The organism is Pseudogulbenkiania subflava DSM 22618 (genome assembly GCF_900177275.1).
Lineage (GTDB): Bacteria > Pseudomonadota > Gammaproteobacteria > Burkholderiales > Chromobacteriaceae > Pseudogulbenkiania > Pseudogulbenkiania subflava.
The window spans coordinates 1-110,511 of sequence record NZ_FXAG01000001.1 but is presented as its reverse complement, the minus strand read 5'-3'; the positions used below and the strand labels follow the sequence as shown (position 1 = coordinate 110,511).

The window sequence follows — 110,511 nt, the reverse complement described above, 5'->3', positions numbered from 1 at the left end:
CATGTCGATCACCGGCTGCGAGGCCAGGATGCGGAAGCCCTTGGCGTCGAACTGGCGCGCCTCGCGCACGATCTCGCGCTGGATCTCGTAGCACACCGTCTGCGCGGTCTTGATCTCGCCGCGCCCCTGGCAGGTCGGGCACGGTTCGCACAGCACGTGCGCCAGGCTCTCGCGCGTGCGCTTGCGGGTGATCTCGACCAGACCCAGGCTGGTGAAGCCGTTCAGCGTCACCCGGGTGCGGTCGCGCGCCATCGCCTTGGCCAGCTCGTTGAGCACCTGGCTGCGGTGCTCCTCGTTATCCATGTCGATGAAGTCGACGATGATGATGCCGCCCAGGTTGCGCAGGCGCAATTGGCGCGCGATGGCGTGGGTGGCCTCGAGGTTGGTCTTGAAGATGGTCTCGTCGAAGTTGCGGTTGCCGACGAAGCCGCCGGTGTTGACGTCGATGGTGGTCATCGCCTCGGTCTGGTCGATGATCAGGTAGCCGCCGAACTTCAGGTTGACGCGGCGCGCCAGGGCGCGGTCGATCTCGGCCTCGATGCCGTGCAGCTCGAACAGCGGGCGCTCGCCGCTGTAGCGCGCGATCTTGTCCACCGCGGTGGTGACGTACTGCTCGGCGAACTCCACCATGCGGCTGTAGTTCTCGGTGGAGTCGACGATGACGTGCTCGGTCGATTCGCTCACCATGTCGCGCAACACGCGCACCGCCAGCGGCAGGTCTTCGTAGAGCAGGCTCTGCGGCGGTTCGGTGAGCGAGCGCTGGCGGATGTCGGTCCACAGCTTGCCGAGGTAGCCGATGTCGGCGGCCAGTTCCTCGTCGCTGGCGGTCTCGGCGCTGGTGCGGATGATGTAGCCCTTGGGCGTGCCGTCGGGCAGCAGCCGCTCCAGCCGCGCCTTGAGGCTGAGGCGGTCCTCCTCGTTCTCGATCTTCTGCGAGATGCCGATGTGCTCTTCCTGCGGCAGGTGCACCAGGAAACGCCCGGCCAGCGAAATCTGTGTCGACAGGCGCGCGCCCTTGGTGCCGATCGGGTCCTTGATTACCTGGACCAGCACGGTCTGGCCCTCGAACAGCATCTTCTCGATGCGCTGCGGCTCGGACGGGTGCTGACGCTGCTCCAGCACGTCGGCGATGTGCAGGAAGGCGGCACGCTCCAGGCCGATCTCGATGAAGGCGCTCTGCATGCCGGGCAGCACGCGCTTGACCTGGCCGAGATAGATATTGCCGACGATGCCGCGGCTGGCGGCGCGTTCCACGTGCAATTCCTGCACGATGGCGTCTTCCAGCACCGCGACGCGGGTTTCCTGCGGCGTAATGTTGACCAGGATCTGCTCGTTGGGGCGCGGCAGGTCGCGTGGCAGCGGAATGGATTGATGCAGCATGCGACGCTCCTTAGGGGAAGACCAGGCCGAATTCGGACAACAGCGCGGCGGTCTCGAACACCGGCAGCCCGACCACGCCGGTGTAGCTGCCCTCGATGCGCTCGATGAACACCGCGGCGCGGCCCTGGATGCCGTAGGCGCCGGCCTTGTCGAACGGCTCGCCGGTGTCGATGTAGCGCGCGATGTCGAGTGCGGTGAGCGGGCGGAAGGCGACGTCAGTGACCGAGGTCTTGAGCAGGGTGCGCTCGCCCTCGCGTACCGCCACCGAGGTCACCACCTGGTGGCTGCGGCCAGAAAAGGCCTCGAGCATGCGGCGCGCGTCGGCGGCGTCGGCCGGCTTGCCGAAGATCTCGCCGTCCAGCACCACCGTGGTGTCGGCGGCCAGCAGCGGGCGCGACGGCAGGCCGCAGCTTTCCACCAGGTGCCAGCCGGCGGCGGCCTTGTCGCGTGCCAGGCGCTCGGTATAGGCTACGGCGTTTTCGCCGGGCAGGGCCGCCTCGTCGATATCGGCGTGGATGCGTTCGGTGCGCACGCCCAGCTGCTGTAGCAGCTCGCGCCGGCGCGGACTGGCCGAGGCCAGGTAGATCAGGGTGTCGTTGGTGCTCATGGGGTTGCCGTCAGGGTTTTATTCTTGGACTGCCTGCAAGGGTACCAGAGGCCCTCTCTCCATACTATCGGCAGCATGGGGGACTTCGGCCAACCCCGACGGAGCGGGACCCGGCGCGGCACCCGGTCCTCGCGGCGACTCGCGCCGCAATGAAAAAACCCGGTCCATGAGGGCCGGGTTCGGGGGAGACAACATGGAGATCAGCGGTCGCTGCGCAGCGGGCCGTACTCGACCGGCACCCAGGCGTAGCGGCTGCGCTCGGCGCGCACGTGCCCCAGCCCCGGGAACGGCAGGTGGGCGCCGCCCACCCACAACTTGTCGCGCGCGGCGTCGGCGAGCAGCTTCTTGCGCGTTGCCACCGCCTGCTGGCTATCGACGTCGAACTCGATCGCGATGTCGGGCCGGGCGAACTGCGTCGCGTAGCTGTGCACGATGTCGCCCCACAGCAGCAGGCTCTGTCCCTTGGAGCTGAACAGGTAGCCGCTGTGTCCCGGCGTGTGGCCCGGTGTCGGCACGGTGGTGACGCCCGGCAGCAGCGTCTCGCCTTTGCCGTAAGTCTTGAGCCGGTTGGCGGCCAGGTAGGGTGCGACCGACTCGCGCGCCATCTTGAAGAAGGGCTGGCTGTCCTGCGGCGCCTTGGCCGCGCTGGCCTCGTCGAGCCAGTAGCGCGCCTCGGCCCGTGCCACGTAGACGTCGGCGTTGGGGAACGCCGCCTTGCCCTCGGCCGTGACCAGGCCGCAGGCATGGTCCGGGTGCAGGTGGGTCAGCAGCACGGCGTCGACGTCGGCCGGTTCGTAGCCGGCGGCGCGCAGGTTGTTGATCAGGTTGCCCAGGGTCGGGCCGAAGCAGCGGGCCGAACCGGTATCGACCAGCACCAGGCGCGTGCCGGTGTGCACCAGGTAGCCGTTGACCGCAGTCTGCACGCCGCGCGTGGTGTCGATGAACATGCGCGCCAGCAGGCTCTGCACGTCCCTGGCGCGGGCATTCTTCAGCAGCTTCTGGTCGAGGTCGACGTAGCCGTCGTAGAGCGCGGTCACCTGGAACTCGCCCAGCGCCATGCGGTAGTAGCCCGGCACCTGGGTCTTCAGTTGTTGTGGCGGCGCGGCGTGGGCAAGGCCCGGCGCCAGCGGCAGCAGGGCGGCGGCGAGCGCCAGGCAGGACAGCAGGTGGCGGGCGAGGCGAGGCGACGTCAGGGACATGACAGGCTCCGTAATGACAATGAAGTAGCACTTTAGCATCAAGCGGCAGTCATGCGGTGCCAGCGCGGCGAGCCACCGGTACGGACGGATCGTCATTCCCGGGTGACGGCCCAGTGCAGGAAGGCGTCGACCACCGGAGAGGGGTGCGCTGTCGCCGAGCGCGCCAGCACCACGCGCTGCGGTGGCGGATCGTCGCGCAGCGGGCGGCAGGCGATGGGCGTGCCGTCGTAGCTCAGGTCGCCGGCCGGGCGCGTGCACGACAGCGCCACGCCGGCGCCGTGCGCGACCAGGCCGCGCTGCATTTCGAAGCTCTGCACCGTCTGCGCGATGTGCGGCGTCAGCCCCAGATTCCAGAACAGTGACAGCAGGTAGTCGCGGGTGTGCGGAATGTCCTCCAGCACCAGCGGCTGCGCGGCCAGCTCGTCCAGCGACACGGCGGGCTGCGCCGCCAGCGGATGGTCGCCCGGCAGCAGCGCGTAGGGCGCCAGTTCCGCCAGCGTGCGGCATGCCATCTGCGCGTCGGTGGCGAGTTCGTAGGTCAGCGCCAGCTCGGCCTTGCCGGCGCGCAGCGCGCGCTGCACCGTCGCCAGGTCGCCTTCCAGCAGCGTCACCGCGACCTGCGGGTGGCGTGCACGAAACCCCGCCAGCAGGCGCGGGGCGAAATAGGGCCCCAGATCCTGGAAACAGATCAGCGACAGTTGACCGCGTAGTTCGCCCGGCTCCTCGCCGCTGCCGAGGCCCGCCGCCAGCGCCAGGATGTCGCGCGCCTGGCCCAGCACGCGCAGCCCGGCCGGCGTCAGCTCAACGCCGCGGCTGGCCTGACGGCGGAACAGGGCGGTGCCGAGCGCGGCCTCGAGCTGGGCGATGGCGAGCGACACCGAGGGCTGCGACACGTGGCGCGCTCGCGCTGCGGCACTGACGCCGCCGTGCTCGGCGGTGGCGACGAAGTATTCGAGCTGGCGCAACGAGAAATCGATCATGTTTTTCAATAATGAAAAATAGGAAATATATATTTTTATTATCATAAGCGCCCCGCGATACTGTCGCCACAAGCCGTCTTACCCACCACCACCCAAGGAGAAGCCGATGCAGGCGACGACAGTAGGACAGGATCAGATCGAGGCCTTCCAGCGCGACGGCGCGATCGTGCTGCGCGGGGTGTTCCGCGACTGGGTCGAACCGTTGCGCGACGGTTTCGAGCAGGTGCTGGCCGCACCTGGCCCGTACGCCATCGAGAACGTGCGGCCGGGCGAAACCGGGCGTTTCTTCGAGGATTACTGCAACTGGCAGCGCATTGAACCGTTTGCGCGCTTCATCCGCCATTCGCCGGCGGCCGCGCTGGCGGGGCGGCTGATGGGCGCGCAGCGGGTGCAGATCTTCCACGAGCACATCCTGGTCAAGGAGCCCGGCACCGCCAAGCCCACGCCCTGGCACCAGGACATCCCCTATTACTGCGTCAGCGGCCTGCAGACCGCCAGCTACTGGATTCCGCTCGACCCGGTGACGCGCGACAACACGCTGCGCGTGGTGCTGGGCTCGCACCGCTGGCCCAAGCTGGTGCGCCCCAAGCGCTGGGCCACCAACGAGAACTTCTTCGCCGGCGCCGACGACTTCATGGAAATGCCCGACGTCGAGGACGGCAGCTACACCCTGCTGGCGCCGGAGCTGGAGCCGGGCGACGCGGTGCTGTTCGACTTCCACACCGTGCACGGTGCCGCCGGCAACCCGGGCGGCAACCGCCGCCGCGCCTTCTCGGCGCGCTTCCTCGGCGACGACGTGCGCTACGTCGCGCGCCCCGGCCGCACCTCGCCGCCGTTCCCCGGCATCAACCAGCAAGACGGGGAGCGCCTGCGCGAGGACTGGTTCCCGGTGGTGTGGTCGGCCGACGGCGCGGCCTGAACAGGCGCGCTGCCGGCCTCCAAGATGGACCGCCTGCTGCGGCGGTAAACCCTTGTCAGCAGGGACGGTTGATTACCCGGAAACGCGGCCTGTGGCGAATTGAAAAGCGGTTCCGGCTGCCCTATAAAGGCTTATAACAATTTAAACGATATCCCTCTTGCGATTCGGCGAGTCGAGCGGCATGGCGACCCTGTTCGGAGCGGGCCTCGTTTAGATGCGGGTCATAACCAACAGGAACAGGACGCCGCGATGCCGAGGAGCCTTCCGCATAGGGGCAGCGGCCCGGCGGGGAGGGATTGCCATGCGCCGGGCCATCGTCATCGGGTCGCTGACCCTGGTTCTGCTGTCTTCCTTCTGTGCCGCCGTTACCCCCGGTGCCGCAGCCTCCCAGCCGGTGGCACCCGCCGCCGCGGCGCAGGGCCAACTGACCGACCGCAACGGTGTCGGCATCTCCGATGGCCTGCAAATAAGGCTTGCCCAAGCGCAGCCGGAAGACCGTTTCGACGTGGTGGTGACGTTCCGCGAGCATAGTCATGCCGCCGCCGCGCGCCAGACGCTCGGCAACTTTGTGCCGCGCCGCGAATTCAAGATCATCCCCGGTTTTGCCGGCCGCCTGAGTGCAGCCCAGATTCGCGCGCTGTCCCACGCCCCCGGTCTGGTGCGCATCGAGGAAGACGCCAAGGTACATACCCAGCTCAACGCCGCACGTCCCGACTTCGGCGTGGACGCGGCGCGCGGGCTGGCGGTCGGCGGGGTAACTGGGCGCGGCGTTGGCATCTGTGTGGTCGACACCGGCGTCGATCCCAATCACGAGCAGTTGGACAATGGGAAGGTGGCGGGCTTCATCGATTACGTCAACAGCAAAACCACGCCCTACGATGATCAGGGCCACGGCACCCACGTTTCCTCGATCGCGGCCGGCGACGGGGTCGGCCCGAGCGGTGCCGTTGCAGACCGCTACCAGGGCGTTGCGCCGGGAGCGGCGCTCTACGTTGCCAAGGTGCTCAACAGCAGCGGTTCGGGGGCCGAGAGCAATGTCGTGGCCGGTATCGAATGGTGCGCCAGCCAAGCAGGAGTGCATGTCATCTCGATGAGCCTGGCGGCGACGCCGCCGGCCGACGGCAACGATGCCATGAGTCAGGCGGTGAATGCCGCGGTCAAGCCGCCAGTCGGATCGAGCAATACGCCCAAGGTGGTGACGGTAGCGGCCGGCAATGACGGCGACGAGCCGGGCACGGTCGGCTCGCCCGGCGCGGCGGCGGAGGCGATGACGGTGGCGGCCTGCGCCGAGTGGTCGGCTGCACTTGGTGCCGCCAACCATTCCGACGGCGTCTACCTGACTGCCTTCTCCAGCCGCGGACCGATCACCGACAGCAATAATAAAGTGCTGCGCATCAAGCCCGACATCTGCGCGCCGGGCCACACCATCACCGCAGCCCAGGCCGGTACGGCCAGCGGCTACGTCACCTACAGCGGCACCTCGATGGCCACGCCGTTCGTCGCTGGCAGCGTGGCGCTGGCACTGGAGGCCAACGCGGCACTCAAGGGTAACCCGACGCAGGTGCGCAGCCTGCTGGAAGGGACGGCTCAGGATCGTGGCACGCCCGGCAAGGACAATGAATGGGGCGCCGGCGTGCTCGACGCTTACGCCTTCGTCGCGCGCGCACAGAACCCGTCGTCAACAGTGGCGACGCTGTTTCCTGGCACCACGCATGTCGACAGCAGCGTTGGCGATAACGTCGTCAAGAGCTACAGCTTCTACGTCAGCGATACCAACAAGCCGATCGGCGCCATCGTGACCATCACCAGCGGCGGGCCGGTCTGCATCCAGAAACTGTTCAATTTCTGCTTCGCCTACGCCTGGCTTCCCGACCTCGACGCCCGGCTGATCGCACCCGACGGCACGGTGCTGTCCGAGAGCCTGTGCATGGGGGGCGGTCTCAATACCGGCTACGGCATGAGCGACGAATGCGCCTCACCGAATCCGCCATTGGTGGCGCTCGGCCGTCAAGAAACGCTGCATGCCATGCCGGCCACCCCCGGGCAATACCGCGTCGAGGTCTGGGGTGCGCAGGACAGCGTCAACCAGGGCAAGGGCGGCAGCTTTTCAGTAGACCTGTCGCAAGGCCCCCTCACTGGTGTGGTCGTCCCGCCAGATTTTGCCTTGACGACCTTGCCGGCTAGCCTGAGCGTGGTGAGTGGCACCGGCACCAGTTACACGACGACGGTTACGCCAGCGGGCGGCTTTAGCGGTCCAGTCAACCTGAGCGCGAGTGGCCTGCCGGCCGGTGCCGGCGCGAGCCTCAGTCCCAACCCGATCACGGGCGGTGCCGGCAGCTCGACGCTGAGCGTGACCACGTCCAGCACGACCCCGGCCGGCAGCTACCCGCTTACCGTGACCGGCACCAGCGGCAGCCTGTCGCATGGCAGCTCGGTCACGCTGGTGGTGAGTGTGCCCAACGCCGATTTTTCGCTCTCTGCCTCGCCGCCGAGCCGCACCGTCAAACGCGGCGGGCGTACCACCTATACAACCACGGTTGGCGCATTGAACGGCTTCAACGGTGCTGTCACGCTCAGCGCGACCGGACTGCCGAGCGGGGCAACGTTCAGTTTCAGCCCCAACCCGGTGGCCGGTGCCGGTTCGTCCACCATGACGGTATGGACTAAGAAGACGACGCCACTCAGTGGAACGGCGCCCTACAAGCTGATGATTGAGGGTAAGAGCGGTAGTCTGACCCACAGCACAATGGTGGATTTGATAGTGAAGTAGAGTAAGGAAGCGGTGTCGTGCATGAGGTCGACCGACAATCCGGGTTCCAGGCTTTTGGCCAAAGTGTTGATGGAAATAGATCAGGTACGTGGTTGATCGGGCAGGAGGGCGCTTGGCTCGCCTACACCGCCTCACGCCGGAGCAGCCGGCGCATCTCGGCATGAAACGCATCAGCTGCCACCGGCTGCTCGGAGAAGAAGCCGCTCAGCCGGTGTGGCGCGGCAGGGACGACATGCACGGTGCGGCTGGCGGCGTTGACCGCCGCGTCCAGCAGGCGCTGCGGAATCTCGGCGGGAATTACCTCGTCCTGTTCCGCCATCACGATCAGCAGATGGCCGCGAAAAGCGACCAGCCGCTCCCAGGCATCGCTGTCGTGCCAACTGCTGGGCTGCCGCAGCAAGGCGCTGAAGGCCGGGCCGAACGGCACCTCGAATGCCTGCGGGGTGTAGACGCCGGGCACCACCAGCGCCAGGTGTGAACAATCCACCCGCTCCAGCAAGCGTAGCGCGACGTACGCTCCCATGCTGCTGCCGAGCAGGGCCAGCGGGCCGTCCGGCAGCATTGCCGCCACCTGGCTGGCCTGCTCCACCCGGGAGGCCAGGCTGGAACCGGCCAACGCGCCACCGGTCTCGCCGTGGCCGACGAAGTCGAATGCGGTCGAGGCCACGCCGTCCGCCGCCAGGCAGGCGCGTAAGCCGGCATGGTGCGAGCGCCGCGCCTGTCCCGCGCCGTGCAGGATCAATAGCTCGCGGCGGGGTGTGGCCGGCGCCAGGCGCTCGCCAATCAGTTGGCGGCCAGCATAGGGCAGGGCGAACGGCACTGTCTCCAGCGCGGGTACGGCAGAAGCAGTAGGCGGCATCGACAGACTCCTCATGGGGCGGTTACCCTGTTTCCGGTAGCGTTTTGCCGAGGGGCTGTTCTTGCAACTCACCAACCCCAAGGCCATCTTTTTCTTTCTTTCGGTGTTCCCGCAATTCATCGACCTGTCCAATCACTACGCCGCGCAGTTCTTTGCGTTGGTGCTCACGTATAGCTCGCTGGTCGTGATCATTCATTGTCTCTACGCCTTCTTTGCTCGACGCGCAAAGAGCTGGCTCACTTCCGAAAGAGGCGGTCGCGCGATCAACACAGTCGGTGGCGCAACATTCGTGTTTTTCGGCGCGGCACTGGCCACGGCAAAGCGGTTAGGCAGGAGTATCTCTTACTTAGCGTGAGTGGATGAGCGAAAGCCAAGAGATGGGCTGACGGCCGGCTTTCCGAGGCTTCGGCCAACTTGATCTGGGTAGAGGATTGCTGTATTTGATATATGATGATCGGGTTATCCCATTTGGGAATTGCTCATGAAAAAACTCATTGTCCTGCTGTTGATCGGCTTTCTCGGCTGGAAAGGGTATGGCAAGTATCAGGCATATACCCTAGCCGCCAACGGAGCCGTCGTTGCCGAAGCGAGCGAGTCCAGGCAGGACGGTACCTTGTGGAAAGGCCCATCGACGACAGCGTCAAGGTTTACCTGCGATGGCCGGACCCATTGTTCACAAATGACCTCCTGCGAGGAAGCCACGTTCTTCCTGAAAAATTGTCCTGGCGTGAAGATGGACGGCAACAACGACGGCGTGCCCTGCGAACAGCAATGGTGCCATTGAAAGGATGAATGTCATTGGTTAGCCGCTGTTAGCGGTCACAACAAAAAAGCGGGCCGCAGCCCGCTTTCTCGTTTCCCACTTAAACCAACCCTCAGCTGCGCACCTGGCCGTCGCCCAGCACTACCCACTTCTGGCTGGTCAGGCCGTGCAGGCCGACCGGGCCGCGCGCGTGGATCTTGTCGGTGGAGATGCCGATCTCGGCGCCCAGCCCGTACTCGAAGCCGTCGGCGAAGCGTGTGCTGGCGTTGACCATGACGCTGGCCGAATCCACCTCGCGCAGGAAGCGGCGGGTGCGGCTGTAGTCCTCGCTGACGATGGCGTCGGTGTGGTGGCTGCCGTAGTCGTTGATGTGCTGGATCGCCTCGTCGAGGTCCTTCACCACCTTGACCGCCAGGATCGGCGCCGAGTATTCGGCGTACCAGTCGTCCTCGGTCGCCGGCACCACCTGGTCGCCGAGGATGATGCGGGTGCGTTCGCAGCCGCGCAGCTCCACGCCTTTTTCCCACAGCGGGGCGGCCAGCTTCGGCAGCATGAATGCGGCGGACGCCTCGTGCACCAGCAGCGTCTCCATGGTGTTGCACGGCGCGTAACGCTGGGTCTTGGCGTTGACCACGATGGCCACGGCCTTGTCCGGGTTGGCGGTGTCGTCGACGTAGACGTGGCAGTTGCCGTCCAGGTGCTTGATCACCGGCACGCGCGCGTCCTGGCTGATGCGCGCGATCAGCCCCTTGCCGCCGCGCGGCACGATCACGTCGACGTACTCGGGCATGGTGATGAGTTCGCCCACCGCGGCGCGGTCGGTGGTTTCGATCACCTGCACCGCCTCGGCCGGCAGGCCGGCCAGGCGCAGCCCTTCGTGCACGCAGCGGGCGATGGCCTGGTTGCTGTGGAAGGCTTCCGAGCCGCCGCGCAGGATGGTGGCGTTGCCCGATTTCAGGCACAGCCCGGCTGCGTCGGCGGTGACGTTGGGGCGGGCCTCATAGATGATGCCGATAACGCCCAGCGGCACGCGCATCTTGCCCAGCTGGATGCCGGACGGGCGATAGGTGAAGTCGTCCATCTCGCCCACCGGGTCGGGCAGCGCGGCGATCTGGCGCAGGCCCTCGGCCATGCCGTGGATGGTCTTGTCCGACAGCGTCAGGCGGTCGATGAAGGCCTCTTCCAGGCCGTTCTGGCGCGCGGCTTCGAGGTCGAGCATGTTGGCGGCGATGAGCTGCTCGCTGTCGCGTTCGACGGCGTCGGCCATGGCCAGCAAGGCCTTGTTTTTCTGGAGGGTGTCGGCGCGGGCGATGGCGCGGCTGGCGGCGCGGGCGGCACGGCCGACGCGTTGCATGTAGTCCTTGACGTCCATGGTTCGGGGTCCTGCGAAATCTTGATGGGAATGCGTCGAGATTACCGCAAAGCGGCAAGGCCGTGCCAGTGCGGCAAGGGCGAGGGTGGCTGTTGCGGCGGAAAAACAGCGTCTTGCGGAATCGTTTGACCCTGCTGTGAGTGTGGGGTAAGGTGATATTCGAGCAACCGCTTGGTTGAATTTGTCGTCATTACGCACAACGGCGCGCCAGACGCCGGCACGGAGGAGAGACCGCATGACCGCATACCGCGATTTTCATCGCCAGTCCATCGATCAGCCCGAGGTTTTCTGGGGGCGCGAGGCGGCTCGCATCGACTGGCACCGTCCCTACGACAAGGTGCTGGCTTACGACAAGCCGCCGTTTCGGCGCTGGTTCGTCGGTGGCGAGACCAACCTCTGTCACAACGCGGTGGACCGGCACGTGGCCGGGCGGGGCGATCAGGCGGCCTTGATCTACGTCTCGAGCGAGACCGGAGAGGAACGGGTTTACAGCTTCGCCGAACTGCAAGAGGAAGTGGCGCGCTTTGCCGCCATCCTGCAGGCGCAAGGGGTGGGCAAGGGCGACCGCGTGCTGATCTACATGCCGATGATCGCCGAGGCGGTATTCGCGATGCTGGCCACGGTGCGGCTGGGGGCGGTGCATTCGGTGGTGTTTGGCGGTTTCGCCTCGGCCAGCCTGGCGGCGCGCATCGAGGATGCCCAGCCCAAGGTGATGGTGACCGCCGACGCCGGCATGCGCGGCGGCAAGGTGATCGCCTACAAGCCGCTGGTGGACGAGGCGCTGGAGCTGGCCGGGGCGGCGGCGCCGGGCAAGGTGATCCTGGTCAACCGCGGCCTGGCCGAAGCGCCGATGATGAAGCCGGGGCGCGACCTCGACTACGCCACGCTGCGCGCCCGGCACCTGGACGACCGCGCCGAGGTGACGTGGGTGGAATCGAGCCATCCTAGCTACATCCTCTATACCTCCGGCACCACCGGCAAGCCGAAGGGGGTCGAGCGCGACACCGGCGGCTACGCCGTGGCGCTGGCGGCGAGCATGGACTACATCTACGGCGGCGCGGCCGGCGAGACCTTCTTCTCTACCTCGGACATCGGCTGGGTGGTGGGGCATTCCTACATCGTCTACGGCCCGCTCATCGCCGGCATGGCGACGCTGGTGTACGAGGGTCTGCCGACCAACCCCGATCCGGCGATCTGGTGGCAGCTCGTGGAAAAGTACCGCGTCTCGGTGATGTTCTCGGCGCCGACGGCGATCCGCGTGCTGAAGAAGCAGGACCCGGCCTACCTGCACCGCCACGACCTCTCCAGCCTCAAGGCGCTGTTCCTCGCCGGCGAGCCGCTGGACGAGCCGACCGCCAACTGGATCGCCGGCGAGCTCAAGGTGCCGGTGATCGACAACTACTGGCAGACCGAGACCGGCTGGCCGATGCTCTCCGTGTGCAACGGCGTGGCGCCGCAGGCGGTCAAGGTCGGCAGCCCCGGCCTGCCGGTGTACGGCTACAACCTCAAGCTGGTCGACGAGGCCAGCGGCGAGGAGGTCGGGGTCGGCGAGAAGGGCGTGATCGCCATCATGCCGCCGCTGCCGCCGGGTTGCCTGAGCACGGTGTGGGGGCAGGACGAGCGCTTCCTCAACACCTACTTCGGCGGCTTCGCCGATCGGCTGCTGTATTCCTCGTTCGACTGGGGGGTGCGCGACGCCGACGGCTACATCACCATCCTCGGCCGCACCGACGACGTGATCAACGTCGCCGGCCATCGTCTCGGCACGCGCGAGATCGAGGAGGCGGTATCCGGTCACGGCGCCATCGCCGAGGTGGCGGTGGTGGGGGTGGCCGACGCGCTCAAGGGGCAGGTGCCGCAGGCCTTTGCCGTGGTGCGCGACCCGAGCATGCTGGCCGACCCGGTGCGCCGCAGCGCGCTGGAGAAGGAAGTGATCGCCCGTGTCGCGCACGAGTTGGGCGCGATCGCCAACCCGGCGCGGGTGTTCTTCGTCAACCAGTTGCCCAAGACCCGCTCCGGCAAGGTGCTGCGCCGCTCGATCCAGGCCATTGCCGAGGGGCGCGATCCGGGCGATCTGACCACGCTGGACGATCCGGCGAGTCTGGAACAAGTGCGTCAGGCCATCACCAGAGCCTGAGCCCTTTCGAGGGTGGCGTGTGCGTCACCACTGGGCCGTCCGCCTTCGGGCCGACGGCCGTTTTTTATGCCTACGCCACCTGCGCCAGCGGCGCGGCCAGCAGGCCGGGAAACTCGTGCGCCAGCACGCGGTGGAACGCCTGCAGCCGGGCGTCGTCCTCGTCGTGAAACACGTGGCAGTGTACGCGGCTGCCCTTGGCCTGGGCATTGTTGAGCAGGTCGGCCAGAGTCAGGAGCTGGTTGGCGCTGTCGGCGTCGAGCCGGGTCAGCGCCAGCGTCAAGGCCACCTCACCGTGGTCGAGGTTGGCCAGGTACGGGGTCAGCGGCCGGAACAGCCGGTCGTAGAAGACGGCGGCGTCTTCCGGGCAGCTCACCCCGCGCAGCAGCAGGCGGCCGCTGTGGAAGCGGAAATCGACTTCCGGCGTAGCGGCGCCGGGGGCCAGGTAGAAGTCGGGACGGGCGACGGGCAGGGCGGGTGACAGCATCGGACGGTCTCGCGGCAGGGGGTGAAGTCGGCGAGTGTAGAGTGCCGCTGTTGCAGCACGATGACGGCGGCCGGGGCCGGGCGGGGTTGGCCGAAGGCTTCGGCCAACCTCGGTGGGGAGCCGGTGGCGGGTGGCGCAGCGAGGGCCGCTCCGCCGCTGGCATCAGGGCAGGTTTTGTGGCGCCAGCGGCGCCTCAGTGCCCCAGCCCGTCGCGCACCTTGCGCACGCCGTACCACACCGCCGCCGCCACGATGGGGATGGCGATGCCGGTGGCCAATTCGGTGTTGAGGTGCACGCCGGCGGCCTTGATGGCCTTGAGCAGGTAAGACAGCAGGCTCACGATGTAGTAGGTCAGCACCCCCACCGACAGCCCTTCCACCGTTTCCTGCAGGCGCAGCTGCATCGCGGCGCGGCGGTCCATGCTGGCGAGCAAGGCGCGGTTCTGTTCCTCGTGCAGCACCTCGACGCGGGTGCGCAGCAGCGCGGTGCTGCGCTGCAGGCGGTCGGTGAGGCGGTCCTGGCGCTTCACCACGGTGTCGCAGGTGCCCATCGCCGGCGCCATGCGCCGTTCCATGAATTCGTGGAACGGCTGCATGCCGGGCAGGCGGCTCTCGCGCAGCTCGCCGATGCGGCGCTCCACCAGCGAGTAGTAGGCGCGCGTGGCGGAAATGCGGTACTGACTCTCCGAGATCAGCTGCTCGGCGCGGGTGGAGAGGTCTTCCAGCTCGGTCAGCAGCTGGGCGTCGCGGCTGTCCGGCTTGCCCATGCGCTCGGTCAGCGAGCGCAACACCACGTCGAGCCGGTCGAGTTCGCGCATCTGCTCCTTGGCGATGGGCAGCGCCAAAAGCGCCAGCATGCGGTAGGTCTCGATCTCGAACAGGCGCTGCAGCATGCGTCCGGACTGGTTCGGCCCCATCTCCTCGTCCAGCACCACGTAGCGCGAGAAACCCTCCGGCAGGCGCGGGTCGGGGTGCAGCTGCAGGTCGGTGTAGGCGATGCCGTTGCCGTCGCCGATGCGCGAACCGATCAGCTCGCCGCCGCCAAACCAGCGCGCCGCGATCTCGTCCGGGGTGCTGGCCGACGCGCCCTTGAGCAGCACCGCGTGCAGCGCCACCAGCACCGTGCCGGGCAGGCGGTCGAGCCAGCTCGAGGGCAGGCGGTCGAGCGCGGTGCGGTCGAAGGGCTCGGAAAAATCGCCGGAGAGGATGAAGGTGTAGCGCGCGAACTCGGCGTGCAGCGACCAGCGCACCGTCAGGTCGCCGGCATTCGCGGTGTAGTGCGCGGCGTGGCCGAGCGGGGCCGGCAGGGCCAGCATCTGGGCCAGCTCGGCCAGTGCCTCGCGCTGGCTGGCGTCGTCGTAGTCGTAGTACAGGGTCAGCGAGGTGAGCCGTGCCGGCGACGGAATCGAGGCGTACGGGCGGGCGTGCGCCTCGTCGTTGAGCACGCGGCGCAGCGGGTGCGGGGTGAGGGTGAGCATGGTGGGTCCAATAGGCAAACGGTTTTAAAGATGCGTGCCGCATGTTTAAAACCGCTTGCCGTACAGCATACCTCAAGCGCGCGCCCGGCTGTCCACCACTTCCGTATTACTCCGCCGTCGGGCCGGCTTGCCGGTGGCCGGCGGCGCGGCGCCAAGAAAAAACCCCCGGCGTGACCGGGGGCGGGAGGCGGGGGAAGGGAAAGGCTCAGACGCGGAAGCGCCGTACGCTGTGGCCGAGCTGGTGCGCCAGTTCGACCAGCTGCGTGACGCCGCCGGCGAGGTTTTCCGCCACCGCCGCGCTCTGCTCGGCGGCACCGGCCACGCACTCCATGCTGCCGGCGATGTCGCGGCTGGCGACGTGCTGTTGCTGCATCGCGCTAGCGATGCCCTGCGCCTGGTCGAGCGAGGCTTGCGCCGCGGTCTCGCTGCTCTTGAGGCCGTCGCCCACGCTCTCGACGTAACGGCGGCTGTTCGCCAGCGCCGCCAGGCCTTCGGCGATGGATGCTTCCAGGGTGTGCGACTGGCTGTCGAGCAGCAGCGTGACGCGGTCGATTTCGTTGGCCGACGCCGCCGACTTTTCCGCCAGCTTGCGCACCTCGTCGGCCACCACGGCGAAGCCGCGCCCCTGCTCGCCGGCGCGCGCCGCCTCGATCGCGGCGTTGAGCGCCAGCAGGTTGGTCTGGTCGGCGATGTCGCGCACCTCGCTGGTCATGCCGGCGATGTCGCGGCTCTTGGCGAGGAAGGCGCCGACCAGCTCGGCGGTGCGGCCCACCACCGCTTCCACCCGCCCCACCTCGTCCACCAGCGTGGCGAGCTGCGCCGTGCCCTGACGGCTGCTCGCCAGCGCGTGGTCCGCCGCCTGGTGCATGGCGTCGCTGACGTCGGCCACCGAGGCCACACTGACCGACAGTTCCTCGATGGAACCGGCCGACTCGGCTGAGGCGCGCGACTGCTCGCGTGCCGCGCCCAGGAGCTGCGCCGACATCTGCGCCAGCGTCTCGGCCAGCCGTTCCAGCTCGCCGGCGCTGTGTTGCACCGTCGCCACGCTGCTGGCGAGGTTGCCGCTCATCTGCTGCATGGCGCCCAGCACCTGGCCGGTCTCGTCGCGTCCTCCGGGCGGCAGCGTGACACTGAGGTCGCCGCCGGCGATGGCGCGTACCGCGCCGACCATGCGCCGCATCGGCACCGTGATGCCGCGGGTGATCAGCCAGCCGGCCAGCAGGCTCAGCAGGATGATGCCGCCGCCGGCGCCAAGGCCGATCCATTTGGCCTGGGCGTAGGCCCGGGCGGCATCGTCCAGCGCGGCGCGTGTCCTGGCCTGTTCCGCGGCGATCAGCGCTTCCAGCGCCTCGCGCCACGGGCGCACGGCGGGGATCAGCTGCGCGTTCATCACCGCGATGGCGCCGGGCACGTCGTTGGCGAGCCCGAGCTGCATCATGCGGTCGATCACCGGTTCGGCCTGGCGGCGCTGGCGGGCCGCCTGCTCCAGCAGTGCCCGCTCCGCGGCGCCGGGGACGTAGCGCTGCCAGTGCTGTTCCAGCTGCTGCAGCGTGGCATCGTAATCGCGGCGCGCCGTGGCCATCTTGCCGACGGCCTGGCGCTTACTGGCGGCATCCGGGAACATCACGGCGTCGCGGTAGACGGTGCGCTGGCTTTGCAGGTTGTAGGTAAGGCGGGTGGTCAGCTCGACGGTACGGTTGTGGTCGAGCGCCACCTCGTCGAGATGGTCGCGCAGCCGGCTCAGGCCGGTGAGCTGGACTGCCAGCAGCAGGGCCACCAGCAGCGTCATGCCGCCGAAGCCGAGCGCCAGCCGTTGGCCGATACGGAGATGGTTCATTTTCTTGAAGCAGCCTAAAGCAAATAAAGAAAATGATTTTGGCATGCGCGGGCGACGTGCCGGTTGACGCAGGTCAAGGGGGCGGTCTGGTCGGCGGGAAGGCGGCGAGGGGCGGAAGGACTCAGCCGCGGCGGTGGTGCGCCAGCAGTCGCGACAGCGCCGCGCTCACCAGCGGGTTGCTGACGCTGGCGGCAGCTTCCTCGATGCGCTCGAGCGCCGCCGGGCTGATCGCCAGCGTCTTGACCGGCTTGACCGGCGGCTTGAAGCGGATGTCGACCTTGACGCGAATCCGGCTCGCCGGGTAGCCGCGGTCGGTCAGCGCCGGCAGCAGGCCCGGGCCGATCATCTTCAGCCGCGCCGCCACCACGCCGTTGTCGGCGTACACCACCAGCTCGCCGTCGCGGATGCGCACCGCGCGGCAGTAGTCGGAGAGGGGCGCCGGCAGCAGGCGGCGAAACGCCGTGTCCAGCGCCATCAGCGCCTTGGCCTCGCTGGCCAGGCGCGACAGGCGGCTGTCCTGGCGGGCGATATCGCGGAAAGAAAGACTGCTCATGGCGCGAATTCTAGCCGATTGCCGCCATGATGGGCGATTCGCGGCGCGCCCGGCCGGTTTTTCCGGGGTTCCCTTGACGCGCCACAACTTTGCCCCCATTACGTGGTCAGTGCTTGTGCTACACTTTTCCCCATTTTTCCGGCCCGCTTGGCCTCTGGATTCGAAAACCGATGATTTCCACGCTTCTCAAGAAAGTGTTCGGTAGCCGTAACGACCGGCTGCTGAAGCAATACCGCCAGGTAGTGGCCCGTATCAACGCGCTGGAAGACGGCCTGCGCGCGCTGTCGGACGAAGACCTCGCCGGCAAGACCCCGCACTTCCGCCAGCGCCTCGCCGGCGGGGAAGGCCTCGACGCGCTGCTGCCGGAAGCCTTCGCGGTGTGCCGCGAGGCCTCGCGCCGCGTGCTGGGCATGCGCCACTTCGACGTGCAGCTGATCGGCGGCATGGTGCTCAACGACGGCAAGATCGCCGAGATGCGCACCGGCGAGGGCAAGACCCTGGTCGCCACGCTGCCGTCCTACCTCAACGCGCTCACCGGCAACGGCGTGCACGTGGTGACGGTCAACGACTACCTGGCCAGCCGCGATGCCGGCATCATGGCCAAGCTGTACAACTTCCTCGGCCTGACCGTGGGCGTGAACCTGTCGCAGATGCCGCACCATCTGAAGCAGGAAGCCTACGCCGCCGACATCACCTACGGTACCAACAACGAATTCGGCTTCGACTACCTGCGCGACAACATGGTGTTCAGCACCGAGGAGAAGGTGCAGAAGAAGCTGGCCTTCGCCGTGGTCGACGAGGTCGACTCGATCCTGATCGACGAGGCGCGCACGCCGCTGATCATCTCCGGCCCGGCCGAAGACAACGTCGAGATGTACCAGCGCATGAACGCGGTGCCGCCGCTCCTCGAGCGCCAGCAGGAAGAAGAGGGCGAGGGCGACTACTGGGTGGACGAGAAGGCGCATTCGGTGTTGCTGTCCGAGCGCGGTCACGAGCGTTCCGAAGAGATCCTGACCCAGATGGGCCTGTTGAAGGAAGGCGATAGCCTGTACTCGGCCACCAACATCACGCTGATGCACCACCTGATGGCCGCGCTGCGCGGCCACGCGCTGTATCACCGCGACCAGCACTACGTGGTGCAGGACGGCGAGATCATCATCGTCGACGAATTCACCGGCCGCCTGATGCCGGGCCGCCGCTGGTCCGAGGGCCTGCACCAGGCCGTCGAAGCCAAGGAAGGCGTGACGGTGAACCGCGAGAACCAGACGCTGGCCTCGATCACCTTCCAGAATTACTTCCGCCTGTACGGCAAGCTGTCCGGCATGACCGGCACCGCCGACACCGAGGCGTTCGAGTTCCAGAGCATCTACAACCTGGAAACCGTGGTGATTCCGACCAACAAGCCGATGGTCCGCCTGGACGCGCACGACAAGGTCTACCGCACCGCGCAGGAGAAGTACGACGCCATCCTGGCCGACATCAAGGACTGCCACGAGCGCGGCCAGCCGGCGCTGGTCGGCACGACATCCATTGAAAACTCGGAACTGATCGCCGCCCTGCTGACCCAGGCCAAGCTGCCGCACAACGTGCTGAACGCCAAGGAACACGCGCGCGAAGCCGACATCGTGGTGCAGGCCGGCCGTCCCGGCGTGATCACCGTCGCCACCAACATGGCCGGTCGCGGTACCGACATCGTGCTGGGCGGCAATCCGGAACCGGAAATCCGCGCGGTCGAGAACGACGAGAGCCTGTCCGAGCAGGACCGGACCGCGCGCATCGCCGCCATCCGCAGCGAATGGTCGCTGCGCCACGAACAGGTGCTGGGCGCCGGCGGCCTGCACATCGTCGGCACTGAACGCCACGAATCGCGCCGCATCGACAACCAGCTGCGCGGCCGTTCCGGCCGCCAGGGCGACCCGGGTTCCTCGCGCTTCTACCTCAGCCTGGAAGACCCGTTGCTGCGCATCTTCGCCTCCGACCGCGTGTCGGCGATCATGGAGCGCCTGAAGATGCCGGTGGGCGAAGCCATCGAACACCCCTGGGTGAGCCGTTCCATCGAGAACGCCCAGCGCAAGGTGGAAGGCCGCAACTTCGACATCCGCAAGCAGTTGCTGGAGTACGACGACGTCGCCAACGACCAGCGCAAGGTGATCTACCAGCAGCGCAACGAAATCCTCGACGAGGAAGACGTCAGCGCCATCGTCACCAATATGCGCGAGGGCGTGCTGTCCGACCTGGTCGACCTGCACCTGCCGCCGGAATCGATGGAAGAGCAGTGGGACCTGCCGGGGCTGGAAAAGACCCTGGAGAGCGAGTACCAGCTCGAGGCCTCGGTGGCGGACTGGCTCAAGGCCGAGCCGAACCTCGACATCCCGGAGATCCGCGAACGCATCATCAAGCAGGCCGAGGCGATCTACCAGGCCAAGGTCGAGCTGGCCGGCGAGTCGGCGATGCGTCAGTTCGAGCGCTCGCTGGTGCTGCAGATGCTGGACAACCACTGGCGCGAGCACCTGTCGTCGATGGACCACCTGCGCCAGGGCATCCACCTGCGCGGCTACGCCCAGAAGAACCCCAAGCAGGAGTACAAGCGCGAGGCCTTCGAGCTGTTTGCCGACATGCTGGAGCGCATCAAGAAGAGCGTGGTCAGCGTGCTGATGACGGTGCAGATCCGCACCCAGGAAGACATGGACGCGGTCGAGCCGCACGAGCCGTCGGACCTCGAACTGCAGCACGCCGAACCGGGTTCGGCACTGGCCGCGACGGACGACGAGAACAACCCGTACGCGCCGGCGGCACTGGCGGCGCAGGGCCTGCGCATCGGCCGCAACGATCCGTGCCCGTGCGGCAGCGGCCAGAAGTACAAGCAGTGCCACGGCCGGCTGGCCTGAGAGGCCGGTCACCGCCGAGTCAGCGGGCTTGACCTGAGCGCCACAACAACGCGCCCGATGCTGCATCGGGCGCGTTTTTTCTTGCCTTGGCCGGCGCCGTCCGGCCGCGCCATGCAGCCATGGCGCGGCCCCCGCTTAGCCACTGGCGCGATAGCGGCTAAGCTTGAGCCATAGCCACGAGAGGAGATCGTCCATGACCCGCACCGCCTTCATCACCGGTTCCACTTCCGGCATCGGCCTGGCCGTCGCCAGCCGGCTCGCCGCCAACGGCTGGGCCATCGGCCTGCATGGCCTGGCCACTCCCGAGCTGCGTGACGAGGCGCTGGCGGTGGTGCGCCAGGCCGGGGCGGCCGAGGCCGCGTTCTTCGGCGGCGACCTGCGCGACCCCGCCGCGGTGCAGGGGTTGGCCGAAGCCGTGCAGCGCTGGCGTCCCGTCGACGTGCTGGTCAACAACGCCGGCATGCAGCACACCGCGAGCGTGGCGGCGATGCCGGCTGAGGTGTGGCAGGCCATCCTCGCCGTCAACCTGTCCGCCGCGTTCTTCCTGATGCAGGCGCTGCTGCCCGGTATGGCGGGGCGCGGCTGGGGGCGCGTGGTCAACATCGCCTCGGTGCACGGGCTGGTGGCCTCGGTCAACAAGGCGCCGTACGTGGCGAGCAAGTTCGGTCTGGTCGGGCTGACCAAGGTGGCGGCGCTGGAGTACGCGCAGAGCGGGGTGACGGTGAACGCGATCTGCCCGGGCTGGGTGGAGACCGCGCTGATCGAGCCGCAGATCCAGGCGCGCGCGGCCGCCTTCGGCGGCGACCGCGACGCCGGCCTCAAGGCGCTGGTACTGGACAAGCAGCCGTCCGGGCGCATGAGCCAGCCGTCCGACATCGGTGAGGCGGTGGCGATGCTCTGCGCCGACTGGGCGCACAACCTGACCGGGGTGGCGCTGCCGATCGACGGCGGCTGGAGCGCGCAGTAACGGCTGTCTCGCCAGGTTGGCCGAAGCGCGTTGCCCTGCGTCTTCGGCCAACCTGAATGCCCCAGCCCTAGGCTGTGGACAACTCTGTGGATGGCCTGAGGGTAAGCTGTGGAGCGGCGGTGGATGGTCAATGCGACCAATGTTGCACTGCACGAAAAGGCGATCAGGGGCTAGAATGGCGCTTTGCCCACCGAACCCGCCATGATCGTCCGCCCTGCTTCGCCCTCCACGTTCTCCCTGTTATTTTCGATGCGCGGTTCGGTGGTGCCGGTGGTGTGGCGCCGCGTGCTGTTCACCGTCTGTGTCGCGCTGCTGGTGACGGTGGTGCACGGCACGCTGGGGCCGCTCAAGGTCACGCTGACGCCAACGCCGTTTTCGCTGATTGGCCTGACCTTGGCGATCTTCCTCGGCTTTCGCAACCACGTCAGCTACGACCGCTTCTGGGAAGCGCGCAAGCTGTGGGGCGAAGTGCTGGTGGTGACGCGCAACCTCGGCCGCCAGACGCTGACGCTGGTCGACCATATCGAGGCGGAAGAGAAGAAAGTCCTGCTGTACCGGCTGGCGGCGTTCGCCCATGTCCTGCGCCACCAGCTGCGCGGCAGCGATCCGTCGGCCGACCTGGCCCGGCTGCTGCCGGCCGCGGAGTGCGCCGCGGTGCTGGCGCAGCCCAACCGCCCCAACATGCTGCTGGAGCGCATCGGTGCCGCCTACGCCGCGCTGGGCCGTGCAGGACGGTTGTCGCCGCAGCTGCTGGCCAACATCGACGAGCAGATCTCGCTGCTGTCGCACGCCTTCGGCGGCTGCGAGCGCATCCGCCACACCCCGATTCCCTACGCCTACATCCTGCTGCTGCACCGCACCGTGCACCTGTACTGCTACCTGTTGCCGTTCGGCCTGGTGGACAGCGTCGGGGTGATGACGCCGCTGGTGGTGGGCATCGTGTCATACACCTTCTTCGGCCTCGACACGCTGGGCGACCAGATCGAGGACCCGTTCGATACCCTGCCCAACGACCTGCCGCTCAACGCGCTGTGCCACACCATCGAAAGCAACCTGCTGATGCTGCTGGACGAGCCCTTGACCACCGCGCCGCAGCCGGACGCCAGCGGCGTGCTGCTGTAACCATCGGCCTGGGTTCTTTCTGTCCGCTGGCTGGGGCTGCCGCGTCTGTGCCATCCGCCGGATAAAAAAAAAAGGGTTGCCCCCGAGGGCAACCCTGCAAGTTTCTGCCATGGAGGCAGGTCGCTTCACACTCCATCCAAGGAGATGTTGGTTACAGCGTGACCCAGCGCGGTTGGGTCAGCGCGGCCGGGTTGAGCACGGCGTCGAGCTGGTCGCGGCTCATCAGGCCGCGTTTCAGCACGATGTCGTAGACGCCGCCGCCGCTGGCATGCGCTTCGGCCGCCACTTCGGTGGCCGCGGCGTAGCCGATGTAGGGGTTGAGCGCGGTGACCAGGCCGATCGAGTTTTCCACCTGGCTGCGCAGGTAGTCGCGGTTGGCGGTGATGCCCTTGACGCAGTTGTCGGACAGCGTGCGGCAGGCCTGGGTCAGGTGGTTCACGCTACGGAACAGGCTGTAGGCGATGACCGGCTCGAACGCATTCAATTGCAGCTGGCCGGCTTCGGCCGCCATGGTCACGGTGAGGTCGTTGCCGATCACTTCGTAGGCGACCTGGGTCACCACTTCCGGAATCACCGGGTTGACCTTGCCCGGCATGATCGACGAGCCGGCCTGGCGTGCCGGCAGGTTGATTTCGCCCAAGCCGGCGCGCGGGCCGGACGACAGCAGGCGCAAGTCGTTGCAGGTCTTGGAGAGCTTGACCGCCACGCGCTTGAGCACGCCCGAGAGCTGCACGAAGGCGCCGCAATCCTGGGTGGCTTCGATCAGGTTGGGCGAGGTGATCAGCTCCAGGCCGGTCAGCGCCGACAGCTGGCGGCACACCAGGGGGACGTATTCCGGGTGGGCGCAGATGCCGGTGCCGATGGCGGTGGCGCCGAGGTTGATCTCGAGCATCAGGCGCGACGCTTCCTGCAGGCGCAGTTCGTCCTCGCCCAGCATCACCGCGTAGGTTTGGAATTCCTGGCCCAGCGTCATCGGCACCGCGTCCTGCAGCTGGGTACGCCCCATCTTCAGCACGTCGCCGAATTCCTCGGCCTTGGCGGCAAACGCCTGGCGCAGCTCGGCCATTGCGGCCAGCAACTGCTGCACGCCCCAGTAGGTGGCCAGGCGCAGCGAGGTCGGGTAGACGTCGTTGGTGCTCTGGCACAGGTTGACGTGCTCGTTGGGGTGCAGGTGACGGTACTCGCCCTTGGCGTGGCCCATCAGCTCCAGCGCGCGGTTGGCGATCACCTCGTTGGCGTTCATGTTGGTCGAGGTGCCGGCACCGCCCTGGATCACGTCCACCACGAACTGCTCGTGCAGCTTGCCGGCGCGGATTTCCTCGCAGGCGGCGACGATGGCGTCGGCGCGGTTTGCTTCCAGCAGGCCCAGCTCGCGGTTGCTCAGCGCGGCGGCCTGCTTGATGGCGGCCAGCGCCGTGATCAGGTTGGCGTAGCCGGCGATGGTCTGGCCGGTGATCGGGAAGTTCTCGATGGCGCGCAGGGTATGCACGCCCCAGTAAGCATCGGCCGGTACGTCGCGGTCGCCGAGCAAGTCGTGTTCGCTACGAGTAATCATGGGTTTTGTCGTTGTCGTGTTGTGGTAAGGGACAGGGCGCACTGTAGGCGAGGGCGGTGCCGGCTGGCCAATTCCGAATGCCGATGGTGCCATGCTTTTTTTGCATAACCTGGCCGATGTCGGATCGAGCCAGAAGGGAATAGGGTCGGTGCACGTTTTTTATGGCGTGCATGGTCCGGAGCATTCCAGCAACTTCAAAACCAGGGTTCAACGCCACGATGGCGACGATTCGCCCGGCTCGTGCCGTTTGGGCAGGGTTGGGCGAGGTTTTAAGCCGCCGCTTGTTTGAGCGATTTGACGTTAGCCGATACGTCCGCTGAGCCAATCTCCGCGTGCCAATCGATCGCTGAGCAAATCAATGATTTGCACGCAGAGATTGGCCCAGCGATGGATTGGCACGCAGGGAACTCGGCGGCGCCTTGCCCAACGTTGGCCAAGCGGGAATTCACGGGGGGCAGGCTCTGCAAGAGGGCTGGTGAGACCGTTCCCTTGCCTGCTGGCGGTCAGCACCGTCTCCAAGACATCGTCCGCGTAGCGGGCACCTCAGATGGTGAACCCGCTCTCAGATCGCAGGGTACTCGGCGGCGAGGTACTGCCAGAATGCTTCCAGCACCGGCCGGCTGCGCTTCTTGCTGCGATAGAGGCGCAGCTCCATGTCCACTCCCCAGCGCTCGTCGGCGGCCGGGGCGAGCTGGCCGTAGCGCACTTCGCGCGCCACCGCGCTTTGTGGCAGGAACGCCACGCCATGCCCCTCCAGCACCATGTTCTTCAGCCCCTCGGCCATGTCGGTCTCGTAGCGCAGGTGCAGGTGGCAGGGCTCCGGCGCATCGGCCAGAATCTGCTCGGTCATCAGCCGGAAGTAGGCGCTGGCGGCGTAGCCGAGGAAGGGGACGGGGGCGGCCGCGCTGCCGGGCAGGACGAAGCGCGGCTGGCGCTGGCGGTCGGCGCGGGCGTAGGGGCGCAGCCGTTCCACGCCGAGCCGGAGCCCGAGGTAGCGGCCGTCCTCCAGTTCCACCGGCTGCTTGGGGTGGTGGTAGCACATCAGCAGGTCGCTGCCGCCTTCGACGAAGGCCAGCAGCGCATCATGCACGTTACTCGCCTGCAGCCGGCACGACAGTTGGCCGAAGCCCTGTTCCACCCGGCTCAGCCACTTGGGGAAGAACGAGAACGACAGCGTGTGGGGCACGGCGAACTCCAGCGTGTCTTCCGGCAGCGGGCGCATGCCCTGCAGCAGCGCCCGGGTGGCGTGGATCTGGTTGAGCATGGCGGCGGCGTGTTCGCGGAATACCTCGCCGGCCGGCGTCAGCCGCGTCGGGTACGATGTGCGGTCGATCAGCTCGGTGCCGATCCAGCCTTCCAGGGCGCGGATGCGGCGCGAGAACGCCGGCTGGGTCAGGTGGCGCGCCTGTGCCGAACGGGTGAAGCTGGCGGTTTCCGCCAGCACCAGAAAATCCTCCAGCCATCGTGTTTCCATGCTCGTGCTCCAGCGTCCGGGGCGGTGGGAAAGAACGGGGTGCATGGTAGCACCGTGATGAACGATTGGTGCGCGTGGCGGTCTGTTGCCTGTTGTCCGCTTGCGCGGAGCAAGATCGTGAACCGGTTCCACAGGAGTGAGTCCATGAATCCACCCCGCTTGACCCCTCTCTGCGCCGTCGTGCTGGCGCTGACGCTCGCCGCCTGCGCCACGCCCCAGACAGCGGGCGGCAAGCGTGTCGCCAGCCAGGCCCAGGCCCCGGCGCCCGCCGCCAAGACCGCCGCCGTCCCGCCGGTGCCGAGCTCCCCGCCCGCGTCGCGCCTGGCCGCGGCGGCCGACTGCATCCAGGGTGGGGCGCAGAAATGGGGCATTCCCGCCGATTACCTGACGCGGCAGACCCGCGCCGATGGCGGCATTGTGCTGACGCTGGTCAATCCGTATTCCGGCAAGCGCGGCCTGAGCATCGAGTTGACGCCGGATGGCCGCCACACCGAGGCCAATCTGGATGAAAACGGCACCGTGGTCTCGGCAAAGTGGCGCGGGCTGGTGAGCCGCTGCACCGACGGCGCCTGACCCGGCCTGGCACGCTTTCATGACGTGCAGGCAAAGTTCCGGCTTGATCATGTCGTTGTCTTTAACTGCGCCGTTTGCGTGCCGGAAGCCGTGACGGCGCCCGGGGAGTCCGGTAGCATGTTGGCGCTCGCGGGACGGTCCGCGGCGTTCTGAACAGGGCTTCCCACGGGGAGCCCTATGGTTTTCCCGCCTGCCGTTCCTCCTGTTTTCCGACTCTGCCCCGTTCTCTTGTTGCCGACACGATGAAGATGAAATGGTTGTATCCGGCTGCCTTGCTACTCTGGTTGGTGCTGTGCGCACTGATCGGGGTGGCGTTCGCCAGCCGTGCCGTTCATCAGGTCGAAAGCGAACTGGAGCGCGTCACCGGACGGCTCGCCGAGGACATCGCGCAGCGCCTGAACGCCACCGAAGCTCAGCTCGACAGTTACGCCGGCTTCTCGACCTTCGGCCAACATCACGGGGAGCTGACCGAGCACAGCCTGCTGCTGCGCCAGTTCAAGCGCCATCCCTCGATTGTGCTGGGGCTGCGCGTGCGGCGCGTGAACGAGGGCGAACGCGCCGCCTTCGAGCGCGAGTCGAGCGCCCGCCGGGGGCGCCCCGTCGTCATCCACGGCTACGACCCGGCACGCCAGCCGCCACGCTACCCACTGGAGGGGGGCGGCAGCCATTACCCGGTGGTGTCGATGGTGCCGGCCGGCGCGTTGCCGCCACCGTTCTCGCCGGCCTTGGGCATGGACGTCAGCCGCGTTGATTTCCTCTACGACGCCCTGCACCAGTCGCAGCGGCGCGAGCTGCCGGCGTTGTCGCGTCCGTTCGCGCTGGGCGACGGTCGTCTGGGCTACCTGATCATCCGCCCCGCCGACGAGTTCGTGCTGCAGCCGGCGCCGGCGCTGTTGCCCGACCGTCAGTTCGTGGCGCTGGTGCTGCGCGTCGACGATCTGCTGCCGCGGGCCCTGGATCTCCCCCCGGGGATGCGGGTGCAACTGTGGCATCAGCGCTACGGCCAGCAGGACCCGCAAGGGCGCTTCCTCGATACCGGCCGCGTGGCGCGGGGGCCATTCGAGACGCTGCTGTTTCCGAGCCTGGCGTTGAGCCGCAGTACCGGAGGTTCGGCCCCGAGCCTGATGCTCAAGGTCAGCTGGCAGCTGGGCTGGGCGCAGATCGGGCTGTTCGAGTGGCTGGTCATGGCTCTGTTGGCGCTGGTGTTGCTGGCGGTGTTGTTGTTCGGCGTCAACACCCTGCTGCGCTGCCACGTCGACCGGGTCGCGCGTGAGCAGGAGCTGTTCCACCTCGCCAACCACGACGCCCTGACCGGGCTGGCCAACCGCAACCTGTTCGAGGACCGGTTGCAGCACGCCATCCGCCGGGTGCGGCGCAACGGCAAGCGCCTGGCGCTGCTGCTGCTCGACATGGACCGCTTCAAGCCGGTCAACGATACCTATGGCCACGCCGCCGGCGACCGTGTGCTGCAGCTGATCGCCGCGCGTCTCAACGTGGTGCTGCGCGGCGAGGACACCGTGGCGCGGCTGGGCGGGGACGAGTTCGTGGTGCTGCTCGAGGACGTCGATGCCGACGCCGACGTGGCGCAGGTGTGCGAACGGCTGCAGCTGGCCCTGCAGGAACCGTACCAAATCGACGGCGACACGGTGACGCTGGGCGTCAGCATCGGCACCGCGTTTTATCCGGACGACGGCGACGCGATCGAGGCGCTGCTGGCGGTGGCCGACCGCACCATGTACAGCGCCAAGCAACGGGCGGCAGCGCGTTAGAAATTCCTAACTGTCAGTACCCGTGCCTATTTCAGTAGGCAGGCGAGCCAAAGCAGGTTGAGTGCCGCCGGAGCACAGGAACCGGAATGTACACGGAGTCCATGAGGATTCCGAGCACCGCCGGCGCTCAAGATGTGAAGGCGTCGCCGCCTATATAAACAGACACTTATCCACAGGCCGGGTTTTGCAGTACAATGCCCGCCAACGACCCGAGGAAAGCCCGCATGTACCAGTCCGAATTCACCGATTTCATGACCGAATTTCTCGACAAGAACCCGCAAGTGGACAGCGAGCGCCGCGAGCTGCGCCTGACCTGGTGGGACCGCAAGGTCGATCTCGACGATCAGCGCCGCTGGAAAGCGGCGCGCGTGCCGCAAAAGCCCTACGTCTACCAGCCGGAGTAAGTTCGCTCCGTTTGGCCCCACACGCCCGTTTTCGCGGGCGTTTTGTCGTTTTGAAGTTTGGTCATTCCAGAAAGCATCAGGAACGAGCACGCGAAGGCAAGCGAGCGGGGCCGCAGACAGTACAACTAGTACGGCAAGTGCTCGCTGAACGAATCTCTGCGTGCAAATCCATCGCAGAGCCAATCGAAGATTGGCACGCAGGGATTTGCCCAGCGATAGATTCGCACGCAGGCTGCGAAGTGCCGCCGACAAAGTGATCGTTATCTAAGGCGAATTGGAATCATGACCAGCCGTACCGTGCCGCTCGATACACCCTTGCACGACTACCTGATGGCCATCGGCGTCACCGAACACCCGGTGATGGCCGAGCTGCGCGCCTTCACCGCCGGCCATCGCCTGGCCAAGATGCAGATCGCCCCGGAGCAGGGCCAGTTCATGGCCTGGCTGGCGCAGCTGATCGGCGCGCGGCGCTACCTGGAAATCGGGGTGTTCACCGGCTACAGCGCGCTGGCGGTGGCGCTGGCGATGCCGGATGACAGCGAGGTGGTGGCCTGCGACGTCAGCGACACCTTCACCGCCATCGCCCGCGAGTACTGGCAGAAGGCCGGCGTGGCCGGGCGCATCCGGCTGGTGCTGCAGCCGGCGCTCGTTACGCTTGAGGCGTTGTTGGCCGAAGGGCGCGCCGGCAGCTTCGACCTGGCCTTCATCGACGCCGACAAGCCGTCCTACCCAGACTACTTCGAGGCTTGCCTCCAGCTGGTGCGGCCGGGCGGGGTGATCGCCATCGACAACATCTTCCTCAGCGGCCGCGTGATCGCGCCACGCCCGGAAGACCCGCCCGGGGTGCACATCATGCACGCCTTCAACGCCGGCCTGAAGCACGATCCCCGCATCAAGCTCACGGTGCTGCCGGTGGGCGACGGCCTGACGCTGGCCACCCGCTTGTAATGCCGACCGGCGTCCCGGCTGAACTTTCCGCCGCGCCGGCCGGTCTTTACTGTTTCTGTCATCAAACCCCTGTGGCCGCGATGGTATCATCCGGCCAGACGCCGTTATTCGCTACGCTGCCATGCTCAATCGACGCCCCCGCCGCCAGATGAACCAGATGAACGTTGTGCCTTACATCGACGTCATGCTGGTACTGCTGGTGATTTTCATGGTCACCACGCCGCTGTTCACCCCCGGCGTGATCGACGTGCCGAGCGTGTCGCACGCCGCCGCGCTCAACGAGCAGCCGCTGGAGGTGATCGTCGAGGCGGACAAGGCGATGCAGCTCAAGGCCGACGGCAAGGAAACGCCGTTGGCCGGCAAGGACGAGCTGATCGCGCGTTTGCGCGAGCTCAACGCCACCGAGCGCCCGGTCGCCATCACCGCCGACCGCGACCTGAAGTACGCCGAGGTGGTGGAGATCGCCGACGACCTGCACAAGGCCGGCATCAAGCGTGTGGCGCTGACGGTGAAACAGGGCAAATGATCGCCGTGGCCGAACAACGCAATTCACCGTGGCCGGTCATCCTGTCGCTGCTGCTGCACGCCACGGTGGTGCTGCTCCTGGTGCTGGGCGGACTGAGCTCGAACGACAAGCCGCAAGACGCCCCGGTCGCCGTCGAGCTGTGGAGCAGCGCACCGCCGCCGCCGCAGGCGCCGAGCGTTGCCGTGCCGCAACCTGCTCCCCGTCCGCAGCCGGAACCGCCCAAGGTCGCGCCGGCGCCGGTCGAGCCGCCGCGCGCCGAGGTCAATCTCGGCGAGAAACGCAAGCCGCTGCCGCCCGCGCAGAAGCCGGAACCCAAGCCGGAGCCGAAACCGGAACCCAAGCCGAAACCTGAACCGAAGCCGGAGCCGAAGCGCGAAGCCAAGCCGGAGGTGGTGAAGCAGGCCAAGCCGCAGCCGGCAGCCAAGCCGGTCGAGAAGGCCCCGCCGGTGAAAACCGCCAAGGCCGACAGCGTGCCCGACAAGCATGCCGAGAAGAAGGCGGCTGAGCTGCCGCCGGGCAAGGGCAGCAAGCCGGCGCCGCGCTACAACCCGGAAGCCGACGACCTGCTGGCCGATCTTGGCAGCAGCAACACCACCAGGAAGGGCAACGCCCGCAGCGACCAGGCCGGTCAGAAAACCGGCGTGGTGGGCGGTTCGGCCAACGGCACGTCGCTGAACCTGGACGGCTACGCCAGCAAGGTCCAGGCCAAGGTGAAGCCGCTGGTGCAGATCCCGCCCGAGCTGTCGGGCAACCCCAAGGCGGTGGTGCAGGTGACGCTGCTGCCGTCGCTGGAAGTGCGCGCGGTGCGCCTGTTGGCGTCGAGCGGCAACTCCGCCTACGACGAGGCGGTGCAGCGCGCGATCTGGGAGGCGAAAGTCTTCCCGTCGCTGCCGGCCGGCGCCAGCTTTACCGATTTCCGCCAGCTCAAGCTGGAATTCCGTCCCCATTGAGACCCCCATCGCACCACCGAGGAAGCCGATGCCCATCGTCAAAACGCTGATCCGAGCAATGTTGCTGCTGTGTCTGGCTGCCGCCGGCGTGGCCCGCGCCGACATGACCATCGAGATCGTCGGCGGCGGCGCCAACCGCCACGCCATCGCGGTCCTGCCGTTCCAGAACGAAACCACGCAGGTGCGCGAGGCGCTGACCCCGATCATCCGCAACGATCTGCTGCTCACCGGGGCGTTCCGCATGGTCGACCCGGCCAGCGCCGCCAACCCGGCCTTCGAGCCGGCGCAGATCAACTATCCGGCGTGGCGGGGCGCCGGCGCCCAGTCGCTCGCCATCGGCAAGGTCGAGGCGGCGGGCGGCCAGGTGAAGATCAGCTTCCGCCTGTTCGACGCCGCCCAGCAGAAGCAGCTGACCTCGGGTGAATTCACCGTGACGCCGGAGCGCTCGCGCGAAGTGGCGCACACCATCGCCGACATGATCTACGAGGCGATCACCGGGCAGAAGGGCATCTTCAACACCCGCATCAGCTACGTGCTCAAGTCCGGCCGCGACTACCTGCTGCAGGTGGCCGACATGGACGGCCGCGGCGCCCAGACCATCCTGCGCTCCAAGGAACCGATCATCTCGCCGGCGTGGAGCCCGGACGGCGGCAAGATCGCCTACGTCTCGTTCGAGGCCAAGAAACCGGTGGTGTGGGTACAGAACCTCGTTACCGGCCAGCGCCACATCGTCGCCAACTTCAAGGGCAGCAACTCCGCCCCGGCGTGGAGTCCGGACGGGCGCCAGCTAGCCGTGGTGCTCACCACCAGCGGCACCTCGCAGATCTATGTGATCGACGCCAACGGCGGCGGCGCGCGGCGCGTCACGCACAGCAACGCCATCGATACCGAGCCGGCGTGGAGCCCGGACGGCAGCCAGCTCTACTTCGTCTCCGACCGTGCCGGCGGTCCGCAGATCTACGTGCAGCCGGTGGCTGGCGGCAGCGCGCGCCGCCTGAGCTGGGACGGCAGCTACAACGTCTCGCCCAAGGTGTCGCCGGACGGCCGCACCCTGAGCTACATTCGCCGTGCCGCCGGGCAGTTCCGCGTGGTGGTGCAGGACCTGGCCAGCGGCGACAACCGCGTGCTGTCCAGCGGCGCCTACAACGAGCGGCCGAGCTTCGCCCCGAACAGCCGCATGGTGCTGTTCGCCAGCGACGAGGGGGGCAAGAGCGTGCTGTACGCCGCCACCCCGGACGGCAGCAGCAAGGTGCGCCTCGCCGTGATCAACGGCGACGTGCAGGACCCGGCGTGGGGGCCGTTCAACCGTCCCTGAGGATTTTTCCGGATATCGCGATGACGGGGGGAACCCTGAACGGTTCTCCCTGTCCGCTATCAGTTAGCGGATTGCCTTTTGCGCAGTCGCTTGCCCACTTTGACCAATACCTTAGGAGTCAATGCATGAACCTGAAACACCTGCTGATCGGTACCGCCACCGTCGCCCTGCTGGCCGCCTGCTCCAGTACCAAGCCTCTGGAAACTGCCGCCCCGACCGAGAACGGCAGCGCCGGCGCCGGTCAGAGCGCCACCCTGCCGGCCGACACCGGCGCCGCCGGTCAAGGCACCGTGGCCGTCGACCCGCTGAAGGATCCGAACAGCCCGCTGTCCAAGCGCAGTGTGTACTTCGACTTCGACTCCTCCGCCGTCAAGCAGAGTGAACAGCAGACCGTGGCCAACCACGCCGAATACCTGAAGGGGCACCCGAACCGCAAGGTGGTGATCCAGGGTAACACCGACGCGCGCGGCAGCCGCGAGTACAACCTGGGCCTGGGCCAACGTCGCGCCGAGAGCGTGAAGAACGCCATGCAGGTTATCGGCGTCAAGGAAAACCAGCTGGAAGCCGTCAGCTTCGGCAAGGAAAAGCCGAAGGCGACCGGCAACACCGAGGCCGATTACGCGCAGAACCGCCGTGCCGACATCGCCTACGACGGCGAGTAACCGCCTGTATTCAGTTGGCGGGCGAGCCGATGGCCTGGCCGTCATACTGGAAGGGGGCCACGTTGTGCCCCCGGGCCGTTCCGGATGACGTATCCTGAGCGGCCCGATTGTCTTCAAGGAACACGATCATGAAACGGCTTGCCCTCGGTGCGCTGTTGCTGACCCTGCTGGCTGGCTGCGCCACCACCACCGAGCTGGACGAAACCCGCGGCCGCCTGGAAGATACCCGGCGCCAGCTGGATCAGGTCAATCGCCAGGCCAACACCCGCCTGACCGACGTCGAAACCAAGCTGTCCAACGACAAGTTGCTGGCGATGATCAGCGAGCTGGAAAGCCTCAAGGCCGAGCAGGCGCGCCTGCGCGGCGAGCTGGAAGTGCAGGGCTACAACCTGCAGAACACGCAGAAGCGCCAGAACGATCTCTACGCCGACCTGGACGCCCGCCTCGCCAAGCTGGAAGGCGGCGCACCGGCCTCGTCGGCTCCGTCGGGCGCTACCGACGGCAGCGCGCCGAGCTCATCGGCGCCAGCGGCGGCGCCGGCCAGCGCCGACTACGACAAGGCCATCGCCCTGCTGCGCAACCGCGACTTCCCGCACGCCACCGAGGCCCTGAAGCGCTTCATCGACCAGAACCCCGGCGCGGTGGAGGCGGTCGACGCCATGTACTGGCTCGGCGTGGCGCATGCCGCGCAGCGCCAGTACGATGCCGCCATCGACATCCATCGCCGTTTCGTCGAGCGCAATCCGAATCATCCCAAGGCACCGGACGCCTTGCGCAACATCGCCAACTGCCAGCGCGACCTGGGCCAGGTCGACGTGGCCAAGGCGACCTTGCGCCGCCTGATCAAGCTCTATCCGAAGAGCGCGGCGGCGGCCAAGGCCAAGGAGCAGTTGGCGCAGATGTAAGCGAGCTTGTGAATACGAGCCGCTAGCAAAACCCTCTTGGCGTTGTTGTGCGGCCTTGCCGTACTAGTTGTACTGTCTGCGGCCGCGCGCCTAGCCAAGACCGTTGCACTGGGTTTTGCTAGCGGCTCTAAATCTGCTGGGCGCCCCGATCCCGGTCCTGTGATGCTCGCCGTACTATTTGTACGGCTGTGTCATTCCAACTTCCTGGGGTCGAACCTGTCTCATGCGCGGCGATGACCGCTGGAAATCCCTGTGGGACGATTTCTTTCACAAGCTCCGAGAATTTGCCCACAGATCTTCTGTATGAGGTCGGGGTTTGTGTCCGCTGTGCGGACGATGTTTTAGCCGCGGTGCTGACCGCCGGCAGGCAAGGGGGCTGCGTCCCAGCCCCCTTGCAACCCCAGGCGACCCCGACGGCCCGTGAGTTCCCGCGTGGTCCGGATGGGGCAAGGCGCCGCCGAACTCCATGCGTGCAAATCCATCGCTGGGCCAATCTCTGCGTGCAAATCTTTGATTTGCTCAGCGATGGATTGGCACGCGGAGATTTGCTCAGCGGACGTATTTGCTAACGTCAAATCGCTCAAACAAGCGGCGGCTTAAAACCTTGCCCCACCCAGCCCAAGCGGCACGGGCCAACGGGGGGTGGGACGGGTCGTGTCTGTCTTGGCTCCGGTTGTTCCGGCCGAAAGCGAGAAAAGGTTCCGGCCTGACGCGGCATTCGGGTAAAATCCCGTTTTTTCCATACCTTACAGGCTCTTCCGCCATGATCGAAGTCGGTATCGTGATGGGTAGCAACAGCGACTGGGACGTCATGCAGAACGCCGCCCGCGTTCTCAAGGACTTTGGCGTCGCGTTCGAAACCCGCGTCGTCTCCGCCCACCGCACTCCTGACCTGCTGTTCGACTACGCCGCCAGCGCCGAAGCGCGCGGGCTCAAGGCGATCATCGCCGGTGCCGGCGGCGCCGCCCACCTGCCGGGCATGCTGGCCGCCAAAACCCACGTGCCGGTGCTGGGCGTGCCGGTGCCGTCCAAGTACCTGCGCGGCGAGGATTCGCTGCTGTCCATCGTGCAGATGCCCAAGGGCATCCCGGTGGCCACCTTCGCCATCGGCGAGGCGGGGGCCGCCAATGCCGCGTTGTTCGCCGTGGCGATGCTGGCCAACGGCAACCCCGCCCTGGCCGACCAGCTCAAGGCGTTCCGCAAGAAGCAGGAAGACACCGTGCTGGCGATGACGCTGCCGGAGGTCGAATAATGGCGGCGATTCTCCCCCCGGCGATGCTGGGCATTCTTGGCGGTGGCCAGCTGGGCAGCATGTTCACCGTGGCCGCCAAGACCATGGGCTACCGCGTCACCGTGCTCGATCCGGACGCCAACGCCCCGGCGGCGCGCTTCGCCGACGTGCACCTGTGCGCGCCGTACAACGATGCGGAGGCGCTGAAGACGCTGGCCGAGACCTGCGCGGCGGTCACCACCGAATTCGAGAACGTCAACGCCGACGCCATGCGCACGCTGGCGCAGAAGACCCGCGTGTCGCCGTCCGGCGACTGCGTGGCGATCGCGCAGGACCGCATCGTCGAGAAGGGCTGGATCAACAAGGCCGGCCTGCCGACCGCACCGTATCTTGCGATCGAGTCGGTCGAGGAGATCCAGGTCGACCTGACCCCGTACCTGCCGGGCATCCTCAAGACCGCTCGCCTGGGCTACGACGGCAAGGGCCAGGTGCGCGTGAAGACCGCCGACGAGGCGCGCGCTGCCTACGCCGACCTGGGTGGCCAGGCCTGCGTGCTGGAAAAGATGCTCGACCTCCAGCTCGAGGTGTCGGCCATCGTGACCCGCACCTCGCCGGCGCAGGTGGCGGTGTTTCCGGTGGCGGAGAACCGTCACGCCGGGGGCATTCTCGACGTCTCCATCGTGCCGGCGCGCATCGCCCCGGCACTGGCGGCGCAGGCGCAGCAGATGGCCAAGACGTTGGCCGAAGCGCTCGACTACGTCGGCGTGCTGGCGGTGGAGTTCTTCGTGCTCGCCGACGACACGCTGGTGGTCAACGAGATCGCGCCGCGCCCGCACAACTCCGGCCACTACACGCTGGATGCTTGCCTCACCGACCAGTTCCAGCAGCAGGTGCGCGCCATGTGCGATCTGCTGCCGGGCCGCACCGACCTGTTGAGTCCGGCGGTGATGGTCAACCTGCTGGGCGACAGCTGGCGCGAGGACGGCGGCGAGCCCAACTGGGCGGTGCTGGCCGAGGCGCCCAACGTCCACCTGCACCTGTACGGCAAGCAGCAGGCGCGTGCCGGCCGCAAGATGGGCCACTACACCGTGCTGTCGGCCGACGCCGACGCCGCGCTGGAGCAGGCCGAGGCGCTCAAGGACACGCTGTAATCATCGGATTTCGGGCGCACCGCTGCGGGCGCCCGGTTTGTTTTCAAGGAAGCAACATGACCGGCATCACCACCACCAACCTCACCAGCCTGAAGAAGATCTACTCGGGCAAGGTGCGCGACCTGTACCAGATCGACGACAAGCGCATGCTGATGATCGCCACCGATCGCCTGTCGGCGTTCGACGTGATTCTCGACGACCCGATCCCGGGCAAGGGCCAGATCCTCACCGCCATCTCCAACTTCTGGTTCGAGCGCCTGAAGGATCTGGTGCCCAACCACCTCACCGGCGACAAGCCGGAAGACGTGGTGAGCGCGGAAGACCTGCCGCAGGTGGAAGGCCGCGCCGTGGTGGCCAAGCGCCTGAAGGCGGTGCCGATCGAGGCGGTGGTGCGCGGCTACCTGGCCGGTTCCGGCTGGAAGGAATACCAGCAGTCCGGCACCGTGTGTGGCATCACGCTGCCGGAGGGCCTGCAGGAGGCCAGCCAGTTGCCGGAGCCGATCTTCACCCCGTCGACCAAGGCCGCTGTCGGCGACCACGACGAGAACATCAGCTACGAGCGCTGCGTCGAGATCATCGGTGCCGAGCTGGCCGAGAAGGTGCGCGACACCGCCATCACGCTGTACAAGGCGGCGGCATTCTATGCGGCCACCCGCGGCATCATCATCTGCGACACCAAGTTCGAGTTCGGTCTGGACGAGGACGGCACGCTGACGCTGATGGACGAGGCGCTGACGCCGGATTCCAGCCGCTTCTGGCCGGCCGACAGCTACGTTGCCGGCAGCAACCCGCCGTCGTTCGACAAGCAGTTCGTGCGCGACTGGCTGGAAGCCTCGGGCTGGAACAAGCAGGCGCCGGCCCCGGCGGTGCCGCTGGACGTGCGCGAGAAGACCGCGGACAAGTACCGCGAGGCGCTGGAACGTCTGACGCGCTGAATCGACTGCATTAGGCTGCGCCTGCGCATCTTGAGCGTCGGCGGACTGCGTGCGCATCTACCGCTGAGCCAATCCCGCGTGCCAATCTTCGATTGGCTCAGTGAGAGATTTGCACACAGTGATGCGCTCGGCGATGCGGAATCCTCATGGACTCCGTGTCCATTCCGGTTCCTGTGCTTCGGCGGCACTCGACCTGCTTTGGCGCGCCGGCCTGCAGCAGCAGATTTCTCCTCGGTGCCGAGTACTTTATGCCCGCCAACCCGCCAACCCGCCAACCCGCCAACCCGCCACCCGGCGGGTTTTTTCATGGTCGGTACGACAGGCTGCCGCCGATGTCGGGCGTCTGTCATACTGGTGTGTGCCGCTTTCCGACGGAAACCCGATGACCGTGCCGCAACCCGCCCTGTCCACTGCGCGCCTCTTGCTGATCCCGGCCGACCCCTCGTGGGCGTTGGCGCTGCTCGACTACCAGCACCGCAACCGCGAGCATCTGGCGCGCTGGGAGCCGCGTGGCGGAGACATGTTCTACAGCGAGCTGTACTGGACCATGCGCCTGCGCCAGCGCTGCCGTGACTGGCAGGACGGGCGCGGCGCGACCTTTCTGCTGGTGCGCGAAGGCACGCCGGGGCGCGTGGCCGGCACCGTGACCCTGTCCAATATCGTGCGCGGCAGCTTCCAGGCCTGCCACCTGGGCTACAACCTGGACCAGGCCGAGCAGGGGCGCGGACTGATGCACGAGGCGCTGCAGGCGGTCATCGCCTGTGCTTTCGAGACACTGCAGCTGCACCGCATCCAGGCCAATTACCAGCCGGACAACGTGCGCAGCGCGGCGGTGCTGCGCCGCCTCGGCTTCGTCGTCGAGGGCCGGGCCAAGGATTACCTGTTTCTCGACGGCGCCTGGCGCGATCACGTGCTGACGGCGCTGACCAACCCCGATTTCGACCCGGCGCGCATGCTGGCCTGAGCCGGCAGCGCGCCTTTGCCGTTCTGGAGCCCGGACGATGCAAGCCTTTACCCTCGACGCCGCCGACGGCGAAATCCTCCGCGGCTGGTGCTGGCTGCCCGTCACGGCGCCGCGTGCGGTGGTGCTGATCGTGCACGGCATGGGAGAGCACGCGGCCCGTTACCGGCGTTTTGCCGACAGGTTGGCCGAAGCCGGTTACGCGGTGTATGCGCACGATCAGCGCGGCCATGGCGAGCGGCCGCGGCGGCGCGGCTGGTTCGCCGCCGAAGAGGGCTGGAACAAGGTGGTGGACGACGTCGATACGGTGCGCGCCCACGCCGCGGCGCGGCACCCCGGGGTGCCGCTGCTGCTGTTCGGCCACAGCATGGGCAGCTTCGTGTCGCGCGCCTACCTGCTGCGGCACGGCCAGGGCTTGGCCGGGCTGGTGTTGTCGGCCACCGGCTACCGTCAGGCCTGGCTGGCGCGGCTGATGCGCCGCGTCGCCGGCTTGGCGGGCAGGCGGGGTGGGATGACCACGCCCAGCCGTGGCATGAGCCGGCTGGTGTTCGGCAGTTTCAATCTGTCCTTCCTGCCGGCACGTACCACGGTGGACTGGCTCACTCGCGATCCGGCCGAGGTCGACCGCTACCTGGCCGATCCCTTGTGCGGTTTCGATTTCACTCCGGCGCTGTGGCAGGACTTGTTTGGCGGCATCATCGCGCTGGAGGCCGGCGAGAAGCGTGGCCGTGATCTGCCGCATTGCCCGGTGCTGTTGATGACCGGCAGCCGCGATCCGGTCAGCCTAGGGCGCTATGCGCTGCGGCAACTGGCGCGCCGCTACCGTCGCGCCGGGCTCGACGACATCACGCTGCGGGTCTACCCCGGCGGGCGTCACGAGATGCTCAACGAGATCAATCGCGAGGCGGTGACCGCCGACATCCTGGCCTGGATGGCGCGCGTCGGCGTGGCCGGACGGACCGGCTAGCGCGCCCGCGGGGCCGCTTGGTGTTCTCGTTCCGCCTCATCTATTCTTCATAATAGCTACCGGGTATGCCGGTATTCATCATTACGCCCACCATGGCACAGCCTGCTTCCGGCCGTGCGGGTTCGCGTGCGCCGGGAGAGTCGACTTGTCTACGCTGTCGCCACCCTCCGTTTCCACCTTTGTGCCGCTCCCGCGCCGGGGCATGGGGCTGTGTGCGCTGGCGATGGGGCTGGCCAGCCTGGGCCTGGCCTGGCTCGGCATCTGGCTGCTGCGCGGGCCGGGCGACGTGGCCGCGATCTGGCTGGTCAACGGCTTTGCCATGGCGGTGCTGGCGCGGGCTCCGGCGACGGCGCGTCTGCCCTTGGCGCTGGCCTTTCTCGTCGGGGTGGGGCTGGCCAATGTGCTGGCCGACAACACGCCGCTGCTGGCGCTCGGGCTGGGCCTCGCCAACCTGGCCGAGGTGGCGCTGGGGGCGCTGTTGCTGCGCCTCATCCATCGTGGCGAACCCTTCCTGTCGTCATTGCGCCTGACGGCGCTGAGCCTGCTGGCGGTCGGTCCGTGCGCCGCCGTGGTGGGGGCCAGTGCCGGCGCGCTGGTGGTGGCGCTGGAGCTGGGCGTGCCGTTCGGCACCATCTGGCCGAGCTGGTGGTTCGCCGACGGCATGGGCGCGCTGGTGCTGGTGCCCCTGCTGCTGCTGAGCGACCGCTCGCGCTGGCGCCAGCTGCTGGCACCGGCGAAGCAGCTGCGCGTGCTGCCGCTGGCGCTGCTGGTGGCGCTGACCTGCTACGTGGGCGTGCGCTACCTGCCGTACCCGTTCATTTTTGCCGAGATTCCGCTGATCGCCAGCGCCATGCTGCTGGGCCTGTTCCCCGCGACCCTGCTGACCCTGCTCGCGGCGGCGCTGATCGTGGCCGCGACGCTGGATGCCCCGGAGATGGTGCTGGCCGGTCTGCAACGCTGGGGCCCGGCCGGGTTCAACCTGCCGTTGGCGGTGACGGTATCGCTGCCGGTGATGGTGGGGGCGCTGATGGATGCGCTTGAACGTCAGCAGAGCGCGTTGGAGCTCAGCCGCAAGGAACTCAGCGATACCATGCAGGCAGCGGCGATCGGCATGGCGCTGGTGTCGACCAGCGGCCACTGGATCAAGGTCAACCCGGCGTTGTGCCAGCTGTTGGGCTACCGCGAAGAGGAGCTGCTGCCGCTGACGTTCCAGGACGTCACCCATCCCGATGACCTGGAGCTGGACCTGGCCAACGTCCAGGCGCTGCTGGAGGGGCGCGCCGACACCTATCGCATGGAAAAGCGCTACCTGCGCCAGGATGGCCGGGAATTGTGGGCGCAGCTGGCGGTGTCGATCGTGCGCGACCGCGATGGGCGGCCGCTTTACTTCGTGGCGCAGGTGGAGGACATCGACCAGTTGAAGCGGGCCCAGGAAGCGCTGCGCGAGAGCGAGGCGCGCTGGAACTTCGCGCTGTCCGGCAGCGGCCAGGGGGTGTGGGACTGGGATCTGGCGAGCGGCACGGTGTTCTTCTCCGATACCTGGAAGGGCATGCTGGGCTTTGCCCCGGGCGAGATCGGCCAGGACATCGAGGAGTGGTGGTCGCGCATTCACCCGCAGGACGAGGAGTGGGTGCGGGTGGTGCTGCAGCGCATCGCACAGGGGCGCGATAGCCGTTACGCCATCGAGTACCGCCTGCTCGACAAGCGCCACAACGCGCTGTGGATTCACGATCGCGGCATGGTGATCGAGCGCGATGCCGCCGGCCAGCCGCGGCGGCTGATCGGCACCCACACCGACATCAGTGCCAGGAAGCGCGACGAGGCCGAGCGCCGGCGCCAGAGCGAGCGTATGGCGCTGGCGGTGGCGGCGGCGCGGGTGGGCATCTGGGAGTGGCACATCGGCAGCAACACCCTGATCTGGGACGAGCGCATGTACGAGCTGTACGGGCGCCAGCCCGGCGACGGCGATCCGCCGCTGGAGTACTGGTACAACAGCCTGCACCCGGACGACAGCGAGCGGGCGCTGCAGGATGTGGTGCTGGCGCAACAAGGCAAGAAGCCGCTCGATACCGAGTTTCGCGTGCTGTGGCCGGACGGCCAGGTGCGTCACATCCGCGCTCTGGCGACGGTGCGCTGCGACGAATACGGCGTGCCGGTGGCGATGACCGGCACCAACTGGGACATCACCGAGCAGCGCCGGCTGGCCGATGCCCTGGCCGAGGAGAAGGAGCTGTGGCGCGTCACGCTGCACTCCATCGGCGACGCCGTGATCGCCACCGATACCGCGCTCGTCATCAATTACATGAACCCGGTGGCGGAGCGCCTGACCGGCTGGCGCCAGGCCGAGGCGCAGGGGTGGCCGCTGAGCACGGTGCTGGTGTTGCGCGATCAGGCCAGCGGCCAGCCGCTGGCCGATCCGGTGGAGGCCTGCCTGCGCCAGGGCCAGCCGGTGTTTCTCCAGTCCGGCGCGGTCCTGATCGGGCGCAATGGCCGGGCGGTGCCGGTGCTCGATTCGGCCGCCCCGGTGCGGGCCGGCAACGGCAGCGTCATCGGCGCCGTGCTGGTGTTGCAAGACCTGCGCGACCTGCCGCCCGCGCGGTCCGGCGCCATTTCCCCGCCGCCGACAGCCCGCTGAGGCGCCCCCGCCGTCGCGCTATCCCGTGTCCAGTCATTTCCCCTGGCACAGCAAACCCGAACGGGAGGTGGTTTGACAACTTACTTACTAGTAAGTATTGTCGTGGCGCAGGCTAACACGATAAAAAACCGCCACACCAACACGAGGAATTTCCCATGACGGCTTACCCGCAGCTCTTGGCCCCGCTCGATCTCGGCTTCACCACGTTGAAGAACCGCGTGCTGATGGGCTCGATGCACACCGGGCTGGAAGAGGCGCCGCACGGCTTCGAGAAGATGGCGGCGTTCTACGCCGAGCGGGCGAGAGGGGGCGTGGGGCTGATCGTCACCGGCGGCGTCGGCCCGAATGCCGAAGGCTGCGTGGCCGAGGGCGCGGCGATGCTGGCGGACGAGGCCGAGGTGCCGCGGCACCGCCTGGTCACCGAGGCGGTGCACGCCGAGGGCGGCAAGATCTGCCTGCAGATCCTGCATTCCGGCCGCTACAGCTTTCAGGAAAAATGCGTGTCGGCCTCGCCGCTAATCGCGCCGATCAACTTCTACCCGCCGCGTGAACTGAGTGACGATGACATCTGGCGCACCATCGCCGACTTCGCCCGCTGTGCCCGTCTGGCGCAGCAGGCCGGCTACGATGGCGTCGAGGTGATGGGTTCGGAGGGCTACCTGATCAACCAGTTCATCGCCCGCGCCACCAACCAGCGCAGCGACGGCTGGGGCGGCAGTTTCGAGAACCGCATCCGCTTTGCCATCGAGACCGTCAAGGCGGTACGCGCCGCGACCGGCCCCAACTTCATCATCATCTACCGGCTGTCGATGCTGGACCTGGTCAAGGACGGCAGCAGCTGGGACGAGGTGGTGCAGTTGGCCAAGGCGATCGAAAAAGCCGGCGCAACCATCATCAACACCGGCATCGGCTGGCACGAGGCGCGCGTGCCGACCATCGCCACCATGGTGCCGCGCGGCGGCTTTGCCTGGGTGACCAAAAAGCTGATGGGCGAGGTGGGCATCCCGCTGATCACCACCAACCGCATCAATACCCCTGCGGTGGCGGAAGCGATTCTCGCCAGCGGCTGCGCCGACATGGTGTCGATGGCGCGGCCGTTCCTGGCCGACCCGGAGTTCGTCAACAAGGCGGCGGCAGGGCGCGCCGACGAGATCAACACTTGTATCGGCTGCAACCAGGCCTGTCTCGACCACATTTTCCAGGGCAAGCTGACGTCCTGCCTGGTCAACCCGCGCGCCTGTCGCGAGACCGAGTTGAACCTCGCTCCGGCCACGGCGCCGAAGCGGCTGGCGGTGGTCGGCGCCGGCCCGGCCGGGCTGGCCTGCGCCACCGCCGCCGCCGAGCGCGGCCACGCCGTGACGCTGTTCGACGCCGCCGGCGAGATCGGTGGCCAGTTCAACGTCGCCAAGAAGATCCCAGGCAAGGAGGAGTTCCACGAGACGCTGCGCTACTTCGCGCGCCGCCTCGAGACGACCGGCGTGACCTTGCGCCTCAACATCCGCGTGCAGGCGGACGACCTCAAGGACTTCGACGAGGTGGTCCTCGCTACCGGCATTGCACCGCGCCTGCCGGCCATCCCCGGTATCGAGCACCCGAAGGTGTTGAGCTACCTCGACGTGCTGAAACACGGCAAACCGGTTGGCCGTAGCGTGGCGATCATCGGCGCCGGCGGCATCGGGTTCGATACCGCCGAGTTCCTCACCCACGAGGGCACGTCGACCTCGCTCGATGCCGCGGCGTTCATGCGCGAGTGGGGCGTGGACATGTCGGGCGAGACGGCCGGCGGACTCGCGCCGCAGGGGCCGCAACCGCACCCGAGCCCGCGCGAGGTGTACCTGCTGCAGCGCAAGACCAGCAAGGTGGGTGAGGGCTTGGGCAAGACCACCGGCTGGATCCACCGCGAGAGCCTGAAGATGAAGCGGGTGAACATGGTGTCCGGTGTGAGCTACGACAGGATCGACGACGCCGGGCTGCACGTGACGATCAAGGGTGAATCGCAAGTTCTTGCGGTCGACCACGTGGTGATCTGCGCCGGGCAGGACCCGTTGCGCGAGTTGCAGGCGCCGCTCGCGGCGTTGGGCAAGCCGGTGCACCTGATCGGCGGCGCCGACGTGGCGGCCGAGCTCGATGCCAAGCGCGCGATCGACCAGGGGGTGCGGCTGGCGGCAGTGATTTGAGAGAGTCTGCGCGCTCCGATCCCGGCCCTGTGATGCTCGCCGTACCACTTGTACGGCTGTGCTTCTCGGGTCGGCTTCGGGGCTGAGGCTATGACCGCAGGGAATCCCTGTGGGACGATTTTTTGCGCAAGCTCCGGCTGGCTGCCGTCAGCGAGTACTTGGGTAGGTCGGGTTGAGCGGAGCGAAGCCCAACAAGCCGGCTCACCGTTGGGCTTCATGGTGTTCAGTCCAAGCTACGCATTTATGGCCCCTTTGGATTTTTCATGTACCGTCGTCGCACGCGGAGAAAGAGGCGCCACCATTCGTGCAAGATAAAAATGAACCCGCCAGCAACACCAAAGGCAGTGATGGCAAATGCAATTAGGCTGATCCAGCGAAGTGACAGCGCTGAGGAGACGAAGCCAAGCACCACCCCTATGGCGGTTACACAGAAAGCAACAAGCCCCGGAAACATTCTGCGGTTTGCATCGTTCGGGAGAAATTTCTCAAGGCCACGCACTGGGTTGTTCTCCAAGCGTTAGGGCTACGGCGTTGCCACCTTCACCCTGCCTACTGAGTCCGCGGCTTGCGCACCATCACGCCAACTCAGCAACTGCGCCGCCACCGCGATGGCGATCGAGGTGGGGTCCTTGGCGCTGATGCCGGGCAGACCGATCGGGCAGATCATGGCGGCGAGCCGTTCCGGGGCGATGCCGCGTGCGGCGAGGCGGTGTTCGAAGCGGGCGCGTTTGCTTTTCGAGCCGATCAGGCCGAAGAAGCCGGCGTCGCCGCGGCGCAGGATGTGCCAGGCCAGTTCCAGATCGAGGTCGTGGCGGTGCGTCATCACCAGGTAGGCGCTGCCGGGGGCGGCATGCGCCACTTCCTGTTCCGGCTCGTCGCTGAGCACGGCGACTACGTTGTCCGGTAGCGGGCCGGTGAAGGCGTCCTCGCGCGGGTCTATCCAGCGGATGCGCAGGTCGCTGCCGGCCAGCACCCGCACCAGCGCCTGGCCGACATGGCCGGCGCCGAACAGCAGCAGCTCCCGGCGCCAAGCACGATAGCGCTGCTGCCAGCGCCAGTCGTCAGCACCGCCAGACAGCTCCGTGGCGCTGTCGCCTTCCGTTTCCACTGTCCAGTTCGACCCCGCCGCGCCGGCGGCCAGCGTGCGCGCCAGCGTGGCGCCCTGGCGCAGTGCCTCGGCACGCCGGCACCAGGCGTCGCGTTCATGTGCCGCCACGCGTTCGAACAGCAGCCACACCACGCCGCCGCAGCACTGTCCCAGGCTCGGTCCGAGGGCAAAGCGCAGGACTTGCGGCGGCGCTTGGCCGCTCAGCAGGCGGGCGCGGGCGTGGGCGATGGCTTCCCACTCCAGATGGCCGCCGCCCAGGGTGTCGGTGTTGTGCGTCAGGCTCACCGCCAGCGTGGCGCCGGCTTCGCGCGGGGCCGAGCCGGCCACCTTGAGCACGCTGACCAGCTCGGCGTCGCCGTGGGCGAGCAGGGCGGGCAGGGCGGCGAGCCAGGGGGACATGTCAGGCTCCCGGGCGATAGCCGATGGCGTCGAGCGCATCGAGCACCGCCTGTGGCGTGGCCGGGGCGGCGAGCGGCACGCGCTGGCCTGGTGCGGCGCAGTAAGCCAAGGCGTCGCGGATGGCGAAGAACACCGACAACGCCAGCATCAGCGGCGGTTCGCCCACCGCCTTGGAGTGGTGCAGTCCTTCCTCGACGTTGGCGTTGTCGAACAGCGTGACCGTGAAGTGCTCCGGCACGTCGTAGGCGGTGGGAATCTTGTAGGTGGACGGCGCGTGCGTGGCCAGCCGTCCGTCCGGCTGCCAGTAGAGCTCCTCGCTGGTGAGCCAGCCCATGCCCTGCACGAAGCCGCCCTCGATCTGGCCGCGGTCGATGGCCGGGTTCAGCGAGCGGCCGACATCGTGCAGGATGTCCACCGCCATGAGCCGCGTCGCGCCCGACAGCGTGTCGACCGCCACCTCGCTCACCGCCGCGCCGTAGGCGAAGTAGTAGAACGGCCTCCCCTGGCGCGTGTCGGCGTCGTAGTGGATCTTGGGCGTGCGGTAGAAGCCGGCCTCCCACAACGGCAGGCGGCGGCGGTAGGCCAGCGTCACCAGTTCGGTGAAGTCGAGCCGGTGCTCGCCGGAGAAGACCTGGCCCCCTTTGAACTCGACCGTGGCGGCGTGGCAGCCGTAGAGCACGGCGAACAGGGCGGCCAGCCGGGTGCTGATCGCCCCGGCCGCCTGGCGCGCGGCCTGGCCGTTGAGGTCGGCGCTGGAGGAGGCGGCGCTGGCCGAGGTGTTGGGCACCTTGGCGGTGTCGGTGGCGCCGATGCGCACCCGCTCCAGCGGCAGCCCCAGTTCCTCGGCCACCACCTGCTGCACCTTGATGTGCAGGCCCTGGCCCATCTCGATGCCGCCGTGGCTGACCAGCACGCTGCCGTCGAGGTAGACGTGCACCAGCGCGCCGGCCTGGTTGTAGTGGGTGGCGGTGAAGGCGATGCCGAACTTGACCGGGGTCAGCGCCAGGCCGCGCTTGAGCACCGGGCTCGCGGCATTGAAGGCGGCGATGGCGTGGCGGCGCTCCGGGTAGTGGCTGTCGCGCTCCAGCTGGTCCACCAGTTCCGGCAGCACGTTGTCCGCCACGGTCATGCCGTAGTGGGTGGTGTCGCGCGGCGCCGCGCCGTAGAAGTTGGCGCGCCGCACCGCGAGCGGATCGAGCCGGAGTTCGCGCGCGATGTCGTCGAGCACGCTCTCGATGGCGAACATGCCCTGCGGCCCGCCGAAGCCGCGGAAGGCGGTATTCGACACGGTGTGGGTCCTGAGGCGCAGATTGTGCAGCGCCACCGCGTCCAGGTAGTAGGCGTTGTCGACGTGGAACAGGGCGCGGTCGTTGACCGGGCCGGACAGGTCGGCGGAATGGCCGCAGCGCGCCGCCAGGGTCAGCTCGAGGCCGTGCAGGCGGCCGCTGTCGTCGAAGCCGACGTCGTAGTCGTAGGCAAAGTCGTGGCGCTTGCCGGTGACGGTGATGTCGACGTCGCGGTCCAGGCGCAGCTTGACCGGGCGGCCGGTGCGCTGCGCCAGCAGCGCCGCCAGGCAAGCCCACTGCGCCGACTGCGTTTCCTTGCCGCCGAAGCCGCCGCCGATGCGGCGGCACTCGACCGTCACCGCGTGCGCCGGCAGCCCGAGCGCCTCCGCCACCAGTTGCTGCATCTCGCTCGGGTGCTGGGTGGAGCAGTAGAGCTGCAGGCCGCCGTCGTCGCGCGGCACGGCGTAGCTGACCTGCCCCTCGAGATAGAAGTGTTCCTGGCCGCCCACGCTCAGCTGTCCCTGCAGGCGGTGCGGTGCCTGTTGCAGGGCGGCCGCGGCGTCGCCACGTTGCATGTCCACCGGCGGCAGCACGTAGTCGGCGGCGGCTTGCGCGCTGGCGATGTCGAGGTGCGCCGGCTGCGTCTCGTATTCGGCCCACGCCAGCCGTACCGCGCGCCGCGCCGTCTCGACGTTGTCGGCGGCGACGGCGAACAAAGGTTGGCCGAAGAACTGTATCTCGCCCGCGCACAGGATCGGGTCGTCCGGCAGGATCGGGCCGCAGCTGGTGCCGTGGCACAAGTCGGCGGCGGTGAGCACGGCGCGCACCCCCGGCAGCTGCCGCACCGTGTCGAGCTCGAGCGCGATGAGCCGGCCATGGGCGACCTCGGCGCAGCCGAGCGCGGCGTGGAGTGTGCCGGGCAGTTCGGGCAGGTCGTCGGTGTAGCGGGCACGGCCGGTGACGTGCAGCGGGGCGCTGTCGTGCGCATAGGGCAGGCCGACGTGGTCGTGCACGGGGGGTGGAGGCGTGCTCATAGGGTTTCCTCGGGCGCGGGCCGCGCGATCGGCTCCAGCTCATCGAGCTGCAGCGGCGTCATCCCCTGGCTGTCGAGCCAGGCTCGCCACAGCAGCCGGCGTGCCAGGCGCTGGCGGTGGTCGGCGCGGCCGCGCAGGTCCGACAGCGGCGAAAAGTCCTGCTGCAGTTCGTTCATCGCCGCCTCCACCGCCACCGCGTTCCACGGCCGCCCGATCAGCGCGGCCTCGGCCTGGGGCGCGCGTGCCGGCACCGCCGCCATGCCGCCCAGGGCCAGCCGGGCGTCCTGCACCACGCCGCTGTCGTCGCGCGTGATGGCGAGCGCCAGGAATACAGTGGCGATATCCTGTTCGTAGCGTTTGGACGCCTTGTAGGCGCGGATGAACGGGGCTGGCCCAGCGGCGTTGGAGGGAAGGCGGCGCGGCACCAGCACCGCGCGCACGAATTCGCCCGGCGCCAGGGCGTTGTGCTGGTAGCCGAGGTAGAACTGCTCCAGCGCCAGCTCGCGTTCGGCGCCGAGCCGGTGCAGCCGCAGCCGCGCCCCCAGCGCGATCAGCGCCGGCATCGAGTCGCCGATCGGCGAGCCGTTGGCGATATTGCCGGCCAGGGTGGCGGCGTTGCGGATCGGCGGCGAGGCGAAGCGCCGTGCCAGCTCGGCCAGCTCCGGGTACTCGGCCAGCAAGGCGGCGAAGGCGTCGGTCAGCGTCACCGCGGCGCCGATGCGCAGCCACTCTGGATCGTGCTCGATGGTTTTCAGCTCGTCCACGTGCGCCAGCGCAATCAGCTCGGGCAGCTCGTGCAGCTGTTTGGTGACCCACAGCCCGAGATCGGTGCCGCCCGCCAGCAGCCGCGCCTCGGGGACGGCGGCGTACAGTTCCGCCAGCTCGGCCAGGGTGCGGGGGCTGCGCAAACGGGCGCCGCCGGCACGGTAATCGAGCGCCGGGGCCGTGGCCATCGCCTGCAAGGCGGCGACGATCGGCTCCGGGTTGGGCAGGCAGGGCGGGGCGGCGCAGGCGGCGACGCCGGCATCGACGATGGGGCGGTAGCCGGTGCAGCGGCACAGGTTGCCGGACAGCGCGTCGATCACCTCTGCGCGTCCGGCACCGGGGTGCTGGCTGGCGAGTGCGAACAGCGACATCACGAAGCCTGGGGTGCAGAAGCCGCATTGCGAGCCGTGCTGCTCGATCAGCGCCTGCTGCACCGGGTGCAGCCCGTCCGGCGCCAGCGCGGCGAGGTCCTCCACCGTCAACAGCGCCTTGCCGTCCAGCGCCGGCAGCAGCATGAGGCAGGCGTTCACCGCGTGCCAGACCAGTTCGCCATGACGCAGCTCGCCGACGGCCACGGTACAGGCGCCGCAGTCGCCTTCGGCACAGCCTTCCTTGGTGCCGCAGGCGTGCAGGTCCTCGCGCAGGTACTGCAGCACGGTGCGGGTGGGGGGCTGCTGCTGCACCCGCACGATGTCGCCTCGGTAGTAGAACTGGATCGGCCGCTGTTGCATGCTGTGCTGTCCGCTGGGCTGCCGGGCGGCTGCCCGGTTTCTATAAAGATAGTCGGGCAGGCGTGGCTTGCCAGCTTGGGGCGCCGTCCGGCCTGGCCGCCGGGGGCGGCGGGTCAGCGCGGTGCGGCGCCTCGGGCGAGTGTCGTGCGCCGGGCCGGGCAGACGGTAAGCCACACCACCAGCACGGGACACAGCACCAGCACCAGGGCCATGGCCAGCGTCGCCGGCGAGACGCCGTAGACGCCGATCGCCCCGCCTGCCACCGCGATCGAGATCACGGCACACCCCTGGTACGCCAGCCGTTTCATCTTCATGCCCTCCTGCGCTCAGAGCCCGATCCGCGCCCGCTTGAGCAGCGCCGAGTTGACGATCACCGACAGCGAACTGAGCGCCATCGCCGCCGCCGCCAGGATGGGGTTGAGCAGGCCCAGCGCCGCGACGGGAATCCCGATGCTGTTGTAGATGAAGGCCCAGAACAGGTTCTGCTTGATCTTGCCCATGGTGGCGCGCGACAGCTGGATGGACGCCACCACGTCGCGCACATCGTTCTTGATCAGGATGATGCCGCCGGTCTCCTTGGCCACGTCGGAACCGGAGCCGATGGCGATGCCGATGTCGGCGGTTGCCAGGGCCGGGGCATCGTTGACGCCGTCGCCCACCATCGCCACCACCTCGCCCGCGTCGCGCAGCTGGCGGATCACCCTGGCCTTGTCCTCCGGCAGCACCTCGGCGATTACCTGCTCGATGCCGATCTGCCGGGCGATCGCCTCGGCGGTGCGCCGGTTATCGCCGGTCAGCAGCACGACCTTGATCTGCCGCGCCGCGAGGGCGGCCACGGCCTGGGCGGCCTCCGGCTTCAGCGTGTCCGCCACGGCGATCACGCCGATCAGGCGGCCGCTCTCCCCCACCAGCATGGCGGTCTTGCCGTCCGCTTCCAGGCGCGCCAGGGTCTCTGCCGCGGCATCGATCGCGATGTTTTCCCGGGTGAACAGGCGGCGGTTGCCCAGCAGCACCGGGCGCCCCTCCACCACGCCCTGGATGCCGTGGCCGGCAATGCCGGTGATGGCGCCGGCCGGCGCCAGCGGCAGGCCGCGCTGCCGTGCCGCCCTCACCATGGCTTGCCCCAGCGGGTGCTCCGAGCCGGCTTCCACCGCGGCGGCCAGCCCCAGCACCTGCGCTGCGTCGTGGGTGCCGAACGGCACGACATCGGTGACGTTCGGCTCGCCGCGCGTCAGGGTGCCGGTCTTATCGAACACGATGGTGGTGAGCTTCTCCGCCCGCTCCAGCACCTCGCCGCCACGGATCAGGATGCCGCCGTCCGCCCCCTTGCCGACGCCGACCATCAGCGCCGCCGGCGTGGCGATGCCCAGCGCGCACGGGCAGGAAATGATCAGTACCGCGATGAAGGCCAGCAGCCCTTGCGGGAAGTGGCCGGCCAGCCACCAGCCCAAGAAGGCGAGCACGGCGACCCCGACCACCGCCGGCACGAAATAGCCCGTGACGGTGTCGGCCAGGCGCTGGATCTGCGCGGTGCTGGCCTGGGCCTCTTCCACCATGCGGATGATCTGCGCCAGCGCGGTGTCGGCGCCGATGCGGGTGGCGCGGAAGGCGAACACGCCGGCGCCGTTCAGGGTGCCGCCGATCACCGGTGCGCCGGGCTGCTTCGCCACCGGCATCGATTCGCCGGTGAGCATCGACTCGTCCACGTTGGACTGCCCTTCGATCACCTCGCCGTCGGTCGGCACCTTCTCGCCCGGCTTCACCAGCACCGTTTCGCCCACCATGATGCTTTCGGCCGGAATGTCCGTTTCCACGCCGTCGCGCCGCACGTGCGCCGTGGCCGGCTTGAGGTCGAGCAGATGGCGCACCGCCGCCGACGATTTCTTCTTGATGATCTCCTCCATGTAGCGCCCGAGCAGCACGAAGGCGATGATCACCGCCGACACTTCGAAATAGACGTCGCGCTCGGCCACCTTGACCGGCAGGATGGCCGGGAAGAACAGCACCGCCACGCTGTAGAAATAAGCCACCGAGGTGCCCAGCGCGATCAGGAAATCCATGTTGATGTTGCGGGTGCGGATGGCGTTCCAGGCGCCCTTGTAGAAGCTCCAGCCGCCGACGAACTGCACCGGCGTCACCAGCAGGAACAGCCACATCCCCCAGGTCAGCCAGGGCAGGGCCGGAATCGGCGCCCACGACAGCAGCGTGGCGCCGGCGGCGAGCGCCAGGAAGGCGCCGGCGCGCAGCATGGCCAGCGCCAGCACGCCGGTCAGCGCGATGGTGACCCGCGTCTTCATCGCCTTCAGTTCGTGCTCGGGCGATTCGAAGGTGCGCAGGCAGCTGTCGCTGCAGAAGTAATAGGTGCGGCCGCCGCGTTGTGCCGTCAGCGCGCTGGCCTTGTCCACCAGCATGCCGCAGATCGGATCCTTGGCGCGGCCGCTGGCACCGCTCGCGCCGGCCGGCCGCATGGTCGCGGCTGCGGGCGGGGGCGAGCTGGTGTTGCGGGCGTCGTGGACGTGGATGTAGCGCTCCGGCGCGGCGGCGAATTGCTGCTGGCAGTGCGCCGAGCAGAACCAGTAGCGCTGTCCGTGGTGCTCCAGGCTGGACTGGGCCGTGGCCGGGTCGATCTGCATGCCGCAGACCGGGTCGCTGACGCGTGCCATCGTCGTTCTCCTTCGTTGCGCCGCTAGCGGCGGCCGTGCAGCAGCGTGTGCAGCCATGCGAACACCGTGCCGACCACGAAGCCCCATAGCGCCAGCACGACCAGCGGGTAGAGAAAGACGGCGAGCGTGAACGGTGCCGGGCTGGCCAGCTTGTGAAAATCGAGGCCGTGGAACAGGGCGTTGAGGAAGTCGATCCCCTGCGCGGGCCACTGCCGGTAGAGGAGGGCGCACACGATATAGCTGAACGCCATGGTGAGGGCCAGCGCGAGGCCGGTTTTCCAAGGGGGGGACAGGGTCATGACAGGCTCCTTGCATGGTGAGTGCTGCAAAAGGCCGGCCGGCGCCACGCACCGTCGCGGCATGAGCTTGCCGCCGACGGCAAAACGGCTCGCGGTCCGGCAATCCGGACGGAGCTGGCGCTAATCGTTGAAACGCTGGAACAGCAGGAAGGGAGGGCGCAGCGTGGCCGGCCACACCGCCTGGTGTGGCCGAGAGGCCCGGCCGTGGCGGCAGAGGGGTGCGATGATCACGGGCAGCAGCAACCACAGCATCAGCAGAGGTGTCGGCAAAGGCGCGGCCTCTGGCGGCGGGGAGGTGCTCGTCGCGCTGCCCAGGCTGGCGCAGAAGGACTGGCAGCTGGCGTGGTGCGAGGGCTGCGCCGGAGCGGGCGCGTCTGACGGGTCGGCGCTCAGGACGGCAGTACCCGCCGTGGACGGTGCCTCGGCCAGGCAGCCCTCGATACTGCCTGCTGCGCAGGCAAACACCCACAGCGCCAGCAGCAGGCGGCAAAAGAGCGGCAGGGGGCGGCGGGAGAGGGCCATGGCGGGGACATCCGCAGTGTGGTTACCCTCACTATAGCCGCCGCGGGGCGCCGCATCGCGCCGTCTATCTTTCCCAGTATCCGGGGGTGTTGTAGGTCTTTTTCAGATAGTCGATGAAGAAGCGCACCTTGGCCGGCAGGTAGCGCTGTTGCGGGTAGACCGCCTGGATGTCGTAGGCCGGCACCGCGAACTCGTCGAGTACGGTGACCAGCTCGCCGCGCTTCAGCTCGCCCTCGATCTCCCAGGTGGAGCGCCAGCCGATGCCCAGCCCCTGCTTCACCCAGTTGTAGAGCAGCTCGCCATCGTTGCAGTCCAGGTTGCCGCCGGCCTTCACCGCCACCAGCCGGCCGTCCTTCAGGAAGGACCAGCCGCGCGGCTGGCCGCCCTGCAGGTTGAAGGCCAGGCAGTTGTGCTGGGCCAGATCCTCCAGGCAGCGCGGGACGCCATGCCGCGCGAAGTACGCCGGCGTGCCGCACACCACGCGGCGGTTGCTGGCCAGTTTCACCGCGACGTAGTTGGGGTCGGTGACCTCGCCGATGCGGATGGCCATGTCGTAGCCCTCGCGCACCAGGTCGACCACGCTGTCGGTAAGGTTGAACGAGAGCTTCAGGTCGGGGTAGAGGGTCTGGAAGGTCTGGCCGAGCGGCGCCACGTGACGGCGCCCGAACGCCGCAGGCGCCGACACCACCAGGTGGCCGCGCACCAGGTTGCGTCCGGCCAGCAGCGAGGACTCGATCTCGTCAAAGTCCTTGAGCAGCTGGCGCGCCTGGTCGAGGAACTGCTCGCCCAGGTCGGTGAGGTGCAGGCCGCGCGTGGAGCGGTGCATCAGCTTGACGCCGAGGCGGTCTTCCAGGCTGTCGAGGCGGCGCCCCATCACCACCGGCGTCACCCGCTCGGCCTGCGCGGCGGCGGCGAAGCTGCCCTTTTCGGCCACCAGCACGAAGCTCTTGAGTTCCGTGTATCGGTCCATCCTCACCTCTCCTCGGGGGCTAGCGGCTTCGGCCAACCGCGATCAGGCCGTCGCCGGGCGAACTGGGCGAGGCCGCGTAATGCTTCATCGGCATGCGTCCCGCCTCGTGGGCGAGCCGCCCCGACGCCACGGCCAGGCGCATTGCCCGTGCCATGGCGACCGGGTCGCGGGCCTGGGCGATGGCGGTGTTCATCAGCACGCCGTCGCAGCCCAGCTCCATGGCGATGGCGGCATCGGAGGCCGTGCCCACCCCGGCATCCACCAGCACCGGGATGGAGACGGCGTCGATCACGAGGCGCACGTTCCAGGGGTTGAGGATGCCCATGCCGGAACCGATCAGGCTGGCCAGCGGCATCACCGCCACGCAGCCGATGTCTTGCAGGCGCCGGGCCTGGATGGGGTCGTCGGCACAATACACCATCACCTGAAAGCCGTCACGGACCAGCACCTCGGCGGCGCGCAAGGTTTCCGGCATGTTGGGGTAGAGGGTGCGCTCGTCGCCCAGCACCTCCAGCTTCACCAGCGCGTGGCCGTCCAGCAGCTCCCGCGCCAGGCGCAGGGTGCGCACCGCGTCCTCTGCGGTATAGCAGCCGGCGCTGTTGGGCAGGTAGGTGTAGCGCTCGGGCGGCAGCACGTCCAGCAGGCTGGGGGCCGCCGGGTCCTGGCCGAGGTTGGTGCGGCGCACGGCGACGGTGACGATCTCTGCCCCCGAGGCCGCCACCGCCTGCCGCGTCTCCTCCAGGTCGCGGTACTTGCCGGTGCCCACCAGCAGGCGCGAGGCGTAGGCCCGGCCGGCGATGACGAGCGGCGTCACGGCCTGTTCGGTGTGCGCCATCTCAGCCTCCCCCCACCGCGATCACGATCTCCAGCCGGTCGCCGCTGGCGATGGCGGTCTCGGCATAGGCGCTCCTCGGCACGATGGCGCCGTTGCACTCCACCGCCACACGCTTGCCCGCCAGGCCTTGGCTCGCCAGCAAGTCCTGCAACGAGCGATGCGCGGGGCACCGCACCGTGCGGCCATTCATCGATATCTCCAGCATGTCTATTCCTCGGTGTTTTCCGTGCTTGGCCGGCGGATCAGCCCGCGTCGGGCAGGTGCACCACGTGCAGCAGGTTGGTGCTGCCACGTTGGCCGAAGGGAATGCCGGCGATCACCACCACGGTATCGCCGGGACTGGCGACCTGCTCCCGCTGCGCGGCGTCCGTGGCGTGGGCGATCATCTCGCCCACGTCCTGCACCTCGTCGAACGGCACCGGATGGACCCCCCAGACCAGGGCCAGGCGGCGCGCGGTGGCGAGCTGCGGGGTCAGCGCCAGGATCGGCGCCACCGGCCGCTCACGGCTGGCGCGCAGCGCGCTGAAGCCGGAGGAGGTGAAGGCCACCGTGGCGGCGGGCTGCAGCAGCTCGGCGACGCGGCGCAGGGCGCAGCAGATGGCGTCCGGGGTGTTGGGCTGGGCGGGGGTGTGGCCGGCCGCCAGTTCGTGGCGCCAGGCCGGGTCGTGCTCCACCTCGGCGATGATGCGGTCCATGATGGCGACCGCCTCCACCGGGTACTGGCCGGAGGCGGATTCCGCCGAGAGCATCACCGCGTCGGCCCCTTCGTACACCGCGGTGGCGACGTCGGACGCCTCGGCGCGGGTCGGCACCGGGGCCACGATCATCGACTCCAGCATCTGGGTGGCCACCACCACCGGCCGGCCGGCGGCGCGAGCGGCGCGCACGATGCGCCGCTGCAGCACCGGCACCTGCTGCGGCGGCAGTTCCACCCCGAGGTCGCCGCGCGCCACCATGACGCCGTCGGCCAGCGCCACGATTTCGTCGAGATGCTCGATGGCGGCAGGCTTCTCCAGCTTGGCCATGATCCAGGCGCGCTCGCCGATCAGCGCGCGCGCCTCGGCGATGTCCTCGGGGCGCTGCACGAAGGACAGCGCCACCCAGTCGACCCCCAGCTCCAGGCCGAAGGCGAGATCGGCCCGGTCCTTCGCCGTCAGCGGCGAGATCGGCAGCACCACGCCGGGGACGTTCACCCCCTTGCGGTCGGACAGCGTGCCGCCCACCAGCACCGTGGTGTCGGCGAAGTCGGGGCCGAAGGCCTCGACGCGCAGGCGCAGCTTGCCGTCGTCGAGCAGCAGTTCGGTGCCGGTCTCGAGCGCGGCGAAGATTTCCGGGTGCGGCAGGTTGGCGCGGCCGGCATCGCCCTCGGCAGGGTCGAGATCGAGACGGAAGCGGGCGCCGGGCTGGAGCAGCACCTTGCCGCCGGCCATGCGGCCGATGCGCAGCTTGGGGCCTTGCAGGTCCAGCAGCACGCCGATCGGGCGGCCGAGTTCGTGTTCGACCGCGCGGATCAGGCGCAGGCGAGCGGCGTGGTCCTCGTGGCTGCCGTGGCTGAAATTGAGCCGGAACACGTCGGCACCGGCTTCGGCCAACGCGCGGATGCGCTCAAGGGTGGAGCTCGCCGGCCCGAGCGTGGCGAGGATGCGGGCCCGACGCTGGCGTCTCATGCGACCTCCCACTGGCCGATAACGGCGGCCACCCCGGCGCGGGCGACCTGGGCGTCCTCGCCGGCCTTGACCCCGGAGACCCCGACCGCACCGATCACCAGGCCGTCGACGACGATTGGCTCGCCGCCTTCCAGCGGCACCACCGGCATCGCCAGCGCGGCGAAGCGGCCGTTGTTCACCATCTCCTCGAACGCCTTGCTCGGCTTGCCGCTGAGCACGCAGGTGCGCGCCTTTTCCGGCGCCACGGCGGCGCTCATCAGCGGCGCGCCGTCCATGCGCTGCAGCCACAGGGCGTGGCCGCCGGCATCGCACACCGCGATGCTGACCGCCCAGCCTTGTGCCTCCGCTTCGGCTTCGGCGGCGGCGGCGATACGCTTGACCTCGTCCAGGGTCAGTGCCTTGGTGTCTCTCATCTCTGTCTCCTCTTGGAGCCCATCTTGTCGGGCGGCGGCGCCTTCACACTCGCGCGCCTGTCGGAATGGACTTTGAATGAATAATGGCTTGCCGCTCAGGTGAGCAGGATGGCGCGGAAGTCGTTCACGTTGGTCAATGTCGGGCCGGTGATCAGGGCGTCGCCCAGCGCTTCGAAGAAGCCGTGGCCGTCGTTGTCGTCGAGCCGGTCGCGCGGGCGGATGCCGGCGGCCCAGGCGCGGGAGAGGGTATCGGGAGCGATGAAGGCGCCGGCGATTTCCTCCTGCCCGTCGACGCCGTCGGTATCGCCGGCCACCGCATGGATGCCCGGCGCGCCGTTCAGTGCCACCGCGAGTGACAGCAGGAACTCCACGTTGCGGCCGCCGCGGCCCTGGCCGCGTACGGTGACCGTGGTCTCGCCGCCGGACAGCAGCACGCAGGGCGGCGCCACCGGCTGGCTGCGGTTCTTGATCTGCAGCGCGATACCGGCCATGACCTTGCCGACGTCGCGTGCTTCGCCTTCGATGCTGTCGCCGAGGATCAGCGCCGGCAGCCCGGCTTCGGCGGCGACCGCGGCAGCCGCTTCCAGTGCCATCTGCGGCGTCGCCACCAGGTGGGTGGTGACTCGCTCCAGGCGTTGGTCGCCCGGCTTGATGGTTTCGCCGGCGCCGGATTCCAGCAGTCGGCGTGCGCCGTCGGGCAGTTCGATGCCGTAGCGGCGGACGATCTCCAGCGCGTCGGCGCAGGTGGTGGGGTCCGCTACCGTCGGGCCGGAGGCGATGTCCATCGGATTGTCACCGGGTACGTCCGAGATCAGCAGGTTCACCACACGCGCCGGATGGCAGGCGGCGGCGAGCCGTCCGCCCTTGATCGCCGAGAGGTGGCGGCGCACGCAGTTCATCTCGGCGATGGTGGCGCCGGAGGTCAGCAGCGCGCGGTTGATGGCCTGCTTGTCCTCCAGGCTGACGCCGCGGCCCGGCAGCGGCAGCAGCGCGGAGCCGCCGCCCGAGATCAGGCAGATCACCAGGTCGTCGGGCGTCAGGCCGCGCACCGTGTCCAGCAGGCGGCCCGCCGCGGCCAGCCCGGCGTCGTCCGGCACCGGGTGGGCGGCTTCGACGATCTCGATGCGTTCACACGGCACGGCGTAGCCGTAGCGGGTCACCACCAGGCCGGTAAGCTCACCCGGCCAGTGGCGTTCCAGCGCCTGGGCCATGGCGGCGGACGCCTTGCCGGCACCGATGACGACGGTGCGGCCGCGTGGCGGCTCCGGCAGGAACGGCGGGATGCAGTGCTCCGGCTGGGCGGCGTTGACGGCGGCGGCGAACATCTTGGCAAGCAGATCACGGGGAGGCGTGTTCATCGTCAGGCGTCCTTTGGTTTCAGAGCTCACCGAGGTCGGTGAAACGGATCGGCTGCGCGCCCTTCCACAGCACGGTGCGTCCCATGTCCATCAACTGATCGCTGCCTTCGACCACGGTCAGGAAGTGGTTGCCCGCCAGCTGCCCCATCTTGCTGGCGAACTGGCTGCTGCCGTAGGCGAACAGGATCTCGGTTTCGGAAAAACCGCCCGGGTAGAGCAGCAGGTCGCCGCGCGACGGGTGGTTGGTATGGTTCTCGAAGCCGAGCCCGGTGTCGAAGTCGCCGAGCGGCACCCACACCGCCTCGCCGCTCCAGCGCGAATGGATCACCTGGTTGGAGAAGGGCAGCAGCTTCAGGAAGGCGGCGCAGGTGCGCGGCGCGGCCTCTTCTTCCAGACGGGCGACGAAATGGTAGGAACCGACATCGATGGACAGGTAACGCATGGAGCCTCCTTCTTAGAGTGGGGCCGGTCGAGGCCGGCCCTTCTGAGAACCAGTTCACGATCTTGCTGCGCATCCCTGATCGGGGCTCATGTGCTGCTCGGAATCCTCATGTACTCCAGTACATTCCGGTTCCTGTGCTGCTCTTCACCCCGCTGAGGGCTGCTCGCGACAGATCGTGAACAGGCTCGTACAACGCTTATTGGCCGATCTCGAAGTTGGCCATCTTCTCCAGCGCGCGCACCATCGCCGAATGATCCCAGCCGGCGCCGCCATGCGCCGCGCAGGCGTTGAACAGCTCCTGGGCGGTGGCGGTGTTGGGCAGGGATACGCCGAGCTGGCGGCCGGTGGTCAGCGCCAGGTTGAGGTCCTTCTGATGCAGCTCGATGCGGAAGCCCGGGTCGAAGGTGCGCTTGACCATGCGCTCGCCGTGCACTTCCAGAATGCGCGAGTTGGCGAAGCCGCCCATCAGCGCTTGGCGCACCTTGGCCGGGTCGGCGCCGGCCTTGGCCGCGAGCAGCAGCGCCTCGCCCACCGCCTCGATGGTGAGCGCCACGATGATCTGGTTGGCCACCTTGGTGATCTGGCCGTCGCCGTTGCCGCCGACCAGGGTGATGTTCTTGCCCATCAGCTCGAACAGCGACTTGACCTTGGCGAAGGCGGCTTCCGAGCCGCCCACCATGATGGTCAGCGTCGCTGCCTTGGCGCCGACTTCGCCACCCGATACCGGCGCATCCAGATACTCGCAGCCGAGCTCGTTGATGTGGCGGGCGAAATCCTTGGTGGCGACCGGCGAGATGGAGCTCATGTCCACCACGATCTTGCCGGCGCTGAGGCCGGCGGCGACGCCGTTGGCGCTGAACAGGGCGTCTTCCACGTGCGGGGTGTCCGGCACCATGGTGATGATGATGTCCGCCTGGCGCGCCACCTCGGCGCCGGTGGCGCAGACCCTGGCGCCGGCCTCGAGGATGGCCCCCGGGGTGTTGCCGCGGGTGTAGGTAAAGACGGTGTGGCCGCCGGCGATGAGGTGGCCAGCCATGGGGGCGCCCATGATGCCGAGGCCGATGAAACCGATGTTTGCCATGATCTTGTCTCCGTTTTGTGAGATTGAGTTCTGGAGCCGTTACCAAAACCCAGTGCAACGGTCTTGGCTAGGCGCGCGGCCGCAGAAAACGAGGCGTAGCCGAAGTTTCTGCGAAGCTACATGCAAGGAGTACGGCCAGTGCTTGCTGAGCGAATCTCTGCGAGAGATCCGCACGCGAGCGCAACAACGCCAAGAGGGTTTTGTTAGCGGCTCTTAGCGTGTCAGGGCCTTGATCCAGCCCAGCCCCTCGCGGGTGGTGGTGGCGGGCTTGTACTCGCAGCCGATCCAGCCGTCGTAGCCGAGTCCGTCAATGTGGCGCAGCAGCCACGGGTAATTGATCTCGCCGCTGCCCGGCTCGTGGCGGCCGGGGTTGTCGGCGAGCTGGATGTGGGCGATGCGCGGCAGGTGTTTGGCGATCGTGCCCGCCAGCTCGCCCTCCATGCGCTGGGCGTGGTAGATGTCGTACTGGATGAACAGGTTATCCGAGCCTACCGCGTCGAGGATCGCCGCCGCCTGGGCGGTGCGGTTGAGGTAGAAGCCGGGGATGTCGAAGGTGTTGATCGGCTCGATCAGCAGGCGGATGCCCGCCCGCTGCAACTGCGCGGCGGCAAAGCGCAGGTTGGCGACGAAGGTCTCGTGCAGCGTGTCCTGCGGCACCCCGGCCGGGGCGATGCCGGCCAGGCAGTTGAGCTGGGTGCAGCCCAGGGCCCGGGCGTAGTCGATGGCGCGGCCGACGCCGTCCTGGAACTCGTCGACCCGGTCCGGATGGCAGGCGATGCCGCGCTCGCCTGCTTCCCAGTCGCCGGCGGGCAGGTTGTGCAGCACCTGCACCAGGCCGTGACGCTCCAGCTGTTCGGCCAGGACGTCCTTGGCGAAGGCGTAGGGGAAGAGATACTCGACCCCCTGGAAACCGGCCTCGGCGGCGGCCTGGAAGCGCTCGAGGAACGGCAGCTCGGTGAAGAGCATGGTGAGGTTGGCGGCGAATTTCGGCATGGTGTCCTCCTGATGTCTGGGCGCGGGTCAGTCGAGCAGCGCGATGGCGGTTGGGGCGTCGGCGCCGTGGGCGGCCAGCTCCTCGAACTCGTTGACGGCGTTGATCTCGGTGCCCATCGAGATGTTGGTGACGCGTTCCAGGATGATCTCCACCACCACTGGCACGCGGAACTCTTCCATCCAGGCGCGGGCCTGGGCGAAGGCGGGCTGGATTTCCTCCGGCCGGCGCACGCGGATCGCCTTGCAGCCCAGTCCCTCGACCACCGCCACATGGTCCACGCCGTAGCCTTCGGTCTCCGGGGCGTTGATGTTCTCGAAGGCGAGCTGCACGCAGAAGTCCATGTCGAAGCCGCGCTGCGCCTGGCGGATCAGCCCCAGGTAGGCGTTGTTCACCACTACGTGCAGGTAGGGCAGCTTGAACTGGGCGCCGACGGCCAGCTCCTCGATCATGAACTGGAAGTCGTAGTCGCCGGAGATCGCCACCACCTTGCGCTCGGGGTCGGCGGCGCAGACACCCAGCGCGGCCGGGATGGTCCAGCCCAGCGGGCCGGCCTGGCCGCAGTTGATCCAGTGGCGCGGCTTGTAGACGTGGAGGAACTGGGCGGCGGCGATCTGGGACAGGCCGATGGTGCTGACGTAGCAGGTGTCGCGGCCGAAGGCGTGGTTCATCTCCTCGTACACCCGTTGCGGCTTCATCGGGACGGCGTCGAAGTGGGTCTTGCGCTGCAGGGTGCGTTTGCGCTCCTGGCACTCGGCGACCCAGGCGCTGCGGTCGGGGAGCCAGCCGGCCAGCTTCATCCCCCGCGCCACTTCCAGCAATTGGTCGAGCGCCGCGCCGGCGTCCGAGACGATGCCGTAGTCGGGGCCGAACACCCGGCCGATCTGGGTCGGCTCGATGTCGATATGCACGAAGGTGCGGCCTTCGGTATAGACCTCGACCGATCCGGTATGGCGGTTGGCCCAGCGGTTGCCGATGCCGATCACGAAGTCCGACGCCAGCATCGTCGCGTTGCCGTAGCGGTGCGAGGTTTGCAGGCCCACCATGCCGGCCATCAGCGGATGGTCGTCGGGCAGGCTGCCCCAGCCCATCAGGGTCGGGATCACCGGTACGCCGGTCAGCTCGGCGAACTCCTGCAGGCGGGCGGCCGCATCGGCATTGATCACGCCGCCGCCGGCGACGATCAGCGGGCGTTGGGCGGCATTGAGCATGGCCATCGCCTTCTCGGCCTGGGCGCGCGTGGCGGCCGGCTTGTGCAAGGGCAGGGGCTCGTAGGTTTCGATGTCGAATTCGATTTCGGCCATCTGCACGTCGAAGGGCAGGTCGATCAGCACCGGGCCGGGACGGCCGGAACGCATGATGTGGAAGGCCTGCTGGAACACGCGCGGCACCAGCGCCGGCTCACGTACCGTCACCGCCCACTTGGTGACCGGCTTGGCGATGGCTTCGATGTCCACCGCCTGGAAATCCTCCTTGTACAGGCGGGCGCGCGGCGCCTGGCCGGTAATGCAGAGGATAGGTATCGAATCCGCCGACGCCGAATACAGGCCGGTGATCATGTCGGTGCCGGCCGGGCCGGAAGTGCCGATGCACACCCCGACGTTGCCGGCGCGCGCGCGGGTATAGCCCTCCGCCATGTGGGAGGCGCCTTCCACATGGCGCGCCAGCACGTGCTGGAAGCGGCCATCCTTCTTCATGGCCGAATAAAGGGGATTGATGGCGGCGCCCGGCACGCCGAACACGGTGCTCACGCCTTCCTTGCGCAATACCGCCGCGGCGGCATCCACTGCTCTCATTCGGGCCATTTGTATTCCTCCTGGGGTGGGTCTGCTTCACTGATGGTCACAGCATAGGGAGAAAGACTAAGTGGTTGAATTGCCGGGGGTCTCGGTTCTGTCGATACTTTTAGTATCTACTCGTTCGGCCGCGCCTCTCCTTGTCGCTGAAAACGCAGGTGCTGCTGCCGCGTACCGTGAGTGCCGCGCCGCCGCCTTGCCGCCGCAGGCGTCGTCCCCAGGCGGGAGGTGCCCCGCGATGTGGGGCGACCGCCCTTGCTGGCGATGCCGCTCCAGCGCGTGTTGTGGTCGAGCGCTGTCACCGCTGTGGACGGGTGGAAACGTGTTCATGAATTGTATACATATCAGCCTGAAATTGTTTTTGCCCAGTGCCGGGAAGGGGACTTGCAGCGTGTCCATTGCGGGCTGGCCTCGCGCAAAGCGCAGGACAGGATGTGCATACTGGCAACGTGTATCGTATGTAACTATTGTGTGTACACAAAAAGTCATTGAATTGTGTACAAGGCAATTCTAGACTGTTGGCAACGATGGGCCGTCCGAGCTTGTCCCACCAGGAGGCTGAAGATGGGAAAACGCGCTTTCGCCGACCGAGGACGGGCTCCCGCCTACATACGAAGGAGACAACCATGCTGATACGCGTCATCAACCCCAACACCACCCGCAGCATGACCGAAAAGATCGGTGTGTCTGCCCGGCGCGTGGCCGCGCCCGGCACACGCATCGTCGCGGTGAACCCGGACAGCGGTCCGGTCTCGATCGAAAGCCATTTCGACGAGGCGATCAGCGCCGTCGGCGTTGCCGAGGAGGTGCGCAAGGGCGAGCGCGAAGGGGCCGACGCCTACGTCATCGCCTGTTTCGGCGATCCGGGCCTGCTCGCCGCGCGCGAGCTGACGCGCGCCCCGGTGATCGGCATCGCCGAGGCCGCCTTTCACCTGGCGACGATGATCGCGACGCGCTTCTCGGTGGTCACCACGCTCGGGCGCACCGGCATTATCGCCGAGCACCTGCTGCAGTCTTACGGCTTCGCACACCACTGCCGGCGCGTGCGGGCGGCCGAGATTCCGGTGCTCGATCTCGAGGACGACGGCGCCTGCGCGCTCGACCGCATCGTCGCGGAATGCCGCCGCGCCAAGGCCGAGGACGGCATCGGCGCGATCGTGCTGGGCTGCGGTGGCATGGCCGATCTCGCCGACGAGATTCGCGAGGCGGTCGGCCTGCCGATCGTCGAAGGCGTCACCGCCGCGGTGAAGCTCGCCGAAACGCTCGCCAGCCTCCGGCTCGGCACCAGCAAGCACGGCGATCTGGCCTTCCCGCCTGCGAAGCGCTTCACCGGGCAGTTCGAACACCTGAGCGCCCAGCCGGGTTCCTGAGCATCTCTCGCCGAGGCTGTCGTCAACCGGACCTGCATTTGCAGCCTCCGCCGTCTATTAACAACGGTATGAGCCTGCGCGCTGGCGCGTGCAGGGCCCGGCACCGCGACGACGCATCGCGAGGAGGAACCCGTCATGACCAGCACCGCCCACCGCGCCACCCAGCACGTTCCGGAACCGGTCATCGCCGGCGCCGACCCGCGCCTTTACAACGACGACCTCGCGCCGGTGCCGCAGAACGCGCGCACCTGGAACGGCTACAGCATCTTCGCGATGTGGATGTCCGACGTGCACAGCGTGGGCGGCTATACCTTTGCCGCGAGCCTGTTCCTGCTCGGGCTGTCGGGCTGGCAGGTGCTGGCGGCGCTGACGCTCGGCATCCTGCTCGTCAACCTGTTGATGAACTGGGTCGGCAAACCCAGTCTGGTGCACGGCATCCCCTTCCCGGTGATGGCGCGCGTGAGCATGGGCGTGATGGGAGCGAACCTCGCCGCGGTCATCCGCGGCGTGGTCGGCATCGTGTGGTACGGCGTGCAGACCTACTTCGCCTCCAAGGCGGTGGCGACGCTGGTGCTGCTGTTCTTCCCCGGCGCCGTGGCGCTGCGCGACGCGAGCTTTCTGCGGCTCGACCTGCTCGGCTGGGCCTGCTTCATGTTCATGTGGTTCTTCCAGCTGGTGATCTTCCAGCGCGGCATGGAAACGATCCGCCAATTCGTCGATTTCTGCGGCCCGGCGGTGTATGTCGTGATGTTCGTGCTGATGGGCTGGATCCTGTCGCAGGCCGGCCTCGGCGCGCTCGACCTGACGCTCGGCGACAAGGTGCTCACGGGCAGCGAGTCCGTCACCGCGATGGGCAGCGCGGTGCTGCTGGTGGTCAGCTACTTCGCCGCGCTGCTGCTCAACTTCGGGGATTTCTCGCGCTTCGGCAAGAACGAGCGCCAGATGCGGATCGGCAATTTCCTCGGCCTGCCGGTGAACTTCATCGTGTTCTCGATCATCACCGTGATCGTGACCGCCGGCAGCTCGAGGGTGTTCGGCGCGATGATCATGGACCCGGTCGAGATCGTTTCCCGCATCGACAACAAGCTGGCGGTCGTGATCGGCAGCCTGACCTTCGTCGTCGCCACGATGGGGATCAACATCGTCGCCAACTTCGTCTCGCCGGCCTACGACATTGCCAACCTGTTCCCCCGCCACGTCGACTTCAAGCGCGGTGGCCTGATCGCGTCGATCCTCGCGGTGCTGGTGTGCCCGTGGATCTTCGTCGACAGCCCGAAGGCGATCACGGTCTTCGTCAGCGTGTTCGGTTCCATCCTCGCCCCGCTGTACGGTGTGATGATGGCCGACTTCTACCTCGTCAAGAAGCAGGTCGTGCAGGAGGCCGAGCTGTACACGATGGCGCCCACCGGGCGCTATCACTACGACGGCGGCTGGAACAAGGTCGGCCTGGCGGCGCTTGCGCTGTCGGGCACGCTGTCGATCGGCTGGGAGCTGGCGACCCAATTTTTCCATCTGTTGCCCGAGAACAACTTCGGCTGGGTGATCGGCGCGCTGGCCGGCGCGGCGATCTACCTGGCGGCGATGCGCGCCGCGCGGCGCACCTGAGGCAACGGCAATCATGACGCCGGGCACCCACGGTGCCGGGCACGCAACGTAGCAGGAGAAACACATGGCCATCACCAAGGATTACCCCCGCGACCTGGTCGGCTACGGCCGCAACCCGCCGTACGCCAACTGGCCCGGCCGCGCCCGCGTCGCCGTCCAGTTCGTGCTGAACTACGAGGAGGGCGGCGAGAACTGCGTGCTGCACGGCGACCCGGGGAGCGAGCAGTTCCTGTCCGAACTCTTCAGCCCGCCGGCCTTCCCGGGCCGTCACATGTCGATGGAAGGCGTCTACGAATACGGCTCGCGGGTCGGGGTGTGGCGCTTCCTGCGCGAATTCGAGCGGCGCGGCCTGCCCCTGACCGTGTTCGGGGTCGCCATGGCGCTGGAACGCCACCCCGAGGTCACCGCGGCCTTCCGCGAGCTGGGGCACGAGATCGCCGGCCACGGCTGGCGCTGGATCCACTACCAGAACATCGACGAGGCGACCGAGCGCGAGCACTTGCGCATCGGCATGGAGATCATCGAACGCCTCACCGGCGAGCGTGCGCTGGGCTGGTACACCGGGCGCGATTCTCCCAACACCCGCCGCCTGGTGGCGGACTACGGCGGCTTCCTGTACGACTCGGACTACTACGGCGACGACCTGCCGTTCTGGATGGAGGTGCAGAAGACCGACGGCGCGACGGTGCCGCAGCTGATCGTGCCCTACACCCTCGACACCAACGACATGCGCTTCTCGCTGCCGCAGGGCTTCTCGCACGGCGACGAGTTCCTCGACTACCTGCGCGATGCCTTCGACGTGATGTACGCCGAAGGCGACGAGCGCCCGGCAATGATGTCGGTCGGCATGCATTGCCGGCTGCTCGGCCGCCCGGGCCGCTTCCGCGCCCTGCAGCGCTTCCTCGACCACATCGAGAAGCACGACCGGGTGTGGGTGTGCCGCCGCGTCGACATCGCCCGCCACTGGCACCAGCATCATCCCTACGCACCGCAGGGCTAGATTATTGACGACCTTCTTCTCGAGCGTAGCGAGGCTCCCTTGCAGGGCAAGGGCGGACTGCGTGCCAATCTTCGATTGGCTCAGCGGAGGATTGGGAATAGATGGGAAGGCTGCGGAATTTAGATACTTAGGTGGAGAGGCCCGGCTTTGCCGGGGCCTGTAAAACGCATCGAAGCACTTCGCCTGCAGCCTGAGCCGGCCGTCGCGAGACGGGCCGGCTTTCTTTTGGCTTGTGGGTCGTGCCGTTCGTCCCTGACCGTGAATGTCACGGCCAGGGACGCTCTTCTGGCGGGACATCCGGCAGTACCCGGCCGCCGCCAACAGACCTTGAACAGGCTCTTAGCGCATTGCCCCGGTCAGGAGCAGGTAGCCCGGCAGCCAGCCGGTCAGCACGCCCTGGCCGATGGCCATGCAGGCGGTGAGCCTGGCCACCGGCTTCTTCAGCGCCAGCAGCAGGAAAAACAACAGCCACAGCACGGCCCACGCCAGCCAGGACAGGCCGAACCACCAGTCCCAGGTGGACACGGCAAGGCGCAGGGTATCCACCGCCACCGGCAGTGCGGTGATCGCCACGAACAGGCTGAACCAGCCCAGTCCGCGGCCGTCGGCACCGTTGTGGCGGTTGATGGCGACCCACAGGTAGGTGAAGGAAAACAGCAGGGAGAGGGCGCCCGCCTTGATCGACGCGGCGTCGGCCCCCTCGCCGAACGCGAGCTTGAGGGCCACCAGCAGAGTGAGGCCGCCGGCGAACAGGTTGATCACCGGGATCTCCCTGTCGCCGATGCGGCCCAGCATCCACAACCCGTTGAGAATCAGCACGGCTCCTACGTAGAGGAGCGCCAGACCGAGCAACATGGCGCGCTACCTTTCGCGGTTCGGCCAAGCTGCGCCCGGAGCGGCCCCGCCTCGGCGGGCGGGGCTGACTCGGGCGTGGTCGGCAACGATATCAGGCATGATCGGTGCTCCCGCTGCTCAGGCCACGGTGGGAATCACCGCGACGGCGTCGAGCTGGACTTCGTCGCAGTTGTGGCCGGGGCCACTGCGGTCCACCACCAGGAAGTCGCACACCGCGTCGAGGGCCAGCAAGGGGTGGTGCCACACCCCGGTGCGGTAGTTGACGCCCTGGTCGGCGCGGGCGAGGAAGACCCGCAGGTCCGTCGCCGCTGGAGGTGCGCCCGCCGGGGCCACCACCACCAGGTAGGGACGGCCGGACAGCGGAATGAAGGCCTGGCTGCCCAGCGGGTGGCGCTCCATCATCTCCACCCGGAACGGCAGCGCACGCGGCTGGCCGCGAAAGATGGAGACGATGGCCCGCCCTTCCGGGCCCGGCTCGATGCTGGCCAGATCGTGGTAGCGCTCGGTGTTGCCGCCGTTGATCGGGAAGTGGCGCACCGCCTCCGACGCCTCGATGACGTCGCCGAAGGGGGCGAAGGCTTCCCGGCTGAGCGGCTCCACCGCGAGTTCGAGGGTCTTCATTTGACCACCCGCCCCCACAGGCGCAGGCGCGAGACGCCGCCGTCGGGGAAGATGTTGAGGCGCACGTGCGTCACCGGGCCGAGCTTGGCCAGGTCGGTGAAGGTGTGCAGCGCGTCCATCGACAGCTTCTGCTCCGGCAGCAGCACCGGCCAGAACATGCTCTGGGTGGTGGCGGACTGGTCGGTGCCGCCGCTGACGAAGGCGGCCTGCAGCGAGCAGGCGTCCGGGTAGTTGCCTTTGTAGAAGGCGGTATCCACCTCGATCTTCTCGATGATGCCGGGTGCGCCCAACTGCACCACGCACCAGTCGTTGCCCGGTTCGCGGCGGCGGCGGGTTTCCCAGCCGTCGCCCATGTTCAGGCCGCGTCCCGGCAGCAGCATATTGCTGGCGGAGGAGCCGAAGCTGGCGTCGTTCCAGGCCACCGGGCGGCCGCCGTTTTCCAGGGCGACGAGATCGACCAGCTGGTCCGGGCCGGCGCTCTCCAGGCCGCCTACCGGTTGGCCATAGACGCGCAGGCGGGCGATGCCGCCGTCCGGATAGATGTTGACGCGCAGGTGGGTCCAGACCTCGCCATTGGCGCATTCGAGCAGGTGATGGCTGTTGGGACCAAGGGCAGTCGCGGGCAGAATCTCGGTCCAGGCGGCGGCCTTCAGGGCCTCCACGTCGTCGGTCGCGGACACGGTGGCCTCGATCGACACTGCCGGCGGGTAGTTGCCGGTGAAGTGGCTGGTGTCGACGTCGAAGCCGCGGATCACGCCCTTCACGCCGAGCTTCACCAGCGCCCAGTCGTGGCCGGCCACGCGCTTGCGGCGCGACTCCCAGCCGTCCATCCACTTGCCGTTCTCGTCGAACTTGCCGGGCACGAACTGGGCCGGCTCCGGGTTGAGCATGCGCGAGACTTCGGCGAAGAAGTCGTCGGACGCGTACAGGGCCTGGGCGCCCAGGCGCGGGTTGGCGAGATCGACCGAGCGGCGCGCCCAATCGGGCAGCTCGGCGGCGGGGGCGATGATGGTAGGTCCGGTGGCATGGGCCATGATGGGTTCTCCTTGCAGTGTTCAGTGAAAATTCGTGAGGGACGCGCCGGCTTGGCGCGTCCCTCGGGGGTGTCGATCGTGCGATCAGATGCGTGTCTGGGGCGCGGCGTCGGCCAGCATTTCGGCGCGGGCCGGGGCGCGCAGATCGACCGTGATGTCGCCGTTGAGCACCTGGGTGGCGCGCTCGCGGTCGATATCCTTCTCCCACACGCCGACCACCACGGTCGCCACGCAGTTGCCGATCATGTTGGTCAGCGCGCGCGCCATGCCCATGAACCAGTCCACCGACAGTACCAGCACCAGGCCGATGGCGGGGATGGCCGGCACGGCACTCAAGGTGGCGGCGAGAATCACGATGGCCGAGCCCGGCACGCCGTGGGCGCCTTTCGAGGTCACCAGCGAAATGGCGAGGATGGTGAGGAGGTCGGTCAGCGACAGCGGCGTGTTGGTGGCCTGGGCGATGAACACCGCCGCCAGCGTCAGGTAGATCGAGAAGCCGTCGAGGTTGAAGGAGTAGCCGGTGGGGATCACCAGGCCCACGGTCGAATCCTTCACCCCCATCAGTTCGAGCTTGCGCATCACCTGGGGCAGCACGGCGTCGGACGAGGCGGTGCCCAGCACGATCAGCAGTTCCTCGCGCAGGTAGCCCAGCAGCTTGAAGATGTTGAAGCCGGCCAGGCGCAGGATGATGCCCAGGATGCCGACCACGAAGATGCTGCAGGTCAGGTAGAACAGCGCCACCAGGAGGCCGAGCTGCTTGAGCGAGCCGATGCCGTACTTGCCGACGGTGAAGGCGATGGCGCCCATCACGCCCAAGGGGGCGAGCTTGACGATGAAGCCGATCAGCTTGAAGAACACCTGGCCGAGGTGGTCGATGGCGCTGGTCACCGGGCGGCCGCGTTCGCCGAGCGCCGCGACGGCGCAGCCGAACAGGATGGCGATCAGCAGCACCTGCAGGATGTCGCCCTTGGCGAAGGCGTCCCCGAAGGTGGCGGGAATGAGCTTCATGATGAAGTCCACCGCCGTCAGGTGCCCCACCTGCGACACCCGCTCGGAGTAGTCGGCCAGCGCCGAGCCATCGAGGGTGTGGGGATTGATGTTCATGCCCGCGCCCGGCCGCAGGGTCTCGGCCAGCAGCACGCCCAGCGCCAGGGCGAAGGTGGTGACGATCTCGAAGTACAGCAGGGCCTTGACGCCGACGCGGCCGACCTTCTTCAGGTCGCCGGTGCTGCAGATGCCGTGCACCACGACGCAGAACACCAGGGGCGCGACCAGCATCTTGATGAGCTTGATGAAGCCGTCGCCCATGGGCTTGAGCTTGGTGGCGAAATCGGGCCAGATGATGCCGATGATCACGCCGAGAATCAGGGCGATGACGACTTGCCCGAACAGGGTCTTATGGAAGCGTTTGTACATGGTTCACCTCGCAAACCGGATCGAAAGACGGTTGCCGTGCGCAACCGGGGTCTTGTCGAAGGGATGACGGGAGGGGGTGAGTTCCATGCTCACGGGGTTGTTGCGCAACGCCGCGGTGGCGGCATGCGCTGCTCTTGTTCGGGCCATCTGCTTCTCCTTGGTGTAAATAATTATTAGCTTGGTTGGGACAGCTTAGGGATAAAGCGCAAGTGCTTGAATTCCCTCCGGCCTCGGTACTGTCGATAGTTTTGCTATCGACTCCCGGCCTGAAGACCCCCTTCCCGAGCCGGCCGGAAGGAGGGGCTGCGCGCAAGCTGGCGCGTGCCGACGCGTCGCCGAAGAGGGGCGGGCTCCGCGCTGGACGGCTCACCTTTACCCGCCGGGCGGAGTGACGCGGTGCCGGGGGTGTGGTGTTATATTCTTTCTGACATGTTAGTTTGAATTTTTCGAGTTTTGCAACAAAAATGTCTTTATGGGCTTGCCTGGCGTGGTAGGTGGAATTTGCTGCCGGCAAAGCCTGATGTGACAATTGCCGCTCGACGAAAACGGATGGGGACGAGAAACATGCAGGAGCCTGAAGGTTTGCTCTTGGCCGACAAGGCCTTCCTGGCGCTGCGGGAACTGCTGACCGGCGGTGGCCTGCGGGCAGGGCAGTTCGTCTCGATGTCGGATCTGGTCGGGGTGATCGGGCTGCCGCTGGCGCCGGTGCGCGAAGCGGTCAAGCGCGCCGAGTCGGCCGGTTACGTCCGCGTCCTGCCCAAGCGCGGCGTGGCCGTGATGGAGGCGACGCCGGAGCTGGTGCGCGAGTGCTTCCACCTGCGCACCCTCTTCGATCAGGAGGGCGCCCGGCTGCTGGTGCGCCGGCACGCCGCGGACACGCTCGCCGAGCTGCGGCAAAAGCATCAGCAGGTGCTCGACGCCGCGCGCGCCGGCATCACGCCCTCGCTGCAGCGCGAGGCGATGGCGGTGGACTGGGCCTTGCACAGCGCCCTGTCCAATGTCCTCGACAACGCCAGCATCCGGGAGATCTACGCGCGCAACCGCGACCGCATCCTGGTGATGCAGCATTCCCGTCCGCTGCTTCCCGACCGTATCGTGCCGGCGATGGAGGAGCACCTGGCGATCATGGATGCGATCGCCGGCGGCGACGAGCAGGAGGCGGCCGGCCAGGTGCGCAACCATTTCCGCCAGACGCTGCGCTGGTGGGGCATCATCGACGCAGCCGAGGCGTCCTGAGTGTAACCAGCGCGCCGGCGTCCGCTTCGGCGGACGGCCCGCTTGCCGCCGCTGGCGCCACCACCCCTCCGTCCATCCCTCTCCGCCTCCCCCGCGCCGAGGTCGCCGCGGTGGAGCCCGCGCTCCGGCCATGCCGTGCCGCTTGTCAGTCCCGCTGGCCCAGGTTGGCCGAAGCCGCTGCGGCCGGGTTATCCGGGGTCCGGGATACTGGGCCGGGGTTCAGTCCGGCGCCCCGGCGGCGGCCCATTCGACGACAAGGCGGCGTTCGGCGTCGGTCATGTGCGTCAGGTTGCCGAGCGGCATGGTCCTGCTTTGCACTTGCGCGGCCAGGCGCGCGGCGTTGCGCTTGATCTCGGCCGGTTCGTCCAGCCGCACCCCGGCCGGCGGTGCCGAAAACCCGGCAAAGCTCGGCCGTGCGGCATGGCAGGCGACGCAGCGCTGCGCCAGGATGGCGCGCACCTGCTCCAGGTTGGCCGAAGACCGTTTCGCCCCCGCCGGCAGCACGCCGGACGGCGCGCCGGCCAGCGCCACCAGCAGCAACAGCGCCGCGCCGGCGGCGGGAAAGCGCCAGTCGACGATGCCGCGATGGCGCAGGTTGAAGAAGTGGCGGATCAGCACCCCGGCGGCGCCGATGCCGGCCAGCAGCGCCCAGCCGTACCGGTGGCCGTAGGTGAAGGCGAAGTGCGGGCTGATCATGATGAACAGCACCGGCAGCGTGAAGTAGTTGTTGTGCACCGAGCGCTGCTTGCCGCGCCGCCCCGGCTCCGGGTCCGGCGTCTCGCCGCGTGTCAGGGCCGCCACCATGGCCCGCTGGCCGGGGATGATGACGAAGAACACGTTGCCGGCCATCAGCGTGCCGATCACCGCGCCGCAGAGCAGATACACCGCGCGCGCCGCGAACAGCTGCGACAGCCCCCAGGCCAGTAGCACCAACAGCAGGTAGACGCTCAGACCGAGCCAGCCGTCACGCCGTCCGAGCGGGCTGCGACACAGACCATGGTAGACCAGCCAGGCCCCGGCCAGCGTCAGCAACGCCACGGCCACCGCCAGCGCCGGGCTCAAGCGCGCCACGGCCGTGTCGACCAGCATCACCTCGGCGCGCGCCAAATACAGCAGTGCCAGCAGCGCAAAGCCCGACAGCCAGGTGGTGTAGGCCTCCCACTTGAACCAGTGCAGCCTGGGCGGCAGCACGGGCGGGGCAACCAGGTACTTCTGCGGGTTGTAGAAGCCGCCGCCGTGCACCGCCCACAGCTCGCCGCCGACACCGCGCCGTTGCAATTCGGGATCGGTCGGCGGGGTCAGGTGGTTGTCGAGCCAGACGAAGTAGAACGACGCGCCGATCCACGCCACGCCGGCCACGAAATGCAGCCAGCGCAGCAGCAGCGCCAGCCAGTCGAGCAGGTAGTCCGCCACGCTCAACTCCCGCGGTAGCTGCTGTAGCCGTAGGGCGACAGCAGTAGCGGCACGTGGTAATGCGCCGCTGCGTCGCTGATGCCGAAGCGGATCGGCACCACGTCGAGGAAGGGCGGATCGCTCAGGGCGTGGCCCTGCGCGCGCAGGTAGTCGCCAGCGGCGAAGTGCAGCTCGTACACCCCCGGCAGCAGCATCGCCCCCTCCAGCAGCGGCGCGTCGCAGCGGCCGTCGGCGTTGGTGCGGGTAACCAGCAGCCGGCGCGGTTGCAGGCCGTCGATGCGGTACAGGCTCACGACCAGCCCGGCGGCCGGGCAGCCGCGCGCGGTATCGAGCACATGCGTGGTGAGACGGCCCATGGTGTGGCCTTTCTGTCAGTCATGACGATGCTGTCGGGAAAGCAGCGCAGTGGCCAGCTTCTATTATGGTTATAACCGCATGGTGATGATTCGCCGCGTTGGCGGCAGGAGAGGACGCCATGGATAGCCCTGACAACCGGTGCTGGACGCCGGCGGATTTGTCGGCCCTGGAGCGCGACGCTTTCGTCGCCGCGCTCGACGGCGTGTTCGAACAGACGGCGTGGGTGGCCGAGCGCGCCTGGGAACAACGCCCGTTCACCACGCGCTTTGCGCTGTGGCAGGCGCTGGTGTCCGCCATGCTGGCGGCATCCCATGAGGAACAGCTGGCGCTGATCCGCGCCCACCCCGAACTGGGCACGCGTGCCCCGCTGAGCGCGGCCTCGGGCGGAGAGCAGCAGGCCGCCGGCCTGCGCCAGGAGGGCGCCGACACCCCGCGGCTGGCCGAACTCAACGCCCACTACCGCGCACGCTTCGGCCATCCCTTCATCGTCGCCGTGGCCGGGCTCGGCCGGGACGACATCCTCGCCCAGCTCGAGCAGCGCCTGCACGACCCCCCGCAACAGGAATTCGCCCGCTGTCTCGGCGAGATCGGCCGCATCGCCGCGCTGCGGCTGGCGCAGCGGGTGAGTAGTGCTTAGAGCCTGTTCAAGGTCTTTTTCCGGCTGCGCTGGTCCGGCAAATGGCCAGAAACGAGGCGGACGACGCTGGCCTTGGCATTCCAAGGCCAAGTCGGCCAACGACGCAGATGGCCGTTTGCCGGGCCAGCCCTTCGGGGCCGGGTACTGCCGGCGCATCGCGTTGTCGTTCGTCCCTGGCAGTGAATGACACTGCCAGGGACTCTCTTCTAGCGCTGCATCCGGCAGTGCTCGGCCGCCGCCACAAAAAGACCTTGAACAGGCTCTTAGACGTGCCGCCTCCGCCTCTCGGAGCCTCCTAGCGGAGGCATCCTTTCCCCCAGTGAGGGGGCCGTCTGCAGGCAGCGGCTTGGCTGGTGGGCGTGCCGCCGGCTACGCCGGCGTTTTCGGCGGCGAGGCGTCGCCGGTGGAAATGTCCCGGCCCACCCGGCGCAGGTGCTGTTCGACGTAGAACGCCGCCGCCTGCTCGTCGCCGCTGACGATCGCCTCGTAGATCAGCTGGTGTTCCGCCACATACAGGCTGATGCGCTCCTCGTCGTAGATGCCGTCGTCACGCAGCCGCTGCCACAGCGGTTGCTCCATGGTCTTCGCGATCTCGTCGGCGATGCGCACCATCAGCGCATCGCCCGTCATCACGGCCAGCTGGCGATGGAACAGCCGGTCGCACTCGCTCCACAGCGCCTGCTGCGCCTGGATGTCGATGTTCTTGACGTTCTTCATCAGCGCCAAATACTGCTCGGCCTTGTCGTCGCGTTGGCCACGTCGTGCCGCCAGCCGTGCGATGGCGGGCTCCAGCAGCAGCCGTACCTCCAGCGTCGACAGCGGGCTGTCGTCGGCGCGTCCGTCGGTGTCCGCGAGCTGGGCCTGCTGCAGCCGCTGCAGGGCATCGGCACAGACATAGGTGCCCGAGCCGCGGCGCGTGATCACCAGCTGCTGGTTCTGCAGCGACCCGATGGCCTCGCGTACGGCGGGGCGGCTGACGCGGAAGCGTGCCGCCAGCTCGCGCTCCGACGGCAGGCGGGATTCCGGCAGGAATTCGCCGTTGGTGATGCTGTGCTGGATTTGCTCGGCCACCTGCTGGTAGATCGGGCGCGGCTGAAAGTGGTTGGTTTCTTGCATGATGGTCACTCAAATTGGTCTCAAAATAGACATGAGTGTTGCGTATTGGTGACAAAGTTTACCAAATCATCCGGTGATGGCGCGATATGGTTGTGCCCGGCTCGCCTAATTGGTAATTTTTTTGACATGAACAGAGCGGTTGTTGTCCGTTGTCTGGCCAGTTTACGGTGGCTAGCGCAGCAGTGGCCGATATCTGGTTGAAATTCTACCAATTTGGAGGCCTGACACCCCATGAGCATGTCGACACCGCTACCGGTTTTCTCCGCCCGCCAAACCGCCGAACTGCTGCCCTTCGATTCCTTGTGCCAAGTGCTGGCGCAGGCCGCCGAAGAGTACCAGGCCGGGCGCATCAGCAGCCCGGAGCGCCAGGTGCTGCCGTTACCGGGGGAGGGCGTGCTGCTGTCGATGCCGGCCACTGCCCACGATATCGGCATGCACAAGCTGGTCAACGTCTGCCCGCACAACAGCCGTAGCGGCCTGCCCACCATCCACGGCGTGGTCAGCGTTTACGACGCCGCCAGCGGCGCGCCGCGGCTGATCCTGGACGGGCCTACCGTCACGGCCCGGCGCACCGCGGCGGTCTCGATGCTGGCGATGCGCTCGCTGCAAGCGTCGCCTCCGCGCCACGTCGCGCTGATCGGCACCGGCAAGCAGGCGGCCGGCCATGCCGAGGCGCTGGCGGCGCTGTACCCGGGACTGCGCGTCGACGTGCATGGCCACCATATGGCGGCCGCCGAGGCGTTCTGCCGCGAGCACGATGCGCTCGGCCTGGACCTGCAGCCGGCCACGGGGGGCGTGGCCGAGGCGGTGCAAGTGGTGATCATGCTGACCACCAGCAAGGTTCCGGTGTACGACCAGCCGGCGCGTCTCGATCGTCTGCTGATCGGGGTCGGCGCCTTCCGTCCCGACATGGCCGAGCTGGGGCCGCAAGCCATCGCCGGCAGCCAGCTGTTTTCCGACGACCCGGTCGGCGCGCGCCACGAGGCCGGCGATTTGATCCAGGCCGGGATCGACTGGTCCACCGTGGCGTCGCTGGCCGACGCCGTGGCCGGGCGCTTCGACGCGGCCCGCCCGCGCCTGTTCAAGAGCGTCGGTACCGCCGCCTGGGATCTGGCGGCGGCGCGTTGCGCGCTGGCCAACTGGCGCCGCGGCGTGGGCGAGGGCGCATGAGCCGCGCCGACGTCATCGTGGTCGGCGCCGGCGTGGTCGGCATCGCCAGCGCGCTGCAACTGCGCCTGGCCGGGCTCGACGTGCTGCTGCTCGACCGCGACCCGCCGGCGTCCGGCACCTCGTCCGGTAACGCCGGGGCGCTGGCGGTGAGCGAGGTGCTCCCGCTCGCCGAGCCAGGTGTGCTGCGTCAGGTGCCACGTTGGCTGCTCAATCCGCTCGGCCCGTTGGCGGTGCGCTGGCGCCATCTGCCCGGCCTGATGCCGTGGCTCGGCCGCTTCGTGCTGGCGAGCCGGCCATCGCGGGTGGCGGCGCTGAGCCGGCAGCTGGGGCAGCTGCTGGCCCGGGTGAACCAGGACTATGCCCCGCTCATCGCCCGCTGCGGTCTGGAAGGGAGCTGGCGTCGCCACGGTGCACTGGCGCTCTATTCTGACCAGAAAGCCTTGCAGGCCGATCTGCCACGCTGGCAGCGGCGCGGCGAGCAGGGTGTGCGCTGGCGGCGCTGCGACCAAGACGAACTGGCACGGCTGGAGCCGGCCTTGCGTGCGCCGTGGCAGCAGGGGGTGCTGATTCCGGACTGGTCGCACGTGGACGATCCCTACCTGTTCAGCCTCGGCCTGTTCCAGCAGTTCCTGCGCGAAGGCGGCCGCTTCCTGCAGCAGCCGGTGACGGCGCTGTGTCAGCAGCACGGCGTCGCCAGCGGCGTCACCCTGGCCGACGGCCGCGCGCTGAGCGCGGGGCAGGTGGTGGTGGCGAGCGGCGTGTGGAGCGATCGTTTCGCACGCCAGGCTGGCCAGGCGCTGCCGCTGGAGAGCGAGCGCGGCTACCACCTGACTCTGCCCAAGGCCGGTCGTCCGCTGCGCCATTTCCTGCTCAACGCCAGTGAAAGCTTCGTCATCCTGCCGATGGCCGACGGTGGCCTGCGCCTGGCCGGTACGGTGGAACTGGCGCACCGCGACGCGCCGCCGGACTACCGTCGCGCCCACCTGCTGCTGGACAAGGCGCAGGCCATGCTGGGCGAGCTCGGTACCGACGGCATGAGCGCCTGGATGGGCAACCGCCCATCGGTGCCGGATACCGTGCCGGTGATTGGCCCGTCCTCGCGCCTTCGGCAACTGTTCTTCGCCTGCGGTCATGGCCATCTCGGCCTGACCCTCGCCGCCACCACCGGCGCGCTGCTGCGCGACCACCTCACCGGGGTGGCGGCCATTCCGCCAGAGTTCTGGCCCGGCCGGTTCCGTTAGCGTTCCGGTCGGTGCCAACGTTGCCGCAATCAAGCTGTTGCTGTGCCTCTTGTCGATTCAACAACTTCATCAGGATGCAAAACATGAAACACACCCTGCTCGTTACCCTGCTGGCCCTGGGGGGCATCAGCGCCGCTTCTGCCGCCGAGGTGGTGAAAATCGGTTTCATCGGCCCCTTGACCGGGCCGGACGCCCACTGGGGCAAGGACAACCAGAACTGTGCCCAGCTCGCCGTCGACACCCTCAACCGCAGTGCGCTGAGGATCAACGGCCAGCCGGTGCAGTTCGAACTGGTATCGCAGGACGACCAGGAAGACCCCAAGCAGTCCACCCTGGCCGCGCAAAAACTGCTGGATGAAGAAGTGAAGGCGGTGGTCGGCCCGTTCACTTCGGGCACCACCATTCCCGCCGCGCGCATCATTAACCAGGCTGGTCTGCCGCAGTTCTCGGTGGCGGTCAACGCCACCTACACCAACCAGGGCTACGGCAATGCCTTCCGCCTGAGCGCGGTGGACACCCGCATGGGACCGGCTATCGCCCAATACGCGCTGAGCGAATTGAAGGCCAAGCGCATCGCCATGATCGACGACCGCACCGCCTATAGCCAGGGCCTGGCCGACAAGTTCGAGGCCGAGGCCAAGCGCCTGGGGGCGCAGGTGATTCGCCGCGAATACACCACGCCGGGGCAGAACAACTTCAGTCCGATCCTGACCACGATCCGTGCCGCCAAGCCGGACCTGCTGTTCGTTGCCATGTCCGACAGCCAGGCGGCACCCCTGGCGCTGCAGATGAAGCAGCTCGGCCTGTCCACCAAGGTGCTCAGCGGCGACATGATCCAGACCGATAACTTCATCAAGCTCTCCGGCGGCAACAGCGAAGGCTTCATGGCGGCGGTGGCCGGCAACGTGCTGGAAAAGCGCAGCCAGGGCCAGGACTTCATCAAGCGCTATCAGGCCAAGTACGGCAAGGCGCCGCTGTCCTACGGCCCGCAGCATTACGACGCGGTGATGCTGGTCGCGAAAGCCATGCAGCAGGCCAACAGCACCGAGCCCGGCAAGGTTACGGCGGCGCTGAAGAAGATCAGCTACGAGGGGGTGAACGCCTCCTACCGCTTCGATAGCCGTGGCGACCTGATCCAGGCGCCGATCACCGTCTATCAGGTGCGCCAGGCCAAGTGGGCGCCGGTCAAGGTGACCTTCTGAGATTTTCCCTGTTGTTGTCAGCTTGCGCCCGGCCTAGGCCGGGCTTTTTTCGCCGTGGCGGCGGGTCGGGTGACGAGGCCCGGCAAGGGGGCCAAGGGATTTAGAGATGTGGCTCGACCGCCTGCAGCAGGGTCTGCTCCGACAGCTTGCCGATCAGCGTGGCCACCTGCTTGCCGGAACGGTCCAGCACCACAGTGTAGGGCAGGCCGCCGGCCGGGTTGCCGATGGCGCGCATCAGGTCGAGCGTATTGCCGTCGCCCAGCACGATCGGGTAGCTCACCCTGGTGCTGCGCAGGTAGTTGCCGACCGAGACCTTGTCGTCGAGTGCCACGCCGACCACCTCGACACCCCTTGGCGCCAGGCGCGTGCGCACGGCGTTGAGCATCGGCATCTCCTCGCGGCACGGCGAACACCAGGTGGCCCAGAAATTCACCACGGTCACCTTGCCCTTGTACTGGGTGAGCGCGGCGTTCCTGCCGGCCAGGTCGATGAAGCGGGCGCGTTCCAGCGCCGGGCTGGCGGCGGCCGGCAGTGCCGTCAACAGGACGGCGCACAGTAGCGGCAGCACGCCGCGGCGCAGAGTGGTCGGGGTCATCGGGTCATCCTGTAAAAAACGTGGCAACGGCTTGGAGCGGGCGGCGCGGCCAGGGTTCGGAGCGCGGGGAGGGCGGCGTTTCGTGCTACACTTAAGCGCTTGATTTCATAGCGGAGCCGGCATGTCCATCCTCGTCTGCGGATCGCTCGCCTACGATACCCTGCTGACCTTCGAAGACCGCTTCGACCAGCACATCCTGGCGGACCAGCTGCACAAGATTTCCACCACCTTCCGCGTGCCGACGATGCGTCGCGAGTTCGGCGGCTGCTCCGGCAACATCGCCTACAACCTCGCGCTGTTGGGCGAGCGGCCGCTGGTGATGGGCACGGTGGGCGAGGACTTCGACCCCTACCGTGAGCATCTGGCCCGCCTCGGCGTGGCGGACCGCCATATCCGCACCGTGCCCGGCCAGTATACCGCGCAATGCTTCATCATCAGCGATAGCGGCGGCAACCAGCTGATGGCGTTCCATCCCGGCTCGATGGAGCACGCCACCGCCAACCACCTTAGCGAGGTCGAGGGCCCGGTGGAACTCGCCATCGTGGCACCGTCGGGCTACCTCGGCTGCCTGCAGCACTGCCGCGAGCTGGCCGAGGCCGGCATTCCGTTCGTGTTCGATCCCGGCCAGGAGCTGCCGCTGTTCTCGCGCACCGAGCTGCGCACGCTGGTCGAAATGGCCAGCTACATCACGCTCAACGACTACGAAACCGAACTGATGCGCGAGCGCGCCGGCCTGACGCTGGACGACATGCGCCGCCAGGTGCGCGCGCTGATCATCACGCGTGGTGCCGAGGGGGCGGAGATCCACGTCGGCGACACGTCGCTCCACATCCCGGCGGTGCCGCTGGACGGCCCCGCGCTCGACCCCTCCGGCTGCGGCGACGCCTTCCGCGCCGGCTTGCTGTACGGCATCCGGCACGGTCTCGACTGGCTGCTGACCGGCCGCCTGGCCAATCTGCTGGGCGCCATCAAGGTGGTCAGCCGCGGCGCGCAGAATCATGCCTTCGACTGGGCCGGGCTGAAAGAGCGCTACCAGGCGGCCTATAACGAAGCATGGCCGGACTAGGGCGTGTCATCCATTGTTTCCCCGCTGCGTTGCTGCCGTGAAAGTGGCCAGGCAAGGCGCCGGGCGCAGGCAATGGCGACCCCCTTGCCAAGACCGGCAACGCCGCATGGCCGCTTTCGCGGCGCAACCCATCGGGCCGGGCCTCTTTTTGTGCGCCACGGCGTTGCTTGGCGCTCGTTTGGAATAACCAAACGTCGCGCCTCGCGCCTTGTTGCGCGCAAAAACAGGCTCCGGCGCAGCGTGGGAAACAATGGATGACACGCCCTAGGCCCGCACCGGACCGCCACCCAGGGTTGAATAAGGCAACTGTCATCCCCACCATTGTGCAATTCGACCCAGATCATCCCAAAGGGGAAGACATGACCGTTCCTTACCTGTCCACCGCCCTGAAGGGCCCGTTGCTGGAGCTGGAAAGCCGCATTCTCGGCGCCCAGCCCCATATCGAGCACTGGTTCCGCAGCCAGTGGCACGCCCACCAGGTACCGTTCTACGGCTCGGTCGACCTGCGCAACAGCGGCTTCAAGCTGGCCCCGGTGGACATGAACCTGTTCCCCGGCGGTTTCAACAACCTCAATCCGGAGTTCACCCCGCTCGCGGTACAGGCCGCCACCAGCGCGGTGGAGAAGGTGTGTCCGGAAGCCAAGAACATCCTGCTGATCCCGGAGAACCATACCCGCAACACCTTCTACCTGCAGAACGTGGCGGCGCTGGTGCACATCTTCGAGCAGGCCGGCCTCAAGGTCCGGTTGGGCTCGCTCAACCCGGAGATCACCGAACCGACCGAACTGACCGCCGCCAACGGCGCCACGGTGCGGCTGGAACCGATCGAGCGCCGCGGCAACCGCTTGGTGCTGGCCGACGGCTTCAGCCCGTGCGTGGTGCTGCTCAACAACGACCTGTCGGGTGGCGTGCCGGACATCCTGCAGAACCTGGAGCAGACCCTGCTGCCGCCGCTGCACGCCGGTTGGGCGGTGCGGCGCAAGACCCATCATTTCAAGGCCTACGACCAGGTCGCCGACGACTTCGCGCGGCTGATCTCGATCGATCCGTGGCTGATCAACCCTTACTTCAACGCCACCAAGGGGCTGGATTTCCAGAGCCGCCAGGGCGAAGAAGCGCTGGCCGACAGCGTGTCCGGTCTGCTCGACAAGATCCGCATCAAGTACCGCGAGTACGGCATCACCCATGATCCGTTCGTGATCGTCAAGGCCGACGCCGGCACCTACGGCATGGGCGTGATGAGCGTGAAGTCGCCGGATGAGGTGGTCGGCCTCAACCGCAAGGCGCGCAACAAGATGGCGGTGGTCAAGGAAGGGCTGGAAGTCTCCGAGGTGATCGTGCAGGAAGGCGTGTACACCTTCGAGACGGTCAACGCCGCGGTGGCCGAGCCAGTGGTCTACATGATGGACCGCTTCGTCATCGGCGGCTTCTACCGCGTGCACACCGGGCGCGGTGTCGACGAGAACCTCAATGCGCCGGGCATGCACTTCGTCCCGCTGTCGTTCGAGTCGGCCTGCCTGCCGGACAAGAACGGCAACCCGGACTGTCCGCCCAACCGTTTCTACTCCTACGGCGTGATCTCCCGCCTGGCGCTCCTGGCGGCCTCGCTGGAACTGGAAGCCACCGACCCCGACAACGCCTGAGCGCACTGGACCTCGCCCATGAAAATCCTGTTCATCGCCGATCCTCTGGACCACTTCAAGATCTACAAGGACACCACCTTCGCCATGATGGAGGAGGCGGCGCGACGCGGCCACGCCTTGGCGGTGGCCGAAGCGCGCCAGCTATCGGTGGAAGGCGGCCGGCTGCTGGTGGACGCGCGCGGCCTGACCCTGACCGGCGACAAGCACGACTGGTACCGCCTGGCCGAGGTGCAGCGCCAGCCGCTCACCGCGTTCAGCGCGGTGATCATGCGCAAGGACCCGCCGTTCGACATGGAGTACCTGTACGCCTCGCAACTGTTCACCCTGGCCGAAGCCCAGGGCGTCAAGGTGTTCAGCAGCGGCCAGGCACTGCGCGACTACAACGAGAAGCTGGCGATCCTGCACTTCCCCGACTGCATCGCGCCGACCCTGATCTCCGGCGAGTCGGCACGCCTGCGCGCCTTTGTGCGCCAGCATCAGGACGTCATCCTGAAGCCGCTCGACAGCATGGGCGGCGACAGCATCTTCCGCGTCACCCCGGACGACCCCAACCTGTCGGTGATCCTGGAAACCATCACCCAGCGCGAGACCCGCACCGTGATGGCGCAGCGTTTCATCCCGGAAATCCGCGACGGCGACAAGCGCATCCTGGTGATCGACGGCGAGCCGGTGGATTACTGCCTGGCACGCATCCCGATGGCCGGCGAGACGCGCGGCAACCTGGCCGCCGGTGGTCGCGGCGAGGCGCGCCCGCTCACCGCGCGCGACCGCGAGATCGTGGCGGCGGTGGGGCCGGAGCTGCAGCGGCGCGGCATCCTGTTCGCCGGCCTCGACGTCATCGGCGACTACCTCACCGAAGTCAACGTCACCAGCCCCACCTGCTTCCGCGAGATCATGGACCAGACCGGCATCAACGTTGCCGGGCTGTACATCGACGCGCTGGAGCGGCGGTGCGCGCACTGATCCTGCGGCTTCGGCCAACCTGTCTGGCCTTGTGCCTGCTCATCGGGCTCGCGGCGTGCGGCCGCGAGCCCGAACCGTTCCGCCAGGAAAGCTACGTGTTCGGCACGCGCGTCGAGGTCACCGTGCTGGGCGAGTCGGAGGCCCACGCCCAGGCCGCGGTGGCGCAGGCCATGGCCGAACTCGATCGCCTGCATCTGCGCCTGCACGCCTGGAAGGGCAACGGCGAACTGGTCGCCATCAACCGCGCCCTGGCGCGCGGCGAATCGGCGCCGCTGGCGCCCGACCTCGCCGAGCTGCTGCGCGCCGCCCAGCGCGACGAGGCGCTCTCTGACGGCCTGTTCTCGCCGGCGCTGGGCGGCATGGTGGCGCTGTGGGGCTTCCACGCTGACAGCTTCGCCCCGGTCACTCCCGACCCCGCCGCGCTGCGGCGGCTGGTCGAGGCCCGCCCGCGCCTGGCCGACCTCAGCTTCGCCGACGGCCGCATCGCCAGCCGCAACCCGGCGGTGCAGCTCGATCTGGGCGGCATCGCCAAGGGCTGGGCGCTCGACCGCGTGCGCAACCAGCTCAAGGCCGCCGGTGTCCGCTCCGCGCTGATCAACATTGGCGGCAACGTCATCGCGCTGGGCAAAAAACCGGACGGCACGCCCTGGAAGGTCGGCATCCAGCACCCGCGCCACAACGAGGCGATGGCGGTGGTGGAACTGGCCGACGGCGAGGCGGTGGGCACCTCGGGCGATTACCAGCGCTACTTCGAGCTGAACGGGCGGCGCCATTGCCACCTGATCGACCCGCGCGACGGCAGCAGCGACTGCCGCGCCCAGGCCGCCACCGTGGTGGTGGCGCCGGCCGCCGACGCCGGGCTGCGCTCCGACGTCGCCACCAAGCCGATTTATCTTGCCGACACCGCACGTGCTCCTTACTATGCCAGCCGCTTCGGCATCCGCGACGTGCTGCTGGTCGATGGCCACGGCGAGGTCTGGCTGTCGCGTTCGATGCAGGCACGCCTGCACTGGCTGGGCGAAGCGCCACGTATCCATCTTCTGGGAGCCGCATGAAGCTGCAGGAAAGCCCGTTCAAGGGCAAGACCGGGATCACCCGGCTGATCAACGCCTTCGGGTATTCGCTGGACGGCCTCAAGGCCGCCTTCCGCCACGAGGACGCGTTCCGCATGCTGCTGCTGCTGGCCGTGATCCTGATCCCGCTGGCCTTCGTCATCCACGCCAGCGCGCTCGAGCGCGCCCTGCTGGTGGCGAGCTCGCTCGCCACGCTGGTCATCGAGCTGCTCAATTCGGCGGTGGAGGCGGCGGTCGACCACACCTCGCTGGAGCACCATCCGCTCGCCAAGCGCGCCAAGGACATGGGCAGCGCAGCGCAGCTGATCGGCCTCGTCAACCTGGCAGTAGTGTGGGGGCTGGTGCTGTTCGGCTGAAAGCTTGCGAATAAATCTGCTGCGCGCCCCGATCCCGGCCCTGCGATGCTCGCCGTACCACTTGTACGGCTGTGCTTCTCAAGCCGGCCTCAGCGCGCTCGCAACGATTTCTTTCGCAAGCTTTGACTTGGTAGAACGCTGTTTTGTACGGCGGGCAAAGGCCATGGTTCCGTACCCACCATCCCCGCTTCGTGATTTTGTCCACTTCCCTCAGACGTAGGTTGGGCTGAACGTAGAGCAGCCCAACAAGAACTGGCGCATGGCGGTTCATCGTTGGGCTTCATCTTGCCTCAAGGTACAGCATTCTGGGGAAAGAGGCGCTTAGTCATCGAGGCGGCGATACAGATAGCCCGGCGTCACCCGGATCATGCCCGGCCCTTCCTTGACCTCGCCTTGCTTGCCGACCAGGAGCCAGCGCGAGTCGCGCGCGATCAGGTAGCGGTACACCGGCTGGCCGGCGCAGTAGAACAGCAGCTCGCGGCCGCGAAAGGCGTCCAGCGGCAGCAGCGGGCGTTCGTGCTGCATCAGGAACATCGCCAGCGCGTGGCTGTCCAGCGCCGCCAGTTGCTCGCGGTCCGCCACCATCATGCCGCAGAACGTGACGAGCAAGGCGACGGCCAGCAGCGGCCAGGTCGTGGAGGCGAAAGCCAGCAAGGTCAGCACGGCGCTGCCGGTGAAGTAGAAGCTGCTGTCGGCTTTCATGATCCGCCCTTTACATCCAGCCCGCCTTGCAGGCCACTGCGGCACGACGCCCACCCCCAGACGCAACGGAAGGCGTCGCCTGCGCCGTCGGCAAGCGGATTCCAGCGCAGCTTGCTGGCTGCTGCCCGAGGCGCTGCGTCTGTCGGTTGGAATGAACGCGGCGTTCTGGCCCAATGGAAACGCCGCCTGAGGGCAGGCGGCGTTTTGCCCCGGAGGGCATTCCGGTCCGTCGCAGGTACCGTACTCGCCAGAACGAATCTGGCAGTGAAATCGGGCTGACTTCGCCCTTGACTCAAAGTATAAGCATTGTGTCGGGAAATGCTGAATAAAAGCCGGTGCCGGGTTATGACGAACGGGCGTTCTGGCAGGCCGATCGGGCATGAAAAACGCCACCTGGCGGTGGCGTCGGGGGTGAGGGCAGAGGTGGCTCAGGCTTCCTTGGCTTCCGGCGGCGCGATCACCTCGCTGTAACCGCACTCCTTCTGCGGGCAGACCTTCTCGGTGCCGCGCCGCTTGGTGGTCTTGATAGTCAGGATCGGCCAGTGGCACTTCGGGCAAGGCTCGGCCACCGGCGGGTTCCAGGTGGCGTACTTGCACTTGGGATAGGTATTGCAGCTGTAAAACAGCTTACCGTAGCGGCTCTTGCGCTCGATCAGGCTGCCGGTCTTGCATTCCGGGCAGGTCACGCCGGTGTCGCGCGGCTTCTCCAGCGGTTCGATGTGCTTGCACTTGGGGTAGTTGGCACAGCCGATGAACTTGCCGTAGCGGCCCTTCTTGATGTGCAGCGCGCCGCCGCATTCCGGGCAGGTGCGCCCCTCGATCACCGTCGGCTCTTCCGCCGCCGCTGCCGCGCTCTCGGCGGTCTCGCCGATGTCGCGGGTGTAGTCGCACTCGGGGTAGCCGGTGCAGGCGATGAAGCGGCCGCGCTTGCCGAACTTGATCTGCAGCGGCTTGCTGCACTTCGGGCAGGCCTCGTCCAGGCTCTCGGTGGTGACCTCGGCGCGCGACAGGCCTTCCTTCTCGCTCAGCTGCTTGGCCAGTCCCTTCCAGAAGGTCTCCATCACCGGCACCCACTCGCGCCGGCCGTTGGCGATCTCGTCGAGCTGGTCTTCCAGCTTGGCGGTGAAGTTGTAGTCGACGTACTGGCCGAAGTGCTCGGTGAGGAACTTGTTGACGATCTCGCCGGTGTCGGTGGGCAGGAAGCGCTTCTTGTCGAGCACCACGTACTCGCGGTCCTTCAGCGTCGAGATGATGCTGGCGTAGGTGGACGGGCGGCCGATGCCGAATTCTTCCAGCGCCTTGACCAGGCTGGCTTCGGAGAAGCGCGGCGGCGGCTGGGTGAAGTGCTGTTCGCCGTAGAGCTTGTCCACCGGCAGCACGTCGCCCACCTCTAGCGCCGGCAGCTTGGCGTTGTCTTCGTCCTCGGCGTCGTCGACGTCCTCCTCGTACACCGCAAGGAAGCCGGCGAAGGTCTGCACCTGGCCGGTAGCGCGGAACACGCCCTCGCCGACGGTGATGTCGACGCTGGTGGTGTCGAACTTGGCCGGCGCCATCTGGCAGGCCAGGGTGCGCTTCCAGATCATCTCGTAGAGCTTGAACTGGTCGGTGGTCAAGAACGGTTTCATCGCCGCCGGGGTGCGCTCGATCGAGGTCGGGCGGATCGCCTCGTGGGCTTCCTGGGCGTTCTTTGACTTGTTCTTGAAGGTCACCGGCGTCTTCGGGAGGAAGGCCGGCTCGAACTGCTGCTCGATGTAGCTGCGGATCTCGGTCAACGCATCGTTGGACAGCACCACGGCGTCGGTACGCATGTAGGTGATCAGACCGACCGTGCCCTGGCCGATGTCGACGCCCTCGTACAGCTGCTGCGCGGTACGCATGGTGCGGTCGGTGGTCATGCCGAGCTTGCGCACCGCCTCCTGCTGCAGCGTCGAGGTGGTGAACGGCGCGGCCGGGTTGCGGGTTTTCTTCTTCTTGTCGACGTTGCTGACGGTGGCCGGATGGCCGGCGAGCCGCGCTAGCGTGTCGGCCTGGATGGCTTCGCTCGGGATGTCGAACTGGTCCAGCTTGTTGCCGCCGAGCTCGAACAGCTTGGCGCCGAACTTCTGCCGGCCCTTGTGGCTGTCGAGGTGGATCGACCAGTATTCCTGTTCGGTGAAGGCGCGAATCTCGTTCTCGCGTTCGCAGATCAGGCGCAGCGCCGGGCTCTGCACGCGGCCGGCGGACAGGCCGCGGCGGATCTTCTTCCACAGCATCGGCGACAGGTTGAAGCCGACCAGGTAGTCGAGCGCGCGGCGCGCCTGCTGCGCGTCGACCAGCTCTTGCGAGATGTCGCGCGGGTTGGCGATGGCGTCGAGCACCGCGTTCTTGGTGATCTCGTGGAACACCACGCGCTGGGCGGTCTTGCCCTTCAGCAGCTTCTTGTTGTTGAGGATCTGTACCAGGTGCCAGGAGATGGCTTCACCTTCGCGGTCCGGGTCAGTCGCCAGATAGACGTGCTCAGCCGCCGCCACCGCCTGGGTGATGGCGTCGACGTGCTTGGCGTTGCGCGGGATCAGCTGGTACTTCATGGCGAAGTTCTTGTCCGGGTCGACCGCGCCGCTTTTCGGCACCAGGTCGCGGACGTGGCCGTAGGAGGCGAGGACTTCGAAGTCCTGACCCAGGTATTTTTTCAGCGTTTTGGCCTTGGACGGCGACTCAACGATCAATAGGCTCGAGGGCATGTTTTGTTCAATCGTGAACCCGGCAGTCCCGGGCTGACATCTTGTGTATCTATCAAATAAAACAAGAGCGCAAGGGGGCGCTCTTGTCGGACGTGTCGTTAAGGCGTCGGAAAGGGCGGGATGGTAAGCCTGTCGCGACGCCCTGACAAGCTTGAATCCGCTTGCAAACCCCTCTTGGTGTCGTGGTGCAGATGGGCCGTACTACCCGCATGCAGCTTCGGCTATGCCTCGTTTTCTGCAGCCGCACACCTAGCCAATACCGCTGTACTAGGTTTTGTCAGCGGCTCTTACTGCATGGTGGGTTCGCCGTTTACCACGTCGAGCAGTTCTTCGCCGAGCAGGATCGGCAGCTCGGCCTTCTGTACCCACAGCACCAACAGCGTGACCAGTTTGGCCGAGGCGACGTTGACCTCGTCGTCGGGCATCGCCAGCAGGCGGTCGATCACCATTTCGCGCTGTGCCGGGGAGAGGGCGCCGTGGTGCTCGAGGAACTGCAGCAGGCCGCGCACTTCGGTCGGCAGGCGTTTCTGTTCGCTGTCGCTGTAGACGCGCAGGCCGTAGGACTCGTCCATCGCGGCGAAGGCACCCTCGTTGATGTTGCAGAGGATGTCGAGCCAGTCGAGGGCGTCGTTGATGTCGGCGTCCTCGAAGCCGGCGGCGGCGAGCGTGCGCATCACGCCTTCGCGGTCGTTGCAGGCTTCGGGGTCCTGGTATTCTTCAAACAGATAGGCAAGAACGTCAAACATGGTGCAGAGACTTTTATGGATGCTGGCAGGGCGCGTCCCGCTTCAGGACAGGCGCTGGAAACGACCGCCCGGCAGGCTTGCCACCCGGCCTTCCAGTTCCAGCTCGAGAAGCATCGCGTAAACCTCCCCCGCCGTCAACTCAAGCCGCGCCGCCAGGCTGTCGACGTCGACCGGATCGTGGCCCAGCTGGACCAGCAACGGCGTCTCCGCCATGGCCGTTGCCGTACTTTCCGCCGCAGGGGGGCTAGCGCTGGCCGCCACGGGCGCGTCGGCGGCAGGGCGGCCGATTTCGTCCAGCACGTCGTCCACCGTTTCCACCAGTTTGGCGCCGTCCTTGATCAGGCGGTGGCAGCCGCGCGCCTGCGGGTTGTGGATCGAGCCGGGAATCGCCAGCACCTCGCGCCCGACCTCGGCGGCGAGGCGCGCGGTGATCAGCGAGCCGGAGTTGACGTTGGCCTCGACCACCAGGCAGCCGCGGCTGAGCCCGGCGATGATGCGGTTCCGGCGCGGAAAGTTGTGTGCCAGCGGCGCGGTGCCGAGCGGGAATTCCGACAGGATCAGGCCGTCTTCGGCCAACTGGTGGGCGAGCTGGCGGTGGCTGGCCGGGTAGACCCGGTCGATGCCGGTGCCGATCACCGCGATGGTCGATGCGGCCGTGCCCAGCGCGCCACGGTGGGCGGCGCCGTCGATGCCGCTGGCGAGCCCGCTGACGATGGTGTAGCCGGCCTCGGCCAGACCGTGCGCGAACTCCTCGGCGGTCTGCCGGCCCTGCGGCGTGGCGTGACGGCTGCCGACCATGGCTAGCATCGGGCGCGCCAGCAATTCGCGCCGGCCCCGGCCGAACAGCAGCGGCGGGGCGTGGCCGGCCTCGGCCAGCGCGGTGGGGTAGTCGTGATCGGCCAGCGTCAGCAGGAAACAGCCGGGCGCGTCGGCCCAGGTCAGCGCCGCCTCCACGTCGGCTGTCGCCACGCGTCCCGCCAGGGCGCGCGCCGCCTCGTCGCCGAGGCAACGCTGCAACTGCGAAAGGTTGGCCGAAGCCGCGGCGGCGGCGCTGCCGAAGGTATCGATCAGGCGCAGCACCCCGACCGGGCCGATGCCCGGTGTCAGTGCCAGCAGCGCCCAGTCGGCGCGCTCGCGGCTCATTCCTCGTCCGGCGTGCGCACCACGTCGCCCACGCCGATCGGCACCGCGCTTTCCATCACCAGGCCGTAGGCGACGCGGTTGAACACGCGGTAGACGAACAGCGAGCCGGCTTTCTCGGTCGGCAGCAGCACCTTGGTCTCGCGGTTGTCCGGCGTCGTGACCTTGACCAGGCTGCCGTTCTTGAGGATGTCGAGGACGTGGCCGGTTTCCAGGCCGTCACGTTGCCCCAGGTTGATCGCCACGTTGTAATACTGGGCCGCGCCGGCGACGCCGTTGGGGGTGGAGATGATCTTGCCCTGCACCATCTTTTCGGGCGGATGCGGCACGTAGCTGACGAAATAGTCGCGCGGCGCCTTGACCAGGCGGTCGCCGACCAGGATTTCCTCGGCCACCTTGCGCACCCGCAACGACTGCACCTCGTCGCCCATCTTCTCGACCGCCAGATCGCCGCCGTAGGTCACCTCGTAGCCCAGCGTCTCGCCGCTGTCCGGATCGCGCAGCGGCTTGTTGGGGCGGTACGACTGCCAGCTGCCGCCCTGGTCCAGCCCCATGGCGTAGGCGCGGTCGCCGCTGCTCATCGCCACGTGTTCGTCGCTGCCGGCGACCAGGCGCGGTGCGCGCGAGAAGCTGTCGATATCGACGATCAGCGGGCGCGACAGGAAGGGTTCGATGGCCTTGGCCGGGATGCTCGCCAGGGCGCGGTCCTGGTCCTCGATGCGCACCTGAGGCGACAGCTTCACCTCGCGGCGGTTGCGCTCCAGGCCGAGGCGCGGCTGGCCGTTGACCCAGGTCAGCACCAGCACGTCGCCGGGATAGATCAGGTGTGGGTTCTTCACCTCGTCGCGGTTCATCTGCCACAGGCGGGGCCAGTTCCACGGTTTTTTCAGGTAGCGGCCGGAGATGCCCCACAGCGTGTCGCCTTTGACCACCACGTAGCGCGTCGGGGCGTCAGGGCGCAGCGTCAGCGTGTCGGAAAAGGCCGGTGCCGCAAGGCCCAGAGCCAAGACTAGCGATATAATGCTTTTGCGCATGGAAAATGCCCCAATATTCATGGACGGGCGCGCCATTCCCGGCGCCCTCGAAGTAACGAAATCTGCGTCAGACAGGTCTATTATCGACATGCTGATGGCAAAACTACAATCTGGAGTAACGGAATTAGATGGCGCTGCTAACTATTCTGCATTACCCGGACGAGCGTCTGCACAAAGTCGCGCGTCCGGTCGGCGCGGTGGACGAGCGCATCCGCCAACTGATCGACGACATGGCCGAGACCATGTACGAATGCAGTGGCATCGGCTTGGCGGCCACCCAGGTCAACGTGCATGAGCGCGTGGTGGTGATCGACGTCAGCGAAGAGAAGTCGGCCCTGACCGCTTTCGTCAACCCGGAAATCCTCGAGCGTCGTGGCGACACCGTGTACGAAGAAGGCTGCCTGTCGGTGCCCGGTATCTACGACAAGGTGCACCGCTCGGAGTGGGTGCGGGTGCGCGCGCTCGACCGCAACGGTGAGCCGTTCGAGATCGAGACCGATGGCCTCTTGGCGATCTGCATCCAGCACGAAATCGACCATCTCGACGGCAAGGTGTTCGTCGACTACCTGTCCCAGCTCAAGCAGAGCCGCATCAAGGCCAAGATGAAGAAGCGCGAGAAGCACACGCTGTAAGAATCTGTCCCGATCTTGCTGCGCGGTCCCTGACCGGGGCTCATGGGCACTGCGTGCGAATCTCTCGCTGAGCAAATCCCTGCGTGCCAATCTTCGATAGGCTCAGCGAGAGATTTGCACGCAGGGATTCACTCAGCGATGCGAAATCCTCATGGACTTCATGTCCATTCCGGTTTCTGTGCTGCTCTTCACCCCGCTGAGGGCCGCTCGCGACAGATCGTGAACAGATTCCAGGCCCGATCCGCGTTGGCCTAACCCCGGGGACACGCACGCCGTGTCCCCTCGTTTTTGCAGGAATGCCATGAAACTGATTTTTGCCGGCACCCCGGAATTCGCCGCCGCCGCCTTGCAGGCCCTGCTCGATGCCGGGCACGACATCCCGCTGGTGCTGACCCAGCCCGACCGCCCCGCCGGGCGTGGCATGAAACTCAAGCCGAGCCCGGTCAAGGCGCTGGCGTTGGAACATGGCCTGCGCGTCGAGCAGCCGCTGACGCTGAAGACCCCGGAAGCGCAGGCGCTGATCGCCGAGGTCGGCGCCGAGGTCATGGTAGTGGCCGCCTACGGCCTGCTGCTGCCGCAGGCGGTGCTCGAGCTGCCAGCAAAAGGCTGCCTCAACATCCACGCCTCGCTGCTGCCGCGCTGGCGCGGCGCGGCGCCGATCCAGCGTGCGCTGCTGGCGGGCGACGCCGAAACCGGCATCACCATCATGCAGATGGACGTCGGCCTCGATACCGGCGCCATGCTGTCGGTGCACCCGCTGCCGATCGCCGCGGACGAAACCGCCGCCACGCTGCACGACAGGTTGGCCGGAGCCGGCGCCCGCGCCATCGTCGACACCCTGGCGCGGCTCGACGCCATCACCCCGGTGGCGCAGCCGGAACAGGGCGTGACCTACGCCCAGAAGCTCAGCAAGGCCGAGGCCGAGGTCGACTGGAGCCAGCCGGCGACGGACATCGCCCGCGCCATCCGTGCCTACAACCCGGTGCCCGGCGCCTTCACCCGCCTCGCCGGCGAACCGCTCAAGCTGTGGCTGGCCGAGGCCGAGGAAGGTCATGGCGAACCGGGCACGGTACTGTCGGCCGGCGCCGACGGTGTGTGCGTGGCAGCGGGCCGTGGCGTAGTGCGGCTCACCCAGCTGCAGGCCGCCGGCGGCAAGCGCCTGGCGGCGCGCGACTTCGTCGCCGGCCGGCCGGATCTGACGGGAACCCGGCTCGGGGCTTGATATTCCGGTCCGCTGGACCATATCTAGGGTGATGGATAACTCAAGGAGGCTGTGGCCATGACATTCAACTGGTTCAAGACGACGTTGCTGATGGCCGCCATCGTGGCCCTGTTCGGCGTCATCGGGGCCATGATCGGCGGCAAGAGCGGTATGCTGCTGGCGCTGCTGTTCGGTGGCGCGATGAACGTCTTCGCCTACTGGAACTCGGACAAGATGGTGTTGCGCATGTACAACGCGCAGGAAGTCGACGCCCGCAGCGCCCCCGAGCTGTACGGCATGGTGGCCGAGCTGGCCGGCCGCGCCGGGCTGCCGATGCCGCGCGTCTACGTCATCCACGAGGACCAGCCCAACGCCTTCGCCACTGGGCGCGACCCCGAGCACGCGGCGGTAGCGGCTACCACCGGCATCATGCGCATGCTGGAGTACCGCGAGCTGCGCGGCGTGATGGCGCACGAGCTGGCACACGTGCAGCACCGCGACACCCTGATCTCGACCATCTCGGCCACCATGGCCGGCGCCATCTCGGCGCTGGCCAACTTCGCCATGTTCTTCGGCGGGCGCGACGAAGAGGGGCGCCCGGTCAACCCGATCGCCGGCATCCTGGTGGCGCTGCTGGCGCCCCTGGCCGCCAGCCTGATCCAGATGGCGATCTCGCGCGCGCGCGAATTCGAAGCCGACCGTGGAGGTGCCGAGATCTCCGGCGAACCGCTGGCGCTGGCCGCGGCGCTGCGCAAGATCGAGTACTACGCCCAGGGACTGCCGATGCCCGCCGCCGAGGCGCACCCGGAGACCGCGCAGATGATGATCATCAATCCGCTCTCCGGCGGCGGCATGGACTCGCTGTTCCGCACCCACCCGCATACCGAGGAGCGCATCGCGCGCCTCAACGAGATGGCGCGCGGCGGCGTCTAGCCGTATCATTCCGCGCAAACCGATCTACCCCGGGCCACAGCCGTGATACGCGGCTGTGGCCGGTTTTTTTTGGAACTGACCGCATGCATCGAATCCAGCAACTGGCCGCCGGCCTGCTCGAAAAAGTGGAAGGGGGCCGTACCCTGACCGAGGCCCTGGCCGACGCTCAGCGCCAGGCGCCCGATCTCACGCCGGCCGAGCGCGGCGCGCTGCAGGACATCGGTTATGGCGTACTGCGCCACCTCGCCGAATGGCGTTGCGTGCTGCGCCGGCTGCTGCCCAAGCCGCTGCCCGAACCGTTGCTGGAACGTGTGCTGATCGTTGCCCTGCACCAGCTCGAGTACACCCGCGCCGCCCAGTACGCCGTGGTCAACGAAGCGGTGACGCTGGCCGGGCGGCTGGCGCGCGGGCGTTTCAAGGGGCTGGTCAACGCGGTATTGCGCAACTACCTGCGGCAGCGCGACGAGTTGAGGGCCGTGGTGGCTGCCGACGACGAGGCCCGCTACAACCACCCGCGCTGGTGGATCAAGGCCCTGCGGCGCCACTACCCGCAAGACTGGCAAGCCATTCTCGAGATGGACAACCAACATCCACCGATGACCCTGCGCGTCAACCGTCGCCATGGCGAACCGACGGCCTACCTGCAGCGCCTGCGTGAGGCCGGTATCGAGGCGGAAGCGCTGGGCGACGAGGCGATCCAGCTCGCCCGCCCGGTCGGCGTGCGAGAACTGCCCGGCTTTGCTGAGGGCGACGTCTCGGTGCAGGACCAGGGCGCGCAGCAGGCAGCGCACCGGCTCGACCTGCGCAACGGCCTGCGCGTGCTCGACGCCTGCGCCGCGCCGGGCGGCAAGACCTGCCACATGCTGGAACTGGCCGATCTCGACGTCACCGCGCTCGACGTCGACGAAACCCGGCTGGGACGGGTCGCCGACAACCTTGCCCGCCTCAAGCTCTCGGCACGCCTCGTCGCCGCCGACGCCGGCAATACCGCGGCATGGTGGGACGGCGTGCCGTTCGACCGTATCCTGGCCGACGTGCCATGTTCCGCCAGCGGCGTGGTGCGGCGCCATCCGGACATCAAATGGCTGCGCCGGCCGGGCGATTTCGCCGAGCTGGCGCGGCAGCAATCCGCCCTGGTCGACGCGCTCTGGCCGCTGCTCGCCAGCGGCGGCAAAATGCTATACGCTACCTGCTCGATTTTTCCCGAGGAGAACCGCGAACAGCTCGCGGCCTTCCTCGCGCGACATGCGGATGCGGTATGCCTCGACGACCAACAACTGCTCCCCAGCGAGCAACATGACGGCTTCTATTACGCGCTGCTTGCGAAGCGCTAGCCTGCTTATCTGGCTGATCGCCTGTGCCGCACTGCCGGCATGGGCCGATTCCATTTCGGCCACCCGCTCCGAGGCCGAACTCCTCGATGGCCAGCTCGCCGTCAGCACCCGCTTCGACATCAAGCTCACCCCCGGCCTCAGTGATGCGCTGACCCAGGGGGTGGCGCTGCCGTTCCGTCTGGAGTTCGAGCTGACCCGGCCGCGCAGCACCGCTTACCTGCTCGACGTCAAGGAATGGTTCGAGCCGCACGCCGAGCTGCACTTCAAGATCGCCTACCAGTCGCTGACCAGCCGTTACCGTGTCAGCATCGGCAGTCTGTCGCGCTATTACGCGACGCAGGCCGAGGCCCTGAGCGCACTCGGCGCGATCCACGGCTGGCGCGTGCTTGAAGCGGGGACGCTGAGTGGTGTGCCGGCCGACAAGGTCAAGGGGCGGGTGCGGCTGATGCTCGACATCGGCCAGCTGCCCAAGCCGTTCCAGCTCAACGCGCTGGGTAGCGCCGACTGGTCGCTGGGCTCGGGCTGGATCGATCTGAACGTGAAGGAAGGCGGCTGATGCGCTACGCCATGATCGCCATGGCCACCTTCGCCGCCATCCTGCTCTACCTGCTGGCGCTCGCTACCGGCAATACCTCCAAGCTGGCCGAGTACTACTGGTGGGTGTTCGGCATCAACGCGCTGCTCTTGGTGGCGCTGCTGGGCGTGGTCGGGCGCCAGCTGGTCCGCCTGCGGCGCCGGGTCAAGGGCCGCGTCTTCGGTGCCAAGCTGACCCAGCGCCTGGTGATGATGTTCGCCGTGGTGGCGTTGGTGCCCGGCCTGCTGGTGTATACCATCTCGACCCAGTTCCTCTCGCGCAGCATCGAGAGCTGGTTCGACGTGCGTGTGGAGTCGGCGCTGGATCGCGGGCTGGAGCTCGGGCGCAACGCGTTGGGCTATGTGTTGCAGGACGTTGGGCGCAAGGCGCGGGTGGTGCAGGACGATATCGACGCGCTGCCGGACAGCGGCCTGCCGGCCCGGCTGGAGCGGTTGCGCGAGCAGCTTGGCCTCAACGAGGTTGCCATCTTCAACCGCCAGGGGCAGTTGCTGGCGTTCGCCAGCGGCGATCTGGCCGGGCTGCCGCAAACCCCCTCGCGCGAGGCCTTGCGCACGTTGCAGCCGCGCCAGCCGGTACAGACCATCGAGAACGATCGGCGCAACCAGCTTGCGCTCAAGGTGCTGATGGCCTACCACGACCGGCATGATGAAACCCGCGTGATGCAGGTGATCCAGGCGGCGCCGGAGAGCATCGCCCACGATGCCGAGCTGATCGACACCGCCCGTGCCGACTATCGCCAGCTCCTGCTCTCGCGCGACGGCCTGCGCACCTTCTATACCCTGACCTTGACGCTGGCCTGTCTCTTGGCGCTGACCGCCGCGCTGGCGTTCGCGCTGTGGTTGTCGGAACGGCTATCGGCGCCGCTGTCCGAACTTGCGGCGGGGACCCGTGCGGTGGCGCAGGGCGACTTCTCCAGGCGCCACCCGGTGTACCGGCGCGATGAGCTGGGCATCCTCACTACCATGTTCAACCGCATGACCCAGCAGCTCGACGAGGCGCGCCAACTGGCTGACGAGAACCGACTCAAGCTGGAGTCCGGCAAGCTCTACCTGGAAAGCATCCTGGTCAACCTGCGTGCCGGGGTGATGGCGTTCGACGACGGCTGGCGCCTGCGCGCCGCCAATACCAGCGCGTCGCGCATCCTCGGGGTGGACTTTGCCGAGTTGGCCGAAGCGCCGTTCCGCGAGTGGGCCCGCCTGGTACCGGCACTGGTACTGCTGGTCGACAACGTCTGCGAGCATGCCGACAACGAGCGCCAGCCCGAGTGGCAGACCCAGCTCGATTACACGACCGCGCAAGGGGAGCGTATCCTGTTGGTACGGGGGGCGCGCTTGCCGGAGGGTTCAGGCAGCGGCTACGTGGTGGTGTTCGACGATATCACCGAACTGGCTCGAGCGCAGCGCGATGCCGCTTGGGGCGAGGTCGCCAAGCGTCTGGCGCACGAAATCCGCAACCCGCTGACGCCGATCCAGCTCGCCGCCGAGCGTCTGGCGATGAAGCTGGCCGACAAGCTGGAAGGCAGCGATGCCGATCTCCTGCGGCGCGCCACCGACACCATCGTCAAGCAGGTGTCCGCGCTCAAGGGCATGGTCGACGCCTTCCGCGACTACGCCCGCTCGCCGCGCATCAAGCTGGTGGCGCTGGATTTGAACCAGCTGGTACGCGAGGTGATGACGCTGTACGAATCCAATGCCGCTGTTAAGATGACGTTGTCTGAACAACCATTGATGATCATGGGGGATGCCGCCCTGTTGCGCCAAGTGTTGCATAATCTGCTGCAGAATGCGCAGGATGCGGTCCTTGACGTTGACATCCCGATGATTCACATTAGCAGCCGACAAGAAGGACGAAGCGCGATCGTCTGCGTGCAGGACAACGGAGCCGGCTTCCCGGCCGACATCCTGCCGCGCGCGTTCGAGCCGTATGTGACCAACAAGCCCAAGGGTACAGGCCTTGGGCTGGCAGTGGTGAAGAAAATCATAGAGGAGCACCATGGTCAGATCGCACTGGGAAATGCCGGGCAGCAGGGCGCACGGATACTTCTCACCCTGCCATTGCTGGAGGCCTAATGCGTAGCAGCGACATTTTGATTGTGGATGACGAAATCGGCATCCGCGAACTGCTTTCGGAAATACTGCAGGACGAAGGGTACACCGTCGCCTTGGCCGAGAACGCCGAAGTGGCGCGACAACTGCGCAACCAGACCCGTCCGGCGCTGGTGCTGCTGGACATCTGGATGCCCGATTGCGACGGCGTGACCCTGCTCAAGGAGTGGGCCAAGTCCGGTCAGCTCAACATGCCGGTGGTGATGATGTCCGGCCATGCCAGCATCGATACCGCGGTCGAGGCCACCCGCATTGGTGCCTTCGATTTTCTCGAGAAACCGATCGCCCTGCAGAAACTGCTCACCACCGTGCAGCGTGCCGTCAAGTACGGCGACATGCAGGTCAACACCTCGCTCAACCTCGACAAGCTGGGAAAGAGTGAGCCGATCCAGGAGTTGAAACGTCAGCTTGAGCGGGTGGCCAAGGTCAAGTCGCCGGTGCTCCTGACTGGCGAGCCCGGATCGGGCTTCGAGCTGGTCGCCCGGTTCTTCCACCAGGGCAACACGCCGTGGGTGACGCCGGCCAAGCCGGAGCAACTCGCCGACGCTCCGCTGGAACTCTTGCAGAAGGCCAACAACGGCGTGCTGTTCCTGCCCGAGATCGGCCAGTACAACCGCCGCATCCAGCAAGGGCTGCTGTTCCTGCTCTCCAAGCTCGACCGTTTCAACGTGCGCCTGCTGTGCTCGTGCAGCCGCCCGCTGCAGGAACTGCTGGTCGACCCGGAGTGCGACAACCGCTTGTTGACCACGCTCTCCAGCGTGATCGTGCCGATTCCGCCGCTCCGCGAGCATGCCGAAGACATCATCTTCATCGCCGAGCAGATTCTCACCGAGCTGGTGGAGTCCAAGCAGGTGTCGGCGCACAAGCTCACCACCGCGGCGCTCAACGCACTGCGCCAGTACGACTGGCCGGGCAATCTCGAGCAGCTCAGGAGCATCATCAAGAGCCTGGCGCTGACGGCAGAATCGGCCGATATCGATGCCCCCGAGGTCAACAAGGTGCTGGCGCAGTTCCGTCACGAGAAGCCGGCCGCCGAAGAAACCGGTTTCGACTTCAACATGCCGTTGCGCGAGTTGCGCGAGCAGCTGGAGCGTCGCTACTTCGAGTATCATATCTCGCTGGAAAACGGCAATATGAGCCGTGTGGCGCAGAAGGTCGGCCTCGAGCGTACCCACCTGTATCGCAAGCTGAAGCAGTTGGGCATCAAGTTCGCGCGCAAGACTGCAGAAGAGTAATCCCCGACCGCCGGTGCTCCCGGCGGTTTCCCTGGCAGAATCGCCCCCCATGACCGAACTGAGTGACCAGGCGCTGTTGCGCTACAGCCGGCATATCCTGTTGCCGGAACTCGATATCGCCGGGCAACAGGCCCTGCTTGGCGCCCGTGCGCTGATCGTCGGCGCCGGCGGGCTGGGGTCGCCGGTGGCCTTGTATCTGGCCAGTGCCGGGGTCGGGCAGCTCACTATCGCCGACGATGACGTGGTCGAGCTGACCAACTTGCAGCGCCAGATCGTCCATGACATGGCGAGTCTCGGTCGCAACAAGGCGGATTCGGCGGCCCAGCGCATGCTGGCCCTCAATCCCGAGGTGACAGTGCGCGTCATCGGCGAACGGCTCTCCGGCCAGGCCTTGGCCGACGAAGTGGCGCGCCACGATGTGGTGCTCGATTGCTCCGACAATTTCGCTACCCGTCACGCCGTCAACAGTGCCTGCGTGGAAGCGGGGGTGCCGTTGGTGTCTGGTGCCGCGGTGCGCTTCGACGGCCAGCTTGCCGTGTTCGATACCCGCCAGCCGGCCTCCCCGTGCTACCACTGCCTGTTCCCGGAAGAGGGCGAGGCCAACGACGGGCCATGCGCGACCTTTGGCGTGCTCGCGCCGTTGGTCGGTGTGATCGGCAGCCTGCAGGCGGTGGAGGCAATCAAGCTGCTGGCGGGGATTCCCGTCGCTTTGGGCCGGCTCACCCTGTACGATGCGTTGGAGAGCTCATTCCGCAGCATGAAGGTGCCGCGGGATCCGGCCTGCCCGGTCTGTTCCGGGCGAAGCGCGCGTTCCGAATGAAAAAACCCGCCGAGAGGCGGGTTTTTTCATGGAAACAGGCCAGGTGGTTCAGGACTGGAGCTGTTTCTCGATCAGCTGACGCACTTCCTTGAAATCCATCACACCGACGTAACGCTTGATGATGTGACCCTGCTTGTCGATCAGCATTGTGGTGGGGGCCAGCTGGATTTCACCAAAGGCCTTGGCGATGCTGCCTTGGGGGTCCAGTGCCACGAAGAATGGTAGCTGGTTCTTCTCCACGTAGGTCTTGACGTAGTTGGGGGGATCGTAGCTCATCGCCACCGCCACGGTTTCAAAGCCACGCGGCGCATACTGCTGGTACATCTTCTTGATTTCGGGCATCTCTTCGACGCAGCCGGGGCAACTGGTCGCCCAGAAGTTGACCAGCACCACCTTGCCCTTCAGCGAACTGGTGCTGAGCTGTTGTCCCGCTATCGAGGTGTACTGCACTTCGGGAGCGCGGTCCTTGTTGAACAGCATGCTGTAGGCCAGCAAGCCGGCCACCAGCACCAGTGCCAACGCCATCAAACCTTTTTTCATGCCTTGTCTGTTCCGGTAATAGAAGCGAAAAGCGCTTATTGGTCTTGCATCGCGGCCAGAAGTTCCTTGAGCTGGCCTTCCAGCGGTACCGCCTTGTCCAGCTTGGCATCGTACACCACGAAGGTGACGTCCGCCTCGGCCACGAGGGTCTCGGTGCCGGCCAGCTTCACCGCCTGATGCATCACCGCACTGCGGTGGCCAATCGTCTTGACCGAAGTCTCGATGGCCAGCTCTTCGCCCATCGTCGCGGCGCGACGATAGTTGATATTGATGTTGACCACGACCAGCGCCAGTCCCGACTGCAGAAACCACGGCAAATCGCCGCGTTCCTCGAAGAAGGTCCAGCGCGCTTCCTCGAGGAACTCGAGGTAGCGCGCGTTGTTGACATGGCTGTACAGGTCGAGATGGTAGCCGCGCACCTTGATGCGGGTGATGTGCTTCATCGCTTTGCCTTTATCGTGGGGTGCGTCGGCGGGGCCGCTTCAGGCGTCCGGGCCGAGGTCGAAGGGAACGAATTCGGCGCGCTCCAGCGGCTCGTCGACGATGTCGGACAGCACCGAGTGGATTTCCAGCTGGAACCATTCCTGGAACAGCGCCAGCGTCAGCGGAGCCGGCCACAGCGAGTCGTCGTCGCACCAGTCGGCCAGCTCGGCCTGGAACAGCTGCTGATACTGCTCCAGCACGGCCTGTTCGGCCGCGTCGTAATCATCGGCGCAGGGAATCAGCAGGGCGTTGCAGTCGCGGGTCAACGATGCCAGCGTGACGTTGTCGTTCAGCTCGCCCGGTAGTTGCTTGAGCCAGTCGAGAAAGGGAGGACGCGGCCGGATGATGGCGACGCTGCGGTTGACTTCGTACATGACGATCCTTGTTCGGGTTAAGGGCTTGCCAGACGGCTATCCTGGGTGAACGCCCAGCGCCGCACGATTTCCAGCGCACTGTATTTTTCCGCCAGCGATGGCGGGAACGGCGCAAACGGCGCGGAGAGGCGGACGATATTCTTGGCGGCGTTGTCGAGCACATCGTGCCCGGAGCTGCGCCGCACGGTGACCGAGCGCAGCGTGCCGTCGGCGTTGACCACCACGGTCAGCTCCAGCGAGCCGAAAATCTGCTGACGGCGAGCCTCGTCCGGGTAGTTGAGGTTGCCGATACGCTCCACCTTGAGGCGCCAGTCGTCAACGTAGCGGGCCCATTCCACACCCCGCGCCGTGATGCCGTAGACCCCCTTGGTGCGGCCGCTCTCGTCCGGACGGTTGACGGTGTCGTCATCCCCCTGCTGTCGTGCCACCACGCTCGCCTGGGCCAGCAGGGCCTGGGCGGTGATCGGGGGTGCTGGTGGTGTTGGCGGGGCCGGGGTACGCACCGGGGCCTGTTTGTCGTTGGTGGGCGCCGTGAACCGCTCGTTGGCTGCCGGCGGTTGCGGTGGTGCGGCGGCCACGGCCTCTTGTTGATGCCGGGCCGGACCGGCGGTGCCAGGTGCTATGCGCTCGGGGACGTGACTCGCCAGTTTGCCGGGGGCCGGGGTATTGCCGGCGCCGACAGTGTTCTGTTCGGCCAGACGCAGGGTGGGTGGAGGTGTTTTCTGGGGCGCTTCCGCCAGCTTGACGCTGATGGTGCTGGTTTCCGGCAACGGGATGGGGCGAATCCAGGACACCTGGCCGGCAGCGAACAGCAGCACATGCACCAGCACCGACACGGCCAGGGTGACGGTGAACAGCCAGGAACTGGCCGGCGGGCTGGGTGGGTGGCGCAGGTTACGGGGCATGGCGGCATTTTCTCACTGCGGCCGAGTGTAGCATGCCGGTGTGACTGTGTGCCTCGCCTTGCACGGCGTTGTCGTACGCACCCGACAGGATCAGGCTTCCAGCAGGCTGCGCAGCATCCAGGCCGTTTTCTCGTGCACTTGCAGGCGCTGGGTCAGTAGATCGGCAGTCGGCTCGTCGCTGGCTCGCTCCACCACGGCGAAAATGCTGCGCGCGGTACGGCACACGGTTTCATGACCTTCGACCAGTTGGGTGATCATGTCCTGGGCGCGGGGCACCCCGCTGGCTTCGGCGATCGAGGTGAGCCGGGCATATTCGCTGTAACTGCCGGGGGCGTAGTGGCCGAGGGCGCGGATGCGCTCGGCGATCATGTCCACGGCGAGCGACAGTTCGTTGTAGTGCTGCTCGAACATCAGGTGCAGGGTCTGGAACATCGGGCCGGTGACGTTCCAGTGGAAATTGTGCGTTTTCAGGTAGAGCGTGTAGGTGTCGGCCAAGAGGCGAGAAAGTCCTTGGGCGATGTCCTGGCGGTCTTGTTCGTTGATGCCGATATCCATGCTGATCCTCCTGTATGATGCCCGGTCGTCATGTCCCGAGAGAAGTGATGAAAACCTGGCTGAGCTGTAAAGACAGTGTGATTCGACTCACCCTGCACGTGCAACCTGGCGCGAAAAAGACCGATCTGGCCGGCGAGCACGGCGGGGCGCTCAAACTGCGATTGGCCGCGCCCCCCGTCGAGGGTAAGGCGAATGCGATGTTGCTGGCCTGGTTGGCGGAGCGTTTTGAGGTGCCCAAACGCGATGTCGTACTGCTGAGCGGTGACAAGAGCCGGCACAAGATCGTCGAGATCAAGCTGGCGCTGGACGAGGCCGCTGTCCTGGCTTGCCTGGGTCTGTAGTCCCGCCGCCGTCGCTGGGGCTGATTGCCGTGGGTCTCAGTGCAGGTGACGCGAGCGATCCGTCGGGTCATCCACTCGAGTGTACTCGCCATCGATCACGTTGTCGGCAGCCGACGGCGGCATGGTGGGCCGTTTGATCGAGGGGCCCTTCAGCGGCAGCAGCAGCAGGAGTGCCAGGATGTCGCTGATCACGCCGGGGATCAGAAACAGCACGCCGGCCAGCAGGTAGCGCAAGGGCCACAGCAGGCTATAGAGTGAAACCTGGTCGCCCTGGTGCATCAACGAGCCCAGCGTCAGTAGTGCACCCAGCTGCCGGTTGCGCAGCATGGCGATGCCGATGAGCGCGGAAACGATGATCCACAGCATGGTGACGCCGCCGCCCCAGGCGTCGGTCATGGCCACCAGGGTGGCGATTTCCGCGAAGGGGTATAACAGTAGTAACAGTAAGAGTCCGCGCATCGAGTTCAACTTATGTCAGAAAATAAATGCTTGCTGGTGTTATGTAACACGCCCGACCGTACAACCGCCAGCCGGATCGCCAGGCAACTGGTGGAGGAACGGCTGGCCGCCTGCGTCAACATTCTGCCGGAGGTGCAGTCGGTGTACCGCTGGCAAGGGCGGATCGAAGAGGCCAGCGAGGTGCCCCTGCTCGTCAAGACCACGCAGCAGGCTTACGCCGGGCTGGAACGTCGGCTCGTGGAGCTGCATCCTTACGAGGTGCCGGAAATCGTGGCCTGCGACATCGCCCACGGCCTGCCCGCCTATTTAACATGGGTGGCAGAGGAGACTCTTTCAAGCCCGAAAACAATCTGAGGTGCAGGGCGCGCACGATCGTTGCCACCAGCCGGTTTGCCAGCGGAATGAAAGTCCGGCTTTTGGGCTGAATTTTGAGAAAATTGTTGACAGTGTCGGTTTGGGGGGGTTATAGTGTTGATCTCTCGGGGGTCGTTAGCTCAGCTGGTAGAGCAGCGGACTTTTAATCCGTTGGTCGCAAGTTCGAATCTTGCACGACCCACCACCCTGACAGGATGCTGATAGGGTGAGTGCCGGGTAGTTGGGTCGTTAGCTCAGCTGGTAGAGCAGCGGACTTTTAATCCGTTGGTCGCAAGTTCGAATCTTGCACGACCCACCAGTTGTTTCTGTAGTTTATATTATGTAGTGCCGTTCTGGGTCGTTAGCTCAGTTGGTAGAGCAGCGGACTCTTAATCCGTAGGTCGAAAGTTCGAGCCTTTCACGACCCACCAGAATATGTAAACGAAAAGCCTAGTCAACCCGACTAGGCTTTTTGCTTTTCCACGCAGATTGCAGCGGGGGCACGGTCTGCCTTGCGCTGCGGCACGCCGACCTTCTACCTTCCATGAGCGCGCTCACTCCCCGTTTTGCCCGGTGCGGGTTTGGTCTATCGGGCAATGGCGGCATGCGACGCCTTGCCATTGTTATGCCATTGGCTACTGTCGCATAATTCCCCGATATTCCCATGAGAGAGAGTTGTCATGTTGAAGCGCACTGCCGGCTGCCTGTTATTGCTGTTGTCTGGACTAGTCTGGGCCCAGACGCCGGAAGAGGAGGTGCTGTCGGCCCAGATGGCCTACCAGCAGACGAGTCGCAGCGCCGACACGGCGCTGCGGCGTCTGGACGCGGCACAGCAAGCCAAAAAGCTGGCCGAGGCACGGCTGGCGGATGCCCAAAACGAACTGCAGCGGCGCGAGAAGGACGTGAGCGAGGCGGCGGCTGCGGCGGAGAGCGCGACGCGCCAGTTGCAGGCCTCCGAGCAACACCTGAGACAGGCCTGGCAGCACAAGGACGCCTTGCGCTGATGGCGCGCGTCAAAACGGGGAAGGGGGCGTCAGTGCGCCCCCTTCATTGCGATCAATGCTGGGTGAGCTGGCGGTAGCGTTCCAGATCCGCCTGCATCTTCTTGGTCTGGCTGGCGATTTCGCTCTGTCGGCTGCTGATGGCAGTATCGAGGTTGGCGGCTTGTTGGCGCAGCACCCCGATGTTGGCCGTCAGGGTGGGCTGGGGCGGCTTGCCGCCTTTCTGCAGCGCTTCGATCTGGCGCGTCTGCTGGGCGATGTTCTGCTGCAGCGTTTTGCGGTCGGCCAGCAGGCCGTTGAGCATGCTCTGCTGCACGGCGAGTTGTCTTTCCCGTTCGCTGCGTAGTTCGTCTGCCGACTGGTAGCTTTCGACGAGCCCCTTGTCGTAGCGGGCCTGGTAGCGCTGGCGCGCCGCCTCGGCCTGGCTGGCCGCTTCGCGAGCCTCGCGCGCCGTGCGTTCCTGTGGGGTTTCCACCGAGTGCGTGACGCTGCCTTGACGGTTGAGCTCGACCAGGCCGCGTGGCGTCTGCAACGGCGGGGCATCGCTGTAGTGAACCTTGCCGGATTCGTCGACCCATTTGTAAAGCGTGCCGCCGGCCAGGGCGGTTAGCGGCAGCAGGGCGAGCAGTAGTCCGGCAAGACGTGGCATGATCAGTCGTTCACTCCATATTGGGCGCGATAGGCGCGTACGGCGTCCAGGTTGGCCGCCAGTTCGGGGCTGTCTTCGAGGAAGGCCAGCAGGTCTTTCAGGGTGGCGATGGCGACCACCGGCAGGCCGTAGGCCTGTTCGACTTCCTGCACCGCGGACAGGGCGCCGCTGCCGCGTTCCATGCGGTCGAGCGCGATGGCGACCCCGACCGGTTCGGCGCCAGCGTCGCGGATCAGCTTGACCGATTCGCGCACCGAGGTGCCGGCGGAGATGACGTCGTCGATGATCAGCACGCGGCCCTTGAGCGGTGCGCCGACCAGCACGCCGCCTTCGCCGTGGTCCTTGGCTTCCTTGCGGTTGTAGGCGAAGGGTACGTTACGGCCGGCTTCGGCCAGCGCCATCGAGGCGCCGGCGGCCAGTATGATGCCCTTGTAGGCCGGGCCGAACAGCATGTCGAATTCAACCTTGCCGTTCATTATCGCTTTTGCATAAAATCGCGACAAGTTCAATGTGGACAGGCCATCGTTGAACAGGCCGGCGTTGAAGAAATAGGGTGATTTCCGACCCGCCTTGGTGGTGAATTCGCCGAACTTCAGTACCTGTTTGTCCAGCGCAAAACGAATAAAATCCTGGCGGAAATCGCTCATATCGACCTCTTTGAAACATTAACCATTTGAAAAACCTGCCTTTGGCGGGAAGGATAACACGGGAGACTGTCTTGCTTCGAATCGTTTCGGCCAACCTCAACGGCGTCCGCTCGGCGGACAAGAAGGGCTTTTTCGACTGGCTGGCCGGCAGCCAGGCCGACCTGGTGTGCGTGCAGGAGCTGAAGGCGCAACCGGGCGATCTGTCGCCGCGCATGCAGGCGCCGGACGGCCTCACCGGCTATTTCCACTGCGCCGAGAAGAAGGGGTATAGCGGCGTCGGCATCTACTCCCGGCACCAGCCGGACGCTGTCGTGGAAGGCTTGGGCATCGACTGGATCGACGCCGAGGGGCGTTATCTGCAGCTCGATTTCGGCGAGCTGTCGGTGGTGTCGCTGTACCTGCCGTCGGGCTCCAGCTCGGACGAGCGCCAGCAGGTCAAGTTCGACTTCCTCGACGTGTTCATGCCGCACCTGAACGAATTGCGTGCCGCAGGCCGCGACATCGTGATCTGCGGCGACTGGAACATCGCCCATAACGAGATCGACCTGAAGAACTGGAAGGGCAACCTGAAGAACTCGGGCTTCCTGCCCGAGGAGCGTGCCTGGATGACCGACCTGCTCGGCCGGGGTGGCTGGGACGATGTGTGGCGCCGCCTCCATCCCGAGGTGCCGGGCTACACCTGGTGGAGCAACCGTGGGCAGGCTTACGCCAAGGACGTCGGTTGGCGCATCGACTAGTCAATCCTACAAAAAACCGACATTTTGCTCTGCAACAATCCCCCCTCCCTCAACACGTCCTTAGATTGGCCACGCAGTGGTTTGCTCCTAGACGCTTGTTCAAATCACTAGCTCACATAGCTTGTCTGCTGCAGTTTCAGTGCTAGAAGCTGGCCATAGTCTCATCGACACACTGTCCGCCTCACGCTCGATCTCATCTAGGTTGCGTTTCAACGCAGTGCGTTGCTTATCCCCCAACGTCGGGTCAGTATCCGGGGGAACGGCCATAATCAGTCCGGCCTGAGTAACTCCAGAAATATCTTTTGCACGAGCAAGTTCCCATAGCTTTGCGCGTGCATCACGGACACTTGATGGCTGTCGAACTGGATGTAACATGCCAAAATGTAGGATTGCTTTCGGAGAGGAGAACCCAAAACGGACAGGCTCACCACCGTTCAGCAGGATGGCCGTACGATTGAAATACGTATCAAGCTCAGGGTACCGGACCACTACCTGTTCCCGAACCTGAGTTGCAAACCGTTTATTTCCTTCAGTCTGGTTGGGGCTGAGATCCTCACTATCGCTATCTAGCGCATCCAGATTCGCCAGGCTCGAATACATCAGTGCAGCGATGCGAAGAGCCTCGCTGCGGTCTCTGACATCGGTCTCAATGGTTCGCCCAGGAGTCAACCCCATAAGTGGTGGTAGTTCGACGGCTGCAAGAGGAATGAGCTGTAAGTAAGTTTCTATTGCAGTATTGAAGAGGGTTTTCAGCTTACCAGCAGCTTCGCCATACATAGCATTCAGTACATCATCCCGGATAAGAATGTGACCTGTGATCTCGTCATCTATCGAGACAATGACGGCAGCTGTTAACCGTTCGCCTGTGCCAGCAACGGGCTCCCAAAATAGGGGTGAAATAGTTGCGTTCATTGCAGCCCCGCAAACAAGTCATTTGGTTGTGGAAAGCGGGCAACTACACGAGATGCCAGAGCAGGCAGCCTGTTGGCTACAAATTCGGCAAATTGGTATGCGCCTGCTTCGGCTGCACTCTCTGCAGCTTCAAGTAGCTCGTTACCAGGTAGCATAAGCGCATGTGAAACCGCACTAGTTTGGATTTGGCTGTGCAAGCCAAGGGAACCAAGTAGCCATGCCAGCTTATTTAGGTCAGGAAGGTTGCCATCGGCAACCCCGAGCGATTGGTCGTGATCCACCCACACAGGCTCGCCCCCATCCCACAAGACTTGGCCAATGTGACGATCCACATTATGGATAGCCTCATCCGCAGCGATAACGGCTCCAGTTTGGGGCCAGCTGGCTAACAAGGTTGCAGCTGCTACGATTAGCTTCTCTTTGTACTGGTCGGGTAGATGATCGCTCCAACCCAACCGTTGCTTGAGGTTAGGGTAAGCCGCATCCTGAGAGCCATACAGGACTTCATTCCCTGCAAGCACAATACAGGGGGCTGGCGTTGCAATTCCCCATGCCCGCAATACGAGCGCTGCGAAACACTCTGCGGCTATCTTGTGCTGTTCTAGTCGCTTGCAGATGACGGTTGCGATACCGCCCGTTGATAAACGGACTTGAGCCCGGAATGGCTGGCTGTTTCCTTCGCCAAGACTTTGTTCTGTCCCAGGGATAAGAGCTGCGCGCTCAATCTGCATGATTACCTTAGCCTCTCACACGGTAATTAGGGTTAAGACAAGCCTGCTCTTACACTACCCACTCATAGTCAACGGTGAGTGGGGCATGGTCGCTAAACCGCTCCTCCTTGTAGACAGAGGTGGTTTTGGCTGTCTGGGCTAACTCTCTTGTAGCAATCTGGTAATCGATTCGCCAACCAACATTTTTGGCCCAAGCTTGCCCCCGATTCGACCACCATGTGTACGCTTCGTCAGTCGTGTCAGGGTGCAAGCTGCGATACACATCGACCCACTCTAGGTCACTTAGAACTTTGCCCATCCACTCCCGTTCTTCAGGCAAGAAACCGGAATTTTTCAGGTTGCCCTTCCAATTCTTTAAATCAATTTCTTTGTGAGCAATGTTCCAATCACCGCAGATCACCACTTCCCGTCCGCGTTGCGCTAATTCTCCAAGGTGTTGGTAGAAATGCTCCATGAATGCAAATTTCGCTTCTTGCCGGTGATCACCACTGGAGCCTGAAGGTAAGTAGACCGATACAACTGATACATTGCCGTAAACGAGCTCAATATAGCGACCTTCGCTGTCGATTTCCGGCACTCCAAGACCTTCAATGACCTGTTCGGGCTGGTACCTCGTATAGATACCGACCCCACTGTAGCCCTTCTTCTCGGCGTAATGAAAGTACCCCTGCAGGCTTGCGGGGTTTAACATTTCGGGCTTCATGTCTGCTGCTTGGGCTTTGAGCTCTTGTAGACACACGAAGTCTGCATCCTGGCCTTCAAGCCAAGCCAGGAACCCTTTGGTCGTGGCTGAACGGATGCCGTTCAAATTTGCGGAGATTACTCGCATAGCTACTTTCGTTTCTTTCTGCCACCGGCAACATGTTTTCGATGGTTAACCGCTGGCCATGGATTCAAATATCAAGCACCGGGAGTGCCTTCACAATTTTCATGGTTTCTAGACTCACCGTGACCACCCGTAAGAACAACTCCAGTGGGTAACGTGGGTTGTTCATGGTTTCGATGGCCCAGTCGTTGGCATCATTGACGATGCCGCTGTCTTTCTCAGTTTTCTCGCACTGACGCTCCACCACCCAATCCAGTGCCGCTTTCCCGTTGACCACGTAATCGTAGGCTTCCAGTGGGATGCCGGTAACGGTAATACGATCGTTGTAGATCAGGACGGATTTGTCATCGACAGATTTCAGTTTGCCGGTTTTGTCGTCTTGTACCTTCGTCTTGCCATACTTCATTTTCTCAACACGGTAATCGCTGCCGGCCAACGTCTTGCCACCGGTATCCACCTTGGCACCTGTATACATAGGCACACTCTCATAGTTGAGGTGCAGTTCGGATAGGTCGCGCCCGGCTTTGCTGAAGTGCCAGAAGTTGACGGCCCCCTTTACGCACGGGATGCGTGGCAACTCCTTACTGAGGTTGTCGGCAAAACGCTCACGGTAATCGGGTGAGTGCAGCAGGCCGTAGACGTAATAGAACACGTCTTCCTTAGTGATGGCCTCGCCCGGATAGGCAGTGTAAAAATACACCAAGCCTTCATTAGTAATCGAATCGCGACGCTTGCGGCCAACCATGGTCACGGTCTCCTGTTCCTGGCTGTCGAACAGGCTGTCTTGTTGGGGCTGGTTGGTGGTTTTGCTGTCTTCATCGTCGTAGAGGTATAGAGGGAAGCACTGCGAACCGTCAATGTCCACCATGTGCAGGCCAGGAATGGCATCGCAAATCAGCGTACTAAACGCGACTTTTTCCCCCTTGCCTGATACACAAATTACCTTATTTGATGACTGGCTGTCCGGGAATAGCTGCGGCATCTGGTATACACGCTCATTGAACGCACGGCTATAATACATCCACTGTTTAGTGAAGGGACGGTACAGGCTGGGGGTCAGGGCAACCTGTTCGTAATCAAAGCGTTTGCCTCTAACCAAATCCTGCTTCAAATTCGCAGACCAACTAATCTGAGTCGGGTCCGTATTTATCAAACCATTCACTACAGTTGTGCGGGAGGCTTTGTCCTGGCCGATGCAGGCCAGTTCGAGACGTGCAACCTCGCTGCTATAAAAGCAAATCATTCGCTGCATATTGCCGACCAGCTTGGTTCGGCTAGAATTGACACACCAAGCATCTCGCCCTGTTTGTAAGCCACGAGAGTAATTGGCGAACAGTGCTACCTCGTTACTTTTCTTCGCTCCCATCACAATAAAGTCAGCAGCGCCCTCATCCCGCTGCTTCACCCAATCGCCATGCTCATCCGGCGTAATTTCCTGCCAAAGATTGGCTGCCGTAATCCCGGCAACACTGCCAAGATTGAATATAATGTTCAGCTTCTGTTCGCGATCTAGGTAATCACCAATGTCGTGCCAGAGTATCTGGCCGTGCTGCGCCGCTGCCGGATTCTTCACCAGCAGGGAAATAGCAATCGGAGCGCGGCTCCCCATGCCAAAGACGTTGTCTTTTTCCTTGCGACGCAACTCGCCTGAAGTACGGGCATTGCCACGTAAATGGAAAATATAAGTAGTGCCGCACAACTAAGTTGGAATGATTTTTGCTTCTGTTTGCGTATCTCCCTGATGCCGGTTCGACGATGCGTAAACTCACATTGACCTTGAATGAAGCTGAAGTCTGCACTCTTGAACAATTAGCCAAAGCACACCCCAAGGAATATTTCCGCTTGCGCGGCAAGGCGTTGATTGCTGTCAACCAAGGTCAGGACATTGCCACCGTTGCCGCCGTGTTGCGAATCAGCGGCGAGAGCATCAGAACATGGATTCACAACTGGGAACGCCACGGTCTAGTCGGCATCCTGAATGCTCGTGCCGGTGGACGGCCAGCCAAACTGACCGAGGAC

Annotated in this window: 105 protein-coding genes and 3 tRNA genes (1 of these 108 only partly in view); 53 read left to right on the top strand and 55 right to left on the bottom strand. The window is 66.6% G+C overall.

All coding sequences use genetic code 11. The features are described 5' to 3' along the window. The 4 genes from rng to B9N72_RS00515 form a co-directional block, all read right to left on the bottom strand. Positions 1-1,380, bottom strand: the 5' portion of a protein-coding gene (gene rng, locus B9N72_RS00530) for a ribonuclease G (RefSeq protein WP_085274507.1). Its footprint begins 117 nt before the window's first position; only the first 1,380 of its 1,497 coding nucleotides appear in the window; the start codon lies at positions 1,378-1,380; the stop codon falls past the left edge of the window. 10 nt (positions 1,381-1,390) lie between these two features. After that, positions 1,391-1,987, bottom strand: coding sequence for a Maf family protein (locus B9N72_RS00525; RefSeq protein WP_085274506.1), 597 nt, complete (start codon positions 1,985-1,987; stop codon positions 1,391-1,393). Positions 1,988-2,187: 200 nt separating this feature from the next. Then, positions 2,188-3,186, bottom strand: a complete 999-nt coding sequence (locus tag B9N72_RS00520; RefSeq protein WP_085274505.1) for an MBL fold metallo-hydrolase — start codon at positions 3,184-3,186, stop codon at positions 2,188-2,190. A 92-nt stretch (positions 3,187-3,278) separates the two neighbouring features. Further along, the gene (locus B9N72_RS00515; protein ID WP_085274504.1) at positions 3,279-4,166 is read right to left on the bottom strand and encodes a LysR family transcriptional regulator; all 888 of its coding nucleotides are present in this window, start codon (positions 4,164-4,166) and stop codon (positions 3,279-3,281) included. 106 nt (positions 4,167-4,272) lie between these two features. Here B9N72_RS00515 and B9N72_RS00510 point away from each other — a divergent pair, with 106 nt between their 5' ends. Both B9N72_RS00510 and B9N72_RS00505 read left to right on the top strand, forming a co-directional pair. Next, complete coding sequence (locus B9N72_RS00510; protein ID WP_085274503.1) at positions 4,273-5,085, top strand: phytanoyl-CoA dioxygenase family protein; 813 nt, start codon at positions 4,273-4,275, stop codon at positions 5,083-5,085. Between the two features lie 301 nt (positions 5,086-5,386). Next, on the top strand, positions 5,387-7,855 hold the full coding sequence (locus B9N72_RS00505) for a S8 family serine peptidase (protein WP_085274502.1): 2,469 nt from the start codon (positions 5,387-5,389) through the stop codon (positions 7,853-7,855). A gap of 121 nt (positions 7,856-7,976) precedes the next feature. Here the strand turns inward: B9N72_RS00505 and B9N72_RS00500 are convergent, their stop codons facing one another. Next, a complete protein-coding gene (locus B9N72_RS00500) occupies positions 7,977-8,714 on the bottom strand; it encodes an alpha/beta fold hydrolase (protein ID WP_085274501.1) in 738 nt (245 codons plus the stop codon). Positions 8,715-8,769: 55 nt separating this feature from the next. Between B9N72_RS00500 and B9N72_RS00495 the strand changes: the two genes are divergently transcribed. Both B9N72_RS00495 and B9N72_RS00490 read left to right on the top strand, forming a co-directional pair. After that, positions 8,770-9,069 (top strand): LysE family translocator, encoded by a 300-nt coding sequence (locus B9N72_RS00495; protein WP_085274500.1) that lies wholly within the window; start codon positions 8,770-8,772, stop codon positions 9,067-9,069. Between the two features lie 126 nt (positions 9,070-9,195). Beyond that, positions 9,196-9,498: an excalibur calcium-binding domain-containing protein gene (locus tag B9N72_RS00490; protein WP_085274499.1), complete on the top strand. Its 303-nt coding sequence runs from the start codon at positions 9,196-9,198 to the stop codon at positions 9,496-9,498. A gap of 91 nt (positions 9,499-9,589) precedes the next feature. Here B9N72_RS00490 and B9N72_RS00485 read toward each other — a convergent pair whose 3' ends face one another. After that, on the bottom strand, positions 9,590-11,086 hold the full coding sequence (locus tag B9N72_RS00485; RefSeq protein WP_268808227.1) for a glutamate-5-semialdehyde dehydrogenase: 1,497 nt from the start codon (positions 11,084-11,086) through the stop codon (positions 9,590-9,592). On the opposite strand from B9N72_RS00485, the gene B9N72_RS00480 reads away from it, so the two are divergent. Further along, complete coding sequence (locus B9N72_RS00480; protein ID WP_327078265.1) at positions 11,025-12,986, top strand: propionate--CoA ligase; 1,962 nt, start codon at positions 11,025-11,027, stop codon at positions 12,984-12,986. The genes B9N72_RS00485 and B9N72_RS00480 overlap by 62 nt on opposite strands. A gap of 70 nt (positions 12,987-13,056) precedes the next feature. On the opposite strand, the gene B9N72_RS00475 is transcribed toward B9N72_RS00480, so the two are convergent. The 4 genes from B9N72_RS00475 to B9N72_RS00460 all read right to left on the bottom strand — a co-directional run bounded on the left by B9N72_RS00475 (position 13,057) and on the right by B9N72_RS00460 (position 17,337). Next, positions 13,057-13,470 carry a SiaC family regulatory phosphoprotein gene (locus B9N72_RS00475; protein ID WP_085274497.1) on the bottom strand — a complete coding sequence of 138 codons (414 nt, stop codon included), beginning with the start codon at positions 13,468-13,470 and terminating at the stop codon, positions 13,057-13,059. A 193-nt stretch (positions 13,471-13,663) separates the two neighbouring features. Further along, positions 13,664-14,947, bottom strand: a complete 1,284-nt coding sequence (locus B9N72_RS00470; RefSeq protein ID WP_085274496.1) for a DUF3422 family protein — start codon at positions 14,945-14,947, stop codon at positions 13,664-13,666. Positions 14,948-15,152: 205 nt separating this feature from the next. Next, entirely contained in the window at positions 15,153-16,784 is a 1,632-nt protein-coding gene (locus B9N72_RS00465; protein WP_085274495.1) for a methyl-accepting chemotaxis protein, read from the bottom strand. A gap of 121 nt (positions 16,785-16,905) precedes the next feature. Then, positions 16,906-17,337: a DUF721 domain-containing protein gene (locus tag B9N72_RS00460; RefSeq protein WP_085274494.1), complete on the bottom strand. Its 432-nt coding sequence runs from the start codon at positions 17,335-17,337 to the stop codon at positions 16,906-16,908. A 170-nt stretch (positions 17,338-17,507) separates the two neighbouring features. On the opposite strand from B9N72_RS00460, the gene secA reads away from it, so the two are divergent. The 3 genes from secA (at position 17,508) to B9N72_RS00445 (ending at position 22,314) form a co-directional block, all read left to right on the top strand. Further along, positions 17,508-20,225, top strand: a complete 2,718-nt coding sequence (secA, locus tag B9N72_RS00455; protein ID WP_085274493.1) for a preprotein translocase subunit SecA — start codon at positions 17,508-17,510, stop codon at positions 20,223-20,225. Positions 20,226-20,418: 193 nt separating this feature from the next. Then, complete coding sequence (locus B9N72_RS00450) at positions 20,419-21,192, top strand: 3-hydroxybutyrate dehydrogenase (protein ID WP_085274492.1); 774 nt, start codon at positions 20,419-20,421, stop codon at positions 21,190-21,192. A gap of 201 nt (positions 21,193-21,393) precedes the next feature. Continuing rightward, a complete protein-coding gene (locus B9N72_RS00445; RefSeq protein WP_085274699.1) occupies positions 21,394-22,314 on the top strand; it encodes a bestrophin family protein in 921 nt (306 codons plus the stop codon). Positions 22,315-22,465: 151 nt separating this feature from the next. Here the strand turns inward: B9N72_RS00445 and aspA are convergent, their stop codons facing one another. Then, a complete protein-coding gene (gene aspA / locus B9N72_RS00440) occupies positions 22,466-23,869 on the bottom strand; it encodes an aspartate ammonia-lyase (RefSeq protein ID WP_085274491.1) in 1,404 nt (467 codons plus the stop codon). Between the two features lie 562 nt (positions 23,870-24,431). Continuing rightward, positions 24,432-25,343, bottom strand: coding sequence for a LysR substrate-binding domain-containing protein (locus tag B9N72_RS00435; protein ID WP_085274490.1), 912 nt, complete (start codon positions 25,341-25,343; stop codon positions 24,432-24,434). A 144-nt stretch (positions 25,344-25,487) separates the two neighbouring features. On the opposite strand from B9N72_RS00435, the gene B9N72_RS00430 reads away from it, so the two are divergent. From B9N72_RS00430 to B9N72_RS00355, 16 genes are all read left to right on the top strand, one after another. Further along, complete coding sequence (locus B9N72_RS00430; RefSeq protein ID WP_085274489.1) at positions 25,488-25,916, top strand: hypothetical protein; 429 nt, start codon at positions 25,488-25,490, stop codon at positions 25,914-25,916. 248 nt (positions 25,917-26,164) lie between these two features. Then, the gene (locus B9N72_RS00425; RefSeq protein ID WP_234985848.1) at positions 26,165-27,685 is read left to right on the top strand and encodes a sensor domain-containing diguanylate cyclase; all 1,521 of its coding nucleotides are present in this window, start codon (positions 26,165-26,167) and stop codon (positions 27,683-27,685) included. A 224-nt stretch (positions 27,686-27,909) separates the two neighbouring features. After that, the gene (locus tag B9N72_RS00420; protein ID WP_085274487.1) at positions 27,910-28,089 is read left to right on the top strand and encodes a DUF3460 family protein; all 180 of its coding nucleotides are present in this window, start codon (positions 27,910-27,912) and stop codon (positions 28,087-28,089) included. A 282-nt stretch (positions 28,090-28,371) separates the two neighbouring features. Further along, positions 28,372-29,037 carry a class I SAM-dependent methyltransferase gene (locus B9N72_RS00415; RefSeq protein ID WP_085274486.1) on the top strand — a complete coding sequence of 222 codons (666 nt, stop codon included), beginning with the start codon at positions 28,372-28,374 and terminating at the stop codon, positions 29,035-29,037. Between the two features lie 157 nt (positions 29,038-29,194). Then, entirely contained in the window at positions 29,195-29,563 is a 369-nt protein-coding gene (locus B9N72_RS00410; RefSeq protein WP_234985847.1) for a biopolymer transporter ExbD, read from the top strand. Beyond that, positions 29,560-30,513: a cell envelope integrity protein TolA gene (locus tag B9N72_RS00405; RefSeq protein WP_085274484.1), complete on the top strand. Its 954-nt coding sequence runs from the start codon at positions 29,560-29,562 to the stop codon at positions 30,511-30,513. Before B9N72_RS00410 ends, B9N72_RS00405 begins: the two co-directional genes overlap by 4 nt. Positions 30,514-30,541: 28 nt before the next feature. Continuing rightward, positions 30,542-31,828: a Tol-Pal system beta propeller repeat protein TolB gene (tolB, locus tag B9N72_RS00400; RefSeq protein WP_085274483.1), complete on the top strand. Its 1,287-nt coding sequence runs from the start codon at positions 30,542-30,544 to the stop codon at positions 31,826-31,828. 125 nt (positions 31,829-31,953) lie between these two features. Next, positions 31,954-32,490: a peptidoglycan-associated lipoprotein Pal gene (gene pal, locus B9N72_RS00395; RefSeq protein ID WP_085274482.1), complete on the top strand. Its 537-nt coding sequence runs from the start codon at positions 31,954-31,956 to the stop codon at positions 32,488-32,490. A 128-nt stretch (positions 32,491-32,618) separates the two neighbouring features. Then, a complete protein-coding gene (ybgF, locus tag B9N72_RS00390) occupies positions 32,619-33,395 on the top strand; it encodes a tol-pal system protein YbgF (protein WP_085274481.1) in 777 nt (258 codons plus the stop codon). 763 nt (positions 33,396-34,158) lie between these two features. Further along, entirely contained in the window at positions 34,159-34,647 is a 489-nt protein-coding gene (gene purE / locus B9N72_RS00385; protein ID WP_085274480.1) for a 5-(carboxyamino)imidazole ribonucleotide mutase, read from the top strand. Continuing rightward, on the top strand, positions 34,647-35,777 hold the full coding sequence (locus tag B9N72_RS00380) for a 5-(carboxyamino)imidazole ribonucleotide synthase (RefSeq protein ID WP_085274479.1): 1,131 nt from the start codon (positions 34,647-34,649) through the stop codon (positions 35,775-35,777). The genes purE and B9N72_RS00380 overlap by 1 nt, the downstream gene beginning before the upstream one ends. A 56-nt stretch (positions 35,778-35,833) precedes the next feature. Next, a complete protein-coding gene (locus B9N72_RS00375; protein WP_085274478.1) occupies positions 35,834-36,712 on the top strand; it encodes a phosphoribosylaminoimidazolesuccinocarboxamide synthase in 879 nt (292 codons plus the stop codon). Positions 36,713-37,094: 382 nt separating this feature from the next. Next, on the top strand, positions 37,095-37,676 hold the full coding sequence (locus B9N72_RS00370) for a GNAT family N-acetyltransferase (RefSeq protein ID WP_085274477.1): 582 nt from the start codon (positions 37,095-37,097) through the stop codon (positions 37,674-37,676). Between the two features lie 37 nt (positions 37,677-37,713). Beyond that, a complete protein-coding gene (locus tag B9N72_RS00365) occupies positions 37,714-38,640 on the top strand; it encodes an alpha/beta hydrolase (protein WP_085274476.1) in 927 nt (308 codons plus the stop codon). A 145-nt stretch (positions 38,641-38,785) separates the two neighbouring features. Beyond that, positions 38,786-41,275: a PAS domain-containing protein gene (locus B9N72_RS00360; protein WP_234985846.1), complete on the top strand. Its 2,490-nt coding sequence runs from the start codon at positions 38,786-38,788 to the stop codon at positions 41,273-41,275. Positions 41,276-41,430: 155 nt separating this feature from the next. Continuing rightward, positions 41,431-43,452, top strand: coding sequence for an NADPH-dependent 2,4-dienoyl-CoA reductase (locus B9N72_RS00355; protein ID WP_085274474.1), 2,022 nt, complete (start codon positions 41,431-41,433; stop codon positions 43,450-43,452). Between the two features lie 523 nt (positions 43,453-43,975). Here B9N72_RS00355 and xdhC read toward each other — a convergent pair. The 17 genes from xdhC to gcl all read right to left on the bottom strand — a co-directional run bounded on the left by xdhC (position 43,976) and on the right by gcl (position 61,821). Beyond that, the gene (gene xdhC, locus B9N72_RS00350) at positions 43,976-44,959 is read right to left on the bottom strand and encodes a xanthine dehydrogenase accessory protein XdhC (protein ID WP_085274473.1); all 984 of its coding nucleotides are present in this window, start codon (positions 44,957-44,959) and stop codon (positions 43,976-43,978) included. Between the two features lies 1 nt (position 44,960). Continuing rightward, a complete protein-coding gene (gene xdhB, locus B9N72_RS00345; RefSeq protein WP_085274472.1) occupies positions 44,961-47,279 on the bottom strand; it encodes a xanthine dehydrogenase molybdopterin binding subunit in 2,319 nt (772 codons plus the stop codon). Continuing rightward, the gene (gene xdhA / locus B9N72_RS00340) at positions 47,276-48,775 is read right to left on the bottom strand and encodes a xanthine dehydrogenase small subunit (RefSeq protein WP_085274471.1); all 1,500 of its coding nucleotides are present in this window, start codon (positions 48,773-48,775) and stop codon (positions 47,276-47,278) included. Before xdhA ends, xdhB begins: the two co-directional genes overlap by 4 nt. Positions 48,776-48,888: 113 nt before the next feature. Further along, the gene (locus B9N72_RS00335) at positions 48,889-49,083 is read right to left on the bottom strand and encodes a hypothetical protein (RefSeq protein ID WP_143477718.1); all 195 of its coding nucleotides are present in this window, start codon (positions 49,081-49,083) and stop codon (positions 48,889-48,891) included. An 18-nt stretch (positions 49,084-49,101) separates the two neighbouring features. Next, the gene (locus B9N72_RS00330; protein ID WP_143477717.1) at positions 49,102-51,438 is read right to left on the bottom strand and encodes a heavy metal translocating P-type ATPase; all 2,337 of its coding nucleotides are present in this window, start codon (positions 51,436-51,438) and stop codon (positions 49,102-49,104) included. A gap of 23 nt (positions 51,439-51,461) precedes the next feature. Further along, positions 51,462-51,737: a DUF5676 family membrane protein gene (locus tag B9N72_RS00325; RefSeq protein WP_085274468.1), complete on the bottom strand. Its 276-nt coding sequence runs from the start codon at positions 51,735-51,737 to the stop codon at positions 51,462-51,464. A 120-nt stretch (positions 51,738-51,857) separates the two neighbouring features. Continuing rightward, entirely contained in the window at positions 51,858-52,259 is a 402-nt protein-coding gene (locus tag B9N72_RS00320; RefSeq protein ID WP_085274467.1) for a hypothetical protein, read from the bottom strand. Positions 52,260-52,323: 64 nt separating this feature from the next. Continuing rightward, positions 52,324-53,229, bottom strand: coding sequence for a LysR family transcriptional regulator (locus B9N72_RS00315; RefSeq protein ID WP_085274466.1), 906 nt, complete (start codon positions 53,227-53,229; stop codon positions 52,324-52,326). Between the two features lie 19 nt (positions 53,230-53,248). Next, complete coding sequence (locus tag B9N72_RS00310; protein WP_085274465.1) at positions 53,249-54,064, bottom strand: thiazole synthase; 816 nt, start codon at positions 54,062-54,064, stop codon at positions 53,249-53,251. A gap of 1 nt (position 54,065) precedes the next feature. Further along, complete coding sequence (gene thiS, locus B9N72_RS00305) at positions 54,066-54,269, bottom strand: sulfur carrier protein ThiS (protein WP_085274464.1); 204 nt, start codon at positions 54,267-54,269, stop codon at positions 54,066-54,068. A gap of 37 nt (positions 54,270-54,306) precedes the next feature. Next, positions 54,307-55,731, bottom strand: coding sequence for a pyruvate kinase (gene pyk / locus B9N72_RS00300; RefSeq protein WP_085274463.1), 1,425 nt, complete (start codon positions 55,729-55,731; stop codon positions 54,307-54,309). Continuing rightward, positions 55,728-56,144: a GlcG/HbpS family heme-binding protein gene (locus B9N72_RS00295; protein ID WP_085274462.1), complete on the bottom strand. Its 417-nt coding sequence runs from the start codon at positions 56,142-56,144 to the stop codon at positions 55,728-55,730. Before B9N72_RS00295 ends, pyk begins: the two co-directional genes overlap by 4 nt. Before the next feature lie 95 nt (positions 56,145-56,239). Beyond that, complete coding sequence (locus B9N72_RS00290) at positions 56,240-57,502, bottom strand: glycerate kinase type-2 family protein (protein WP_085274461.1); 1,263 nt, start codon at positions 57,500-57,502, stop codon at positions 56,240-56,242. 19 nt (positions 57,503-57,521) lie between these two features. Then, positions 57,522-57,944, bottom strand: coding sequence for a DUF3830 family protein (locus B9N72_RS00285; RefSeq protein WP_085274460.1), 423 nt, complete (start codon positions 57,942-57,944; stop codon positions 57,522-57,524). A 196-nt stretch (positions 57,945-58,140) separates the two neighbouring features. Then, positions 58,141-59,025, bottom strand: coding sequence for a 2-hydroxy-3-oxopropionate reductase (locus tag B9N72_RS00280; protein ID WP_085274459.1), 885 nt, complete (start codon positions 59,023-59,025; stop codon positions 58,141-58,143). Positions 59,026-59,238: 213 nt separating this feature from the next. After that, positions 59,239-60,018, bottom strand: coding sequence for a hydroxypyruvate isomerase (gene hyi / locus B9N72_RS00275; RefSeq protein WP_085274458.1), 780 nt, complete (start codon positions 60,016-60,018; stop codon positions 59,239-59,241). Positions 60,019-60,045: 27 nt separating this feature from the next. Then, positions 60,046-61,821, bottom strand: coding sequence for a glyoxylate carboligase (gcl, locus tag B9N72_RS00270; protein WP_085274457.1), 1,776 nt, complete (start codon positions 61,819-61,821; stop codon positions 60,046-60,048). Positions 61,822-62,438: 617 nt separating this feature from the next. Here gcl and B9N72_RS00265 point away from each other — a divergent pair. The 3 genes from B9N72_RS00265 to puuE all read left to right on the top strand — a co-directional run bounded on the left by B9N72_RS00265 (position 62,439) and on the right by puuE (position 65,787). After that, complete coding sequence (locus tag B9N72_RS00265; RefSeq protein ID WP_085274456.1) at positions 62,439-63,182, top strand: aspartate/glutamate racemase family protein; 744 nt, start codon at positions 62,439-62,441, stop codon at positions 63,180-63,182. A gap of 135 nt (positions 63,183-63,317) precedes the next feature. Next, positions 63,318-64,787 carry an NCS1 family nucleobase:cation symporter-1 gene (locus tag B9N72_RS00260; protein ID WP_085274455.1) on the top strand — a complete coding sequence of 490 codons (1,470 nt, stop codon included), beginning with the start codon at positions 63,318-63,320 and terminating at the stop codon, positions 64,785-64,787. A gap of 64 nt (positions 64,788-64,851) precedes the next feature. Then, positions 64,852-65,787, top strand: coding sequence for an allantoinase PuuE (gene puuE, locus B9N72_RS00255; RefSeq protein WP_085274454.1), 936 nt, complete (start codon positions 64,852-64,854; stop codon positions 65,785-65,787). A 339-nt stretch (positions 65,788-66,126) separates the two neighbouring features. On the opposite strand, the gene B9N72_RS00250 is transcribed toward puuE, so the two are convergent. The 5 genes from B9N72_RS00250 to B9N72_RS21180 all read right to left on the bottom strand — a co-directional run bounded on the left by B9N72_RS00250 (position 66,127) and on the right by B9N72_RS21180 (position 69,860). Next, positions 66,127-66,642: an AmiS/UreI family transporter gene (locus B9N72_RS00250; protein WP_085274453.1), complete on the bottom strand. Its 516-nt coding sequence runs from the start codon at positions 66,640-66,642 to the stop codon at positions 66,127-66,129. Positions 66,643-66,759: 117 nt separating this feature from the next. Beyond that, complete coding sequence (locus tag B9N72_RS00245; protein WP_085274452.1) at positions 66,760-67,263, bottom strand: ureidoglycolate lyase; 504 nt, start codon at positions 67,261-67,263, stop codon at positions 66,760-66,762. Next, on the bottom strand, positions 67,260-68,297 hold the full coding sequence (gene alc / locus B9N72_RS00240) for an allantoicase (RefSeq protein ID WP_085274451.1): 1,038 nt from the start codon (positions 68,295-68,297) through the stop codon (positions 67,260-67,262). Before alc ends, B9N72_RS00245 begins: the two co-directional genes overlap by 4 nt. Positions 68,298-68,381: 84 nt before the next feature. Continuing rightward, on the bottom strand, positions 68,382-69,713 hold the full coding sequence (locus B9N72_RS00235; protein ID WP_085274450.1) for a C4-dicarboxylate transporter DctA: 1,332 nt from the start codon (positions 69,711-69,713) through the stop codon (positions 68,382-68,384). Between the two features lie 3 nt (positions 69,714-69,716). Next, positions 69,717-69,860: a hypothetical protein gene (locus B9N72_RS21180; RefSeq protein WP_200810857.1), complete on the bottom strand. Its 144-nt coding sequence runs from the start codon at positions 69,858-69,860 to the stop codon at positions 69,717-69,719. A gap of 417 nt (positions 69,861-70,277) precedes the next feature. Between B9N72_RS21180 and B9N72_RS00230 the strand changes: the two genes are divergently transcribed. Beyond that, positions 70,278-70,949, top strand: coding sequence for a GntR family transcriptional regulator (locus B9N72_RS00230; RefSeq protein ID WP_085274449.1), 672 nt, complete (start codon positions 70,278-70,280; stop codon positions 70,947-70,949). Positions 70,950-71,168: 219 nt separating this feature from the next. Here B9N72_RS00230 and B9N72_RS00225 read toward each other — a convergent pair whose 3' ends face one another. Next, the gene (locus B9N72_RS00225; RefSeq protein WP_085274448.1) at positions 71,169-72,362 is read right to left on the bottom strand and encodes a urate hydroxylase PuuD; all 1,194 of its coding nucleotides are present in this window, start codon (positions 72,360-72,362) and stop codon (positions 71,169-71,171) included. A 2-nt stretch (positions 72,363-72,364) separates the two neighbouring features. Beyond that, positions 72,365-72,718, bottom strand: a complete 354-nt coding sequence (gene uraH / locus B9N72_RS00220; RefSeq protein WP_085274447.1) for a hydroxyisourate hydrolase — start codon at positions 72,716-72,718, stop codon at positions 72,365-72,367. A gap of 119 nt (positions 72,719-72,837) precedes the next feature. Between uraH and uraD the strand changes: the two genes are divergently transcribed. Further along, positions 72,838-73,356, top strand: a complete 519-nt coding sequence (gene uraD, locus B9N72_RS00215; protein WP_085274446.1) for a 2-oxo-4-hydroxy-4-carboxy-5-ureidoimidazoline decarboxylase — start codon at positions 72,838-72,840, stop codon at positions 73,354-73,356. Between the two features lie 369 nt (positions 73,357-73,725). On the opposite strand, the gene B9N72_RS00210 is transcribed toward uraD, so the two are convergent. Beyond that, positions 73,726-74,472: a FadR/GntR family transcriptional regulator gene (locus B9N72_RS00210; RefSeq protein ID WP_085274698.1), complete on the bottom strand. Its 747-nt coding sequence runs from the start codon at positions 74,470-74,472 to the stop codon at positions 73,726-73,728. A gap of 231 nt (positions 74,473-74,703) precedes the next feature. Here B9N72_RS00210 and lhpI point away from each other — a divergent pair, with 231 nt between their 5' ends. The 3 genes from lhpI to B9N72_RS00195 all read left to right on the top strand — a co-directional run bounded on the left by lhpI (position 74,704) and on the right by B9N72_RS00195 (position 78,085). Next, positions 74,704-75,642, top strand: a complete 939-nt coding sequence (gene lhpI / locus B9N72_RS00205; RefSeq protein ID WP_085274445.1) for a bifunctional Delta(1)-pyrroline-2-carboxylate/Delta(1)-piperideine-2-carboxylate reductase — start codon at positions 74,704-74,706, stop codon at positions 75,640-75,642. Continuing rightward, positions 75,639-76,883 carry an NAD(P)/FAD-dependent oxidoreductase gene (locus B9N72_RS00200; protein WP_085274444.1) on the top strand — a complete coding sequence of 415 codons (1,245 nt, stop codon included), beginning with the start codon at positions 75,639-75,641 and terminating at the stop codon, positions 76,881-76,883. Before lhpI ends, B9N72_RS00200 begins: the two co-directional genes overlap by 4 nt. A gap of 83 nt (positions 76,884-76,966) precedes the next feature. Beyond that, entirely contained in the window at positions 76,967-78,085 is a 1,119-nt protein-coding gene (locus tag B9N72_RS00195; protein ID WP_085274443.1) for a branched-chain amino acid ABC transporter substrate-binding protein, read from the top strand. Positions 78,086-78,185: 100 nt separating this feature from the next. On the opposite strand, the gene B9N72_RS00190 is transcribed toward B9N72_RS00195, so the two are convergent. After that, the gene (locus B9N72_RS00190) at positions 78,186-78,680 is read right to left on the bottom strand and encodes a TlpA family protein disulfide reductase (protein WP_085274442.1); all 495 of its coding nucleotides are present in this window, start codon (positions 78,678-78,680) and stop codon (positions 78,186-78,188) included. Positions 78,681-78,801: 121 nt separating this feature from the next. Between B9N72_RS00190 and B9N72_RS00185 the strand changes: the two genes are divergently transcribed. The 5 genes from B9N72_RS00185 to B9N72_RS00160 all read left to right on the top strand — a co-directional run bounded on the left by B9N72_RS00185 (position 78,802) and on the right by B9N72_RS00160 (position 83,781). Continuing rightward, positions 78,802-79,746, top strand: coding sequence for a carbohydrate kinase family protein (locus B9N72_RS00185; RefSeq protein ID WP_085274441.1), 945 nt, complete (start codon positions 78,802-78,804; stop codon positions 79,744-79,746). A 359-nt stretch (positions 79,747-80,105) separates the two neighbouring features. After that, complete coding sequence (gshA, locus tag B9N72_RS00175) at positions 80,106-81,389, top strand: glutamate--cysteine ligase (protein WP_085274440.1); 1,284 nt, start codon at positions 80,106-80,108, stop codon at positions 81,387-81,389. 18 nt (positions 81,390-81,407) lie between these two features. Beyond that, positions 81,408-82,352, top strand: coding sequence for a glutathione synthase (gshB, locus tag B9N72_RS00170; RefSeq protein WP_085274439.1), 945 nt, complete (start codon positions 81,408-81,410; stop codon positions 82,350-82,352). Beyond that, positions 82,340-83,407 (top strand): FAD:protein FMN transferase, encoded by a 1,068-nt coding sequence (locus B9N72_RS00165; protein ID WP_085274438.1) that lies wholly within the window; start codon positions 82,340-82,342, stop codon positions 83,405-83,407. Before gshB ends, B9N72_RS00165 begins: the two co-directional genes overlap by 13 nt. After that, positions 83,404-83,781 carry a diacylglycerol kinase gene (locus B9N72_RS00160; protein ID WP_085274437.1) on the top strand — a complete coding sequence of 126 codons (378 nt, stop codon included), beginning with the start codon at positions 83,404-83,406 and terminating at the stop codon, positions 83,779-83,781. Before B9N72_RS00165 ends, B9N72_RS00160 begins: the two co-directional genes overlap by 4 nt. 321 nt (positions 83,782-84,102) lie before the next feature. On the opposite strand, the gene B9N72_RS00155 is transcribed toward B9N72_RS00160, so the two are convergent. The 5 genes from B9N72_RS00155 to B9N72_RS00135 form a co-directional block, all read right to left on the bottom strand. After that, entirely contained in the window at positions 84,103-84,483 is a 381-nt protein-coding gene (locus B9N72_RS00155; protein ID WP_085274436.1) for a hypothetical protein, read from the bottom strand. Between the two features lie 428 nt (positions 84,484-84,911). Beyond that, positions 84,912-87,203, bottom strand: a complete 2,292-nt coding sequence (topA, locus tag B9N72_RS00150; RefSeq protein ID WP_085274435.1) for a type I DNA topoisomerase — start codon at positions 87,201-87,203, stop codon at positions 84,912-84,914. Between the two features lie 287 nt (positions 87,204-87,490). After that, positions 87,491-87,949, bottom strand: a complete 459-nt coding sequence (locus B9N72_RS00145) for a Smg family protein (protein WP_008954816.1) — start codon at positions 87,947-87,949, stop codon at positions 87,491-87,493. 42 nt (positions 87,950-87,991) lie between these two features. Further along, complete coding sequence (dprA, locus tag B9N72_RS00140) at positions 87,992-89,092, bottom strand: DNA-processing protein DprA (RefSeq protein WP_085274434.1); 1,101 nt, start codon at positions 89,090-89,092, stop codon at positions 87,992-87,994. Beyond that, positions 89,089-90,123, bottom strand: coding sequence for a LysM peptidoglycan-binding domain-containing protein (locus B9N72_RS00135; RefSeq protein ID WP_200810856.1), 1,035 nt, complete (start codon positions 90,121-90,123; stop codon positions 89,089-89,091). The genes dprA and B9N72_RS00135 overlap by 4 nt, the downstream gene beginning before the upstream one ends. Before the next feature lie 128 nt (positions 90,124-90,251). Here B9N72_RS00135 and def point away from each other — a divergent pair, with 128 nt between their 5' ends. The 8 genes from def (at position 90,252) to B9N72_RS00095 (ending at position 98,978) form a co-directional block, all read left to right on the top strand. After that, positions 90,252-90,755 carry a peptide deformylase gene (gene def / locus B9N72_RS00130; RefSeq protein WP_085274432.1) on the top strand — a complete coding sequence of 168 codons (504 nt, stop codon included), beginning with the start codon at positions 90,252-90,254 and terminating at the stop codon, positions 90,753-90,755. Positions 90,756-91,056: 301 nt separating this feature from the next. Further along, on the top strand, positions 91,057-91,977 hold the full coding sequence (fmt, locus tag B9N72_RS00125) for a methionyl-tRNA formyltransferase (RefSeq protein ID WP_085274431.1): 921 nt from the start codon (positions 91,057-91,059) through the stop codon (positions 91,975-91,977). A gap of 57 nt (positions 91,978-92,034) precedes the next feature. Then, complete coding sequence (htpX, locus tag B9N72_RS00120; RefSeq protein ID WP_085274430.1) at positions 92,035-92,889, top strand: zinc metalloprotease HtpX; 855 nt, start codon at positions 92,035-92,037, stop codon at positions 92,887-92,889. An 83-nt stretch (positions 92,890-92,972) separates the two neighbouring features. Continuing rightward, the gene (rsmB, locus tag B9N72_RS00115) at positions 92,973-94,223 is read left to right on the top strand and encodes a 16S rRNA (cytosine(967)-C(5))-methyltransferase RsmB (RefSeq protein WP_085274429.1); all 1,251 of its coding nucleotides are present in this window, start codon (positions 92,973-92,975) and stop codon (positions 94,221-94,223) included. Beyond that, complete coding sequence (locus B9N72_RS00110) at positions 94,186-94,779, top strand: DUF4390 domain-containing protein (RefSeq protein WP_085274428.1); 594 nt, start codon at positions 94,186-94,188, stop codon at positions 94,777-94,779. The genes rsmB and B9N72_RS00110 overlap by 38 nt, the downstream gene beginning before the upstream one ends. Next, positions 94,779-96,887 carry a sensor histidine kinase gene (locus B9N72_RS00105; protein WP_085274427.1) on the top strand — a complete coding sequence of 703 codons (2,109 nt, stop codon included), beginning with the start codon at positions 94,779-94,781 and terminating at the stop codon, positions 96,885-96,887. Before B9N72_RS00110 ends, B9N72_RS00105 begins: the two co-directional genes overlap by 1 nt. Beyond that, a complete protein-coding gene (locus B9N72_RS00100) occupies positions 96,887-98,158 on the top strand; it encodes a sigma-54-dependent transcriptional regulator (RefSeq protein WP_085274426.1) in 1,272 nt (423 codons plus the stop codon). The genes B9N72_RS00105 and B9N72_RS00100 overlap by 1 nt, the downstream gene beginning before the upstream one ends. Before the next feature lie 49 nt (positions 98,159-98,207). After that, positions 98,208-98,978: a HesA/MoeB/ThiF family protein gene (locus B9N72_RS00095; protein ID WP_085274425.1), complete on the top strand. Its 771-nt coding sequence runs from the start codon at positions 98,208-98,210 to the stop codon at positions 98,976-98,978. Between the two features lie 48 nt (positions 98,979-99,026). Here the strand turns inward: B9N72_RS00095 and B9N72_RS00090 are convergent, their stop codons facing one another. The 5 genes from B9N72_RS00090 to B9N72_RS00070 all read right to left on the bottom strand — a co-directional run bounded on the left by B9N72_RS00090 (position 99,027) and on the right by B9N72_RS00070 (position 101,835). After that, positions 99,027-99,518 carry a TlpA disulfide reductase family protein gene (locus B9N72_RS00090; protein ID WP_085274424.1) on the bottom strand — a complete coding sequence of 164 codons (492 nt, stop codon included), beginning with the start codon at positions 99,516-99,518 and terminating at the stop codon, positions 99,027-99,029. A gap of 35 nt (positions 99,519-99,553) precedes the next feature. Further along, on the bottom strand, positions 99,554-99,961 hold the full coding sequence (locus B9N72_RS00085) for an acyl-CoA thioesterase (RefSeq protein WP_085274423.1): 408 nt from the start codon (positions 99,959-99,961) through the stop codon (positions 99,554-99,556). Positions 99,962-100,000: 39 nt separating this feature from the next. Then, positions 100,001-100,375 carry a VacJ gene (locus B9N72_RS00080; protein WP_085274422.1) on the bottom strand — a complete coding sequence of 125 codons (375 nt, stop codon included), beginning with the start codon at positions 100,373-100,375 and terminating at the stop codon, positions 100,001-100,003. 17 nt (positions 100,376-100,392) lie between these two features. Continuing rightward, on the bottom strand, positions 100,393-101,280 hold the full coding sequence (locus B9N72_RS00075) for an energy transducer TonB (RefSeq protein WP_085274421.1): 888 nt from the start codon (positions 101,278-101,280) through the stop codon (positions 100,393-100,395). Between the two features lie 90 nt (positions 101,281-101,370). Beyond that, on the bottom strand, positions 101,371-101,835 hold the full coding sequence (locus B9N72_RS00070; RefSeq protein ID WP_014085724.1) for a Dps family protein: 465 nt from the start codon (positions 101,833-101,835) through the stop codon (positions 101,371-101,373). A gap of 47 nt (positions 101,836-101,882) precedes the next feature. Here B9N72_RS00070 and B9N72_RS00065 point away from each other — a divergent pair, with 47 nt between their 5' ends. Next, entirely contained in the window at positions 101,883-102,176 is a 294-nt protein-coding gene (locus B9N72_RS00065; protein WP_085274420.1) for a DUF167 domain-containing protein, read from the top strand. 36 nt (positions 102,177-102,212) lie between these two features. Here B9N72_RS00065 and B9N72_RS00060 read toward each other — a convergent pair whose 3' ends face one another. Further along, positions 102,213-102,635: an FxsA family protein gene (locus B9N72_RS00060; RefSeq protein ID WP_085274419.1), complete on the bottom strand. Its 423-nt coding sequence runs from the start codon at positions 102,633-102,635 to the stop codon at positions 102,213-102,215. Between the two features lie 12 nt (positions 102,636-102,647). Here B9N72_RS00060 and cutA point away from each other — a divergent pair, with 12 nt between their 5' ends. The 5 genes from cutA to B9N72_RS00035 all read left to right on the top strand — a co-directional run bounded on the left by cutA (position 102,648) and on the right by B9N72_RS00035 (position 103,993). Then, positions 102,648-102,989 carry a divalent-cation tolerance protein CutA gene (gene cutA / locus B9N72_RS00055; RefSeq protein WP_085274418.1) on the top strand — a complete coding sequence of 114 codons (342 nt, stop codon included), beginning with the start codon at positions 102,648-102,650 and terminating at the stop codon, positions 102,987-102,989. 129 nt (positions 102,990-103,118) lie between these two features. Beyond that, positions 103,119-103,194: transfer RNA gene (locus B9N72_RS00050), tRNA-Lys, on the top strand. Positions 103,195-103,232: 38 nt separating this feature from the next. Further along, positions 103,233-103,308: transfer RNA gene (locus tag B9N72_RS00045), tRNA-Lys, on the top strand. A 36-nt stretch (positions 103,309-103,344) separates the two neighbouring features. Next, positions 103,345-103,420, top strand: a tRNA-Lys gene (locus B9N72_RS00040). A gap of 249 nt (positions 103,421-103,669) precedes the next feature. Further along, positions 103,670-103,993, top strand: coding sequence for a hypothetical protein (locus B9N72_RS00035; RefSeq protein ID WP_085274417.1), 324 nt, complete (start codon positions 103,670-103,672; stop codon positions 103,991-103,993). Between the two features lie 52 nt (positions 103,994-104,045). On the opposite strand, the gene B9N72_RS00030 is transcribed toward B9N72_RS00035, so the two are convergent. Continuing rightward, entirely contained in the window at positions 104,046-104,639 is a 594-nt protein-coding gene (locus B9N72_RS00030) for a DUF4124 domain-containing protein (protein WP_085274416.1), read from the bottom strand. A gap of 2 nt (positions 104,640-104,641) precedes the next feature. Then, positions 104,642-105,286, bottom strand: coding sequence for an orotate phosphoribosyltransferase (gene pyrE / locus B9N72_RS00025; RefSeq protein ID WP_008955844.1), 645 nt, complete (start codon positions 105,284-105,286; stop codon positions 104,642-104,644). 71 nt (positions 105,287-105,357) lie between these two features. On the opposite strand from pyrE, the gene B9N72_RS00020 reads away from it, so the two are divergent. Then, a complete protein-coding gene (locus B9N72_RS00020; protein ID WP_234985845.1) occupies positions 105,358-106,023 on the top strand; it encodes an exodeoxyribonuclease III in 666 nt (221 codons plus the stop codon). Between the two features lie 99 nt (positions 106,024-106,122). Here the strand turns inward: B9N72_RS00020 and B9N72_RS20485 are convergent, their stop codons facing one another. The 4 genes from B9N72_RS20485 to B9N72_RS00010 form a co-directional block, all read right to left on the bottom strand. Then, a complete protein-coding gene (locus B9N72_RS20485) occupies positions 106,123-106,935 on the bottom strand; it encodes a hypothetical protein (RefSeq protein WP_143477716.1) in 813 nt (270 codons plus the stop codon). Next, positions 106,932-107,666, bottom strand: coding sequence for a hypothetical protein (locus B9N72_RS20480; protein ID WP_143477715.1), 735 nt, complete (start codon positions 107,664-107,666; stop codon positions 106,932-106,934). Before B9N72_RS20480 ends, B9N72_RS20485 begins: the two co-directional genes overlap by 4 nt. A gap of 49 nt (positions 107,667-107,715) precedes the next feature. Next, positions 107,716-108,495, bottom strand: a complete 780-nt coding sequence (locus B9N72_RS00015; RefSeq protein ID WP_085274415.1) for an exodeoxyribonuclease III — start codon at positions 108,493-108,495, stop codon at positions 107,716-107,718. Positions 108,496-108,559: 64 nt separating this feature from the next. Further along, the gene (locus tag B9N72_RS00010; protein WP_143477714.1) at positions 108,560-110,134 is read right to left on the bottom strand and encodes a type ISP restriction/modification enzyme; all 1,575 of its coding nucleotides are present in this window, start codon (positions 110,132-110,134) and stop codon (positions 108,560-108,562) included. Between the two features lie 74 nt (positions 110,135-110,208). Here B9N72_RS00010 and B9N72_RS00005 point away from each other — a divergent pair. Continuing rightward, positions 110,209-110,511: helix-turn-helix domain-containing protein (locus B9N72_RS00005; RefSeq protein WP_143477713.1), on the top strand; the 303-nt coding region annotated here is incomplete at its 3' end.

What these genes read in the sequence shown, in the direction of transcription:
- B9N72_RS00525 (WP_085274506.1), bottom strand. Translation starts at nt 1,987, where the DNA reads ATGAGCACCAACGACACCCTGATCTACCTGGCCTCGGCCAGTCCGCGC.
- B9N72_RS00520 (WP_085274505.1), bottom strand. Translation starts at nt 3,186, where the DNA reads ATGTCCCTGACGTCGCCTCGCCTCGCCCGCCACCTGCTGTCCTGCCTG.
- B9N72_RS00515 (WP_085274504.1), bottom strand. Translation starts at nt 4,166, where the DNA reads ATGATCGATTTCTCGTTGCGCCAGCTCGAATACTTCGTCGCCACCGCC.
- B9N72_RS00510 (WP_085274503.1), top strand. Translation starts at nt 4,273, where the DNA reads ATGCAGGCGACGACAGTAGGACAGGATCAGATCGAGGCCTTCCAGCGC.
- B9N72_RS00505 (WP_085274502.1), top strand. Translation starts at nt 5,387, where the DNA reads ATGCGCCGGGCCATCGTCATCGGGTCGCTGACCCTGGTTCTGCTGTCT.
- B9N72_RS00500 (WP_085274501.1), bottom strand. Translation starts at nt 8,714, where the DNA reads ATGCCGCCTACTGCTTCTGCCGTACCCGCGCTGGAGACAGTGCCGTTC.
- B9N72_RS00490 (WP_085274499.1), top strand. Translation starts at nt 9,196, where the DNA reads ATGAAAAAACTCATTGTCCTGCTGTTGATCGGCTTTCTCGGCTGGAAA.
- B9N72_RS00485 (WP_268808227.1), bottom strand. Translation starts at nt 11,086, where the DNA reads ATGCGGTCTCTCCTCCGTGCCGGCGTCTGGCGCGCCGTTGTGCGTAAT.
- B9N72_RS00475 (WP_085274497.1), bottom strand. Translation starts at nt 13,470, where the DNA reads ATGCTGTCACCCGCCCTGCCCGTCGCCCGTCCCGACTTCTACCTGGCC.
- B9N72_RS00470 (WP_085274496.1), bottom strand. Translation starts at nt 14,947, where the DNA reads ATGCTCACCCTCACCCCGCACCCGCTGCGCCGCGTGCTCAACGACGAG.
- B9N72_RS00465 (WP_085274495.1), bottom strand. Translation starts at nt 16,784, where the DNA reads ATGAACCATCTCCGTATCGGCCAACGGCTGGCGCTCGGCTTCGGCGGC.
- B9N72_RS00460 (WP_085274494.1), bottom strand. Translation starts at nt 17,337, where the DNA reads ATGAGCAGTCTTTCTTTCCGCGATATCGCCCGCCAGGACAGCCGCCTG.
- secA (WP_085274493.1), top strand. Translation starts at nt 17,508, where the DNA reads ATGATTTCCACGCTTCTCAAGAAAGTGTTCGGTAGCCGTAACGACCGG.
- B9N72_RS00450 (WP_085274492.1), top strand. Translation starts at nt 20,419, where the DNA reads ATGACCCGCACCGCCTTCATCACCGGTTCCACTTCCGGCATCGGCCTG.
- B9N72_RS00445 (WP_085274699.1), top strand. Translation starts at nt 21,394, where the DNA reads ATGATCGTCCGCCCTGCTTCGCCCTCCACGTTCTCCCTGTTATTTTCG.
- aspA (WP_085274491.1), bottom strand. Translation starts at nt 23,869, where the DNA reads ATGATTACTCGTAGCGAACACGACTTGCTCGGCGACCGCGACGTACCG.
- B9N72_RS00435 (WP_085274490.1), bottom strand. Translation starts at nt 25,343, where the DNA reads ATGGAAACACGATGGCTGGAGGATTTTCTGGTGCTGGCGGAAACCGCC.
- B9N72_RS00430 (WP_085274489.1), top strand. Translation starts at nt 25,488, where the DNA reads ATGAATCCACCCCGCTTGACCCCTCTCTGCGCCGTCGTGCTGGCGCTG.
- B9N72_RS00425 (WP_234985848.1), top strand. Translation starts at nt 26,165, where the DNA reads ATGAAATGGTTGTATCCGGCTGCCTTGCTACTCTGGTTGGTGCTGTGC.
- B9N72_RS00420 (WP_085274487.1), top strand. Translation starts at nt 27,910, where the DNA reads ATGTACCAGTCCGAATTCACCGATTTCATGACCGAATTTCTCGACAAG.
- B9N72_RS00415 (WP_085274486.1), top strand. Translation starts at nt 28,372, where the DNA reads ATGACCAGCCGTACCGTGCCGCTCGATACACCCTTGCACGACTACCTG.
- B9N72_RS00410 (WP_234985847.1), top strand. Translation starts at nt 29,195, where the DNA reads ATGAACGTTGTGCCTTACATCGACGTCATGCTGGTACTGCTGGTGATT.
- B9N72_RS00405 (WP_085274484.1), top strand. Translation starts at nt 29,560, where the DNA reads ATGATCGCCGTGGCCGAACAACGCAATTCACCGTGGCCGGTCATCCTG.
- tolB (WP_085274483.1), top strand. Translation starts at nt 30,542, where the DNA reads ATGCCCATCGTCAAAACGCTGATCCGAGCAATGTTGCTGCTGTGTCTG.
- pal (WP_085274482.1), top strand. Translation starts at nt 31,954, where the DNA reads ATGAACCTGAAACACCTGCTGATCGGTACCGCCACCGTCGCCCTGCTG.
- ybgF (WP_085274481.1), top strand. Translation starts at nt 32,619, where the DNA reads ATGAAACGGCTTGCCCTCGGTGCGCTGTTGCTGACCCTGCTGGCTGGC.
- purE (WP_085274480.1), top strand. Translation starts at nt 34,159, where the DNA reads ATGATCGAAGTCGGTATCGTGATGGGTAGCAACAGCGACTGGGACGTC.
- B9N72_RS00380 (WP_085274479.1), top strand. Translation starts at nt 34,647, where the DNA reads ATGGCGGCGATTCTCCCCCCGGCGATGCTGGGCATTCTTGGCGGTGGC.
- B9N72_RS00375 (WP_085274478.1), top strand. Translation starts at nt 35,834, where the DNA reads ATGACCGGCATCACCACCACCAACCTCACCAGCCTGAAGAAGATCTAC.
- B9N72_RS00370 (WP_085274477.1), top strand. Translation starts at nt 37,095, where the DNA reads ATGACCGTGCCGCAACCCGCCCTGTCCACTGCGCGCCTCTTGCTGATC.
- B9N72_RS00365 (WP_085274476.1), top strand. Translation starts at nt 37,714, where the DNA reads ATGCAAGCCTTTACCCTCGACGCCGCCGACGGCGAAATCCTCCGCGGC.
- B9N72_RS00355 (WP_085274474.1), top strand. Translation starts at nt 41,431, where the DNA reads ATGACGGCTTACCCGCAGCTCTTGGCCCCGCTCGATCTCGGCTTCACC.
- xdhC (WP_085274473.1), bottom strand. Translation starts at nt 44,959, where the DNA reads ATGTCCCCCTGGCTCGCCGCCCTGCCCGCCCTGCTCGCCCACGGCGAC.
- xdhB (WP_085274472.1), bottom strand. Translation starts at nt 47,279, where the DNA reads ATGAGCACGCCTCCACCCCCCGTGCACGACCACGTCGGCCTGCCCTAT.
- xdhA (WP_085274471.1), bottom strand. Translation starts at nt 48,775, where the DNA reads ATGCAACAGCGGCCGATCCAGTTCTACTACCGAGGCGACATCGTGCGG.
- B9N72_RS00335 (WP_143477718.1), bottom strand. Translation starts at nt 49,083, where the DNA reads ATGAAACGGCTGGCGTACCAGGGGTGTGCCGTGATCTCGATCGCGGTG.
- B9N72_RS00330 (WP_143477717.1), bottom strand. Translation starts at nt 51,438, where the DNA reads ATGGCACGCGTCAGCGACCCGGTCTGCGGCATGCAGATCGACCCGGCC.
- B9N72_RS00325 (WP_085274468.1), bottom strand. Translation starts at nt 51,737, where the DNA reads ATGACCCTGTCCCCCCCTTGGAAAACCGGCCTCGCGCTGGCCCTCACC.
- B9N72_RS00320 (WP_085274467.1), bottom strand. Translation starts at nt 52,259, where the DNA reads ATGGCCCTCTCCCGCCGCCCCCTGCCGCTCTTTTGCCGCCTGCTGCTG.
- B9N72_RS00315 (WP_085274466.1), bottom strand. Translation starts at nt 53,229, where the DNA reads ATGGACCGATACACGGAACTCAAGAGCTTCGTGCTGGTGGCCGAAAAG.
- B9N72_RS00310 (WP_085274465.1), bottom strand. Translation starts at nt 54,064, where the DNA reads ATGGCGCACACCGAACAGGCCGTGACGCCGCTCGTCATCGCCGGCCGG.
- thiS (WP_085274464.1), bottom strand. Translation starts at nt 54,269, where the DNA reads ATGCTGGAGATATCGATGAATGGCCGCACGGTGCGGTGCCCCGCGCAT.
- pyk (WP_085274463.1), bottom strand. Translation starts at nt 55,731, where the DNA reads ATGAGACGCCAGCGTCGGGCCCGCATCCTCGCCACGCTCGGGCCGGCG.
- B9N72_RS00295 (WP_085274462.1), bottom strand. Translation starts at nt 56,144, where the DNA reads ATGAGAGACACCAAGGCACTGACCCTGGACGAGGTCAAGCGTATCGCC.
- B9N72_RS00290 (WP_085274461.1), bottom strand. Translation starts at nt 57,502, where the DNA reads ATGAACACGCCTCCCCGTGATCTGCTTGCCAAGATGTTCGCCGCCGCC.
- B9N72_RS00285 (WP_085274460.1), bottom strand. Translation starts at nt 57,944, where the DNA reads ATGCGTTACCTGTCCATCGATGTCGGTTCCTACCATTTCGTCGCCCGT.
- B9N72_RS00280 (WP_085274459.1), bottom strand. Translation starts at nt 59,025, where the DNA reads ATGGCAAACATCGGTTTCATCGGCCTCGGCATCATGGGCGCCCCCATG.
- hyi (WP_085274458.1), bottom strand. Translation starts at nt 60,018, where the DNA reads ATGCCGAAATTCGCCGCCAACCTCACCATGCTCTTCACCGAGCTGCCG.
- gcl (WP_085274457.1), bottom strand. Translation starts at nt 61,821, where the DNA reads ATGGCCCGAATGAGAGCAGTGGATGCCGCCGCGGCGGTATTGCGCAAG.
- B9N72_RS00265 (WP_085274456.1), top strand. Translation starts at nt 62,439, where the DNA reads ATGCTGATACGCGTCATCAACCCCAACACCACCCGCAGCATGACCGAA.
- B9N72_RS00260 (WP_085274455.1), top strand. Translation starts at nt 63,318, where the DNA reads ATGACCAGCACCGCCCACCGCGCCACCCAGCACGTTCCGGAACCGGTC.
- puuE (WP_085274454.1), top strand. Translation starts at nt 64,852, where the DNA reads ATGGCCATCACCAAGGATTACCCCCGCGACCTGGTCGGCTACGGCCGC.
- B9N72_RS00250 (WP_085274453.1), bottom strand. Translation starts at nt 66,642, where the DNA reads ATGTTGCTCGGTCTGGCGCTCCTCTACGTAGGAGCCGTGCTGATTCTC.
- B9N72_RS00245 (WP_085274452.1), bottom strand. Translation starts at nt 67,263, where the DNA reads ATGAAGACCCTCGAACTCGCGGTGGAGCCGCTCAGCCGGGAAGCCTTC.
- alc (WP_085274451.1), bottom strand. Translation starts at nt 68,297, where the DNA reads ATGGCCCATGCCACCGGACCTACCATCATCGCCCCCGCCGCCGAGCTG.
- B9N72_RS00235 (WP_085274450.1), bottom strand. Translation starts at nt 69,713, where the DNA reads ATGTACAAACGCTTCCATAAGACCCTGTTCGGGCAAGTCGTCATCGCC.
- B9N72_RS21180 (WP_200810857.1), bottom strand. Translation starts at nt 69,860, where the DNA reads ATGGCCCGAACAAGAGCAGCGCATGCCGCCACCGCGGCGTTGCGCAAC.
- B9N72_RS00230 (WP_085274449.1), top strand. Translation starts at nt 70,278, where the DNA reads ATGCAGGAGCCTGAAGGTTTGCTCTTGGCCGACAAGGCCTTCCTGGCG.
- uraH (WP_085274447.1), bottom strand. Translation starts at nt 72,718, where the DNA reads ATGGGCCGTCTCACCACGCATGTGCTCGATACCGCGCGCGGCTGCCCG.
- uraD (WP_085274446.1), top strand. Translation starts at nt 72,838, where the DNA reads ATGGATAGCCCTGACAACCGGTGCTGGACGCCGGCGGATTTGTCGGCC.
- B9N72_RS00210 (WP_085274698.1), bottom strand. Translation starts at nt 74,472, where the DNA reads ATGCAAGAAACCAACCACTTTCAGCCGCGCCCGATCTACCAGCAGGTG.
- lhpI (WP_085274445.1), top strand. Translation starts at nt 74,704, where the DNA reads ATGAGCATGTCGACACCGCTACCGGTTTTCTCCGCCCGCCAAACCGCC.
- B9N72_RS00200 (WP_085274444.1), top strand. Translation starts at nt 75,639, where the DNA reads ATGAGCCGCGCCGACGTCATCGTGGTCGGCGCCGGCGTGGTCGGCATC.
- B9N72_RS00195 (WP_085274443.1), top strand. Translation starts at nt 76,967, where the DNA reads ATGAAACACACCCTGCTCGTTACCCTGCTGGCCCTGGGGGGCATCAGC.
- B9N72_RS00190 (WP_085274442.1), bottom strand. Translation starts at nt 78,680, where the DNA reads ATGACCCCGACCACTCTGCGCCGCGGCGTGCTGCCGCTACTGTGCGCC.
- B9N72_RS00185 (WP_085274441.1), top strand. Translation starts at nt 78,802, where the DNA reads ATGTCCATCCTCGTCTGCGGATCGCTCGCCTACGATACCCTGCTGACC.
- gshA (WP_085274440.1), top strand. Translation starts at nt 80,106, where the DNA reads ATGACCGTTCCTTACCTGTCCACCGCCCTGAAGGGCCCGTTGCTGGAG.
- gshB (WP_085274439.1), top strand. Translation starts at nt 81,408, where the DNA reads ATGAAAATCCTGTTCATCGCCGATCCTCTGGACCACTTCAAGATCTAC.
- B9N72_RS00160 (WP_085274437.1), top strand. Translation starts at nt 83,404, where the DNA reads ATGAAGCTGCAGGAAAGCCCGTTCAAGGGCAAGACCGGGATCACCCGG.
- B9N72_RS00155 (WP_085274436.1), bottom strand. Translation starts at nt 84,483, where the DNA reads ATGAAAGCCGACAGCAGCTTCTACTTCACCGGCAGCGCCGTGCTGACC.
- topA (WP_085274435.1), bottom strand. Translation starts at nt 87,203, where the DNA reads ATGCCCTCGAGCCTATTGATCGTTGAGTCGCCGTCCAAGGCCAAAACG.
- B9N72_RS00145 (WP_008954816.1), bottom strand. Translation starts at nt 87,949, where the DNA reads ATGTTTGACGTTCTTGCCTATCTGTTTGAAGAATACCAGGACCCCGAA.
- dprA (WP_085274434.1), bottom strand. Translation starts at nt 89,092, where the DNA reads ATGAGCCGCGAGCGCGCCGACTGGGCGCTGCTGGCACTGACACCGGGC.
- B9N72_RS00135 (WP_200810856.1), bottom strand. Translation starts at nt 90,123, where the DNA reads ATGCGCAAAAGCATTATATCGCTAGTCTTGGCTCTGGGCCTTGCGGCA.
- def (WP_085274432.1), top strand. Translation starts at nt 90,252, where the DNA reads ATGGCGCTGCTAACTATTCTGCATTACCCGGACGAGCGTCTGCACAAA.
- fmt (WP_085274431.1), top strand. Translation starts at nt 91,057, where the DNA reads ATGAAACTGATTTTTGCCGGCACCCCGGAATTCGCCGCCGCCGCCTTG.
- htpX (WP_085274430.1), top strand. Translation starts at nt 92,035, where the DNA reads ATGACATTCAACTGGTTCAAGACGACGTTGCTGATGGCCGCCATCGTG.
- rsmB (WP_085274429.1), top strand. Translation starts at nt 92,973, where the DNA reads ATGCATCGAATCCAGCAACTGGCCGCCGGCCTGCTCGAAAAAGTGGAA.
- B9N72_RS00110 (WP_085274428.1), top strand. Translation starts at nt 94,186, where the DNA reads ATGACGGCTTCTATTACGCGCTGCTTGCGAAGCGCTAGCCTGCTTATC.
- B9N72_RS00105 (WP_085274427.1), top strand. Translation starts at nt 94,779, where the DNA reads ATGCGCTACGCCATGATCGCCATGGCCACCTTCGCCGCCATCCTGCTC.
- B9N72_RS00100 (WP_085274426.1), top strand. Translation starts at nt 96,887, where the DNA reads ATGCGTAGCAGCGACATTTTGATTGTGGATGACGAAATCGGCATCCGC.
- B9N72_RS00095 (WP_085274425.1), top strand. Translation starts at nt 98,208, where the DNA reads ATGACCGAACTGAGTGACCAGGCGCTGTTGCGCTACAGCCGGCATATC.
- B9N72_RS00090 (WP_085274424.1), bottom strand. Translation starts at nt 99,518, where the DNA reads ATGAAAAAAGGTTTGATGGCGTTGGCACTGGTGCTGGTGGCCGGCTTG.
- B9N72_RS00085 (WP_085274423.1), bottom strand. Translation starts at nt 99,961, where the DNA reads ATGAAGCACATCACCCGCATCAAGGTGCGCGGCTACCATCTCGACCTG.
- B9N72_RS00080 (WP_085274422.1), bottom strand. Translation starts at nt 100,375, where the DNA reads ATGTACGAAGTCAACCGCAGCGTCGCCATCATCCGGCCGCGTCCTCCC.
- B9N72_RS00075 (WP_085274421.1), bottom strand. Translation starts at nt 101,280, where the DNA reads ATGCCCCGTAACCTGCGCCACCCACCCAGCCCGCCGGCCAGTTCCTGG.
- B9N72_RS00070 (WP_014085724.1), bottom strand. Translation starts at nt 101,835, where the DNA reads ATGGATATCGGCATCAACGAACAAGACCGCCAGGACATCGCCCAAGGA.
- B9N72_RS00065 (WP_085274420.1), top strand. Translation starts at nt 101,883, where the DNA reads ATGAAAACCTGGCTGAGCTGTAAAGACAGTGTGATTCGACTCACCCTG.
- B9N72_RS00060 (WP_085274419.1), bottom strand. Translation starts at nt 102,635, where the DNA reads ATGCGCGGACTCTTACTGTTACTACTGTTATACCCCTTCGCGGAAATC.
- cutA (WP_085274418.1), top strand. Translation starts at nt 102,648, where the DNA reads ATGTCAGAAAATAAATGCTTGCTGGTGTTATGTAACACGCCCGACCGT.
- B9N72_RS00035 (WP_085274417.1), top strand. Translation starts at nt 103,670, where the DNA reads ATGTTGAAGCGCACTGCCGGCTGCCTGTTATTGCTGTTGTCTGGACTA.
- B9N72_RS00030 (WP_085274416.1), bottom strand. Translation starts at nt 104,639, where the DNA reads ATGCCACGTCTTGCCGGACTACTGCTCGCCCTGCTGCCGCTAACCGCC.
- pyrE (WP_008955844.1), bottom strand. Translation starts at nt 105,286, where the DNA reads ATGAGCGATTTCCGCCAGGATTTTATTCGTTTTGCGCTGGACAAACAG.
- B9N72_RS20485 (WP_143477716.1), bottom strand. Translation starts at nt 106,935, where the DNA reads ATGAACGCAACTATTTCACCCCTATTTTGGGAGCCCGTTGCTGGCACA.
- B9N72_RS20480 (WP_143477715.1), bottom strand. Translation starts at nt 107,666, where the DNA reads ATGCAGATTGAGCGCGCAGCTCTTATCCCTGGGACAGAACAAAGTCTT.
- B9N72_RS00015 (WP_085274415.1), bottom strand. Translation starts at nt 108,495, where the DNA reads ATGCGAGTAATCTCCGCAAATTTGAACGGCATCCGTTCAGCCACGACC.